The organism is Rhodococcus sp. HNM0569 (genome assembly GCF_012726205.1).
GTDB lineage: Bacteria > Actinomycetota > Actinomycetes > Mycobacteriales > Mycobacteriaceae > Rhodococcus_F.
Genome location: NZ_JAASAE010000003.1, coordinates 171,777 through 285,634, shown reverse-complemented (window position 1 = coordinate 285,634; position 113,858 = coordinate 171,777). Strand labels below are relative to the sequence as shown.

The 113,858-nt window shown below is 68.1% G+C and carries 114 protein-coding genes and 1 tRNA gene (2 of these 115 cut by a window edge); 34 read left to right on the top strand and 81 right to left on the bottom strand.

Translation table 11 applies throughout. The annotated features are described in order from the left end of the window. The 4 genes from HCA44_RS05955 to HCA44_RS05940 all read right to left on the bottom strand — a co-directional run. On the bottom strand, window positions 1-374 hold the 5' portion of the coding sequence (locus tag HCA44_RS05955; RefSeq protein WP_169647790.1) for an MFS transporter. 1,108 nt of this gene lie to the left of the window's left edge; 374 of the gene's 1,482 nt are visible here — the first part of the coding sequence; it begins with the start codon at window positions 372-374; its stop codon lies beyond the left edge, outside the window. Between the two features lie 65 nt (window positions 375-439). Further along, a complete protein-coding gene (locus HCA44_RS05950; RefSeq protein ID WP_169647601.1) occupies window positions 440-928 on the bottom strand; it encodes a MarR family transcriptional regulator in 489 nt (162 codons plus the stop codon). Window positions 929-1,014: 86 nt separating this feature from the next. Further along, entirely contained in the window at window positions 1,015-1,509 is a 495-nt protein-coding gene (locus HCA44_RS05945; RefSeq protein WP_169647600.1) for a glutathione peroxidase, read from the bottom strand. A gap of 90 nt (window positions 1,510-1,599) precedes the next feature. Next, complete coding sequence (locus HCA44_RS05940) at window positions 1,600-3,033, bottom strand: cation:dicarboxylase symporter family transporter (RefSeq protein ID WP_169647599.1); 1,434 nt, start codon at window positions 3,031-3,033, stop codon at window positions 1,600-1,602. Between the two features lie 136 nt (window positions 3,034-3,169). Here HCA44_RS05940 and HCA44_RS05935 point away from each other — a divergent pair, with 136 nt between their 5' ends. Beyond that, the gene (locus HCA44_RS05935; RefSeq protein WP_346764595.1) at window positions 3,170-4,741 is read left to right on the top strand and encodes a sensor histidine kinase; all 1,572 of its coding nucleotides are present in this window, start codon (window positions 3,170-3,172) and stop codon (window positions 4,739-4,741) included. Beyond that, on the top strand, window positions 4,738-5,427 hold the full coding sequence (locus tag HCA44_RS05930) for a response regulator (protein ID WP_169647597.1): 690 nt from the start codon (window positions 4,738-4,740) through the stop codon (window positions 5,425-5,427). The genes HCA44_RS05935 and HCA44_RS05930 overlap by 4 nt, the downstream gene beginning before the upstream one ends. A 4-nt stretch (window positions 5,428-5,431) precedes the next feature. Here HCA44_RS05930 and HCA44_RS05925 read toward each other — a convergent pair whose 3' ends face one another. Together HCA44_RS05925 and HCA44_RS05920 are read right to left on the bottom strand one after the other, a co-directional pair. After that, window positions 5,432-7,573: a S9 family peptidase gene (locus tag HCA44_RS05925; RefSeq protein ID WP_169647596.1), complete on the bottom strand. Its 2,142-nt coding sequence runs from the start codon at window positions 7,571-7,573 to the stop codon at window positions 5,432-5,434. Window positions 7,574-7,581: 8 nt separating this feature from the next. Further along, entirely contained in the window at window positions 7,582-8,466 is an 885-nt protein-coding gene (locus HCA44_RS05920; protein WP_169647595.1) for a phosphoribosylaminoimidazolesuccinocarboxamide synthase, read from the bottom strand. A 117-nt stretch (window positions 8,467-8,583) separates the two neighbouring features. Between HCA44_RS05920 and HCA44_RS05915 the strand changes: the two genes are divergently transcribed. The 3 genes from HCA44_RS05915 to HCA44_RS05905 are packed head-to-tail and all read left to right on the top strand — an operon-like array spanning window position 8,584 to window position 11,796. Next, complete coding sequence (locus HCA44_RS05915; RefSeq protein WP_169647594.1) at window positions 8,584-10,029, top strand: MDR family MFS transporter; 1,446 nt, start codon at window positions 8,584-8,586, stop codon at window positions 10,027-10,029. 58 nt (window positions 10,030-10,087) lie between these two features. After that, window positions 10,088-10,546: an Rrf2 family transcriptional regulator gene (locus tag HCA44_RS05910; protein WP_169647593.1), complete on the top strand. Its 459-nt coding sequence runs from the start codon at window positions 10,088-10,090 to the stop codon at window positions 10,544-10,546. Then, complete coding sequence (locus tag HCA44_RS05905; RefSeq protein WP_169647592.1) at window positions 10,543-11,796, top strand: globin domain-containing protein; 1,254 nt, start codon at window positions 10,543-10,545, stop codon at window positions 11,794-11,796. The genes HCA44_RS05910 and HCA44_RS05905 overlap by 4 nt, the downstream gene beginning before the upstream one ends. 132 nt (window positions 11,797-11,928) lie before the next feature. Here the strand turns inward: HCA44_RS05905 and HCA44_RS05900 are convergent, their stop codons facing one another. The 3 genes from HCA44_RS05900 to HCA44_RS05890 are packed head-to-tail and all read right to left on the bottom strand — an operon-like array spanning window position 11,929 to window position 14,671. Next, window positions 11,929-12,327, bottom strand: coding sequence for a VOC family protein (locus HCA44_RS05900; protein ID WP_240945316.1), 399 nt, complete (start codon window positions 12,325-12,327; stop codon window positions 11,929-11,931). 53 nt (window positions 12,328-12,380) lie between these two features. Then, entirely contained in the window at window positions 12,381-13,190 is an 810-nt protein-coding gene (locus HCA44_RS05895; RefSeq protein WP_169647591.1) for an SDR family NAD(P)-dependent oxidoreductase, read from the bottom strand. 56 nt (window positions 13,191-13,246) lie between these two features. Next, on the bottom strand, window positions 13,247-14,671 hold the full coding sequence (locus tag HCA44_RS05890; RefSeq protein ID WP_206037760.1) for a permease: 1,425 nt from the start codon (window positions 14,669-14,671) through the stop codon (window positions 13,247-13,249). Between the two features lie 332 nt (window positions 14,672-15,003). Here HCA44_RS05890 and HCA44_RS05885 point away from each other — a divergent pair, with 332 nt between their 5' ends. After that, on the top strand, window positions 15,004-15,858 hold the full coding sequence (locus HCA44_RS05885; protein ID WP_346764594.1) for a GntR family transcriptional regulator: 855 nt from the start codon (window positions 15,004-15,006) through the stop codon (window positions 15,856-15,858). 28 nt (window positions 15,859-15,886) lie between these two features. Here the strand turns inward: HCA44_RS05885 and HCA44_RS05880 are convergent, their stop codons facing one another. The 14 genes from HCA44_RS05880 to HCA44_RS05815 form a co-directional block, all read right to left on the bottom strand. After that, entirely contained in the window at window positions 15,887-17,821 is a 1,935-nt protein-coding gene (locus tag HCA44_RS05880) for an FAD-dependent oxidoreductase (protein WP_346764593.1), read from the bottom strand. A 72-nt stretch (window positions 17,822-17,893) separates the two neighbouring features. Next, complete coding sequence (locus HCA44_RS05875; protein WP_169647589.1) at window positions 17,894-18,643, bottom strand: aspartate/glutamate racemase family protein; 750 nt, start codon at window positions 18,641-18,643, stop codon at window positions 17,894-17,896. Between the two features lie 10 nt (window positions 18,644-18,653). Beyond that, on the bottom strand, window positions 18,654-19,523 hold the full coding sequence (locus HCA44_RS05870; protein WP_169647588.1) for a GntR family transcriptional regulator: 870 nt from the start codon (window positions 19,521-19,523) through the stop codon (window positions 18,654-18,656). A 2-nt stretch (window positions 19,524-19,525) separates the two neighbouring features. After that, window positions 19,526-19,777, bottom strand: a complete 252-nt coding sequence (locus tag HCA44_RS05865) for a hypothetical protein (RefSeq protein ID WP_169647587.1) — start codon at window positions 19,775-19,777, stop codon at window positions 19,526-19,528. Next, a complete protein-coding gene (locus HCA44_RS05860) occupies window positions 19,758-20,666 on the bottom strand; it encodes a nitrilase-related carbon-nitrogen hydrolase (RefSeq protein WP_169647586.1) in 909 nt (302 codons plus the stop codon). The genes HCA44_RS05865 and HCA44_RS05860 overlap by 20 nt, the downstream gene beginning before the upstream one ends. Further along, window positions 20,663-21,799: a protocatechuate 3,4-dioxygenase gene (locus HCA44_RS05855; protein ID WP_169647585.1), complete on the bottom strand. Its 1,137-nt coding sequence runs from the start codon at window positions 21,797-21,799 to the stop codon at window positions 20,663-20,665. Before HCA44_RS05855 ends, HCA44_RS05860 begins: the two co-directional genes overlap by 4 nt. Before the next feature lie 52 nt (window positions 21,800-21,851). Further along, window positions 21,852-22,865 carry a hypothetical protein gene (locus HCA44_RS05850; RefSeq protein WP_169647584.1) on the bottom strand — a complete coding sequence of 338 codons (1,014 nt, stop codon included), beginning with the start codon at window positions 22,863-22,865 and terminating at the stop codon, window positions 21,852-21,854. A 44-nt stretch (window positions 22,866-22,909) separates the two neighbouring features. Next, window positions 22,910-23,683, bottom strand: coding sequence for an SDR family oxidoreductase (locus tag HCA44_RS05845; RefSeq protein WP_169647583.1), 774 nt, complete (start codon window positions 23,681-23,683; stop codon window positions 22,910-22,912). A 34-nt stretch (window positions 23,684-23,717) separates the two neighbouring features. Continuing rightward, the gene (locus HCA44_RS05840) at window positions 23,718-23,909 is read right to left on the bottom strand and encodes a ferredoxin (protein WP_169647582.1); all 192 of its coding nucleotides are present in this window, start codon (window positions 23,907-23,909) and stop codon (window positions 23,718-23,720) included. Beyond that, window positions 23,906-25,183, bottom strand: coding sequence for an NADH-ubiquinone oxidoreductase-F iron-sulfur binding region domain-containing protein (locus HCA44_RS05835; RefSeq protein ID WP_169647581.1), 1,278 nt, complete (start codon window positions 25,181-25,183; stop codon window positions 23,906-23,908). Before HCA44_RS05835 ends, HCA44_RS05840 begins: the two co-directional genes overlap by 4 nt. Next, complete coding sequence (locus HCA44_RS05830) at window positions 25,180-25,815, bottom strand: isochorismatase family protein (protein WP_206037759.1); 636 nt, start codon at window positions 25,813-25,815, stop codon at window positions 25,180-25,182. Before HCA44_RS05830 ends, HCA44_RS05835 begins: the two co-directional genes overlap by 4 nt. Beyond that, a complete protein-coding gene (locus HCA44_RS05825) occupies window positions 25,812-27,224 on the bottom strand; it encodes a Rieske 2Fe-2S domain-containing protein (protein WP_169647579.1) in 1,413 nt (470 codons plus the stop codon). The genes HCA44_RS05830 and HCA44_RS05825 overlap by 4 nt, the downstream gene beginning before the upstream one ends. Before the next feature lie 34 nt (window positions 27,225-27,258). Continuing rightward, window positions 27,259-27,810 carry an aromatic-ring-hydroxylating dioxygenase subunit beta gene (locus HCA44_RS05820; RefSeq protein ID WP_206037758.1) on the bottom strand — a complete coding sequence of 184 codons (552 nt, stop codon included), beginning with the start codon at window positions 27,808-27,810 and terminating at the stop codon, window positions 27,259-27,261. 282 nt (window positions 27,811-28,092) lie between these two features. Then, complete coding sequence (locus tag HCA44_RS05815; protein ID WP_169647578.1) at window positions 28,093-29,931, bottom strand: ABC transporter ATP-binding protein; 1,839 nt, start codon at window positions 29,929-29,931, stop codon at window positions 28,093-28,095. A 100-nt stretch (window positions 29,932-30,031) separates the two neighbouring features. Between HCA44_RS05815 and HCA44_RS05810 the strand changes: the two genes are divergently transcribed. Further along, window positions 30,032-30,481 (top strand): MarR family transcriptional regulator, encoded by a 450-nt coding sequence (locus HCA44_RS05810; RefSeq protein ID WP_169647577.1) that lies wholly within the window; start codon window positions 30,032-30,034, stop codon window positions 30,479-30,481. Window positions 30,482-30,520: 39 nt separating this feature from the next. On the opposite strand, the gene HCA44_RS05805 is transcribed toward HCA44_RS05810, so the two are convergent. From HCA44_RS05805 to HCA44_RS05785, 5 genes are all read right to left on the bottom strand, one after another. Next, window positions 30,521-30,967, bottom strand: coding sequence for an SgcJ/EcaC family oxidoreductase (locus HCA44_RS05805; RefSeq protein WP_169647576.1), 447 nt, complete (start codon window positions 30,965-30,967; stop codon window positions 30,521-30,523). A 76-nt stretch (window positions 30,968-31,043) separates the two neighbouring features. Next, window positions 31,044-32,465: an adenylosuccinate lyase gene (gene purB, locus HCA44_RS05800; RefSeq protein WP_169647575.1), complete on the bottom strand. Its 1,422-nt coding sequence runs from the start codon at window positions 32,463-32,465 to the stop codon at window positions 31,044-31,046. A gap of 9 nt (window positions 32,466-32,474) precedes the next feature. Then, window positions 32,475-33,140: a TetR family transcriptional regulator gene (locus tag HCA44_RS05795; protein WP_169647574.1), complete on the bottom strand. Its 666-nt coding sequence runs from the start codon at window positions 33,138-33,140 to the stop codon at window positions 32,475-32,477. Window positions 33,141-33,254: 114 nt separating this feature from the next. Next, window positions 33,255-34,415, bottom strand: coding sequence for a pyridoxal phosphate-dependent aminotransferase (locus HCA44_RS05790; RefSeq protein WP_169647573.1), 1,161 nt, complete (start codon window positions 34,413-34,415; stop codon window positions 33,255-33,257). After that, window positions 34,405-35,364 (bottom strand): LysR family transcriptional regulator, encoded by a 960-nt coding sequence (locus tag HCA44_RS05785; protein ID WP_169647572.1) that lies wholly within the window; start codon window positions 35,362-35,364, stop codon window positions 34,405-34,407. Before HCA44_RS05785 ends, HCA44_RS05790 begins: the two co-directional genes overlap by 11 nt. A gap of 116 nt (window positions 35,365-35,480) precedes the next feature. On the opposite strand from HCA44_RS05785, the gene HCA44_RS05780 reads away from it, so the two are divergent. Beyond that, complete coding sequence (locus HCA44_RS05780) at window positions 35,481-36,863, top strand: MFS transporter (protein WP_169647571.1); 1,383 nt, start codon at window positions 35,481-35,483, stop codon at window positions 36,861-36,863. Beyond that, window positions 36,860-37,609, top strand: a complete 750-nt coding sequence (locus tag HCA44_RS05775; protein WP_169647570.1) for a 3-hydroxybutyrate dehydrogenase — start codon at window positions 36,860-36,862, stop codon at window positions 37,607-37,609. The genes HCA44_RS05780 and HCA44_RS05775 overlap by 4 nt, the downstream gene beginning before the upstream one ends. A 427-nt stretch (window positions 37,610-38,036) precedes the next feature. On the opposite strand, the gene purD is transcribed toward HCA44_RS05775, so the two are convergent. After that, window positions 38,037-39,287 (bottom strand): phosphoribosylamine--glycine ligase, encoded by a 1,251-nt coding sequence (gene purD, locus HCA44_RS05770; RefSeq protein ID WP_169647569.1) that lies wholly within the window; start codon window positions 39,285-39,287, stop codon window positions 38,037-38,039. A 105-nt stretch (window positions 39,288-39,392) separates the two neighbouring features. Here purD and HCA44_RS05765 point away from each other — a divergent pair, with 105 nt between their 5' ends. Further along, window positions 39,393-39,821 carry an HIT family protein gene (locus tag HCA44_RS05765; protein ID WP_169647568.1) on the top strand — a complete coding sequence of 143 codons (429 nt, stop codon included), beginning with the start codon at window positions 39,393-39,395 and terminating at the stop codon, window positions 39,819-39,821. Window positions 39,822-39,871: 50 nt separating this feature from the next. Here the strand turns inward: HCA44_RS05765 and HCA44_RS05760 are convergent, their stop codons facing one another. Next, a complete protein-coding gene (locus HCA44_RS05760) occupies window positions 39,872-41,266 on the bottom strand; it encodes a HAMP domain-containing sensor histidine kinase (protein ID WP_169647567.1) in 1,395 nt (464 codons plus the stop codon). Next, window positions 41,263-41,985, bottom strand: a complete 723-nt coding sequence (locus HCA44_RS05755; protein ID WP_169647566.1) for a response regulator transcription factor — start codon at window positions 41,983-41,985, stop codon at window positions 41,263-41,265. The genes HCA44_RS05760 and HCA44_RS05755 overlap by 4 nt, the downstream gene beginning before the upstream one ends. A 154-nt stretch (window positions 41,986-42,139) precedes the next feature. Between HCA44_RS05755 and HCA44_RS05750 the strand changes: the two genes are divergently transcribed. Then, a complete protein-coding gene (locus HCA44_RS05750) occupies window positions 42,140-42,949 on the top strand; it encodes an ABC transporter (protein WP_169647565.1) in 810 nt (269 codons plus the stop codon). A 3-nt stretch (window positions 42,950-42,952) separates the two neighbouring features. On the opposite strand, the gene HCA44_RS05745 is transcribed toward HCA44_RS05750, so the two are convergent. Continuing rightward, window positions 42,953-43,858, bottom strand: a complete 906-nt coding sequence (locus HCA44_RS05745; RefSeq protein WP_169647564.1) for a LysR family transcriptional regulator — start codon at window positions 43,856-43,858, stop codon at window positions 42,953-42,955. Window positions 43,859-43,999: 141 nt separating this feature from the next. On the opposite strand from HCA44_RS05745, the gene HCA44_RS05740 reads away from it, so the two are divergent. Next, window positions 44,000-45,382, top strand: a complete 1,383-nt coding sequence (locus HCA44_RS05740) for an NAD(P)/FAD-dependent oxidoreductase (RefSeq protein ID WP_169647787.1) — start codon at window positions 44,000-44,002, stop codon at window positions 45,380-45,382. A 165-nt stretch (window positions 45,383-45,547) separates the two neighbouring features. Here HCA44_RS05740 and HCA44_RS05735 read toward each other — a convergent pair. Then, a tRNA-Thr gene (locus HCA44_RS05735) sits at window positions 45,548-45,622 on the bottom strand. A 161-nt stretch (window positions 45,623-45,783) separates the two neighbouring features. Here HCA44_RS05735 and HCA44_RS05730 point away from each other — a divergent pair. Then, window positions 45,784-47,217, top strand: coding sequence for a threonine/serine exporter family protein (locus HCA44_RS05730; protein ID WP_169647563.1), 1,434 nt, complete (start codon window positions 45,784-45,786; stop codon window positions 47,215-47,217). 63 nt (window positions 47,218-47,280) lie between these two features. Here HCA44_RS05730 and HCA44_RS05725 read toward each other — a convergent pair whose 3' ends face one another. From HCA44_RS05725 to HCA44_RS05715, 3 genes are all read right to left on the bottom strand, one after another. After that, on the bottom strand, window positions 47,281-47,532 hold the full coding sequence (locus tag HCA44_RS05725; protein ID WP_169647562.1) for an MbtH family protein: 252 nt from the start codon (window positions 47,530-47,532) through the stop codon (window positions 47,281-47,283). Then, a complete protein-coding gene (locus HCA44_RS05720) occupies window positions 47,529-48,908 on the bottom strand; it encodes a SidA/IucD/PvdA family monooxygenase (RefSeq protein WP_169647561.1) in 1,380 nt (459 codons plus the stop codon). Before HCA44_RS05720 ends, HCA44_RS05725 begins: the two co-directional genes overlap by 4 nt. 210 nt (window positions 48,909-49,118) lie before the next feature. Continuing rightward, window positions 49,119-49,922, bottom strand: a complete 804-nt coding sequence (locus HCA44_RS05715; RefSeq protein ID WP_169647560.1) for an alpha/beta hydrolase — start codon at window positions 49,920-49,922, stop codon at window positions 49,119-49,121. 250 nt (window positions 49,923-50,172) lie between these two features. Here HCA44_RS05715 and HCA44_RS05710 point away from each other — a divergent pair, with 250 nt between their 5' ends. Both HCA44_RS05710 and HCA44_RS05705 read left to right on the top strand, forming a co-directional pair. Further along, window positions 50,173-50,367 carry a hypothetical protein gene (locus HCA44_RS05710; RefSeq protein WP_169647559.1) on the top strand — a complete coding sequence of 65 codons (195 nt, stop codon included), beginning with the start codon at window positions 50,173-50,175 and terminating at the stop codon, window positions 50,365-50,367. A 150-nt stretch (window positions 50,368-50,517) separates the two neighbouring features. After that, window positions 50,518-51,981 (top strand): trehalose-6-phosphate synthase, encoded by a 1,464-nt coding sequence (locus HCA44_RS05705; protein WP_346764616.1) that lies wholly within the window; start codon window positions 50,518-50,520, stop codon window positions 51,979-51,981. Window positions 51,982-52,007: 26 nt separating this feature from the next. Here the strand turns inward: HCA44_RS05705 and HCA44_RS05700 are convergent, their stop codons facing one another. The 15 genes from HCA44_RS05700 to HCA44_RS05630 form a co-directional block, all read right to left on the bottom strand. Beyond that, window positions 52,008-53,606, bottom strand: coding sequence for an alkaline phosphatase D family protein (locus tag HCA44_RS05700; protein WP_169647558.1), 1,599 nt, complete (start codon window positions 53,604-53,606; stop codon window positions 52,008-52,010). A gap of 93 nt (window positions 53,607-53,699) precedes the next feature. After that, the gene (locus HCA44_RS05695) at window positions 53,700-54,677 is read right to left on the bottom strand and encodes an NAD-dependent epimerase/dehydratase family protein (RefSeq protein ID WP_169647557.1); all 978 of its coding nucleotides are present in this window, start codon (window positions 54,675-54,677) and stop codon (window positions 53,700-53,702) included. Window positions 54,678-54,728: 51 nt separating this feature from the next. Further along, the gene (locus HCA44_RS05690; protein WP_169647556.1) at window positions 54,729-55,601 is read right to left on the bottom strand and encodes a nuclear transport factor 2 family protein; all 873 of its coding nucleotides are present in this window, start codon (window positions 55,599-55,601) and stop codon (window positions 54,729-54,731) included. Window positions 55,602-55,605: 4 nt separating this feature from the next. Continuing rightward, window positions 55,606-56,061, bottom strand: a complete 456-nt coding sequence (locus tag HCA44_RS05685) for a h domain protein (protein WP_346764592.1) — start codon at window positions 56,059-56,061, stop codon at window positions 55,606-55,608. A gap of 116 nt (window positions 56,062-56,177) precedes the next feature. After that, the gene (locus HCA44_RS20930; RefSeq protein WP_169647554.1) at window positions 56,178-57,035 is read right to left on the bottom strand and encodes a hypothetical protein; all 858 of its coding nucleotides are present in this window, start codon (window positions 57,033-57,035) and stop codon (window positions 56,178-56,180) included. Next, on the bottom strand, window positions 57,005-58,453 hold the full coding sequence (locus HCA44_RS05675) for an MlaD family protein (protein WP_169647553.1): 1,449 nt from the start codon (window positions 58,451-58,453) through the stop codon (window positions 57,005-57,007). Before HCA44_RS05675 ends, HCA44_RS20930 begins: the two co-directional genes overlap by 31 nt. After that, on the bottom strand, window positions 58,450-59,655 hold the full coding sequence (locus tag HCA44_RS05670) for an MCE family protein (RefSeq protein WP_169647552.1): 1,206 nt from the start codon (window positions 59,653-59,655) through the stop codon (window positions 58,450-58,452). The genes HCA44_RS05675 and HCA44_RS05670 overlap by 4 nt, the downstream gene beginning before the upstream one ends. Further along, the gene (locus tag HCA44_RS05665; RefSeq protein ID WP_169647551.1) at window positions 59,652-60,956 is read right to left on the bottom strand and encodes an MCE family protein; all 1,305 of its coding nucleotides are present in this window, start codon (window positions 60,954-60,956) and stop codon (window positions 59,652-59,654) included. Before HCA44_RS05665 ends, HCA44_RS05670 begins: the two co-directional genes overlap by 4 nt. Next, a complete protein-coding gene (locus HCA44_RS05660) occupies window positions 60,953-62,014 on the bottom strand; it encodes an MCE family protein (RefSeq protein WP_169647550.1) in 1,062 nt (353 codons plus the stop codon). The genes HCA44_RS05665 and HCA44_RS05660 overlap by 4 nt, the downstream gene beginning before the upstream one ends. Next, on the bottom strand, window positions 62,011-63,033 hold the full coding sequence (locus HCA44_RS05655) for an MCE family protein (protein WP_169647549.1): 1,023 nt from the start codon (window positions 63,031-63,033) through the stop codon (window positions 62,011-62,013). The genes HCA44_RS05660 and HCA44_RS05655 overlap by 4 nt, the downstream gene beginning before the upstream one ends. Continuing rightward, window positions 63,034-64,209 carry an MCE family protein gene (locus HCA44_RS05650; RefSeq protein ID WP_169647548.1) on the bottom strand — a complete coding sequence of 392 codons (1,176 nt, stop codon included), beginning with the start codon at window positions 64,207-64,209 and terminating at the stop codon, window positions 63,034-63,036. Window positions 64,210-64,217: 8 nt separating this feature from the next. Further along, window positions 64,218-65,069 (bottom strand): ABC transporter permease, encoded by an 852-nt coding sequence (locus HCA44_RS05645; RefSeq protein WP_169647547.1) that lies wholly within the window; start codon window positions 65,067-65,069, stop codon window positions 64,218-64,220. A gap of 78 nt (window positions 65,070-65,147) precedes the next feature. After that, on the bottom strand, window positions 65,148-65,912 hold the full coding sequence (locus HCA44_RS05640; protein ID WP_169647546.1) for an ABC transporter permease: 765 nt from the start codon (window positions 65,910-65,912) through the stop codon (window positions 65,148-65,150). Between the two features lie 439 nt (window positions 65,913-66,351). Then, window positions 66,352-67,263: a 3-oxoacyl-ACP reductase gene (locus HCA44_RS05635; protein ID WP_169647545.1), complete on the bottom strand. Its 912-nt coding sequence runs from the start codon at window positions 67,261-67,263 to the stop codon at window positions 66,352-66,354. 73 nt (window positions 67,264-67,336) lie between these two features. Further along, window positions 67,337-67,528, bottom strand: a complete 192-nt coding sequence (locus HCA44_RS05630; RefSeq protein WP_169647544.1) for a ferredoxin — start codon at window positions 67,526-67,528, stop codon at window positions 67,337-67,339. Window positions 67,529-67,654: 126 nt separating this feature from the next. Between HCA44_RS05630 and HCA44_RS05625 the strand changes: the two genes are divergently transcribed. Genes HCA44_RS05625 through HCA44_RS05615 form a run of 3 tightly spaced genes read left to right on the top strand, consistent with a single transcriptional unit; the run spans window position 67,655 to window position 71,554 of the window. Beyond that, window positions 67,655-68,836 carry an acyl-CoA dehydrogenase family protein gene (locus HCA44_RS05625; RefSeq protein ID WP_169647543.1) on the top strand — a complete coding sequence of 394 codons (1,182 nt, stop codon included), beginning with the start codon at window positions 67,655-67,657 and terminating at the stop codon, window positions 68,834-68,836. A gap of 8 nt (window positions 68,837-68,844) precedes the next feature. Then, window positions 68,845-69,960, top strand: coding sequence for an acyl-CoA dehydrogenase family protein (locus HCA44_RS05620; RefSeq protein ID WP_169647542.1), 1,116 nt, complete (start codon window positions 68,845-68,847; stop codon window positions 69,958-69,960). A 10-nt stretch (window positions 69,961-69,970) separates the two neighbouring features. Then, window positions 69,971-71,554 (top strand): long-chain-fatty-acid--CoA ligase, encoded by a 1,584-nt coding sequence (locus HCA44_RS05615; RefSeq protein WP_169647541.1) that lies wholly within the window; start codon window positions 69,971-69,973, stop codon window positions 71,552-71,554. Window positions 71,555-71,626: 72 nt separating this feature from the next. Here the strand turns inward: HCA44_RS05615 and HCA44_RS05610 are convergent, their stop codons facing one another. Next, a complete protein-coding gene (locus HCA44_RS05610) occupies window positions 71,627-72,739 on the bottom strand; it encodes a nitronate monooxygenase family protein (protein WP_169647785.1) in 1,113 nt (370 codons plus the stop codon). After that, on the bottom strand, window positions 72,739-74,397 hold the full coding sequence (locus tag HCA44_RS05605) for an acyl-CoA synthetase (protein WP_169647540.1): 1,659 nt from the start codon (window positions 74,395-74,397) through the stop codon (window positions 72,739-72,741). Before HCA44_RS05605 ends, HCA44_RS05610 begins: the two co-directional genes overlap by 1 nt. Window positions 74,398-74,476: 79 nt before the next feature. On the opposite strand from HCA44_RS05605, the gene HCA44_RS05600 reads away from it, so the two are divergent. After that, the gene (locus tag HCA44_RS05600) at window positions 74,477-75,298 is read left to right on the top strand and encodes a crotonase/enoyl-CoA hydratase family protein (RefSeq protein WP_169647784.1); all 822 of its coding nucleotides are present in this window, start codon (window positions 74,477-74,479) and stop codon (window positions 75,296-75,298) included. Window positions 75,299-75,393: 95 nt separating this feature from the next. Here the strand turns inward: HCA44_RS05600 and HCA44_RS05595 are convergent, their stop codons facing one another. Further along, window positions 75,394-76,428, bottom strand: coding sequence for an LLM class F420-dependent oxidoreductase (locus tag HCA44_RS05595; RefSeq protein WP_169647539.1), 1,035 nt, complete (start codon window positions 76,426-76,428; stop codon window positions 75,394-75,396). Window positions 76,429-76,507: 79 nt separating this feature from the next. Here HCA44_RS05595 and HCA44_RS05590 point away from each other — a divergent pair, with 79 nt between their 5' ends. The 7 genes from HCA44_RS05590 (at window position 76,508) to HCA44_RS05560 (ending at window position 82,487) form a co-directional block, all read left to right on the top strand. After that, complete coding sequence (locus HCA44_RS05590) at window positions 76,508-77,503, top strand: OB-fold nucleic acid binding domain-containing protein (protein ID WP_169647783.1); 996 nt, start codon at window positions 76,508-76,510, stop codon at window positions 77,501-77,503. 10 nt (window positions 77,504-77,513) lie between these two features. Further along, window positions 77,514-78,578 carry a thiolase domain-containing protein gene (locus tag HCA44_RS05585; RefSeq protein ID WP_169647538.1) on the top strand — a complete coding sequence of 355 codons (1,065 nt, stop codon included), beginning with the start codon at window positions 77,514-77,516 and terminating at the stop codon, window positions 78,576-78,578. Beyond that, complete coding sequence (locus tag HCA44_RS05580) at window positions 78,578-79,762, top strand: thiolase domain-containing protein (protein WP_169647537.1); 1,185 nt, start codon at window positions 78,578-78,580, stop codon at window positions 79,760-79,762. The genes HCA44_RS05585 and HCA44_RS05580 overlap by 1 nt, the downstream gene beginning before the upstream one ends. Continuing rightward, window positions 79,763-80,635, top strand: a complete 873-nt coding sequence (locus tag HCA44_RS05575; RefSeq protein WP_169647536.1) for a TIGR03619 family F420-dependent LLM class oxidoreductase — start codon at window positions 79,763-79,765, stop codon at window positions 80,633-80,635. Further along, the gene (locus tag HCA44_RS05570) at window positions 80,632-81,051 is read left to right on the top strand and encodes a nuclear transport factor 2 family protein (protein ID WP_346764591.1); all 420 of its coding nucleotides are present in this window, start codon (window positions 80,632-80,634) and stop codon (window positions 81,049-81,051) included. The genes HCA44_RS05575 and HCA44_RS05570 overlap by 4 nt, the downstream gene beginning before the upstream one ends. 150 nt (window positions 81,052-81,201) lie before the next feature. Further along, window positions 81,202-81,804: a TetR/AcrR family transcriptional regulator gene (locus HCA44_RS05565; protein ID WP_169647535.1), complete on the top strand. Its 603-nt coding sequence runs from the start codon at window positions 81,202-81,204 to the stop codon at window positions 81,802-81,804. Next, on the top strand, window positions 81,801-82,487 hold the full coding sequence (locus HCA44_RS05560) for a hypothetical protein (protein WP_169647534.1): 687 nt from the start codon (window positions 81,801-81,803) through the stop codon (window positions 82,485-82,487). Before HCA44_RS05565 ends, HCA44_RS05560 begins: the two co-directional genes overlap by 4 nt. A 102-nt stretch (window positions 82,488-82,589) precedes the next feature. On the opposite strand, the gene HCA44_RS05555 is transcribed toward HCA44_RS05560, so the two are convergent. Continuing rightward, the gene (locus HCA44_RS05555; RefSeq protein WP_169647533.1) at window positions 82,590-83,846 is read right to left on the bottom strand and encodes a cytochrome P450; all 1,257 of its coding nucleotides are present in this window, start codon (window positions 83,844-83,846) and stop codon (window positions 82,590-82,592) included. A 179-nt stretch (window positions 83,847-84,025) separates the two neighbouring features. On the opposite strand from HCA44_RS05555, the gene HCA44_RS05550 reads away from it, so the two are divergent. The 5 genes from HCA44_RS05550 (at window position 84,026) to HCA44_RS05530 (ending at window position 87,867) form a co-directional block, all read left to right on the top strand. Continuing rightward, window positions 84,026-85,189, top strand: a complete 1,164-nt coding sequence (locus HCA44_RS05550) for a steroid 3-ketoacyl-CoA thiolase (RefSeq protein WP_169647532.1) — start codon at window positions 84,026-84,028, stop codon at window positions 85,187-85,189. Between the two features lie 68 nt (window positions 85,190-85,257). Further along, on the top strand, window positions 85,258-85,683 hold the full coding sequence (locus HCA44_RS05545; protein ID WP_169647781.1) for a nitroreductase family deazaflavin-dependent oxidoreductase: 426 nt from the start codon (window positions 85,258-85,260) through the stop codon (window positions 85,681-85,683). Between the two features lie 82 nt (window positions 85,684-85,765). After that, window positions 85,766-86,428, top strand: a complete 663-nt coding sequence (locus HCA44_RS05540; protein ID WP_169647531.1) for a GNAT family N-acetyltransferase — start codon at window positions 85,766-85,768, stop codon at window positions 86,426-86,428. A 65-nt stretch (window positions 86,429-86,493) separates the two neighbouring features. After that, window positions 86,494-86,928, top strand: a complete 435-nt coding sequence (locus HCA44_RS05535; protein WP_169647530.1) for a DNA-binding protein — start codon at window positions 86,494-86,496, stop codon at window positions 86,926-86,928. Window positions 86,929-86,946: 18 nt separating this feature from the next. Continuing rightward, window positions 86,947-87,867 (top strand): NAD(P)-dependent oxidoreductase, encoded by a 921-nt coding sequence (locus tag HCA44_RS05530; RefSeq protein ID WP_169647529.1) that lies wholly within the window; start codon window positions 86,947-86,949, stop codon window positions 87,865-87,867. 32 nt (window positions 87,868-87,899) lie between these two features. Here HCA44_RS05530 and HCA44_RS05525 read toward each other — a convergent pair whose 3' ends face one another. The 23 genes from HCA44_RS05525 to HCA44_RS05415 form a co-directional block, all read right to left on the bottom strand. Further along, window positions 87,900-88,295 carry a RidA family protein gene (locus tag HCA44_RS05525; RefSeq protein WP_346764590.1) on the bottom strand — a complete coding sequence of 132 codons (396 nt, stop codon included), beginning with the start codon at window positions 88,293-88,295 and terminating at the stop codon, window positions 87,900-87,902. Beyond that, window positions 88,292-88,639, bottom strand: coding sequence for a hypothetical protein (locus tag HCA44_RS05520; protein WP_169647528.1), 348 nt, complete (start codon window positions 88,637-88,639; stop codon window positions 88,292-88,294). Before HCA44_RS05520 ends, HCA44_RS05525 begins: the two co-directional genes overlap by 4 nt. Continuing rightward, window positions 88,636-89,733 (bottom strand): Rieske 2Fe-2S domain-containing protein, encoded by a 1,098-nt coding sequence (locus tag HCA44_RS05515; RefSeq protein ID WP_169647527.1) that lies wholly within the window; start codon window positions 89,731-89,733, stop codon window positions 88,636-88,638. Before HCA44_RS05515 ends, HCA44_RS05520 begins: the two co-directional genes overlap by 4 nt. 1 nt (window position 89,734) lies before the next feature. Then, window positions 89,735-89,956, bottom strand: a complete 222-nt coding sequence (locus HCA44_RS05510) for a recombinase-like helix-turn-helix domain-containing protein (protein ID WP_169647526.1) — start codon at window positions 89,954-89,956, stop codon at window positions 89,735-89,737. Continuing rightward, window positions 89,949-90,545, bottom strand: coding sequence for an alpha/beta hydrolase (locus HCA44_RS05505; RefSeq protein ID WP_169647525.1), 597 nt, complete (start codon window positions 90,543-90,545; stop codon window positions 89,949-89,951). The genes HCA44_RS05510 and HCA44_RS05505 overlap by 8 nt, the downstream gene beginning before the upstream one ends. Window positions 90,546-90,549: 4 nt before the next feature. After that, on the bottom strand, window positions 90,550-92,217 hold the full coding sequence (locus tag HCA44_RS05500; RefSeq protein WP_169647524.1) for a thiamine pyrophosphate-binding protein: 1,668 nt from the start codon (window positions 92,215-92,217) through the stop codon (window positions 90,550-90,552). 75 nt (window positions 92,218-92,292) lie between these two features. Further along, window positions 92,293-93,081, bottom strand: a complete 789-nt coding sequence (locus tag HCA44_RS05495; RefSeq protein ID WP_169647523.1) for an SDR family oxidoreductase — start codon at window positions 93,079-93,081, stop codon at window positions 92,293-92,295. Window positions 93,082-93,090: 9 nt separating this feature from the next. Beyond that, window positions 93,091-93,831: an SDR family oxidoreductase gene (locus tag HCA44_RS05490; protein ID WP_169647522.1), complete on the bottom strand. Its 741-nt coding sequence runs from the start codon at window positions 93,829-93,831 to the stop codon at window positions 93,091-93,093. After that, the gene (locus HCA44_RS05485) at window positions 93,828-94,580 is read right to left on the bottom strand and encodes an alpha/beta fold hydrolase (RefSeq protein ID WP_346764589.1); all 753 of its coding nucleotides are present in this window, start codon (window positions 94,578-94,580) and stop codon (window positions 93,828-93,830) included. Before HCA44_RS05485 ends, HCA44_RS05490 begins: the two co-directional genes overlap by 4 nt. Window positions 94,581-94,664: 84 nt before the next feature. Further along, complete coding sequence (locus HCA44_RS05480) at window positions 94,665-95,645, bottom strand: VOC family protein (RefSeq protein WP_169647521.1); 981 nt, start codon at window positions 95,643-95,645, stop codon at window positions 94,665-94,667. 18 nt (window positions 95,646-95,663) lie between these two features. Continuing rightward, complete coding sequence (locus HCA44_RS05475; protein ID WP_169647520.1) at window positions 95,664-96,614, bottom strand: PDR/VanB family oxidoreductase; 951 nt, start codon at window positions 96,612-96,614, stop codon at window positions 95,664-95,666. Between the two features lie 42 nt (window positions 96,615-96,656). Next, window positions 96,657-97,184, bottom strand: a complete 528-nt coding sequence (locus tag HCA44_RS05470) for a cupin domain-containing protein (protein WP_169647519.1) — start codon at window positions 97,182-97,184, stop codon at window positions 96,657-96,659. A 52-nt stretch (window positions 97,185-97,236) separates the two neighbouring features. Continuing rightward, window positions 97,237-97,587 (bottom strand): RidA family protein, encoded by a 351-nt coding sequence (locus tag HCA44_RS05465; protein WP_169647518.1) that lies wholly within the window; start codon window positions 97,585-97,587, stop codon window positions 97,237-97,239. Next, window positions 97,584-99,212 carry an aldehyde dehydrogenase gene (locus HCA44_RS05460; RefSeq protein ID WP_240945314.1) on the bottom strand — a complete coding sequence of 543 codons (1,629 nt, stop codon included), beginning with the start codon at window positions 99,210-99,212 and terminating at the stop codon, window positions 97,584-97,586. The genes HCA44_RS05465 and HCA44_RS05460 overlap by 4 nt, the downstream gene beginning before the upstream one ends. A gap of 176 nt (window positions 99,213-99,388) precedes the next feature. Then, window positions 99,389-100,210, bottom strand: a complete 822-nt coding sequence (locus HCA44_RS05455; protein ID WP_346764588.1) for an aspartate dehydrogenase domain-containing protein — start codon at window positions 100,208-100,210, stop codon at window positions 99,389-99,391. Further along, window positions 100,210-102,594 (bottom strand): xanthine dehydrogenase family protein molybdopterin-binding subunit, encoded by a 2,385-nt coding sequence (locus HCA44_RS05450; protein WP_169647517.1) that lies wholly within the window; start codon window positions 102,592-102,594, stop codon window positions 100,210-100,212. Before HCA44_RS05450 ends, HCA44_RS05455 begins: the two co-directional genes overlap by 1 nt. After that, window positions 102,591-103,178, bottom strand: coding sequence for a (2Fe-2S)-binding protein (locus HCA44_RS05445; protein WP_169647516.1), 588 nt, complete (start codon window positions 103,176-103,178; stop codon window positions 102,591-102,593). Before HCA44_RS05445 ends, HCA44_RS05450 begins: the two co-directional genes overlap by 4 nt. After that, window positions 103,165-104,004 carry an FAD binding domain-containing protein gene (locus HCA44_RS05440; protein ID WP_169647515.1) on the bottom strand — a complete coding sequence of 280 codons (840 nt, stop codon included), beginning with the start codon at window positions 104,002-104,004 and terminating at the stop codon, window positions 103,165-103,167. The genes HCA44_RS05445 and HCA44_RS05440 overlap by 14 nt, the downstream gene beginning before the upstream one ends. Further along, the gene (locus HCA44_RS05435) at window positions 104,004-104,801 is read right to left on the bottom strand and encodes an ABC transporter ATP-binding protein (protein ID WP_169647514.1); all 798 of its coding nucleotides are present in this window, start codon (window positions 104,799-104,801) and stop codon (window positions 104,004-104,006) included. Before HCA44_RS05435 ends, HCA44_RS05440 begins: the two co-directional genes overlap by 1 nt. Next, on the bottom strand, window positions 104,794-105,687 hold the full coding sequence (locus HCA44_RS05430; RefSeq protein ID WP_169647513.1) for an ABC transporter permease: 894 nt from the start codon (window positions 105,685-105,687) through the stop codon (window positions 104,794-104,796). Before HCA44_RS05430 ends, HCA44_RS05435 begins: the two co-directional genes overlap by 8 nt. Further along, window positions 105,684-106,475: an ABC transporter permease subunit gene (locus tag HCA44_RS05425; RefSeq protein ID WP_169647512.1), complete on the bottom strand. Its 792-nt coding sequence runs from the start codon at window positions 106,473-106,475 to the stop codon at window positions 105,684-105,686. The genes HCA44_RS05430 and HCA44_RS05425 overlap by 4 nt, the downstream gene beginning before the upstream one ends. 3 nt (window positions 106,476-106,478) lie before the next feature. Beyond that, the gene (locus tag HCA44_RS05420; RefSeq protein ID WP_169647511.1) at window positions 106,479-107,450 is read right to left on the bottom strand and encodes an ABC transporter substrate-binding protein; all 972 of its coding nucleotides are present in this window, start codon (window positions 107,448-107,450) and stop codon (window positions 106,479-106,481) included. A gap of 384 nt (window positions 107,451-107,834) precedes the next feature. Beyond that, complete coding sequence (locus tag HCA44_RS05415; protein ID WP_169647510.1) at window positions 107,835-108,368, bottom strand: MarR family transcriptional regulator; 534 nt, start codon at window positions 108,366-108,368, stop codon at window positions 107,835-107,837. Between the two features lie 166 nt (window positions 108,369-108,534). Between HCA44_RS05415 and HCA44_RS05410 the strand changes: the two genes are divergently transcribed. Beyond that, complete coding sequence (locus tag HCA44_RS05410; protein ID WP_169647509.1) at window positions 108,535-109,515, top strand: XdhC/CoxI family protein; 981 nt, start codon at window positions 108,535-108,537, stop codon at window positions 109,513-109,515. Between the two features lie 33 nt (window positions 109,516-109,548). Here the strand turns inward: HCA44_RS05410 and HCA44_RS05405 are convergent, their stop codons facing one another. The 3 genes from HCA44_RS05405 to HCA44_RS05395 form a co-directional block, all read right to left on the bottom strand. Beyond that, entirely contained in the window at window positions 109,549-110,406 is an 858-nt protein-coding gene (locus tag HCA44_RS05405; RefSeq protein WP_169647508.1) for a sulfurtransferase, read from the bottom strand. 268 nt (window positions 110,407-110,674) lie between these two features. Then, window positions 110,675-111,589: an SDR family oxidoreductase gene (locus tag HCA44_RS05400; RefSeq protein WP_169647507.1), complete on the bottom strand. Its 915-nt coding sequence runs from the start codon at window positions 111,587-111,589 to the stop codon at window positions 110,675-110,677. A 12-nt stretch (window positions 111,590-111,601) separates the two neighbouring features. Continuing rightward, complete coding sequence (locus HCA44_RS05395; protein ID WP_169647506.1) at window positions 111,602-112,396, bottom strand: SDR family oxidoreductase; 795 nt, start codon at window positions 112,394-112,396, stop codon at window positions 111,602-111,604. A 142-nt stretch (window positions 112,397-112,538) separates the two neighbouring features. Here HCA44_RS05395 and echA20 point away from each other — a divergent pair, with 142 nt between their 5' ends. Both echA20 and ipdA read left to right on the top strand, forming a co-directional pair. Next, on the top strand, window positions 112,539-113,309 hold the full coding sequence (gene echA20 / locus HCA44_RS05390; RefSeq protein WP_169647505.1) for a (7aS)-7a-methyl-1,5-dioxo-2,3,5,6,7,7a-hexahydro-1H-indene-carboxyl-CoA hydrolase: 771 nt from the start codon (window positions 112,539-112,541) through the stop codon (window positions 113,307-113,309). Between the two features lie 4 nt (window positions 113,310-113,313). Further along, on the top strand, window positions 113,314-113,858 hold the 5' portion of the coding sequence (gene ipdA / locus HCA44_RS05385; RefSeq protein ID WP_169647504.1) for a cholesterol ring-cleaving hydrolase subunit IpdA. The gene runs 346 nt beyond the window's last position; the window shows 545 of its 891 coding nt (coding positions 1-545); its start codon is at window positions 113,314-113,316; its stop codon lies beyond the right edge, outside the window.

The window sequence follows — 113,858 nt, the reverse complement described above, 5'->3', positions numbered from 1 at the left end:
GAGCACACCGTGAGTATCGCGATGGCGGAATGCGTTTGGGCACCACGACGCTCCGCGATCGCCCGCACGATGGTCATCGCGGTCGGATACTGGCTCGCCGTGCCGATACCCAGGATCACGCGCGCAACGATCAGCCAGGTGAGCGACGGTGCGAGCGCACCGAGGATCGAACCCGCGGCGATCAGCGCGAGACCCGACAGGTAGACGCGGCGCGGCCCGAGCAGCACACCGAGCTTGCCCGCCGTGGGAGCCGTGACGGCAGTCGCGATGTAGAGCGCCGAGATGACCCACGAGATACCGGCACCGGATCCGTAGTGCGCGGCGATCCCGACGACCGCGACGGCGATCATCGACGAGTTGAGCGCCTGCAGCATCGCCCCGGACCCGAGCCCGAGGGACACCGAACGCGGAACGGTGGGCGCCGCGTCGAGAGTGCGGGTCACCGGTGCGGCTCCCCCGCGCCACGTTCCGGCCTGCCGAGGTCACGCATGATGCGGCCGGCGAGGAAGAGGATGTCCCGCTCGTGCGGCGTGCACTCGGTCTCGAGCAGTTCGGCGAGCCATGCGGACCGCAGTGCGCGGTCGGCCTCGAGCATCTCGTGCCCGTACTCGGTGATCGACACGAGGCTCGCACGGGCGTCGGACGGGTCCGGAACGCGGGCCACCATGTCACCTTCTTCGAGGATCGCCAACGTGCGCGCGATCGACTGGGGCGTGACCTGCTCGAACCCCGCGAGCTCGCGCGCCGACATCGAACCCTCACGTTCGAGATGCCCCAGCGCCTGCAGCTGCGACGGCGTGAGCTTGTGGTCGCCGCGCTCGCTGCGCAGACGCCGGAAGAACGCCGAGACGTCGTCGCGGAAGGCGACGACGTCTCGGAACGAAGGGTCTCGGAAGGAAGGAGCGTTGCTGTCCACCGAGTCCGTCATATTAGCCAGTCTAACTGGCTATCAGGCTGGCTTCAAACGGCTCCTCATGCGAGAAAAGCTGGAAGGTTGATCAGCTGCGCTGACTATCAGCGAGGCAGTGCCTCTTCGATCGCGGCGATCACCTCGGGGGCGTCCGGCTCGGTCTTCGGACGGAAGCGGCGCACCACCGTGCCGTCGGGCGCGACGAGGAACTTCTCGAAGTTCCACTGGACGTCGCCTGCCTCGCCCGAGTCGTCGGCGGTCTTGGTGAGCTCGGTGTAGATCGCGTGCCGGTTCTCGCCGTTGACGTCGATCTTCTCCGTGAGCGGGAAGGTGACGCCGTAGGTCGTCGAGCAGAACGTCTGGATCTCTTCGGGTGTGCCGGGCTCCTGGCCCATGAACTGGTTGCACGGGAAGCCCACGACGGTCAGGCCGCGGTCGGCGTACTCGGTGGCGAGCTTCTCGAGGGCCGCGTACTGCGGCGTGAGGCCGCACTTCGACGCGACGTTGACCGCGAGCACCGCGCGGCCGTCGTACTCGCCGAGCGACGTCGGGTTGCCGCCGAGGGTGCTGATTCCGATGTTCTGCAGAGCTGTCGTCATGGCACCAACGTAGCGCGCCGCCGCTCCCCCAGCCGTACTGCCGCGGACGCGATTGCGTCCGCGGCAGTGACAGCCCGGGAGCGGCAGCGGTTACGAATGCCGGGCGGGCGCGTCGACGGCCGCGCGCTCGGTGTCCTCCACGGTCGCGCCGGACTCGGCGGCCTTCGCTTCGGCAGCTTCCGGTTCGTCCTCGTCGAGCATCGTCGTCTCGTCGAACGGCAGTTCGCCGGAGAGCACCTGCTTGGCGCGGTCGCCGTCGAAGCTGTCGGTCCACGAGCCGACGAGAATCGCGGCGACGGCATTGCCCGAGAAGTTCGTGACGGCACGCGCTTCCGACATGAAGCGGTCGATGCCGACGATCATGCCGACTCCGTCGAGCAGCTCGGGCCGGTGGCTCTGCAGTCCGCCCGCCAGGGTCGCGAGGCCCGCACCGCTCACGCCCGCGGCGCCCTTCGACGCGACGATCATGAAGACCAGCAGCGAGATCTGCTCGGGAAGAGACAGCGGCTGTCCCATCGCGTCGGCGATGAAGATCGACGCCATCGTCAGGTAGATCGCGGTGCCGTCGAGGTTGAACGAGTACCCGGTCGGCACGACCACGCCGACGGTCGTGCGCTCGACGCCGACGTGCTCCATCTTGGCGATCAGCCGCGGCAGGGCCGACTCGGACGACGACGTCGCGAAGATCAGCAGGTACTCGCGGGCGAGGTACTTCACGAGCTTGAAGATCGACACGCCCGCGCCGATCCGCAGGATCGCACCGAGCACGCCGAACACGAAGATCAGGCACGTGAGGTAGAAGCCGAGCATCAGGGCCGCGAGTTGCACGACGGCGTCGAGACCCGTTTGCCCGACCACATTCGCGATCGCACCGAAGGCGCCGATCGGCGCGAGCCACAGCACCATCGACAGGATCTTGAACACGAGCTTCTGGATGTGCCCGATACCGCGCAGGATCGGCTCGCCCTGCTTGCCGAGCGCCTGCACGGCGAAGCCGACGAGCAGAGCGACGAACAGCGTCTGGAGCACGCTGCCCTCGGTGAGCGAGGACAGCAGCGAGGTCGGGATGATCGACGACACGAAGTCGACGAACCCGCCCGACTCGTGGGCCTTCTCGGCGTAGCTCGCACCGGAGCCCGCGTTCGCAGCATCGACGTGCAGGCCACTGCCCGGGTTCAGGAGATTGCCGACGACGAGACCGATGCCGAGCGCGACGGTCGACATGCCGATGAAGTAGGTGAGTGCGAGGCCGCCGACCTTGCCGACCTTCGCGGCCGCCTTCACCGAGCCGATGCCGAGCACGATCGTGCAGAAGATGACCGGCGAGATCATCATCTTGATCAGGTCGACGAACATGGTGCCCAGCACTCCCACCGATTCGCCGACGCCCGGCGCGAGCCAGCCGACGAGGACGCCCGCGACGACGGCGACGATCACCCCGATGTAGAGCCAGTGGGTTCGGTCACGCTTTGCGCTCTTCCGCGCAGGCGACTGCGCGGAAGCTGTCCCCTCGGCAGGGCTCATGGGGCGGCCTCCAGGTCTTCGCTGTGTCGTTTTCCGTGACGCCGACCACACCTGGTGACCGGAATCAGGACCGTGGAGAATGTGTCAGGTGTCCGCCGTTCGGCGGAAGCTTGTGGTCTTTTCGTTCAGGAGAGTTGTGTCACCCACCGTGCGTAGGCCGGCCAGCGTGGCCACGCGACTCTTCCTGTGGCAGCTGCTGCTGCTGACGGCCGTCGTCGTCGCGGGCACCACGGTCGCCGTCGTGCACGAACAGCACCGCACCGAGGACGAGGCACGGCACACGGTCAGCGACGTCGCACAGTCGCTCGCGCTGTCGGACGGCACGGTGGCGGCGCTGCGCGACCCGGACCCGAGTGCGGTGCTGCAACCCGAGACCGAACGCATCCGTGTCGCGACGGGAGTCGACTTCATCGTCGTCATGACCCCCGACCGGGTGCGCTACACGCACACCGATCCGTCGCGCATCGGCGGCCGGTTCACCGGCACGATCGAACCCGCGCTGCGCGGTGACACCTTCACCGAGACGTACGAGGGATCGCTCGGCCCGTCGGTGCGTGCGGTGTCCCCGGTGTACGCGGGCGACGAACTCGTCGGGCTCGTCTCGGTCGGCCTCACGACGGCCCGCATCGGCTCGCAGGTCACGCCCACGGTCGCCACGATCGTGGCGATCGCGGCTGCCGGGCTCGTCGTCGCGGCCGCCGGCTCGCTCGCGCTCAGCAGGCGACTACGTCGTCAGACGCTCGGCCTCGGGCCGGACGAGCTGCGCAGGCTCTACGAGCACCACGACGCGGTGCTGCACTCGATGGGCGAAGGACTCGTCGTCCTCGACGAGAACGGCGCCGTCGGCGTCGTCAACGACGAAGCTCGGCGGCTGCTCGGCATCGGGTCCGGGCCGGTCACCGCCGACGACGTGCCCGATTCGCTCACCAGGGGCCCGCACACCGCACCCGACGACCGCGGCGAGGTGCACCTCGTCGGCGACCGCGTCCTCGTCGTCCGCAGGCAACCGCTGCACTTCGACGGGCGGGACATCGGCACCGTGCTCACCCTGCGCGACCGCACCGAATTGCAGACGGTGCTGGGCGAACTCGACTCGGTGCGCGGTTTCGCGCAGGCGCTCGAGTCGCAGGCACACGAATCGGCGAACCGGATGCACACCCTCATCACGATGATCGAACTCGGCCGCTACGACGACGCCGTGCAGTTCGCGACGGACGATCTGCGCCTGTCGCAGGGGCTGATCGACCGGCTCACGTCGTCGGTGCACGAGCCGGCGCTCGCGGCATTGCTGCTCGGGAAGGTCGGCGCGGCGGCGACCCACGGCGTCGAGCTCACCGTCACCGACGGCACCGCGCTCGACTCGTCGGCTCCGCTGACCCCGCACGAACTCGTCACCGTCGTCGGCAATCTCGTCGACAATGCCGTCGACGCGGCAGCCGATCAACCGGGCGACGGGTGGGTCGAGGTGGGTGTGCACCGCGACGCGGGCGCGCTCACGGTGTCGGTCACCGACAGCGGGGCGGGCATGAGCGCCGACGAGTTCGCCCGCGCCACCGAGCGCGGCTACTCGACCAAGCCCACCGGCCACGGACTCGGTCTGGCGCTCGTCACGCAGGTCGTACGCAGGCACGGCGGCACGATTCGGAGTGTCCGCGAGCCCGAATCACGTGTCGTCGTGGAGATTCCGGACGATCGGGGGCAGGCGTGATCCGGGTGCTGATCGTCGAGGACGAGACGCGCATCGCCGAGGCGCATCGCGCGTACGTCGCGCGGGTGCCGGGCTTCGAGGTGCACTCTGTGGTGCACGACGGCACGAGCGCGCTGCGCGTCGTCACCGCCGCCGCCCGCACCGCCGAGCCCGTCGACCTCGTACTCCTCGACCTCGGCTTGCCGGACGCGAACGGTCTCGACGTCGCTGCCGCGATGAGCCGGGTGCGGCCGAGCCCGGACGTCATCGCGATCACGTCGGCGCGCGAACTCGACGCGGTGCGCACCGCCGTCGCCCGCGGCGTCGCGCTGTACCTGTTGAAGCCGTTCACGTTCGCGGCCTTCCGCGACAAACTCGAGCGCTACCGCGAGTACCGCGACGCGCTCACGCCGGGGCCCTCCGCGCTGGCCCAGCAGGACATCGACCGTGCGATGGCCGCACTGCGCACGACCGACGAGCGGGCCGCGACGCCGAAAGGCGTGTCGCCGCAGACCCTCGACAGTGTCGTCGCGTGCATGCGCGACGCCACCGAACCGCTCACCGCGGCCGAAGTCGCGGCGCGCGTGGGTCTTTCCCGGGTGTCCGCGCGACGCTATCTCGAACAGCTCACCCGCGACGGCGTCGTCGAGAAGCACCCCGAATACGGCAAACCGGGGCGCCCACTGATCCGCTACACGACCCGCTGAGCCGTCACTCGGCGGCGTCGAGCCCGAGCACGTCCAAAATCCACGCGAACTCGAACGCCATCTCGCGCCACTTCTCGTAGCGTCCGCTGACACCGCCGTGACCCGCGCTCATCTCGGTCTTGAGCAGCAGCGGTGAGTCGCCGGTCTTGGTGGCACGCAGCTTCGCGACCCACTTCGCCGGCTCGACGTACAGCACACGCGTGTCGTTGATGCTCGTGATCGCGAGGATCGCCGGATAGTCCTTGGCCTCGACGTTCTCGTACGGGCTGTACGAGCGCATGTACTCGTAGACCTGCGGGTCCGCGAGCGGGTTGCCCCACTCGTCCCACTCGATCACGGTGAGCGGCAAGGACGGGTCGAGGATCGAGGTGAGCGGATCGACGAACGGCACGTTCGCGAGGATGCCCGCGAACAGCTCGGGCGCCATGTTCGCCACCGCGCCCATCAGCAGACCACCCGCGCTGCCGCCGTCGGCGACCAGCTTCTGCGGCGTGGTGAGCCCGGTGTCGATCAGGTGCCGCGCCGACGCGACGAAGTCGGTGAAGGTGTTCTTCTTCGTGAGCGTCTTGCCGTTGTCGTACCAGTGCCTGCCCATCTCGCCGCCGCCGCGCACGTGCGCGACGACGAAGACGACCCCGCGGTCGAGCAGAGACAACCGGGCCACCGAGAACGACGGGTCCATGCTCGCCTCGTACGAGCCGTAGCCGTACAGCACCACCGGCTGCGGGCCCGACACCGACGCGTCGCGCTTGCGCACGATCGACAGTGGGATACGCGTGCCGTCGTCGGCGGTGGCCCATTCGCGACGCTGCTCGTAGTCGTCGGCGTCGAAGTCGCCGAGCACGGGTTGCGCCTTGAGTAAACGCATCTCGCCGGTACCGAGCTCGAGGTCGTACACCTGGGCCGGCGTGACGAAGGACGTGAACACCAGCCGAAGCGTCGGCTGCGACCACTCCGGGTTGGAGCCGAGCCCGACGCTGTAGAGCTCCTGCTCGAAGTCGATCTCGCTCGGGTCGCCGTAGCCGGCGTCGGTGAGCTTCCACACCGCGAGCCGGGTGAGCGCCTCGCGCCGGTACCCGAGCACCAGGTGGTCGGCGAACGCCTCGACGTCCTCGAGCCGCACGTCGTGGCGGTGCTCGATGAGCGTGCGCAGCGCCGACGGGTCGTCGACCGGCGCGTCCGCGAGCACGAAGTTCTCGGCCTTGACGCCGTCGATCTCGTCGTTGTGCAGGATCAGGAAGCGGTCCTCGCCCGCGACGACCGCATGCTCCACCGCGTACTCGACGCCGTCGCGGCGCGGCAGCACGACGCGGAACTCGCCCTCGGGCTCCTGCGAGTCGAGGACCCACACCTCGCTCGTGATCTTGGAACCGACCCAGATCATCACGTACTTCTCGCTGCGCGTCGATCCGACAGACACCCAGAAGCGCTCGTCCGGCTCGTGGAACGCCGCGACGTCGTCCTCGCGCGGCGTGCCGAGCTTGTGCCGCCACACCGTGTCGGGGCGCCACGAGTCGTCGACGGTCAGGTAGAAGACGTGGGTGTGGTCGACTGCCCATGTGGCTCCCGGTGCGGCGCCGGTGATCTCGTCGGGCAGCAGCTCGCCGGTGGTGAGGTCCTTGAAGCGCAGCGTGTACCGCTCGTCGCCGCGGGTATCGGTCGAGTACGCGAGCAGCGTTCCGTCCTCGCTGACGGAGAACGCGCCGATCGCGAAGAAGTCGTGTCCTTCGGCGGCGGCGTTGCCGTCGAGCAGCACCTGTTCACCCTCGGGGGACGTCCCGGGCACGAGTTCGGGCGGCGTCCAGTCGTCGGGGCCGGCTGCGGGGCAACGGCACTGGATCGGGTACTGCTTGCCCTCCTCGGTGCGCCCGTAGTACCACCAGTCCCCCATGCGTATGGGCACGGACATGTCGGTTTCCTGCGTACGGGCCTTGATCTCGCCGAACACCTTCTCGCGCAGCGGCGCGAGGTGCGCGGTCTGCTGGTCGGTGTACGCGTTCTCGGCCTCGAGGTACGCGACGACCTCGGGATCTTCCTTGTCGCGCAACCACTCGTACTCGTCGACGAAGGTGTGTCCGTGATGTTCGCGCGGGTTCGGCACCCGCTTCGCGATCGGCGCCTCGATGCGCTGCGCGTCAGCCGTCATGTGTGTTGTCACCCCACCCAGTCGTCGAAGGAAAGTCCGGAAATACGTTCGTAGGCTTCGATGTAGCGCCGACGCGTCGCGTCGACGATGTCGTCGGGCAGCGGAGGCGGCGGCGTGTCGGACGCGCGATCCCAGCCCGACTCCTCGCTCGTGAGCCAGTTGCGGACGAACTGCTTGTCGAAGCTCGGCTGCACGTGCCCCGGCTCGTAGCCGTCGAGCGGCCAGTACCGCGACGAGTCGGGCGTGAGCACCTCGTCGGCGAGCACGAGCGTGCCGTCGGGAGCGAGCCCGAACTCGAGCTTGGTGTCGGCGAGGATGATGCCGCGGTCGGCCGCATAGTTCGCGGCGCGCGCGTACACCTCGAGCGTGTCGTCACGGAGCTTGACGGCGAGGTCGCGTCCCACCTTCTCCAGCATCTGGTCGAACGTGATGTTCTCGTCGTGCTCGCCGAGTTCGGCCTTGGTCGCGGGCGTGAAGATCGCTTCCGGCAGCGGGCTCGCCTCGACGAGCCCCTCGGGCAGCGCCACTCCGCACACCGCGCCGGTGCGGTCGTAGTCGGCCTTGCCGGATCCGGTGAGGAAGCCGCGCGCGACGCACTCGATCGGCACCATCTTCAGCCTGCGCACGACGAGCGCACGGCCGAGCACCTCCTCGGGGATGCGGTCGTCGTCGGGCTCGCCCGCGAGGTGGTTGGCTCCGCCGAGCACGCCGAAGAAGAACACGCTCATCGCGGTGAGCACGCGGCCCTTGTCCGGGATGGGCGTCTCGAGCACGTGGTCGTACGCGGAGATCCGGTCGCTCGCGACCAGCAGCAGGTGCTCGTCGTCGATCTCGTAGAGGTCACGGACCTTGCCGCCTGCGAGGTGGGGGTAGCTGTCGAGAGAAGGACGCACGGGTCAACCCTATCGGCCCACGTCCCTCCCGCGTCGGTCGCGTGGGCGCGAGGACGCGGGCGCGATTCCGTTAGCCTGGGCACCGACAGTGATTCACACCGCACGAACAGGACCCACATGACGGCGGACACGGCGGTGGGGCGAGTCGGCTTCCGCTCGGAACGCGGGCCGATCCTCGCGGCACTGATGCTCTCGACGTCCCTCGTCGCACTCGACTCGACGATCATCGCGACCGCAGTCGTCACGATCGTCGGCGATCTCGGCGGGTTCACGTCGTTCCCGTGGCTGTTCTCCGCCTACCTGCTGACCCAGGCGGTGTCGACACCGGTGTGCGGCAAGCTCGCCGACATCGTGGGTCGCAAGCCGGTGATGCTCGCCGGGATCGGCGTGTTCCTGCTCGGGTCGATCCTGTGCGGTCTCGCATGGAGCATGCCCGCGCTGATCGTCTTCCGTGCGGTGCAGGGCATCGGTGCCGGGGCGGTGCAGCCGATGAGCCTCACCATCGCCGGCGACATCTACACGGTCGCCGAACGCGCGAAAGCGCAGGGCTATCTCGCGAGCGTGTGGGGCATGTCGGCGGTCGTCGGCCCCACTCTCGGCGGCGTGTTCTCGGAGTACCTGTCGTGGCGCTGGATCTTCTTCGTCAACATCCCGCTGTGTGTGATCGCGGCCGCGGTCATCGCCCGCAACTTCCACGAGACCGCGGTCCGCGAGCGGCGGCGCATCGACTGGCTCGGCGCCGTGCTGCTCGCGGCCGGTGCCGCGCTGCTGATCCTCGGCCTGCTCGAGGGTGGGCACCAGTGGGCATGGGACTCCGGGGCGTCGATCACGGTCTTCGCGGCGGGCGCGGTCGCCGTCGTGGCCTTCGTCCTCGTCGAACGACGCGCCGCCGACCCGATGCTGCCGCTGTGGGTGCTCACCCGGCGGGTGCTGGTCGCGAGCAGTGGCCTGTCGCTTCTGATCGGCGCCGTCGTCCTCGGCCTGACGAGTTACGTGCCGACCTTCGCGCAGGGGGCGCTCGGCGTCGGCCCGCTCGTCGCGGGCTTCGCGCTCGCGACGCTCACGATCGGGTGGCCGATCGCGGCGTCCCAGGCCGGCCGCGTCTACCTACGCGCAGGGTTCCGCACCAGCGCCCTCGTCGGTGCGACGCTCGCCGTCGTCGGCACCGCGCTCACGACGACGCTCGACGAGCACTCCCCGCTCTGGCATGCCGCGGTGTTCTGTTTCGTCGTCGGCCTCGGCATGGGGCTGACCGCGAGCCCCACCCTGATCGCGGCGCAGTCGAGCGTCGAGTGGAGCGATCGCGGCGTCGTCACGTCGACCAACATGTTCGCGCGGTCGATCGGCTCCGCCGTCGGCGTCGCCGTCTTCGGTGCGATCGTCGGCGCCGAGGTCCCGAGCATCGACACCGCGAGTGCATCCGAAGTCGCCGCAGGCGTACACCCCGTGTTCGTGGGGTGCTTCGCGTGCGCGGTCGTGATGCTCCTCGGTGCGCTGTTCGTGCCCGGCCGACGGTCGGCGCGCGACGAGGGAGAGACGCAGAACACAGCGGCCGCCAGGTAATTGAACGCACAGGTCACAGACCTGTCGCGGGTGCCGAGCCGTCAGTAACGTCCTGGCCATGCTCTTCTCGAGGCCACAGACGGACATCGGACTCCGGACGATGATGCGGCTGGCGGCCGGAAGAGAGTCCGCCGAGCGAACCACGGTCCGCGTGCTCGCCCGACAGCTGGACGTGTCCGAACACGTACTCGGCCTGATCGTCACCGATCTCGTCTCCCGGGGCCTCGTCGAATCCCGACGGGGACGCGGCGGTGGCCTCACGATCACCGAGCAGGGACGTTCCACCTCAGTGGGAGACCTCGCACGTGCACTCGAACACGACGACACCACCCCGCCCCGCGGCGAGTACGGATCGGCCGACGCGTGCAGCCCACTGCGGCACGCGCTGTCCTCCGCGCAGGATGCCTTCTACCGGGAACTCGACGGGCTCACCTTCGGTGCGCTCGCGGCGTCCCCGATGGGCAGCCCGCTCCCCCTCTCGTCCGTGGCACCGCCCACCCGAAAGCAGGAGTCATGAGCGCATTGCAGCCCGCCGCGTCGCCCTACCCGCAACTGTCCGATCGCCGTCGCGACGCGCTGGTCGCGTCCCTGCCCGCCGTGGGCGCAAACCTCGACGACATCACGACCCGCTTCTACGCCCGCATGTTCGAGGCCCATCCGGAGCTGAAGCGCGACGTGTTCAACCGTGCGAACCAGGCGCAGGGGACGCAGCCGAAGGCGCTCGCGGCGTCGATCGTCGCGTTCGCGACACACCTGCTCGACCCGTCGCAGCCCGACCCGATCGCGATGATGCGCCGCATCGCCCACAAGCACGCGTCGCTCGGCATCACCGCGGACCAGTACGAGATCGTGCACGAGCACCTGTTCGGCGCGATCGTCGAGGTACTCGGTGCCGATGCCCTCACCGCCGACATCGTCGACGCATGGCAGACCGTGTACTGGTCGATGGCGCACGCGTTCATCGGTCTCGAGGCGAACCTGTACTCGCAGGCTGGCGTCACGCCCGGCGCATTCTTCCGCACAGTGACCGTCGTCGACCGCATCGACGACCCCTCGGGCGCAGCGACATTCGTCGTCGAAGCACCCGAAGGCGCCGACCCGCTGCCCACCTTCTCACCCGGCCAGTACATCTCGGTGCGTTCCGAACTCGCCGACGGCGCGCGCCAGATCCGCCAGTACAGCCTCACCGGTGCACCCGACACCCGCTGGTCGTTCACCGTCAAGCGCGTCGCCGACCCCGGCTCGCCCGTCGGCGAGGTGTCGGCATGGCTGCACGAGACGATCTCCGCTGGGTCGACGCTCGAGGTGTCGCTGCCCTACGGCGATGTCGTCCTCGAAGCCGGTCGCGACACCCCTGTGGTGCTGGTGTCGGCAGGCATCGGCATCACCCCGATGGTGGGGCTGCTCGCCTACCTGTCCGACGTCGAACCACACCGTCCCACCACGGTTCTGCACGCCGACCGCAGCGCGCAGAGCCACCCGCTGCGCGAGCAGGTGCGCATGCTGACCGGCCGCATGTCGGACGTGAGCGTCACGACGTGGTACGAGGAGGACGCCCTCGGCGACCGCACCGGGCGCATGGACGTGAGCACCCTCGACCTGCCCGCCGAAGCCGACTACTTCGTCTGCGGCAGCGAAGGTTTCGTCCGCAAGGTGCGGTTCGACCTCATCGCGTCCGGCATCGCCGCCGATCGCGTCCACGCCGAGCTGTTCACCCCGGACAGCTGGCTCGCCACGTCCGATCAGCTCGAGCCGGTCGGTCAGTAGGGCAACCGGCTTCGCGCCCGCTCACGCTCGACGCGCTCGCCCTCGGGCAGGGTGAACAGCGTCAGCTGCTCGCCTTCCGGGGTGCTCATCCGCAGACAGTCCTGCTCCCAGGGCGTGCGGGTGAGCACCCCGTCACGCCGTACGCCGAGGGACGTCAACGTATCCGCGAAAGCTTCCGCCCGGGTGCAGCGCGGGTCGGCTGATCAGCACGTATGTATGGCCGCCCGGTGCACGGAAGTGCGACCACGCCGTCCCCCACGACGTGTCGACGCCGTCGTGTACCTCACCGATGAACTCGACGCCCCGGCTTTCGAGCTCCGCCCGGGCCTCGCGGACGTCGTCGACGACGAAGCCTGGGACCGGATGCGCGAAGAACGAGTGCGCCTCGTCGGTGGGTTTGAACACTTCGAACGCCGAACCGTCCGGGAAGTCGCACACGATCGCACCGGGCTGGTCGAGCCCGATCGTCAATCCCATCTTCTCGGTGACGAATTCGCGCATCTCGTCGTAGTTGCTCGTGCGCGAGCCCACCCAGCGGATTCCGTGAACCTTTACGCTCTCCTCCTGTCGAGTACTCGTCGTGTTCAGGGCAGGCGGGCGTCACGCGCCCGGCCACCGGGCTTCGCGATGCCTCGGATCGACAGCCCACTGTCCGCCGTGACCATCGTTCCGGTCATCGCAGCCGAGTCGACGCGCGACGCGAGCATCGTGAAGATCCCGTCGTATGCGGAGACCGGCGCGACCTGCTGTGTCGGCAGCGCGTGCTCGGTGCCGTCGAGCACCGAGTCCGACATCGACTGGCCCAGCGTCGTGGTACCGCGCAGCCGGGTGGGCGCGACACCGGGCGCGACACCGTTGACCCGGACGTCGGGTGCGAGTTCGTACGCGAGCTGCCGGACAAGGCCGTGCACAGCATGTTTCGACGCGGTGTAGAGGGTGCCGCCACCGGCAGCGTTCTCGCTCGCGAAGGAGCCCGTGAGGATCACGCTGCCACGGGATTCGACGAGCGCGTCGAGGCACGCACGCACCCCGAGGAGCGGCGCGAGTACGTTGACGCCGAACAGCTCGTCGAAGGCCTTCGGCAGTTGCTCGCCCCCGATGTCCTCGAGCGGCTGCGCGCCGTCGGTGATGCCGGCATTGCCGACGAACACGTCGATACGGCCCCACTCCCGACACGCGGCTTCCGCCGCGGCGAGGTTGCCCTCCCATGTCGAGACGTCCGTCACCACCGGCAGGACGGCGCCGTCGGCCGAGTCGGCGAGTTCCTCGACCCGCTCCGTGATGTCGACCGCGACCACTCGCGCACCCTCGGCGACATATCGTTCGACCACCGATCGGCCGATACCTGCACCCGCACCGGTGAAGACGACCACCTGACCGTCCAATGCTCCCATCGAGTCTCTCCTGCTCGTCTCGTCGTTTCGTCGAATCCCACTACGTGTCGGCCGACTCACCCTTGCACCGGTTCTTTCGGCGACTCGCCGGCAGCCGCCTGTGCCGTCGTCGAGCCGTCGTTCGACGCGGTACGGAGCCGGTGCCACACCAGGTACCCGAATGCATACGACACGACCGACGCCACCAGGACGAGCAACTGCGGCGCCTGCGCGAGAAGTGCGGGGCCGCTTCCACTCTCGAGCAGCCAGATTCCGACCGCCGAGGGGATCAACCACGCCGCCAGGCCCCAGCCCACCGCAGGCAGCCGCGAGTCGTCCGTCTCCGGCCCGTCCCTCCGGTCGACCGTGGCGAGCGCGAAGTGCGTGAGCACGACACCGACCCACCCGACCACCAGCACGCCCTGCCAGTTCAGCGCCGTCTGCAGGTAGCTGAAGACGTCGGTGAGCATCAGCAGGAACACGACGACCGAGACCGCAGACACCCAGAACACACGCGGCAGCCGGACCTGCGAAAAACTGCTGAGGATGCGTTCGAAGTTGGTGGTCGACAGGTAGTAGTTGACGCTGTTGACCCTGGTCTGCGAAATCACGATGAACAGCAGGCCCCAGAAGCCGAGGCACGCCAGGACAGCTTGCACCACGCCGTGTTCCGACGCCGGCTCGGCAGGCAGCACGGTCTGGACGAGGTAGATGCCCGCGATACCGTTGACGACGAACAGGCCCAGATAGAACACCCAGCCGAAAGTCACGTTCTCGTGGAAACGCTCGTCCTCGATCTTGCCGAACCGTGCGAAATCGACGGTATTGGGCATGTTGACGAAGATCCCCATGTAGAGCACGGCGCCGAGCAGCCAACCGGGCAGCGCGCGCCCCTCGTCGGGCACGACGCCGGCGAAATCCAGCCACGCGGCATCTCCGCCGAACTTTACGTAGGCCGCGATCAGCGCGGCGATCAGGCCGAGAACATAGAACGGCAGCAGGATCGCGTTGAGCTTGCCCATCCAGGTCTGCACGCTGCCGAGCATCAGCGGCATCATCGCCACCACCACTACCGCGTACCACACCCGGAGGTCGCCGAAGCCGAAGTAGGCCTCGAACGCGACGGCGAGCGTGCTCGACTCGAACAGTGCGTAGTACAGGGTCGTCGCGGCAAGCAAGAGCGCCGTGAGGGTCGCACCCCGCCGGCCGAACACCGTTTTCGTCAGCAGTGTGCTGTTGAGACCGAGCCGCGTGCCGAGGCGTGTGGTGAACACGTTGATCAGCGAGTACACGACCACCGACAGCACGATCGCACCGATCGCATCTCTCGTGCCGTACAGGCTCGCGGCCAGCGCACCGTAGAACAGCCACACCATCGCCGACAGCAGCGACCAGTAGGACATGGTGACCTGCCATCGTCCCAGTCGTGCGGTGTGTGGAACCCGGGTTGCGCTGAAGTTCTCGTCGGCAGCGTCGGAGTGCTGCACGGGTAATGCCGGCATGTCCGTACCTCCGGTACAGGGTGGTGGAGCAGGGCGAGAGAGGAAGGGCCGGACGACTCTTCCCCGGCGGGTATTTTTGTACGCAGAACTGGATACAGTTTCCAGTAGTCTACGAATCCTGCGTAAAAAGGGAAGGGCTCGACGTAACACTTTCGTTTCGTCGATGCCCTGTGCCTCAACATGTTTGCGCACTCGGTGCCGTGTGGCGACACGGCACACCGGTGTAACTCCCCTACCGTCCACCTCGCCCACGTAGGCTACGCAACTGTATGCACATGGCGACGACGCCGACACCGTGCCGGCTTCGTCGGCACCGACCACCGGGGGAAGACGTGACGAGCACAGCAGGCGGACAGGCGACCACACGGCGAGCCACCCGCGCAGGCACGACCGTGGAAGCCCTCTACAGCTCGCTGCGTGAGCGGATCGTCGACGGCGTGTACCAACCCGGGCAGCGCATGTCCCAAGAGCAACTCGCGGCCGAGTTCGACGTGAGTCGCACCCCGCTCCGCGAAGCACTGCAACGCCTGGAGGCCGATGGGCTGCTCGTCGCGCAGGCGAACCGTGGCATGCACGTCGCACCGATCGTCAACTCCGAGACCGAGGAAAGCTACGCGCTGCGGATCCTGGTCGAGGCGCCCACTATCGCCGCCGTCATCGACGAGCTGACCGCGGACGACCTCACGCAGATGCGGACCGCTCTCGAAGCCATGCATCGACACCGCAACCACAGCAAGCGCTTCCAACGGGCTCACCAGGAGTTCCACGACGTCGCGCTCACTCGCTATCCCGCATCCTTCCGCGAGCTGACCCTGTCGATGCATACGCGCATCCAGCGGCACCAGAGCGTGTATCTGTCGCACCAGCGCACACCCGACGACTTCGTCGCGGCCGACACACATCTTCTCGATGCGGTCGAAGCACGCAATTCCCAATCCGCCAGGCGGATCATGGAATTCCATCTCATCGATGCGGCACTCGGTCTCGTCCTCGACGCCGACCCCGACCACCGGTTCGATTCACTCCTCGTCGCACTGCGCGGCCGTGGGATCGTGATCGAGCACGATGCCGACGGACGCATCACTCGGCCCGCGCCGATCTACTGGATCGACTCGGATCCCCTACTGCCCGACAGCATCACCTCCAATCTCGAACTCCGCTATCCGCCCGGCCGTCGGCCGAAGTGACCGCCCGGCCGTCGGCCGGGAGATTTCATCAGACGAGTCGGCTCGTGAAGAATGCGGAGTGGATGGCGTCGAATACCCGTCCCGGTCGCACCGCCGAGCCGATCAGGTGCACCTCCCGGCCCAGGCCCCGCAGCCGATTTGCGAGGTCCGCCTCGGCGGTGGCGCGGCCGAGCGCGAGAATCACGGTGTCGGCGGGCAGGACACTCTCTCCGTCGGCTGTCACGATGTGAACGCCCGCCGCGTCGACCGATGCAGCCCGCGTGCCGAGTCGCACGTCGACTGCTGCCGCGTCGAGGAACAGCGGCAGCCTCTCGGCATCCGTGAACACCTCGTCGCCACGCATGAGCGCCGACCCGGACTCGAGCACGGTCACTTTGACGTCGTCTTTCTCGGCGAGACGCAGCGCCACCTCGCAGCCCTGCAACCCACCGCCGATCACCACCGCGTTGCCGTGCACCGGATCCGACGAGCGCACGTCGGCGGCGTCTCGCACGGCCACATCCGACGCGACGGGAAAATCCGGCGCCCGCGAGGGCGCCCCCGTCGCCACGATCACGCTGTCGTAGCCACCCACCTCGAGCACGTCCGCGTCGGCCCGTTCCCGGACGACGCGTATCTCCCGCCGCTCCACTTCGTGCACGAGATGGCGCACGAGACCGTCGAGATCCTGTTTGACCGTCGACCCGTCGGCGTGACGCAGTGTGCCGCCGAGTGTGCCCGGCTCGTAGAGCGTCACGTCGTGCCCGCGATCAGCCAGAACCGCCGCGCTGCGCAGACCGGCAGGCCCGCCACCCACCACGGCAACCTGCTTGCGGACGTCGGCGGCCACGACCGGGAACCGCCCTTCTTCCGTGACACTCGGGTTCACGCTGCATCCGGCGCTGCGCCCTTTGTTGAGTCCCCGGTGCAGACAGCCGTCGTTGCACCGGATGCACGGGGTGATCTCGAGGACCCTGCCCTCCTTCGCTTTCCGCGCCCAGTCCGGGTCGGCGAGCATCGCGCGGCCGAGTGAGACGAAGTCCGCCGAACCGGACGCAACGATCTCCTCCGCAACCTCCGGCGTGACGAGCGAGCCCGAGGCGATCACCGGAATCGCGACCGCGTGCTTGATTTTCTCCCAGCCCCACCGATGCGGTGCCCGAACCTGATACCAGGGACTGACCTCCCACTCCATTCCGGCATGGTGGCCACCCGAGCAGTGCAGGACGTCGACGCCGTGCTGTTCGAGCCTCCGGCACAGTTCGACCGTCTCCTCGATGGGGATGCCGTCCGCTTCGTAGTCGGTGACCGACACGCGCACGCTCAGCGGGAAGTCCCGGGGCACCGACGCACGGATCTCGTCGACGATCCGCAGCAGCAGCCGCGCCCGGTTGTCGAAGCTTCCGCCGTACTCGTCGTCGCGCCAGTTCGTGTGGGGTGACAGGAAGTTGGTGATGAGATAGCCGTGGCCGGCGTGCACCTCGACGATGTCGAACCGCGCGGCGTGGGCACGCGCGGCGGCCTCGCCGAAAGCTTTCACCACGCCGTCGATCTCGTCGATCGTCATCGGGCTGGGTATCACCCCGTACTGTCCCTCGACGTCGGCCCACGACGAGTCGGTCGCCGACTTGATCGGCGCCGTGCCCAGGAACTTCTGCCTGCCACCGTGTGCGATCTGGAGACCGATCTTCGCCCCGGTCGCGTGCACCTCGTCGACGACCCAGCCCAGGCCGGGTGTGTGCTCGCGGCGCGAGTTGCCGAGCTGGTTGTGGATCGCCTTGCTCGCATCGTCGTCGACGAAGCTGTACTCCATCATGACCAGACCGACGCCGCCTTCACCGAGGCGCTTGTAGTGATCGACGGTGCGCTGGCTGACGGTGCCGTCGGGATTGGACGTCGCCGTACTCTGCGGCGACTTGACGATCTTGTTGCGGATCTCGAGCGAGCCGATACGGCCGGTTTCGAACAGTGCTGGATAACTCACGGTCACTCCGATGCTCGTGTGCGCGTATGGACGTTTCGGTACCGGTCGCCGTTCGGGTGCCGGCTGGGGTGTTCAGGGGGCGAGCAGGGCGCCCGCGCGGGGAACGACAGGGTCGAGGCCGAGTCGTGTCAGCAACCGCCAGGTCGTGGCGGCGGCAGCGGAGATCACCGGGATGTCGAAGCGGCTCTGCACAAGGTCGAGGACCGGGAGCGACGGCATCTGCACACACGCGCTGAGCACGAGTGCGTCGGCACCGCTCGTGTCGACCTTCTCGACGTGATCGAGGAGGTTGCGCGGATCCAGCCTGCCCACCTCGAGATTGTCGGCGACCTCAAGCGACAGCGAGTCGACGACGGAGAATCCCTCGTGCTCGATGTAATCGCACACGGTGGCCGTGAGCGGCTTCATGTAAGGCGTGACGACGGCGATGTTCTTGACGTCGAGGTGTCCGAGGGCCTCGGTGAGCGCACCTGCCGACGACAGTACGGGGATCGCCGCGCCGGATTCGCGCTCGGCGACCGCCGACAGTTTCGGTTCCGATTCGCAGTGGTATCCGCGGCCCTGCGACATGATCGCCACGAGACACGCGTAGGCCATCACGTCGACTCGCGCGTCGGCCAGCTCGGCCGCGCAGCGGAGCGAATCGGCGTCCATCGCGGCGAGCTGTTCGGGGGTGACGTGCTGCATGCGCATGCGCGAGGAGTGGAAGGTGAACCTCTCCGGCCGGATCTCCTCGCGCGCACGGAGCATCGCGGGGATTTCCGTTTCCATCGTGGTGTTCGAGCTCGGCACGATCATGCCGATGCGGTAGTTGTCCGCCATCTTCTTGCCCTTACGTCGGTGTGGTGCCCAGGCGGCCGGTCGAGCCCCGCCCGGTGTAGAGGTTGGTGGTGGTGAGCGCAGGAAATGCCGTGGCGGGCGCCCCGGTCGAGTCCCACTCGACCGGAACCGCCCCGCCGTTGCGCAGATTCGCCAGTTCTCCCGTCCGAATCCCTGCGCCTGCCAGTGCGATCGGAAGGGAGTGGAAGTCGTGCTCGGGTTCGACGGACGCGATCAGGCCGAGTGCGGTGTCGAGCAGGTGGAACTCGAGCAGCCGCGCAGCGCACGCCGCGTCGCGCCGTCGGACCGCGTCCAGCAGCATCTCGTCGACATCCGTGAGGTCGTCGACAGCCGCTGGCTTCTCGAAGTACATCCGCTGATGACGGTCGATGGTGGTGAGCTGTGTTTCGATCAGTTCGCGCACGCCTGTCGGGAACCGGCCGAGAATCACCCGGTGGAAATCCCAATGCGCGAGCTGGAATTGACGCGGTGACACCGAGGTGCGCTTCATCTCCACCAACGCCGTGGCCATCGCCGTCACGTCGTCGTCCGTCACATCCTGGACGGTGGCCGACAGCAACGCTGGTTCGACGAGCAGGCGGATCGCGTAGGAGTCCTCGACGTCTCGCAGCGCGAGCGGTGCCACGACGACTCCGCGATTCGCCGCGCTCACCACCAGGTGTTCGGCCTCGAGACGACGCAGTGCTTCACGAAGCGGCGTCCGGGACACGGCCAACTCCTCCGCGAGCCGAACCTGGGACAGGCTGACACCTGGTCGGTAGTCCCCCGCGATGATCCGCTCCCGAAGCACCGTGTACGTGTCCTCCACCGCGCGGCCACGACGCCCCGCAGCCGGCGCGGGGTGTGCCTCGTCGACGTACATCGTCAGCGGTCCGCCGAGCCCAGCCGCATCGCGATGAGCTCGGTGAAGAACTGGGGGTTCTGCTCCGCGACGACCTCGAGTGCCATCGGGTCGAGCAGCACCCGGGCCTCGGTGCGCGGCACGAAGAGCTCGAGTCGGGCACCGTTGCGCGTGTGCACCTTTCGGAATCGCACACCCGCGAACTCGTTGCCGATTCCGTCCCACGGCTCGGCCGAAACGACGCCGGGCGGTAGATCATCCGAGGGCGCGGTCATGATCGACGTCCTTTCGTTCGGGTGCCGACTTCGTCGTCACGACCCGCGGCACCGACCCGTAGACGTCTGCGCCGCGGCGGCCGGCGAGGACCGGTAGTTTCGCGCGCGCCGCGGCGACTTCTCCGAGATCGAGTTCGACGACCTCCACGGCCTCCGCACACTCCCCGAGATCAGCCCGCACGTCGCCCCACGGACCCACGACGAGCGCGTGACCGTACGTCTCGAATGCGTCGCGGTACTCGGGCGTCGGCGAGTGCACGGTCGCGGGCGCCACCACGTAGGCGAGGTTCTCGATGGCACGGGCGCGCAGCAGCGTGTGCCAGTGTGCTTCGCCGGTGGACCGCACGAACGCGGCGGGTACGAGCAACACCTCGGCACCTGCCGTAGCGAGTTCCCGCGCCACCTCGGGAAAGCGGACGTCGTAGCAGATCGTGAGCCCGATGCGGACGCCGTCGACGTCGACGAGGACGAGTTCCGAGCCCGCCTTCTCCACCGACGACGCTTCGAAGGACTGCCCGCCGAGATTGGCGTCGAAGAGGTGCAGCTTGTCGTACCGGCCCGCGATCTCGCCGGAAGCATCGATCACGAGGGCCGAGTTGAAGACGCCGTCGTCGGTACGGTTCTTCATGCCACCGAGAATCACGACGACACCTGTCCGGCGCGCGGCCAGCCGCAGCTGCCGCACCGGTTCGCCGTCGACGCCCGTAGCGGCGGCGCGCATCTCGGTGTTGGTCCCGAGCATCAGACCGTTCTCGGGTAACACCACCACCGTTGCACCGTCGGCCGCGGACTTCTCGATGCACCGCACCGCGGTGGCCGTGTTCGCGGCGACGTGGGTGGTGGCGTGCCACTGCGTCAGGCCGACGCGCAACGTCCGTGTCGGGCTCACGACGCACCCGCCGACGCGGCAACCGCACCCGCACGGGCACGCGCATCGTCGAGATCCATGTTGACGACCGTCCAGCCGCCGCCCGACGCCTCCATCGGCTCGTACGAGTACACGTGTCCGTGGATTCCCGGGCCCGCGACGCCGAGCATGATCATCCAGTTCATGATCTCGTACTGCCCGTGCTCGAGCAGCGGGAACGGTTCGAGCGAGCACATGTCCAGACCCCTACCTGCCTGCAGCAATTCCAGGATGTAGGTGTCGAACTCGGTATCGACGCCACCGAAATGGCCCGGGTCGAGCCAGTGGGAAAGACCGCCGGTAGCGAGGAAGGCCACCTTCAGGCCCGAATCCTCGACGACCGAGCGCATCGCCTCGCCGAAACGTCGTGCGTTGAACGGCGAGAAGGTGCGTGCAGGCTGCGTGATGACCGGCACGACAGGCAGATCGGGCCGCGGGAGCATCAGTCTCAGCGGCACGATCAGGCCGTGGTCGAGTTCCACACGAGGTGCCTCCTCCACCTCCAGACCCGCGGACCGGACGGCCCCTGCGAGTGCCCGGGCGAACTCCGGGTGCCCGGTGAGTTCGAGATCGAGGTCGGGTCGCTTGAAGAATTCCATCGACCCGGCGTGTCCGTCACCGACACCGAGCACGAAGTGACCGGTGTCGAAGCTCTGGAAATGGCAGTCGGCGGACACCAGGATCACATCCGGGTCGGCGGCGGCGATGTCCTGCGCGAGCTTGTCGTACCCGGCCAGCAGCCGCGACACCGAGTCCTCGGGGTCGATCTCCGGCCTGGCCAGCAGGTCGGGTACGTGCGAGCAGCCACCCGCGAAGACGAGGCCACGCGGCACGTCCGGTGTGGGCAGCGGCAGCGAGTCGTCGACCACGAACGCACCCGCGCTCGATGCGTCGCCGAGGTCGTCGTTGAACCACCGGCTGACGAGGATCGTCAAACCGTCGTTCAGGCCGACCGCCCGCAGCCGGTCCCGCTCGCCGGCAAGGATGGTTTCCGCCCACGCCTGGTCGACACCGAGCAACTCCGGTGCCCGATCGGGCTCTGCCTTGACTGCGGCGAGCAACTCGGCGTCGCGAGCCATCGCGAGGATCGCGTTCTCGATCGCGCTCTTGTCCATTCCCGTCACCTCCTGATGGGTTTCGTGCCCGTTCGTTTCGTGTCCCGAGCGACTACTCGCTCACGAGCTTTCCGTCGCGCACGACCGCTACACCGTCGATCTCGACGGTGCACCCACGCATCGGCACGTCGAGGTGCGCGGGAGTCTCGCGGTTCGCGAAGCGGTTCGATCCGGTGGACCACATGAAATTGCCTGCCGTCGAGCGCAATTCCTGACCGTAGAGAGAACGGGGGTCGTACACGTCGAAAGCCGACCAGCGCGCGCGTTCGAGCAGTCCCCAGCCCATGTGGCTGAGCGCCCAGACCTCGCCGTCGTTCCATGCTTCGAAGTAGTCCTCGAGTACATGGGCGTCGGTGCCGTTGCCGGAGATCTTCGTGATGAAGCCCTTCTCGACCTCGATCGTGACGGTGTCCTGCACGTAGCGCTGCCACGGAATCAGCGCGTCGCCCGGTTGCAATACGATCTTGCCCTCGGCGGTGCGGTCGTTCGGGAAACACGCGACGAATCCGGACGGCCAGTGGTCCCAACGGCCCGGCTCGTCGACATAGCCCCACTGGTGCGTGATCGGGAGATCCTCGCCCGAGATGTCGGCGGTGAGGTCCATACCTGCCGCATTCGTCACGTGCAGTGTCGAACCCGCACGAAGCTTGTTGCCGCCGGCCTCGACCTCGCTGCGCAGTGGCGCGTCGCCGGCCAGACGTTCGAGCACGTCGTTCGGCTCGGCGACGAACAGCATCCGCTTGCCGTTTCCGGTGATCCGGGTTCGTACGTCCGAGTGGATGAGCCCACCGACGGTCACGTCGACGACGAAGTCGCACTCTCCTGCTGCGGCGAGCAGCGGTGCTACTTCGCGGCCGTCGGGCTGGTACGGGGGAAGGTTCGGATTCGACAGGCTCGATGCGTGCAGCACGAGCGCGCCTGCGCCGAGCTGACGCGCTGCCGCGACCGCAGCCGCGACGTACTCGTCCTTCTGGCCGAGTTCGGCGATGATGCCGACCGTCTCGGTTGCGTCGAGCTTGCACAGTCGGAACTGTTCGACGAAGTTCTCGGTCAGTGTCCTTGGCATGGGTTCACTCCTCGGTGTTTCTCGAAAAAGACGGTGGCGGCAGATCAGTGGGCGGCGCGCACGGCACCACCGTCCACAGACAGCGACGTCCCCGTGACGAACGACGCGCGCGGCGATGCCAGGAATGCCACGGCATCGGCGATCTCGGTGGCTTCGGCCCAGCGGCCGAGCGGTATGTCCCGGACGACAGTGGCTATCTCCTGCTCCACGGTCGTGCCGTGGGATCGCGACTTCATCTCGACGATGCCCTGCATCCGGTCGGTACCGGTGGCACCTGGCATCAACTGGTTGACGCGCACACCATCCGGCGCGAGCTCCGCGGCGAGAGTCTTCGCGAACGCGGACGCCGCCGAACGATAGGACGACGACAGCACGCCGCCGAGCGCGGGCTGGCGCACCCAGGTCGACGACAGCAACACGATCGAGCCACTGCCCTGCTCACGCATCCGGCGCGCCGCCGCGGTACCCAGCTGCACGACAGGTCGCAACAGAAGGTCGTGTGCCGCTTGCCAATCGGACCACACCGTGTCCAGGGTCGGAAGGATCTTGGGGCCCGGCGTGTTGAGTACCGCGACGTCGATGCTGCCGTGCACCTCGGCGACCGAGTCGACAAGCGCCGCAGTCGCCTCCGCGTCGGCGAGATCGACCTCGAAGGGCACTATCCTCCCGTCACCGAGGTCCTCGACGTGGCTGCCCACCGTGCGCGCCGCAGCGACCACGGTCATGCCTTCGAGTGCGAGCCGTTCAGCGACGGCCCGGCCGATCCCGCGGGATGCGGCCGTCACGAGGGCGACGCCCTTCTCCAATCCGAGATACACGTGAACTCCTGTGCAGTCGTGGGTGATGCGAGGCTCAGAGCTCGCGAATTGCCTGTTCGGCGCACAGCGATATCGCTCGCCGCGCCTTGTCCTGGTCCGCGTCGGGCACGGTGCCGTCGCCGATCGACGACGCGTAGCCCCACTCGTCGGAGCGGAAGACGGACGGACACACGTCGAAACATGTCCCGTAGCCGTCGCACTTCGTCGCGTCCACGGCAACCTTCATTGCACTGCTCCTTCCCGGGCGTCGTGTTCGCCGGACGTCGCACGGCGTTCGAGTTCCGCGCCGACGGATCGGGCGAGAGCGGCGGCACCGTCGACGAAACCGCATGCACCGCGCCCGGTGATGTGGGTTCCCCACCGCGACAGGTTCGCTCGGTGCCCCGCGCTGTCGTCGCCCCTCGAGACCTGACGGATCGAGCGGGCGATCGCATTGGTCGCGCTGACGCACACCCCGCACTGCGCTGCCGATTCCTGACGGAACCAGTCCGCGAGCTCACCGGCGATCGCGAGGACGTCGTCGTCCTCACCGAGAACCGTGACGGCCGCACAACCGAGGCCCGAGCCCAGCGCGTTCAGCGCGTCGTAGCAGCAGGTCACGGCAGCACGGTCGCCTTGGAGGATGCCTCCGAACCAACCGCCCATCAGCAGTCCGTGCGGGACCCGCGGGCCTGCGCCCGCCGCCACGAGCTCGTGCACGGGCCGCCCCAGGGACATCTCGAACACGCCGGGCGAACCGACAGCGCCGGTCAACGTGAACAGGGCGGTGCCTTTCGAGGTGTCACTCCCGACGGCGGCGAACTCGTCCGCGCCGTGCACCCGGATCCACGCCGCGTGCGCGAGCGTCTCCACATTGCTGATCAGGGTGGGCAGCCCGCGCACCCCGGCCTCGTAGGGCCGCGGCGGTTTGCTCGTGGGTTTCGCGGCTCCCCCGTCGATGGAGCGACACACCGCCGACTCCTCGCCTGCGACGTACGTGTGCTCGGCGACGTGGGTACGAAGCGACATACCACCGGGAACCAGTCCGGCTGCGCCGATCTCGCCGATGGCCCGGTCGACGACGGCTGCGACCTCGACGTCCGAGAGATACACGATCGCGTCGCGCGCACCGACCACAGTGGCCGCGAGGATCAGCCCGTCGAGTACGAGGTGCGGGCGCCGCGTGAGCAACCACCGGTCCTTCGACGACGCCGGTTCGCCCTCGTGGCCGTTCGCGACCACGACCGTCTCGCCGCCCGCCGCCCGCACCGTCGACCATTTCCGATGCGCGGGGAAGCCCGCACCGCCGCGCCCGCGCAGGCCCGACTTCTCGAGTTCGCGGACGAAGGCGTCCGCGTCGGGCCGGTCTCCGAAGAAGCCGAGCCCGCGCTCGTCGTCGAGGCCCCACGAATCGCTTTCGACGCCGGGCGCGACGAGACGTGCCGGTGTCGCGCTCACGACGCGGGCGGGCCCGCACACCGACGGTGCGCGGTAGAGCACCGATTCGATCGCAACGGTCATGACAGCCCCCTGACCTGTGACAGTGCCTGGTCCAGCGAGACCACATCGCCGTATTTGGCGTCGATGTCGAAGAGCGCCGCGTCGTGCGGTGCGGTCTCGCGGTCACCGACGCACTCACGGACGACGAAGGTCGGCAGGTCCGCCGCACACGCGTCGACGACAGTCGCGCGCACACAGCCGGAAGTCGTCGCGCCTGCGACGACGAGTGTGTCGACGCCGGCGGCCGCCATCTCCGCGGCGAGAGCAGTGCCGGCGAACGCCGACGCGGTCTGTTTCACGACGAGGTGTTCGTCGTCGCGCATCGCAAGCCGCTCGTCGATCCGCACGCTGCGATCACCTTCACGGAGCACGGTCAGCGCGGGCATCTTGCGCAACCAGGTTCGTCCGATGCCGCCGTCCTCGGGAAACGCGATCGTGCTGAACCACACCGGTATTCCGGCGCAACGCGCGGTGTCCAGCAGCGTGCGGGTGTTCTCGACCACCGCGTCGAGATCGAATCCCGGACGGTAGCCGGCCTCGGTGAATCCGTACTGCAGATCGACGACGACGATCGCGGGGCGCGCGCCCGGCGTCAACGTGCCGAGCAGCCCGCCCTCCGTGTAGCGCTCGCGGATCCCGCTCGCGGCGCTCAAAACTCGAACTCCGGCCACTCGCCGGGCTCGGCCCGCATCATGTCGGCGTAGAACTGGTAGAGGTTGCGCTGAACCCCTTCCTCGTAGCGGGTCCAGAACACCTTGCCAGGCCCGGGCCAGTCGGACACCGGGGTCGCCATGCCGATGCCCGGCATCCCCATCTCGTAGTTGAGTTCGAAGTCGAGGAGTTCGCTCGCCACCGACGACCCGGTGCGCGTGACGGTGAGCCACGGCTCGGTGTCGTCCATCTCGAAGGATCCACCGAGCGAGAACGTGCCGAGTGCGGCGCGGTACGCGCGGTCCTTCTGCTCGGGCGTCATGTTCTTGTATCCCACGAACCAGTTCCAGATCTCGATCTGGTTCGGCCCCTTCGGCTGCCATGTCCGGATGGTGAGGATCCCGGTGGGGGCATGGTGCGCGCCATCCTCGGTCATCGGCAGCGCGAGCATCGAGAAGTTGGGGAAAACATTGCCGACGAACACTCGCGAGCGGCGGGCCACCTCGAGCTGCTCCGGTGAGATGTTGACGCTGTCGAAGTGCTCGGCCAGTGAATCCGGGAATCCGAAGAAGTTCGGGCCGGGCTCGTCGGCGTACTCGGCCATCGAGAACGACAGCGAATGGCCCGGCGATGCCTGGATGTGGTAGCCCATCATGTTCTCGCTGAACGGAACCGGGAAAGCGCCGATGCTCCACACCGACTTGTGCAGGGTTCCGAGGTGGTAGTCGTCTCCGGAGAAGTTGTCGGCACCCGACTTCCAGTTCGCGTCGACCACGAATCGCTGCGGCTTGCCGAGCACCTCGACACCGTCTCGGTCGAGTCCGAAGATCAAGTCGAGGTACCAGGCCATGCCGCCGAGGTACTCGCGCAGCGGCGGCGCGGTCGGATCGAGTGTCGCGAAGACCAAGCCGTGGAAGGATTCGACCTGCGCGGCGCGTGCGAGTCCGTTGCGTTCCTTGCTCATGTTCCCGAACGCGTTCTTCCACAACGGCGCTCCCACGAGCGAGCCGTCCGACGAGTACGTCCACCCGTGGTACGGGCAGCGGAAGTGGGACGAGTTTCCCGAGTCGGCGCGGCAGATCTGCACTCCGCGGTGACGGCACGCATCGAACAGGACGTTGACACCGCCCTTCTCGTCGCGGGTCACGACGAACGAGTCCTCGCCGATCTTGCGGACGACATAGTCGCCGTTGGCTTCGATCTCGGACTCGTGTGCCATGTACACCCACGCCCGGCCGAAAATCCGGCGCAGTTCCGCGTGGTAGACGTCCGGATCGCCGAAGATCGACGACGGGATCCGGCCTTCGGACAGGCCCGCCTCGATGCGGTCCATCAGGCCGTGGACTTTCGGGGGAAGGCTCGACGTACGGGTCTGGTCTGGTGCGCGATGCTGTTCGGTCGCTGGATTCACGGGGCTGCACTCCTGAGGGCGAAGGACGGGTGCGCTAGAAGAAGAGCGAGAAGTTGTGGGTACCGATCACGGTGAGGTCGAGGTAGACGACCCGCCGCAGTAGCCGTAGTGCGCCGTCTTCCCGGCGCAGCACGTCGCGACGTTCACCCGACAGCAACTGGGGCTTGGTCTGTTCCTGACGTGTGCGGAAGATGAGGATGTTGCTGCGCACGTCGAGGTGATCCTGGCCGCCGCCGTGCTCGCGTACGCGCACATTGGTCACGAAGTGCCGCACTCGCGACGGCGGGTCCTCGGCCCACGCGTACTTGGTCTCACCACGTGTCACACGCGAGTCGAGCGAGCCGTAGGTCTCGTCGAGGTGGAATGTGTTTTCCGAGAATCCCAGCCCGCGTGCACGTTCGACCGTCTCACGTACCGGAACCTGGTAGACGATGTCGGTGCTGACGAGCTCGGTGAGCCAACGGCGCTCGTCGAGGTCGTCGAGCAGCTCGGCCTCGTAATGCAGGAAGTCGAGGACCTCGGCGTGCCGGGCGTCCGAGCTCGGGAGGGGGCGTGCGGTCGACACCGGCGCAAACTGAGTGGTCAACTCGGACCTCCGTAAACTGGATACACTTTTGGATGCAGTGGTAGCTTGCACCGGATTCGACGAGTGCGCAACCCCCGAATCGAGACGTTACGAAGCGGAAACACGCAGACGCGGAATGAAACTCGCCGTGCCGCGACCGGAAGAAACAGCTACCGGCGAGTAACTACTGCGCGCGCAGAACCGCCCGCCTGCTGCTCGTGGCCGATTGTCGGCTCCGAGAGCGAGGCGGGCGGGACGTCGAGCGATGGGACGGATGGGCGACGGAACGGGGGCGCGTGCGGTTCAGACCGCAACGCCGAGCGCGTCTGCCGGGCCGTGCGATGCGCTCGCGCTGTCGAGCAGGGCAGCGTAGCGTCCGCCGGCAGCCACGAGTTCGTCGTGTGTGCCGCGCTCGGCAACGGTGCCGTGCTCGAGGACGACGATCTGGTCTGCGTCGCGGATTGTCGAAAGCCGGTGCGCGACAGTGATCGTGGTGCGTCCCCGGCTCGCGGTGTCGATGGCGGCCTGCACCGCACGTTCGGTGTCGTTGTCCAGCGCGCTGGTGGCCTCGTCGAGGACGAGGATGCGCGGGTCGCGCAGCAAGGTCCGCGCGAGGGCGAGGCGCTGCTTCTCGCCGCCCGAGAAGCGGTGCCCGCGGGCACCGACGACCGTGTCGTAGCCGTCGGGCAGGGAGGCGATCAGGTCGTGCACCTGCGCGGCGCGGGCCGCCGTCTCGATCTCGGCGTCCGTCGCGTCGGGCCGTGCATGACGCAGGTTGTCCCGGATGCTCGCGTGCAGCAGGTAGGTCTCCTGCGACACGACGCCGACGAGTTCGGCGAGGCGACCAAGCGCGATGTCACGGACGTCGACACCGTCGATCGACACGGTGCCTGTCGTCGCGTCGTGCAAGCGTGGCACGAGCGACGCGAGTGTCGTCTTGCCCGAACCGGTTTCGCCTACGAGGGCGAGCGACGACCCTGCAGGCACGTCGATCTCGACGTCGCGCACTGCGTCGCGGTCGGAACCTTCGTAGCGAAAGGTGACACTGTCGAAACGCACGGCGCCTGCGGTCTTCTCGCGTGAGATGTCGACGGGATCCTCGGGATCGGCGATGTCGACCGGCAGGTCGAGGTACTCGAAGATGCGGCTGAACAATGCGAGCGAGCTCGTGATGCTGACACCGACGTCGAGCAGGCTCATCAGCGGCCGGAACAGTGTGCCTTGCAGGCCGGTGAAGGCGACGAGCGTGCCGATCGTCATGCCACCGGACGTCGCGGGCAGACCCGCTACGAGATACAGCAACGCGGGAATCGCCGCGAAGATCATGTTCATCGTGGCCATGCGCCAGCGGCCGGACAGTTGCGAACGCACCTCGAGGTCGGCCAGCACGTGCGACGTGTCCGCGAAGCGCGCGTTCATTGCCGGGCCCGCGCCGAGGGTCTTGGCGAGCTGTATTCCGCCGATCGAGAGCGATTCCTCGATCTGCGTCTGCATGTCGGCGAGCGTCCGCTGACGCTGCGCCGTGATCTCGCGTCGCATCCGCGCGACGCGACGGGTGAGCCAGATGGCGGGCGGGAGCACGACGAGCGAGAGCAACGAGAGCCGCCAACTGAGCGCGGCCATCGCGACCACGGTGCCCACGACGGTCGTGACGTTGGCGGCGATGGAGGTCGCGGTCGACGTGACGACGGTCTGCATGCCGCCGATGTCGTTGGTCAGCCGCGACTGCACCTCGCCGCCACGCGTGCGCGTGAAGAATCCGAGCGACTGACGCCCGAGATGCGCGAAGACGCGCGTACGCAGGTCGTGCATCACCCGCTGACCGACGTCGGTCGAGATCCACGTCTGGAGCACGCCGAAGACCGAGCCGACGATCGTGATGCCGAGCATGGCGACAACGGACCACACGAGCAGTGGGACGTCCTGCTGCGGGATGGCGCGGTCGATCACCGCGCGCACGAGGAAAGGATTGGCGAGCGTCACGAGCGACGACGCGACGATGAGGACGACGACGACCGCGATACGCACGCGGTAGGGCGCGAACAGCGCGCCGATGCGGCGCAGGCTGACGGGCTGTTCGGCGAGTTGAACTCGGTCTGCGGGGTCGACGGTGCTGCGGCCTCGCGATCGGGGGTCTGCCATGCAACCACCCCTCTCGGTGAAGGAAGGTATCGCTCCCTGAGCGATATTTACTGAGGTTCCCTCACAATGAGGCATACGTCAAGTGAGGTACGCTCACCTCATGAGCGACGCCTGCGCCGACACCGCCCACGCCCCCGGCACCGAAACACTTCGTGACCTGGTGTTGGGCACTGCCCGCACGCTGCGTCGACGATGGGTGTCGACGCTGCAGCCGTGGCAGCTGTCGCCCCACGAGTTCCGCGCGCTCCGCGTCGTCGAACACGACGAACGGCCGCGCCTGAGCGCTGTCGCACGTGCGCTGCACATCGCGCCGCGCTCCGCCACCGAGGTGATCGACCGACTCGAGGAACGCGGGCTCACCGAACGCGTCCCCGACGAGTTCGACCGCCGCGCCACGTGCGTGCGCACCACCGCGGACGGGCGTCGGGTGCTCGACGAATTGCGGTCGGCGCGCGACGCCGATTCGGACGAGTTCTTCGCCGGTATCACCGACGCCGAACGCGCCGAACTCCGACGGATACTGACGAAGCTGCACGGCGGGGCGAGCTGAGCCTCGAGCACCTGCTCGTCGATCGGGGAATCGGGCCGTTCACGCCGCCGACACCGGCGTGTTCTGGCGGGCCGCCACCCACCAGTGGTCGTTTTCCTTGACCATCACATAGAGCGCGACCATGGCGGGAGTCTCGTCGACGAGCTCACCGTCGGCGGTGGTTGCACGAGCGAACTTGTGGACGACGGCCACGTCCGGCCGCAGGAATTCGATGTCACCCAGGTCGTAGCGCACGAACTCGTCCTTCAGGAATCCCCCGAGGCCACGTTCCGCAGCCTCGAACAGAGAGTCGTATCCCGTGATCAGCGTGCCCACCGCATTCCCAGCCGAGGCATTGGCGGTGAAGCCGCTCACCATCAGTTCGGCATCGTTGGTGTTGTAGCCGGTCTCGACGTCGCCTACCAGCTGCGTGATCGCGGCAACGTCGGCCGCGTGGTCGGTTGTGATGTCTCGAACGACCGGTCGATCGGATGTGGTTGCTTCCATGTCCACATCCTCGAACCCGAACTGCGCTCGAGGTCAAGCCCCTCGGGCCACTCGAATCCGATTCGGCGCCGGGCGCTCAGAGAATCGGCGACGGCGTGTAGCGCGCGGCGTCGGGGTGGGCGTCGGCCAGCGTCTGGACGGCCGCGATCACCTCGGCCACCTGAGCCTCGGCCGCACCGACGAAAGCGGACTTGTCGTCGAGCAGTGCGTCGAGCTGCGGGCGGTCGAGCGGAATCCGCGAATCGGCGGCCAGTCGGTCGAGCAGGTCGGGTTCGCGACCTTCCTCGCGCATCGCGAGGGCGACGGCGACCGCATTCTCCTTGATCGCCTCGTGCGCCGTCTCGCGGCCGACGCCCGCGCGCACCGCGGCCATCAGCACCTTCGTCGTCGCGAGGAACGGCAGGTAGCGCTCGAGTTCCTTGTCGATGACGGCCGGGTACGCACCGAACTCGGCGAGCACCGTCAGGAACGTCTCGATCATGCCGTCGATCGCGAAGAATGCATCCGGCAGTGCGACGCGGCGCACCACCGAGCAGAACACGTCGCCCTCGTTCCACTGCGCCCCGGCGAGCTCGGCCGCCATCGACGCGTACCCGCGCAGCACGACCTGCAGGCCGTTGACGCGTTCGCACGAGCGAGTGTTCATCTTGTGCGGCATCGCCGACGACCCGACCTGGCCGGGCTGGAAGCCTTCGGTGACCAGCTCGTGTCCTGCCATGAGGCGCACGGTGTGTGCGAACGACGACGGCCCGGCGCCGAGCTGGACTAGCGCGGACAGGGCGTCGTGGTCGAGCGAGCGCGGGTAGACCTGGCCGACACTCGTGAGCACGTGCGTGAACCCGAGATGCCGCGCGACCGACTGTTCGAGCTCGACGAGCTTGCCCTCGTCGCCACCGAGGAGGTCGAGCATGTCCTGCGCGGTGCCCATCGGGCCCTTGATGCCGCGCAGCGGGTAGCGATCGATCAGCTCCTGCAGGCGGGACAGCGCGACGAGGACCTCGTTCGCGGCGGACGCGAAACGCTTGCCGAGCGTGGTGGCCTGGGCCGCGACATTGTGCGAGCGGCCGGCCATGACGAGCGAGCCGTACTGCGCGGCGTGCTCGGCCAGCCGCGCCGCGACCGCGACGCCGTGGTCGAACACGTATTGCAGCGACTGCCGCACCTGCAACTGCTCGACGTTCTCGGTGAGGTCGCGGCTCGTCATGCCCTTGTGGATCTGCTCGTGGCCTGCGAGCGCATTGAACTCCTCGATGCGCGCCTTCACGTCGTGGCGCGTGACCCGCTCGCGCTCCGCGATCGACGCGAGGTCGACCTGCTCGAGCACACGCTCGTAGTCGGCGATGGCGTCGGCGGGCACATCGATCCCCAGTTCGGCCTGCGCGCGCAACACCGCGATCCAGAGGCGGCGTTCGAGCACCACCTTGTTCTCGGGCGACCACAGGGCCACCAGTTCGGGACTTGCGTAGCGGCCGGCAAGGACGTTGGGGATTGCGCTCACGCGCCCAGTTTACGGGGACCGCCGATCCACCTCGGGCACGACCGTCAGTCCACGCGGCCTGCCGTTGTCGAGCGGCGCATTTTCCGGTGCGAGCAGACCGATCACGTCGACGAGCACGGATCTCGTGAACCCCCGCACGTCGGTCGCGTGATCGCTGAGCGCCGACATCACGGCACCGTCCACGATCGCGAGCAGTTTGCGCAGGCGCCCCCGCGCATCACGGTCGGAACGCTGCAATGCCTCGGCGACGATGTCGCCCAACTGCGACCGCAGCCGACCCTGCACCTCCTGCAGCTCGTCGCGGCGAGCCGACGCGACCAGCCATTCGAGCCGCGCGACGAGCCGCTCGTGGTCCTCGTGATCGAAGTACGGGCCGACCAGCAGGTCGACGAGCAGTTCGGCCGTCGCCTCGTCGCCGCGCGTGCGATGCGACAGTCGGGTGACCTGGCCGCGCATCGTGTCGAGTTCGCGGCTGCCGATGCGGTCGACCGCCGCGGCGATCAGGTCGTCGAGCGACTCGAAGTAGTACGTCGTCGATGCGAGCGGCAGGTCGGCTCTCGTCGCGACCGACCGATGCCGGACAGCATCGAACCCGCCCTCGACCAGCAGGTCGGCGGCCGCGTCGACGAGTGCCTGACGTCGCCTTTCGCCCTTGGGTGTTGCCGCGGTGGACACGCCATCATGGTGCCAGGACACACGTGCGCACCACGGCGGTTTGAACGACGAGCTGCGAATTGGCCCACACTCGCCCTTGTGAGCACTTGACGAGTCCAGGTACGCCGAGATCACTCACGAGAGACGGTCGAGCGCCTGCACGATGTCGTCGGTCGCACCCGCGAACGACAGTCGCACCGTGTGGTTGCCGCGTGCGGTGTCGAAGTCGATGCCCGGCGCCAGTGCCACTCCCGTGCGGGTGAGCAGATCGGCGCACCACCGCACCGAGTCGTCGGTGAGATGCGCGATGTCGGCGTACACGTAGAACGCGCCGTCGGCGGGGGCCAGCTTCGTGATGCCGAGCTGCGGCAGCCCCTCCAGCAGCAGTGCACGGTTCGCGGCGTACCGCTCCACATGCGCGTCGAGTTCGGCGCGCGACTCCTCGCCGAATGCCGCCACGGCCGCGTACTGGGACACCGACGGCGGACACACCGTCATGTTCGACGCGAGCCGCTGCAGCGGACGCGTCAGGTGCTCCGGCACGAGCATCCAGCCCAGCCGCCAGCCCGTCATCGAAAAGTACTTCGACACCGATCCGACGACGACCGACTGCCGCGACGTCTGCCACGCGCAGCTCGTGCGCGGTTCGCCGAACTCGGCGCCGCGGCCGAACTCGATCCCGTGGTAGATCTCGTCGGATACCAGCAGCGTGCCGTGGTCGTCGCACCAGCGGGCGAGCGCGGCGAGCTCGTCCGGATCGATCACCGTGCCGGTCGGGTTCGCGGGGCTCGCGACGATCAGGCCCGCGGGCGGGCGTTCGAGCGCGTCGAGCATCGCGACGGTCGGCTGGTACCGCGTCTGCGGCCCGCAGTCGAGTTCGACGACCTCGCAGCCGAGCGCGGCCAGCGTGTTGCGGTACGCGGGATAGCCGGGCCGCGCGACGACGACCGTGTCGCCCACGTCGAACGCCGCGAGGAAGAGCAATGTGAACGCGCCCGACGAGCCCGTGGTGACCACGACGTCCTCGGCGTCGACGTCGATGCCGGACTCGGCGCGGTGGTAGCGCGCGATCTCCTCGCGCAGCTCGAGGATGCCGAGTGTCTCGGTGTACCCGAAGAGCTCGCTGTCGAGAGCGTCGCGCATCGCCGCGAGCACCGGCGCGGGAGCGGGCGTCGACGGCTGCCCCGCCGCGAGTGACAGCACGTCCCCGTGCGTACGTCGGCGCTGCGCGGCCGCCTTCCAGACGTCCATGACGTGGAAGGGTTCGATACCCGATCGTTTCGATTCAGCGTGCACGTACCGACGGTAGACCGTCGCGGAGCGGTTGCCGACTCGTGGTCTCGGCCGCATCGCCGAGCAGTTCTCCGCGCCGTGCGTGGGCGGCCGCGCGGATCGCGTCGACGACGACCGCGACCTCGGGCCGTCGGAAGGACTCGGTGCGCGCGACCAGCCAGTACGACAGCCGCGCACGCACCCGCGGCAGCACCCGCACGAGGTCGTCGTGCCGGTCGGCCATGAAGCACGGGAGCAGCCCGATGCCCGCGTGGGCTCGGGTCGCCTCGACGTGCACGAACACATTCGTCGAGGTGACTGCTTCCTGCATCTGCGGCACGAGCGTGCGCGCGAGGTCGAGGTCGTCGACCTGCAGCATCGAATCGACGAAGTAGATCAGCGGATGCCCGGACAGTTCGGCGTGCGACGTCGGGGCTGCGTGCCTGCACAGATACGAGCGCGACGCGTAGAGCCCGAGGGTGTAGTCGGCGAGGCGAATCGCCTCGGCACGGTGCACGTGCGGCTCCCCCACCACGATCTCGATGTCGACGCCCGAGCGGGTGTGGGACGCGAGGCGCGTCGCGGTCACGATCTCGACGCCGATGCGCGGGTGCCGTGACCGTACGTCGACGGCGGCAGGCGCGAGCAGGTACGCACTGAAACCGTCGGTGGCCGAAACCCGCACGGCTCCTTCGAGGCCCGCCGTGCCGTCGGCATCGGTGGACAGTCCCAGCATCGCGTCCTCGACCTGTTCCGCCGACGCGAATGCGCGACGACCGAGCTCGGTGAGCTCCCACCCCGCGGCGCCCCGGGTGACGACGCGTCCGCCCAACGCGTGTTCGAGGCTCTCGATGCGGCGCGCGACGGTCGTGTGGTTGAGGCCGAGGTCGTCGCCCGCCGCGGTGAACCGGCCGGTGCGGCCCACCGCGAGCAGAACGACGAGATCCTGTGGATTCACCGCCCCGCCACGCATGTGTGCATTTTTGCAGAGGGCATGCGCGGGTTCGGTCATTGTGCGTACGAAATTCTTCACCCGATACTCACCACCAGTGACACACGTCACAATCGTGCGAACGAGGAGGAGTCAGCATGGCCGGCGTCGCTCATCCGGCGAACGAGCCGACAGACCACCGCGGACTGCGCCGGGTGGTCGCGGCGTCGATGGCGGGCACCGTCGTCGAGTGGTACGAGTTCTTTCTCTACGGCACAGCCGCGACACTCGTGTTCAGCAAGGTGTTCTTCGCCGAGAGCACGAGCGAACTCGACGCGATCATCGCCGCCTTCGTCACCTACGCGGTCGGCTTCGTCGCCCGGCCCCTCGGCGGGGTCGTGTTCGGCCACTTCGGCGACAAGTTCGGCCGCAAGAAACTGCTGCAGTTCAGCCTGCTGCTCGTCGGCACCGCGACCTTCCTGATGGGCTGTCTGCCCACCTTCGCCCAGGTCGGCTACTGGGCCCCGACGATGCTCGTCGTGCTCCGGTTCGTGCAGGGCTTCGCCGTCGGCGGCGAATGGGGCGGGGCCGTGCTGCTGGTGGCCGAGCACAGCCCCGACCGCGCGCGCGGTTTCTGGGCGTCGTGGCCGCAAGCGGGCGTGCCCGCAGGCAATCTGCTCGCGACGATCGTGCTGCTCGTCCTCACCACCACACTGTCCGACGCCGCATTCCTGAGCTGGGGCTGGCGCATCGCCTTCTGGCTGTCGGCGGCGATCGTGCTGGTGGGCTACTACATTCGCACCAAGGTGACCGATGCGCCGATCTTCGTGCGCGCCCAGCGCGAAGCGGAAGAGGTCAGGTCGTCGTCGTTCAGCGCGATCGAGGTGATCAAGCGTTACCCGCGCGGCGTGCTCACCGCGATGGGCCTGCGATTCGCCGAGAACGTCATGTACTACCTCGTGGTCACCTTCTCGATCACGTACCTCAAGGTCGTCGTGCACGCCGACACCGCACACATCCTGTGGTGGATGCTCGCTGCACACGCGGTGCATTTCGCGGTCATCCCGCTCGTCGGCAGACTCTCCGACACGGTCGGCAGGCGGCCGGTGTACATGGTGGGGGCACTGACCACGGCGACCTGGGGGTTCTTCGCCTTCCCTATGATGGACACCGGCGACAACGCGATCATCATCGCGGCGATCGTGATCGGCCTGGTGTTCCACGCGCTGATGTACTCGGGCCAGCCGGCGATCATGGCGGAGATGTTCCCGACGCGCATGCGCTATTCGGGTGTGTCACTCGGCTACCAGGTCACGTCGATCGTCGCCGGCTCGCTCGCACCGATCATCGCGACGTCGCTCCTCGATCGCTTCGACTCGTCGGTTCCCATCGCGATCTACCTCGCCGCCGCGTCGGTGATCACCGTCGTCGCCGTCGTCGTCGCGCGCGAGACACGCGGCATCTCACTGGAATCGGTCGACGCGGCCGACCTCGCCACGGCCGGCGCCGCCGAGAACACAGCGCGGCGGGTCGAGGCATGAGAGACACCCTCGACGGTCGCACCGCCCTCGTGACGGGAGGAGCGAGCGGGATCGGTGCGGCCTCCGCTCGGGCACTCGCCGAGCGCGGCGCGCGCGTCACCGTCGCCGATGTCGACGCGGACGCGGCCGAAGAAACAGCCGGCGAGATCGGCGGCGTCGCATGGACAGTGGACTTCGCCGACACCACGGCGCTGGACGATCTGCGGCTCGACGTCGACATCCTCGTCAACAACGCGGGTATCCAGTCGGTGGCGCCGATCCAGGACATGGCGCCCGCGACCTTCCGGCACATGCAGAAGATCATGGTCGAGGCACCGTTTCTCCTGATCCGAGCGGCGTTGCCGCACATGTACGCACATGGCTTCGGGCGCGTGATCAACGTGTCATCGGTCCACGGACTGCGGGCCTCGCCGTACAAGTCGGCCTATGTGACCGCGAAACATGCACTCGAGGGGCTGTCGAAGGTGACTGCGCTCGAGGGAGCGGAGCACGGCGTCACGAGCAACTGCGTCGACCCCGGCTACGTGTCGACCCCGTTGGTGCAGAAGCAGATCGCCGACCAGGCGCGTGTGCACGACATGAGCGAGTCCGAGGTGATCGAGCGCGTCATGCTCACCGAGAGCGCGATCAAGAGGCTCGTGCGGCCGGACGAGGTGGCATCGCTCGTCGTGTGGCTCGCGGGCGACGACGCCGCGATGGTGACCGGTGCGTCGTACACGATGGACGGCGGCTGGTCTTCCCGCTGATCTCGCAGAACCCACTGCCGCACCATGATCGGGCGGTGCCCACTCGAGCAGAGTGGGCACCGCCCGATGCGGCTGTCACCCCGCGGAGGCGCCGGGTGCGGCCTGACTCACAAGCCGCCGAGCAGCAGGTGCAGCAGGTCGCCGACGATTCCGACCAATCCAGCCACGAGTCCCATGCGATTTCCTTTCCCCGAAATGATCCCGCCGATGCGGCGGAGCTCGTTCCTCGAGCCGTCTCCGACGCTATGGGGATCGGATTTCCGAGCCGTTACGCACAGGTGAGGATGCGAGCCGAATCGCGTAACACAACTACATCGAAATATGTTGTGCCGTAACAGTTTCCAAGTATACCGAAGACTGTAGACAACAGACGTGAACGGCCGACCGCCGCCGATCGACCCTCCCCTGGCCGAGCAGAAGCGGGGTGCTACAACGTGATACGACCTTCGACGGCGGCGAGGCCGATGTCGGTGCGGAAGTGCCCACCCGGCAGGTCGACGTGCGAGAGGCGCTCGTACGCCTGGTCGCGGGCGGCCACCAGGTCCGCACCGGTGCCGACGACGCTGAGCACGCGTCCACCCGCGGACACGACCTGGCCGTCGACGCGCTTGGTGCCGGCATGCAGGACGCCCTCTGCGTCGGCGCCGGTGATCGTGTCGCCGGTACGCGGCGGGCCCGGGTAGTTCTCGGCTGCGAGCACGACCGTGACGGCGGCGCCGTCCTTCCAGCGCGGCGCGGACACCTGTGCGAGCGTGCCCTTCGCGGCCGCATTCAGCAGCTCACCGAGGGGGCTCTCGAGCAGCGCGAGCACCGCCTGGGTCTCCGGATCGCCGAAGCGGCAGTTGAACTCGACGACGGCGGGTCCGTCTGCACCGATCGCGAGGCCCGCGTACAGCAGGCCCGAGAACGGCACGCCACGTCGGGCCATCTCGGTGGCGACAGGACGCACGACCTTCTCGACGATCTCGTCGACCGTCTCGTCGGGCAGCCACGGCAGCGGCGTGTACGCCCCCATACCGCCGGTGTTGGGCCCGCTGTCCCCGTCGCCGACGCGCTTGTGGTCCTGGGCGGGGATCAGCGGTACGACGGTCTCCCCGTCGACGATGCTGAACAGCGACACCTCGGGCCCGTCGAGGAACGACTCGAGCAGGACCGGATGCCCGTTCTCGAGCAGGTCGGCAGCGTGCGCGCGGGCCGCGGCGCGATCGGGCGTGACGACGACTCCCTTGCCGGCCGCGAGTCCGTCGTCCTTGACGACCCAGGTGGGGCCGAAGCGATCGAGTGCGGCATCGAGCTTGGCGGGATTGTCCACGATCTCGCTGTGCGCGGTGCGCACGTCCGCGGCGGCCATGACGTCCTTCGCGAACGCCTTCGATCCCTCGATGCGTGCGGCGTCGGCGGACGGGCCGAAGCACGCGATACCTGCGGCCCGCACGGCGTCGGCCACGCCGAGCACGAGCGGCACCTCGGGACCGATCACGACGAGGTCGGCGGCGACGTCCTTCGCGAGTTCCGCGACGGCCTCGCCCGAGGCGACGTCGACGGCGCGCTGCTCGGCGATCGCCGCGGTGCCGGCATTGCCGGGCGCGCAGATCAGGCCGGTGACGCCGGGGTCACGCTGGAGAGCGAGCAGCAGGGCATGTTCACGGGCTCCGGAGCCGATGACGAGTACGCGCACGCCCACAGCCTAGAGGCACGCGCGCGGGCGCGGTCACCTGCCCGTCGCGGTGGTCGGGGCCGTGGACCGTAGTGGCCACACGGTCTGCTGCCCTACCCTCGGCTCATGGCATCGGTATTCAGCAAGATCATCAGCGGCGAGCTGCCCGGACGCTTCGTGTGGGAGGACGACGACGTCGTCGCATTCCTGACGATCAACCCGTTCACCCAGGGACACACGCTCGTCGTACCGCGCGAGGAGATCGACAACTGGCAGTCGATCGACCCGGCGCTGTGGCAGCACATCACGTCGGTCGCACAATCGCTGGGCAAGGCCGTCGTCGCGGCGTTCGACGCCCCGCGTGCGGGCCTCGTCGTCGCGGGGCTCGAGGTGCCGCACCTGCACGTGCACGTGTTCCCGGCGTACGAACTCGGCAACTTCGACTTCGCGAACGCCGAACGTGAGCCGTCGGCGCACTCCCTCGACGAGGCCGCCACGAAGATCCGCGGCGCGCTGCGCGAGCAGGGCCACGACCGGCACGTGTCGGATCGCTGACGGCGCAGCCGTCCACCCGGTCAGCGCTGACGGCGCAGCCGTCCACCCCGTCAGCGCGGCAGTTCGACGCGGAAGGTCGCGCCCTCGCCCGGACGCGAGTCGACGGTGACGGTGCCGCCATGTGCCGCGACGAGGGCCGCGACGATCGACAAGCCGAGCCCGGAGCCGCCGCTGCGCCGCGCCCGCGACGTGTCCGAGCGATAGAAGCGCTCGAACACGTGCGCGGCGTCCTCCTCGCTCAGGCCCGGCCCGGTGTCCGACACCTCGAAGAACACGGTCCGCTCCGTCGTACCGAGGCGCACCACGACGTCGGCGCTCTCGGGTGTGTGCGCGAGCGCGTTGCCCAGGAGGTTGCCGAGCACCTGACGCAGCCGGGCGTCGTCACCGTTCACCTCGGCTGTGCCGGGGCCGTCGAGGACGACGAGCGAGATCGCACGGCCGGGTGCGACGGCTCGAGCGCCGTGCACCGCGTCCGACGCGACGGCGAGCAGATCCACCGGTGCGCGTTCGAGCGGCCGCTGCGAATCGAGTCGCGCGAGCGTGAGCAGGTCTTCGACGAGCAGGCCCATACGCGACGCCTCGCCCTCGATCCGCGCCATGAGCGCATCCGTGTCGGTCATCGCCCCCTGCCGGTACAGCTCGGAGAAGCCGCGGATGGTGGTGAGCGGTGTCCGTAGCTCATGACTCGCGTCCGCGACGAAGCGGCGCATCCGGTCCTCCGATCGGCGCGCCGACTCCTCCGACGCCTCGGTCGCGGCGAACGCCCGCTGGATCTGCGCGAGCATGCCGTTGAGCGCGACGGTGAGCCTACCGACCTCGGTCCGTGAATCACGTTCGGGCACACGACGATGCAGGTCGCCCGACGCGATCGCTGCCGCCGTCCGTTCGACTTCGGCGAGCGGCCGCAACGACCGGCGCACCACGAAGTAGCCGACCACACCCAGCAGGACGAGCACGATCGCCCCGATCACGAGCTCGAGCCCGATGAGCCGCTCGACGGTCTCGTCGTTCTCGGTGAGGGTGACGGCGACGGTGACGGTTCCGTCGGCACCGGTCGTGCTGAGCACGCGCCAGCGCGGCGTCGAGTCGCCGACCGACTGCACCGTCGTCGGTGACGTCGCGGGCGTGTCCGGCAGGGCGGGCTCGGCGTCGCTGTCGTTGATCGTGCGCAGCGGCTCGCCCGCGGCATCCGCGATCTGCACGAAGAACGGGGTGGGTGGGCGGCCGAGGCTGGGTGCGTCCGGTGGCGGCACCGGATGCTGGTCGCGCGGCTTCGCCCAGCCCTGCGCGGCGTCGTGCAGCTGCGCGTCGACGCGCGACATGAGCGAGTTCTCCAGCGCGGACGTGACGGCGGCCCCGCTCGCCAACAGGCCTGCGGCCGTGAGTACCAGCACCGCGGCGACGAGGGTGAACCGCAGCGGCAGTGCGCGCAGGCGATTCTTCATCGCGGCTCGCGCATCACGTAGCCGACGCCGCGCAGAGTGTGGATGAGTGGCTTGTCCCCGGTGTCGACCTTGCGCCGCAGATACGACACGTACGACTCGACGACGCCGACCTCACCACCGAAGTCGTAGTTCCACACGTGATCGAGGATGCGCGGCTTGCTGAGCACCGTGCCCGCGTTGACCATGAAGTAGCGCAGCAAGGTGAACTCGGTGGGCGACAAGGACACCGGTTCGCCCGCCTTCCACACCTCGCGGGTGTCGTCGTCGAGTTCGAGGTCGGCGAACCTGACCCGCGACGACGCCTGCTCCCGACCGAGTGTTCCCGCCCGGCGCAGGATCACCCGCAGCCGTGTGACCACCTCTTCGAGGCTGAACGGCTTCGTGACGTAGTCGTCCGCCCCGAGGGTCAGCCCGGTCACCTTGTCCTCGACCGAATCCTTCGCCGTCAAGAACAGGACCGGGGCGTCGACGCCGTCTGCACGCAGCCGCTTCAGCATGCCGAGACCGTCCATGCCCGGCATCATGACGTCGAGGATCAGCGCGTCCGGCCGGAACTTGCGCGCAACATCGAGCCCTTCGGCCCCGCTGGACGCGGTTGCAACCTCGAAACCCTGGAAGCGCAGGCTCACACTCAGCAGCTCGATGATGGTGGGCTCGTCGTCGACGACGAGGATGCGCGCTTCGGGGGCGGATTCGGCGGCGGTCGAGTTCTCGGTCACTCCGCCATGATCGCGCGCGTCGCTGGAGTTCGGCTGGCCGTTGCCTGTGTGCTTGCTGTGAGCCCTGCTTGCCTCCGTGGCGGGCGGCTGCCGGGAGAGGCCGACGGGTCGTCGCGGCAGGCTCTGCGCGTGTGTCGCGGGTTACAGTGACCCTATGAATCTGGTGTCGCTGGCCGCGCTGCCCGTCCGCATCGGACTCGCCGCCACCGAGGCGTCGCTCGGCATCGCCGAAGCCGCGCTCGGCAGCGCGCGTGCGGCGGTCGCGGGCACCACCGCGGCGGCCACCGGCGCCTCCCCGTTCGCGAGCACGCGCGCACCGCTGCAGATGCTCTACCAGATCTCGAACCTCACGTCGGACGAGCGACCCCTCGGCCAGGCCCTCGCGCCCGGGGGTCCCCTCGACCGGCTGTTGAGCCCCGGCGGACCGGTCGACCGGCTCACCGCGCCTGGCGGCACCCTCGAACGGCTGCTCGAGCCGGGAGGCCCCCTCGAGCGGCTCCTCGCACGCGGCGGCCCGCTCGACCGCGTGCTCGCCGAGGACGGCGCGCTCGATCGGCTGCTCGCTCCCGGCGGGCTGCTCGACCGGCTCACCGCCGAAGACGGGCCCCTCGAACGGCTCACCGCCGAAGAGGGCGCCGTCGAGCGGCTCACCGCGAAGGGCGGCGTCCTCGACCGCGCACTCGCCGAGCAGGGCATCCTCGAAACCCTGCTCGCCGAGAACGGCGCTTTCGAGCGACTGATCGCGGAGGACGGCCCGCTCGACCAGATCGTGTCGCTGTCGCAGACCCTCACCTCGGTCGCACCCAATCTCGAACGACTCGGCCAGAGCGTCGACGTCCTGCAGGAGACGGTCGAACTGCTCAGCGCCGCCGTCGGGCCCCTCGGCGAACTCGCGGGCAAGCTGCCCGGGCGCTGGTTGCGCGGGCGCGGCGACCGACCCGATCTCGCACTCGGCCCCGGCTGACGCTCAGCCGCGCGGGCCGTCGTCCGTACCGTCGGCGCCGATCGAGCTCCGCAGCGCCTCGAGTACCGCCGTCATGCCCGCCGATGCCGTCGCCCCGCTGCGCACCACGCCGCACACCGGCACGCGCAACCGGTTGTTCGCCTCCCGCATCAGGTGCAAGCCGCTACGGCGCGTCTCCTCCGCGGTGCTCGGATAGAGCACCGTCCACGCCCGTGGGTTCGTGATGACGTCGAGCGTCGCGGAGTGGTCGCGCGCGATCGCCGGGCCGAGCTGGACGCGCCTGCCGACCTCTTCGAACGCGTCCTCGACGACGGTGTGGATGAACACTTGGCTGTGCTTCGGCGGCAGCAGCAGCGGGTAGGGCGCGAGCTCGCCGAGATCGACGGTCGAGAACGCCGACAGCGGGTGCTCGCGCGAGGTCACGATCACCAGGTCCTCGACGCCGAGCGGGACCGTTTCGAGACCTGGCCGCACCGCGTTTCCGCGGATCAGCGCGATGTCGGCGTCACCCGACACGACGGCATCGATGCGGTCGGTGAAGCTTTTGATGACGAACTCGATGTCCATTCCGGGGTGTTGCCTGCGCGCTTCCGCGATCGCGTCGAGGCTCTGCGCGCCGAAGCTCATGTTGGCGGTGATGCGGATTCGGTTCTTGGGCTCGCGCGCCACTGCGTACGCCTGCGCTTCGAGCGTGAGCACCTGCTGTGCGATCGGGACCAGACGCGACCCCGCCGAGGTCAGACGCACCATGCGCGTCGAACGCTCGAACAACCGGGCCCCCAGATCCCGTTCCAGGTTGGTGACCTGGTGGCTGATCGCGGACTGCGAGATGAAGCACCGTTCCGCGGCACGGCTGAAGCTCAGCTCCTCGCTGACCGCGAGGAAGTACCGGAGCTGGCGGAAGTCCATGCCGTCGAGTCTATATATGAGCGAACGCGATAAGAGATATACCGATGATCCAGCTTGGTAGCAGGAACAGCCTCCGCCTCTCTACGTTGTTCTTCATATACGCGTTCGTGATTTTGGAGGTATTCCGTGGGTAACGCCGAGATGGACCGCACGACCCGCACCGAGACGGCAGACAGCACCGACGTCGTCATCGTGGGTTCGGGGTTCGGGGCTCTCGCGACCGCGAAGAAGCTCGGCAAGGCGGGCACCCCGTTCGTCCTCATCTCCGAGACCACGGAACACCTGTTCCAGCCGCTGCTCTACCAGGTGGCCACCGGCGTCCTGTCGGCCGCCGAGATCGCGCCGCCCGTGCGCTCCATCCTCGCCAAGTTCCCCAACGGTGACGTCCGCCTGGGTCGCGTCGTCGACGTGCGCCCCGACGACCACGAGGTCGACTACGTGGCAGACGGCGTCGTGCACACGATCGGCTACAAGTCGCTCGTCGCCGCCACCGGTGCGCGTCAGTCGTACTTCGGCAACGACCACTTCGCGAAGGTCACCTTCGCGCTCAAGACCGTCGAGGACGCCGAGGCGCTGCGCAAGCAGATCCTGCGCTGCTTCGAGGAAGCGAACACCACCAAGGACGCCGCACGCCGCCGCGACCTGCTGAGCTTCGTCGTCGTGGGCGCGGGCCCGACGGGCGTCGAACTCGCGGGCCAGATCCGTGAGCTCGCGCAGCGCTATGTCGAGCAGACCTTCCACGGTCTGTCCGCCGACGACGTCAGCGTCAAGCTCGTCGAGGGTGCGGGGCTCGTGCTGCCGCCTTTCGGCGGCAAGCTGTCGGAGTACTCGAAGGATTCGCTCGAGAAGTCCGGCGTCGAGGTCGTCCTCGACACGATGGTCACCGACATCGACGAGCACGGCGTCACCGTCAAGTCCAAGACCGACGGCGAACAGCGCATCACCGCCGAGACCGTCATCTGGTCGGCGGGCGTGCAGGCCAACGACTTCGCAGGCGTGCTCGCGCAGCGCACCGGCTGCGACACTGACCGCGCGGGCCGCCTGCTCATCAACCGCGACCTCACCGTCGGCGGATACGCCGACGTGTACGCGATCGGCGACATGACGTCGCTCGACAAGTTGCCCGGGCAGTCGCCCGTCGCGATGCAGGAAGGCCGGCACGTAGCGAAGACCATCACCGGCAAGATCGCCCGCGGCACCGCGTTCAAGTACATGGACAAGGGCAGCATGGCGATCATCAATCGTTTCCGCGCCATCACGCGGGTGGGCAAGCTCGAGCTCACCGGCATGCTCGCGTGGCTCACGTGGCTCGCGGTGCACGTCTACTACCTGATCGGCTTCCGCAACCGCGCCGTCACCGTGCTCTCGTGGTTCGAGTCGTTCCTCGGCCACCAGCGCCCGCACTTCCACATGGCGCAGGATCCGGAGCCGGCCCGCTTCTTCGAACGCGTCGACTCCGGTACCGAAGACGCCGCGGCCGCCTCGCAGCCTCCGGAGAGACACGAAGAAGCGCACGCCGCATAGCGCGAAAAGTCCCGCACCGCATCCACACCGCCCGTAACGTCCGAAGAGTTCCACTCTCCGACGACGCACGGGCGGTGTGCCGTGAAACGGGGCACCCACCCTTGTGAGCACTTTGCGAGTCCAGGCACGCTTGTTTCGCTCACGGGCTGCGGAGCCCGCTTCTGTTGGAGCCCCCTGTCAGGATTGAACTGACGACCGCTCGCTTACAAGGCGAGTGCTCTACCACTGAGCTAAGGAGGCGGTGTGCCGGCCCATCATAGCCGGAGGGACTCGAACGCACGGCGGCCACCCGGCCGGCGTCCTGGCCGAACCCCACCCCCGCTCGATTTGGATAGCGTGTTCGTCATGTCGATGTTCCTTTCGGCCCGTGCCCACCCCGACCTCGGAGCCTGACCGCCCGTATGGCCAGTTTCGCTGAAATCTTCGACCGGCTCACGGGAGACCGGCGCGCGACGATCGACACGGTCGTCGCCGCGCCGACACCGCTGCAGCCGATCGATCTGACGCACGATCCGCAGGTCGCGGAGGTCCTCGATCTCGCCGTCCGTGTCGGCGAGGTGCTGCTCGCATCCGGTACCGCGGCGATGGACACCGCCGAGCAGGTGCAGTTCATCGCCGCGACCTACGGTCTCGCGCAGACCGACGTCGACGTCACGTACAACTCGATCCGCGTGTCGGCCTACCGCGGCCCGACGCTGCCGCCCGCCAGCACGATGCGCAACGTCAACTACCGCTCGATGGACTTCACGCGCCTCGCCGCCGTCGACCGCCTGACGCGGCGCATCCGACGCGACATGATCACGCCGAAGGAGGCGCACGAAGCGCTCACGGCGCTCATCACCGCGCCGCACCCCTACAACCGGTGGGTCGCGACGTTCGCGTGGTCGGGCATGGCGGCGTCGGTGTCCGTGCTGCTCGGCGGCGACGTCCTCGTCGCGTCGGTCGCGTTCCTGACGACGGCCGTCATCGACCGCGTCAACCGCGTCCTCAACCGCATCGGCCTGCCGTTCTTCTTCCAACAGGTGGTGGGCGGCCTGATCGCCGCGACCCCGGCGTCGATGCTGTACACCTTCCGTGAGCAACTGGGCATCGAGATCCGGCCGTCGCAGATCATCGCGGCGGGAGTCATCGTGCTGTTGTCGGGGTTGTCACTCGTCGGCTCGGTCGAGGACGCGATCACCGGTGCCCCGGTCACCGCGGCCGCGAGATTCTTCGAGGTCGTGATGATGACGGGCGGCATCATCGCGGGTGTCGCGATATCGCTGCGCTTGACGGGCGCCCTCGGCTCGACGCTGCCACCGACGAATGTCGAGATCATCGGTCTCGCCCGAGTGCCCATCCTGGTGCTGGCGGGTGCGTTCACGGCGCTGTTCTACGCCCTCGCGTGTTATGCCGAGCGGCGCGCGCTCAGTGCCGCATGGCTCAGCGGCGCCGCGGGTGCGCTCGTATACGCGATAGCGCTGCACACCGTGACGGGCCCGGTGCTGTCGTCGGCGATGGCGGCCACGGTCGTCGGTTTCGCCGGTGGTCTCATGGCCCGCCGCGCGCTCACCCCGCCGCTGGTCATCGCGATCGCCGGTATCGCGCCGCTGCTGCCCGGTCTGTCCATCTACCGTGGCTTGTACGCGCTGCTCAACAACGACGTCGTCATCGGTGTGAGCTCGCTGCTGTCGGCTTTCGGCATCGGCTGCTCGCTCGCCGCAGGCGTTACGCTCGGCGAATGGATCGCCCGCACGCTGCGGCGCCCACGCATCCTGCGCCGCACCGGTTCGCTGCGACGCCCCGTGCTCATCCGGCGACGACGCCCCAACAACCGAAGCAACGAAGCAGCCTGACGAGAGGACGACGGCCGCGCACTCGCAGGAGTGCGCGGCCGTCGTCTCGGTCTGCTCCGCCTGTCAGGGCGTGTCTGCGCTGTGCCGACCACCGGATGCCTCGTCGGCGGCCATCGCGTCGCGCAGGCTCTTGGGTCGCATGTCGGTCCAGTTCTGCTCGACGTACTCGAGGCACGCCGCACGACTGTCCTCGCCGAACACGATGCGCCAGCCGGCGGGCACTTCGGCGAACGTCGGCCACAGCGAGTGCTGCTCTTCGTCGTTGACCAGCACGTAGAAACGGCCGTCTTCGTCGTCGAACGGGTTGGTGCTCATCTCGCCTCGCTTGTCACGTACGTCGGGATGGGGTCCACAGTATCAATTGTCGTTCCCAGACCCTCCGGTGTTTCGCCGGCCGCCGCGAGCGGCTCCCGCGCAGGAGTGTGCGCGACGATCGACGTCAGGATCTCGCCGGAGCGCACGGCGACATTGGACAACAGCGACGACGTGAGACCGTGCGTGCGCTCGGTGCCGCCCTGCAGATAGATTCCGGCGGAGATGCCCAGCTCGAGACGGTAGTCGCGCCCGATGGCCCCCTCGGCGCCCTCGGGGAGGTCGCCGAACAGCGAGCCGAGCGGTGCGGGCTCGAAGCCCGTCGCCAGCACGCGCGCGTCGCATTCGAGCTGGTCGACGAGCCCGTCGACGGTGCTGCGGACCGACACCGAGATGCCGGTGGGGCCGTCGTCGACGGCCGTGATCTCCGACGACCGGTGCATGAACAGCCGACGCGCGCCGCGCACACGCTCCTGGTATTCGAGCGCGTACAGCTCGTTGATCAGTTCCAGATCGACGACCGAGTAGTTGGTTCCGCGGTGCACCTCGAGCAGGCGCTTGCGTTCGGATTCCGGCGCGCCGTAGAAGTCGTCGACGGCGTCGGGATCGAAGATGCGGTTCGCGTAGGGGCTGTCGTCCGCGGGGCTGTACCCGAACCTGCCGAACACATTGTGGACCTCGGCGTCGGGAAAGTTCCTGTGCAGGTACTGCACGATCTCGGCAGCGCTCTGGCCCGCCCCCAGCACCGCGAAGCGCCGATTCCGGACCTCGGGGATCTCGGCGATGCGGAACAGGAACTGATGATTGTGGAAGCACCGTGGGCTGGGCTCCGCCCATTCCGGGATCCGTTCGCGCAGACCCGCACCGACGACGACATTGCGGGCGAGCACGCGGGTGCCGTCGTCCGCGGTCACCTCGAACAGCGAATCGCCGTCGGCCGTCTCGACCGGAACGACGCGCTCGACCGCGGTGGCCCACCGCACGTCGGCGTCGACCTTGCCCGACGCCCACGTGAGGTAGTCGTTGAACTCGTGCCTGCTCGGGAAGAAGGTCTGGTGGTTGACGAAGTCCACGAGCCTTCCGCGGCTCTTGAGATACGCGAAGAAGCTGTATGCGGACTGCGGATTACGCAGCGTCACCAAGTCTTTCGGGAAGGCGATCTGCATCGTGGAGCCGTCGAGCAGCATGCCGGGATGCCAACCGAACGAGTCGCGCTTCTCGAAGAACTGCGCGGTGATCTCCCTACCCGCGGGAACGCCCTCGTTGTGTTCCTCGACGGCGATGGCCAGCGCCAGATTCGCCGGGCCGAAACCGACCCCGACGATATCTCGCGCGTCGCGGGATTCGGGACCGTCGGCCACCCCGTCGGATTCCCTCATTCGCGTCACCCATCCTCCAACCTGGTCTCGACGTCCGGTACACCGAGCCGCAACCCGACTCGCAATAAAGTAGCAGAGGCTATCCTTACCAGAGCGGACAATAGCAACCGCGCGGCGCGTGCGGCGGGCGTCGTCGAGGCCGGAAGGCGCGAAAACCCCAGGAGCGCGACGGGTTCCCGCACGTCCAGAGGATGCGGAAGAAGGCCGGAATCAGTCGGCCATGAAATCGAGCAGCACCTTGTTGACGGCCTCGGGCTGTTCGAGGTAGCCGTAGTGACCTGCGTCCACGATCTCGGTGAAACGGGCACCCGGGATGCAGTCGGCGACCTCGCGCGACAGGTACGACGGGATCATGCGGTCGTCGGCGAAACCCACCGCCAGGCAGTTCGCCCTGATCGCGCGGTACGCGTCCCGGCGGTCGTACTCACGGTCCATCTCGAGCTGCGCCCGCACGCCGCGCGACAGCGGTCCGCTGGAGAACTCGAACAAGTCGAGCCAGTCGCGCGCGGCGCGCTGATCGACGAGCGATGCGGGCGAGAGATTCATCACCGCGGTGACGGCGGCCTGATATTTCGCGGGCAGCCCGACGCCCGAGTCGTGCAGCGCCCGCTCGCCCTCGCTCAGCACACGCTGAAAGGTGTCCATCCGCGCGTGCCCGGCGAGGAATGCCGCCTTGTGCACCAGGTCCGGCCGCGCGAGCGCGAGCTCCTGGGCCACCCGCGCACCCATCGACGTGCCGATCACCCGGACCGGTCCCCCGCCGAGATGCTCGACGAGTGCTGCCGTGTCCGCGACCAGGTCGTCGATCGCGATGCCGTCGGCACACTCTGCGGTGGGCGCGATTCCACGATTGTCGAATGTGCACACGCGGTAGCCGGCCTTCACGAACGCCGGCGTCTGGTGCAGCTTCCACACCCGGCCGGGGCTGCCGGTGCCCATGATGAAGACCACGAGGTCACCCTCGCCTTCGACGTCGTAGTTCAGGTCGATGCCATTGATCGTGGCGATGGTCATCTCGGTCACCTTCCGGGCTGATCGGCGGCGGCCCGACGCGGCGGCCGGGGCGGGCGGGAACGCCGGTCACGGTACCGCTCGTGGTGCAGCGGCCCCGGCCACCGGCCTCCCGGCGGCTGGGCCGCCCCGCCTCCCCGCGGCTCGGCCGCCCCCACCTCTGGGCACAAAGTGGCACTCGACCTCGTTGTTCTCATAGAGTCGTGGTGAAACCACTGCGACCAGCGCAGGAACAGATGGTGAGAAGGAGATCATGGCCGCGAAGACGACCTCCGAGAACGAGATCTCGGACGACGAATTGCAGCCCGTCGCGGACGAGACCGCGTACCAGGCGCAGCGCGTCGTGGCCGCGTACGCCGCGGACGCCGACGAATGCCGCATGCTGCTGTCCATGCTGGGGATCGGCCCGGCAGGATCCGGCGCAGCCAATAAGATCGAACAGAGCTGACGGAACAGCCCGGACAGCCGGGCTGCCGGCTCTCCGGGATCATCACTCGAGCAAAGGAACAACGTGGCTGGTAGCCCCGAACAGGTGAGCACGAACTCGAACTCCGTGTCGTCTGCCGACCGGGCTGCCGATCCCGCCACCAAGGACGAGGTGTCCAACCAGGCGCATTTCGTCGTCGTCGCCAACCGGCTTCCGGTCGACCTCGAGCGCCTGCCCGACGGGACGACGCGCTGGAAGCGCAGCCCGGGTGGCCTCGTCACCGCACTCGAACCGATCCTCCGCTCGAACCAGGGTGCGTGGGTCGGGTGGGCGGGAGTTGCCGACGCCCACCTCGATCCCGTGGTCGAAGACGGTCTCGAGCTGTACCCGGTTCCGCTCAGCGCCGACGAGATCGCCGAGTACTACGAAGGCTTCTCGAACGCGACGCTGTGGCCGCTCTACCACGACGTGATCGTGCGGCCCGAGTACCACCGCGCGTGGTGGAACACGTACGTCGAAGTCAACCGGCGCTTCGCCGAGGCGACGGCCGAGGCGGCCGCGCACGGCGCAACCGTGTGGATCCAGGACTACCAGCTGCAGCTGGTCCCCAAGATGCTGCGCATGCTGCGCCCGGACCTCACGATCGGTTTCTTCCTCCACATTCCGTTTCCCCCGGTCGAACTGTTCATGCAGTTGCCGTGGCGCACCGAGATCGTCGAGGGCCTGCTCGGTGCCGACCTCATCGGTTTCCATCTGCCCGGCGGCGCGCAGAACTTCCTGTTCCTCGCTCGGCGGCTCGCGGGTCAGCAGACGTCTCGCGGCACGGTGGGTGTGCGCTCCAAACTGGGCGTCGTACAGGTCGGCTTCCGCACCGTGCGGGTGGGAGCTTTCCCCATCTCGATCGCGTCGGGCGAGCTCGACGAGCAGTCTCGCCGCAAGTCGATCCGCGACCGCGCCAAGCAGATCCGTAAGGAGCTGGGAAATCCGACGCACATCATGCTCGGCGTCGACCGGCTCGACTACACGAAGGGCATCGACGTCCGGCTCGATGCGCTGTACGAGCTGCTCGAAGAGGGTCGCGTCGACCCCGAGGACACCGTCTTGGTGCAGTTGGCCACTCCCAGCCGCGAACGCGTCGAGAGCTACGTGCGGATGCGCGGCGAGATCGAGCAGACCGTCAGCCGCATCAACGGCGAGTACGCACGCGTGGGCCAGCCTGTCGTGCACTACATACACCGGCCCATCCCGCGCGACGAGCTGCTCGCGTTCTTCGTCGCCGCCGACGTCATGCTCGTCACGCCGCTGCGCGACGGGATGAATCTCGTCGCGAAGGAGTACGTAGCCTGTCGGCACGACCTCGGCGGTGCGCTACTGCTGAGCGAATTCACCGGTGCCGCAGCTGAACTCCGACAGGCATATCTGTGCAACCCGCACGACCTCGACAATGTCAAGGACGCGATGATGCACGCGATGCACCAGTCGCGCGAAGAGGGACGCAGACGGATGCGCGCGCTGCGCCGCCAGGTACTCGCCCACGACGTCGACCGCTGGGCCCGCGCATTCCTCGGCGCCCTCGCCGACACCGGTGCGGCGGGCCCCGCGCTCATCACTCCGGGCGAAGAGAATCAGGACTGACGCGGCCACCCGCCACCGCGGCGCGGTCACCGCGGCTCGAGTTCCTTGCGGTAGAGCACCTGTCCCGTGGCGTCGCACAGATCGACGGTGAGCACTTTCGTGGCGGCGTCGATCGCCACTTCACCGAAATGCTGAAAGCCCTCGGCTGGTGAGGTGTTGGCGTCGGTCGGCGCGTGCACGAACTCGTATGCGGCGCCGAACGTGCCGTCGAGTGGGCTCTCGGGGAAGGCACCTGCGTGCAACGGCCCCGAGACGAACTCCCAGAACGGCGCGAAATCCTTGAACGACGCGCGCTCCGGCTCGTACGAGATCGCCGCGGTGTAGTGGACGTCGGCGGTGAGGAACACCATTCCGGTGACATCCTTGGTTTCCGACAGAATCCGCGAGAAGGCGATCTCGCGACCGAGCGGTGTACCGCCGTCGCCCTGTGCCACCGCCTCCATCGAGGCAGGACCGTTCTCCGGGTTCGTGCTCGTGTCGCCGACGACGATGCCGAGCGGCAGGTCGTTCGCGATCACCTTCCACGTCGCAGTCGACCTCTTCAGCGAATCGACGAGCCACCGAGTCTGCTCCGCACCCAGCACCCCGCCGTCGTCCTCGGTGGTGGACCACGCGTTCGGGTTCGGATTCTTGTAGCTGCGCATGTCGAGCAGGAACACGTCGAGCAACGGGCCGTAGGACACGGTGCGGTACAGCCGGTCCGACGCGCCGAGTTCCACCGGTTGCCATTCCGTCCACGCCTGCCGTGCATGCCGTGCCAGTGTGTCGACGTCCGTCTCCGTGTAGCCTTCTCGCTTCTGGCCGGTGAGATCTTCACCCGGAAACCAGTTGTTGACGACCTCGTGATCGTCCCACTGGACGAGTTGCGGCACCGACGCGGTGAAACGCCGATAGTGCTTGTCGGTCAGGTTGTATGCGTAGTTGCCACGGAAGTCGTCGACGGTCTGGGCCACATGCGATTTCGCGTCCGACGTGACGTTCCGGTAGATCCGGCCGTCGTTCTGCTCCTGGGTGGGCTGGATCGGCCCGTCCGCGTAGATCGCGTCTCCCGAGTGGATGAAGAAGTCGGGAGCGCGGTCGGCGATGGTGGCGAAGATCGTCATCCCGTCCATGTCCGGATTGATCCCCCACCCTTGGCCCGCGACGTCGCCCGACCACACGAAGTGCACGTCCTTCGACGCCATCGGCGCGGTGGCGAACACACCGGTGACCGCCTCCCCGACGGCGCCGTCCTCCCCCTCCAAGACGACGCGATAGTGGACGGTCTGTCCGGGTTCGAGGCCCGCGACCCGCGCGCGACCCGTGCCGTCGGTATTCGGAGTGAGCCGGGGACCGCGGAAAGTCCTTGCATCGGCGAAGGATTCGGTGGCGGAGGTCTCCACGATCATCGTCGCCGGCGCGTCCGACCGGGCCCACACCAACGCGCCGCCCGAGGTGACCTCGCCGGTCGCGACGCCGTGCGTCAGCGCCGGGCGAGCACGCCTGAGGGCCGGGCCGGAGCCGGACGAGCTCGACCGCCCGCACGCGGCGAGCGCGTAGCCGGCAGGCACGAGCAAGGCACCGGCAGCGGCGCCGTGCAGGACGGTGCGACGGGAGAGGGACGACTGGCGTGGCTGTGCGCTCATTCGCACAGACTCACGCAGCCGTCCTACTGCCCGGCGAACGCGCGGTGACCGGGCGGTGACGCGCGTTCCACGAGTTCGACGCCGTGGTCGGCGTCAGCTGCCGAGCTGACCCGACCTGACGAGGAACGCGATCAGATCGCGCACCGTGTCCTCGGTGCTACGCGGAGCGTGTCCGATCTCCTCGCGCGCCTTCGACCCGTCGACGACGGGAGCCGCCATGAGCGCAGCCATCGACGCCTTCGACACGATGTCCGACCCGAGGCGTGCGCCGATGGGCTCGACGAGCGGCACGACGCGGTTGATCACCGAGAACGGCACCGCGAAGAACGGCCCCCGGCGGCCGGCCACCGAGGCCGCCAACCGGAACGCGTCGAGCATGGTGTTCATGTTGCCCGAGAGCAGGTAGTTCTCCCCCGTGCGTCCCTTGTCGGCGGCCGCGACGAGCCCCGCGGCGACGTCGCGCACGTCGACGAGGTCGAAGGCACCCTCGACCAGGACGGGCATCCTGCCGCGAGCGGCACTGCGCAGCAGCCCGTTGATCCGGGACAGACCGTAGTCGGCCGGACCGTACACGCCGGTGGGATTGCAGACGACGGCGTCGAGGCCCTTGTCGATCACCTCGCGCAACTCGACCTCGCCCGCATACTTCGAGCGGTCGTAGACCGGAAGCTCGGGGTCGACCGAACGAGGCGACTGCTCGGACAGCAACGGCCCACAGCCGACCTGATCGAACGAGTGGATCGAGCTGCAGTGCACCATGCGGCGCACACCCACCTCGAGCGCCGCCTCGGCAACGGTGCGCACACCCTTCGTGTTGATCGTCCAGGCACGCTCGTCCTGCTGCGCGAGGGTGATCATCGCGACCAGGTGGTACACGATTTCGTGTCCGTCCAGCACGGTGCGCATCGACTGCGGGTCGAGGACGTCGCCTTCGACCCACGTGACACCGTGCTCGGGAACGTGCGGCGAACGCACGCGATCGATCGCGGTGACTTCGTGCCCTTGATCGACGAGCTGGTGCACCAGATTGGTGCCGACGAAACCCGCCGCACCCGTAACCGCAACCTTCATGGCTTCTCCTGTTCGAGGACTCCGGTCACCCCCAGCGTACTGGAACAGGTTCTATTTTTGCACTCCCGAGTTTCCGACCGATTCGCCGACGACGTCGACAGCCGCGACACGACGGGCCGAGTCGAACGCGAAAAACGCGACACCCGAGAACATTTCGCCTTTGTCATGTGAATTGCCCGACGATACCGGCCCGTCCAGCGACACCGTGACCGAGCGGCCCGCGGCGATCACCTTGTGCCACCGTAGATTTCCCAGCCTTGCTGCGAACTCGGATGTGGACACGGTCTCACTGCCCCAGCGCAGTTCCGCGTCGCCGCCCAGCGCCGCGCGCACCGCCGATCCCCTGGCGGCCTCGCCGACGCCCCGATCGCCGCGCGCAGCCTGCAACACCCGCTCGGCCCTGGCACGGCCGCGACCGTGCACACCGCGCATTCCGGCGAGGAAGCCGATACATCCCGAGATCCCAAGAGTGCGAATCAACCTCGGACCCAGCACACTCGACGCACGCAGCCCCGGAAGACCCTGTCGCAGCAACTGCACCACCATCGCAGGCAACTGCCAGAACGCCTGCAGATCGGCGATGGCGAAGGCACCGTCCGGCCCGGTCAGCCGATACCCGAGGTGCATCGGCACCCGCACCCGGGCGCCGCTACCCATCGTGATCTCGATGTGCAGATCGCGCACCACGAGGTCGCCACACACGTAGTCGTGGGCGACGTCGAACACGATGTCGTTGGGCGCGATGAACGCGTCGTAGAACCGCCCCAACGCGTCGTGGCCCACCTGCGGACGCGACCCCACGGGATCGTTGACCACCCCGTCGGGCGCGAACAGCCCGACCCACGTCTTCTTGTCGTGTGCGGCGACCGCAGCCGGAGACCGCTGGACGAACTCCAGACGCCGCGAACGCTCCGCCGTCTCCATCTGCCTACACCGGGGTCAGCCGGCTCACGAGCCACCGGCCGTCGGTCTTCTCGAGATCCATCGTGACGCGACTGCCCGTCGTCTTCGCATCGGGCACATCGGAACTCGTGGTGACCTGGTTGAGGTAGAGCAGCACGGTCGCCTCGTCGGACGACGCGTCGACCACCGACTTCGCCTGCACCGTCACCTGCACGGTGAGCGAACGCTCCTTCGCTGCGGGAGCGATCGAATCGGCGACCAGCTTGGTGTAGTCCTCACGGAACGATCCGGCCAGCCCGCCCGCCGCGTCGGCCAACTGCTGGTCGACATTCTCGAAGTCGTAGGCCAGCATCGCGACGGCCTGCTGCGCTGCGGCGTCCATCGCGTCGGTGCGCGCCTTTTCGACGACGTCGTTGCGGTGAACCTGCCACCCGAGGCCCGCCGCCGCGGCGGCGAGAACGACGATCAAGCCGATCACCACGGCACGAGGAAACCACTGCGGTAGCCTGCGCTCCTTCGCCCCCTGCGACTCCGACCGACGGTCGGACTCCGTGAGTCCCGGGCTTTCGTTCGAGTTTTCCGTGCTCACACCGACGCTCATGGTACGAACTCCACTTTCGAGGCGGTCAGATTTCCGTCGTCGTCCGCGATCGTGACCCGCATACGGAAGTCACGAGGCGCGGCCTCCGGCTGTTCGGCGCTGCTCACCATCGCGCGCGCGGCGACGAGGACGGTGCCGCCGCCGTCCACGTCGGACTCGTAGCCCGCCGCGATGATCTCGCCGTCGGTGGTGACCTTCGCGTCCTGGACGACACTGACGAAAGGCTCCTGGCGGTCGGCGAATTCGTCGCGGAACTGTCCGCTGGAACCGGCGACGAGACGATCGACGTCGTCCTTCGCGGTGTCCGGATGGATCGTCGTGAGGTTGAGGATCGTCTGACGGGCGGTGTCGACATAGGACTGACGCTGGGCGTCGTACTTGCTGTCGCCCCACACCGTCCACGCGGACCACCCGGTGGCAGCGGCGAGTGCGACCACGACGACTGCCGCCACCACGCGCAACAGGATCGTCTTCCTGGACAGCGAAGGCTTCGGCCCGGGCGTCGCTGCGTCGGCCTGCGCCTCGGCGGGCTCGCCGTCGCCGTCGTTCTGTGCGCCGAGGGCGGGGGCGGGCGCTGTCGGAATCGGGGCTGTCGGCGTCGGCGTGGACGAGACCGACGCCGCCTGTTCGGGCTCGGGCGTCGAAGGCCGCGCAGGCCCGCGCATCGAGGTGTCCGCCCCGGACGCACCGGCCTGCGGCGGGCCCGCGGTGCGTCGTGCGCGCCTGCGTGGCCGTGCCGTCGACGAATCGTGCGCCTGCTTCGCCGTGGCGACCGCTCCCCCGGACCTCGATTCCGCGCCGTCCGGACTGGCCGCAGAATCCGTCACTGCTGACTGGTCATCATCGTCTGCCACGAGGATTCCTTTCCCGTCGATGCCGACGCAAGATCGGGCTGGGTGTAGACCGTACCGCCGGGAGCGGTGTACGAGCCCGTGATCGGGTCGTACGGCCTTGCTGTCGCGGGCACCGTCGCAGCGGGGACGGCGCCCCCGCCGGCACCGGCGCCTGCGTCTCCGTCACCACCGTACGAACTCGGTTGAGTCGTGAACGACGGCACGTCGGGCGACTGCACGTCTCCCGACGGCGGGTTGTTGCCCAATGGTACGAACCCGTTTCGGCAGTCCTCGGGCGTGGGCCCCCGCCGACCCGGGAACTCCATACACGGTAGGTTGCGAGCGCCGCGAACGGTAGTGGGGTCGTCGTGCGGGACGTTGCAGAACAGATTGCTCGGGGTGTCCGGCACCGAGACGTCGTCGCCCGACCGCCATTGATCCGGTGGCAGGAAGCCCGTGGTGCACGGCGGCGGATCGTTCAGCTCGAGCGCGAAGTCGACGAATGCACCTTCGTCCTCGGGGCCACCGTTGACCGCCGTCGACAGCGACGCGACGAGCGGCGGGAAGAGCACCAGGATCTGCTCGATGCTCGGATGGTAAATCGTGCTCACCTCACCGACGCTCACGAGATTCGCGAGCAGCAGCGGAAGGGTGGGGCGAAGATCCTGGAACAGCTGGTCGGCCTGCTCTGCTGCGCTCGGTCCGCGTTCGAGCACCGAACGCAGCGACGGATCGCTGGCTCGAAGCTGATCGGTGAAGGTCACGAGATCGCTTGTCCACGAGCGAATGGCGTCGCTCGACACGGTCTGGGTGTCCAGAAGCGGCCCCATCCGGTCGATCAGCGACTGGGTCGCGTCGGAGTTCGCGTCTGCTTCCTCGACGAACAGGCGCGCCGAATCGATCAACCGTTGCAGATCGGGCCCCGAGCCGTTGAACGCATCGAATGCCTCGTCGATGACGGTGCGCAGCCGGGTGTCCGCGATCGACGCCAGCAAGACGTCGGCCTGGTCGAGCATGTCACCGACATCCTGCGGAACCCCGGTGCGCGACAGCGGGATGACGTCGCCCTCGGACAATCGGCTACCGGAATCGCTGCGCGGGATGAGATCGACGTACTGCTCGCCGATCGCCGACACACTCTTGACGACGGCGTCGACGTCGCCCGGGACATCGGCGCCGCTGTCGATCGACAGGTTCGCTTCGACCGCGTCGTCGCCCAGGACGACCGACCGAACCTTGCCGATATCCGTGCCGCGGTACGCGACATTGGCGTTCGGGTAGAGGCCGCCCGTCGACTGCAACTCGACCACGACGTTGTAGCGACCGATCCCGAGCAGCGACGGCAGTCGCACATACACCACCGACATGACCACGAGCCCGATCACGGTGAGGATCGCGAAGATGATCAACTGGGTCCGAACGAAACGCGACAGCATCATGGTGTACCACCTCCCGGCACGGTAAGTCCGGGAATCGCTGGGAGGCCGGGGATCTCCGGCAGACCCGGAATCTGCGGAGCCGGTGCCGGCGCCGGGGCGTCGGCCTCGGGTGGTGTCAGTGGGTTGCCCGCCTGCCCGGCGACACCCGCGAGCGTGCCCAGTGCACCTTCCGGGCTGCCGAGCACGGTGCCCGTAAGGAAGTTGCGCTGCAGCCGCTCGTTGGTCATGTCGATCATCATCGCGAGGTTCGCGAAGTCGCCGCGGATCGCGGAGTCGAGAGTCTTCATCGGGAACGGGAAGGTCAGGAGCACCGACAGCACCTCGGTGAGGGAGTTGCCGGAGTTCGCCAGCTCGCGCAGCACCGGGGTGAGGTTGCGCAGGTTGGCCTTCAGGTCTTCGCCACTCGTGTCGATGACGCGGGTGGCGGTGTCGCTGAGCTTGCCCAGTTCGGTGAGCGCGTTCGTGAGATTCTGCCGCTGGTCGACGAGGACGTCGAGCGCCGGCGGAATCGACGTGAGTGCGCGGTCGATCGTGTCCTTCTGCCCCTGCACGGTGGACGAGAGTCGGTCGATGCCTTCCATCGCCGAGATGATGTCGCCGCGCTGACGATCGAGACTCCCGGTCAACTCGTCCAGACGGGGCAGCAGATCGTGGATCGCACCGGTGCGGCCGTCGAGCGCGTTGTTGAGTTCCTGCGTGATGGTCTGCACCTGCGCGAGTCCACCACCGTTGAGGACGACCGACAGCGACGACAGAGTCTGCTCGGTGGTCGGATACGCACCCGCTCGGTCGAGGGGAATGACGTCGCCGTCCTCGAGCCGACCTTGCGCCTCGGCGGATTCGGGCGCGGCCAGTTCGAGATGCTGCGAACCCAGAAGGCTCGTCTGGCCGATCTTGGCCGACGTGTTCGCCGGCAGGTCGACGTCGCCGTTGAGTCGCACCGTGACGAGGGCGTGCCAGTTCTCGACCTCGATGTCCGCGACCGAACCGACCGTGACGTCGTCGACGCGCACCGGTGAGTTCGGCGACAGCGTCGTGACATTCGGCATCTGGATGCGGATCGAGTACGAATCCTCGCCCTTGCCTTCGGTGCCCGGAAGCGGGAGCGAGTTGAGACCGTCCCACGAGCACGCGGACAACGAGAGGGTGGTGGCCACCGCGATTGCGGTGACACCCCAGCTGCGGGTGCGTCGAGTGGTCACTGTCCACCTCCCAGCAGGCCGGCAAGCCCGTTCGGAATGCTCACCTCGGGCGCTCCGCCGAGGACGCCTCCCGCCCCGGAGCCCGCACCATTGCGTGGTGGCGCCGACTCCGCGAGACCTTCGGGCTGATAGGTGATCTGGTCGGGCCGTGCGGCGACGCCCGTCGCGGCGTTCGTCATGATCCCGGGATATCCGGTGGTGAGCGAGTTGAGCACCGGCCCGAGATACTGCGTGCACAGATCCGCGCTGCGGTCGGAGTCGTTGGCCTCGACACTCTGGATCGCGCCGCACATGAACTGCACCGGGTTCTGGAAGTTGGACAGGCTCGCGGCGCCGATGAGGGAGCCGGTGAGCGGGCGGTAGATGTTGTTGAAGTTCGACAGCGCATTAGGCGCGACGTGCAGTACCCGCTCGATCTCTGGACGCTTGTCCGCGAGTACCTGGGTTGCGTCGGCGAGTCGGCCCACCTGCTCGGTGAGCGACTCCTGGTTCTCCGAGACGAACCGCTGCACGTCGCCGAGGGCGACGTCGAGATCGCCGAGCGCGCGGTCGAGCGCGTCGGAGTTCTCCGCGAGGACGTTCGAGACCGAGGCGAGCCGGCCTTCGAACTGCACGATCTGCTGGTCACTCGACGACAACGCCTCGACGAAGGCCTGCAGATTGCGAACGGTGCCGAACAGGTCGGTGCGGCCGTCGGAGAGAGTCTTCATCGTGTCGGACAGCTCGCGCAGCGTGTCGCGCAGCGCGTTGCCGTTGCCCTCCAGGTTCTCCGCAGCAGTGTCGACGAACGTGCCGAGCGTGCCCTTCGGATCCTCGGCCTGCGGCCCCAACGCGTCCGAGAGTTTCGTCAGCTCGGTCTTGATCTCGTCCCACTCGACCGGCACCGCGGTACGTTCGATCGGAATGACGGCGCCGCTGGTCATTTCGGGACCGCCCGCGTACACGGGCGTGAGCTGCACGAATCGGCCGGACACCAGGCTCGGTGCCACAACCACCGCTTTCGCGTCGGCGGGGACCTCGACACCACGGTCGACGCGCATCCGCACCGCGACCGAATCGTCGCCGGGCGAGATGCTTTCGATCCTGCCCACCGGAACACCGAGTACGCGGACGTCATCGCCTTCGTACAGCCCCGAGGTCGACGGGAAGTACGCCGTGACGGTGTGTGTTCCGATGCGCGGGACGAACACGTAGCCCACCGCGGCAAGCACGACGACCACCAGGCCCGCGGCGACGACCGGAATCAGCCTGCGACGCTTCCGAAGCTCGCCGAATCGCGCGGCGATCGCTGGGCGCCTCATCGGTTCGGGTCCTTGAGCTCGACGTTGGGCGACGGCTTCGGCTCGAAGTAGGACTCGAGGTCGTTGGGCAGATGCTCAGGCCAGGTGAGTGCGTCCGACAGACCTTGGAAGGCCTTGCCGAGTCCGAAGTTGTAGATGTACGCGTTGAAGAACGGGCCGCTGCCGACGGCCTCGCCGAGCGAGGTCGAGTACGGCGCGAGGCCGTCGAGCGCGCGGCCGATGTCTTCCTTGTGTCCCTGCAGCTGACCGACGACGGTGTTCAGCTTGTCGAGCGTGGGTTTCATCTGTTCCTGGTTGTCCTGGACGACTCCGCTCAACTGCCTCGACACGGCCGAGACATTGACGATGAGCTCACTGATGGACTCGCGCCTGCGGTCGAGTTCGCCGAACAGCTCGTTGCCGTCGACCACGAGTGCGTTGATCTGGTCGCTGCGCTCGGCGAGGATGCCCGTCACGTTCTCGGCGCGCGACAGCAACTGCTGCAGTGTCTCGTCGCGCGAGTTGATGCTCTGCGACAGACGCGTGATGCCGTCGAGCGCACCGCGCAGTTCGGGGGGTGTGCCCGCCATGGCATCCGACACCGCACCGAGCGCTTCGTTGACCTTGTCGGTGTCCATGCCCGACACGGTGTCGGTGAGGTCGCCGAGCGCATCGTTGAGCGAGTACGGCGAACGCGTGCGTTCGAGCGGAATCGTGTCGTTCGGCTCGAACGTGCCGTTGCCGCGTGGCGCGAGCTCGAGGGACTTGCGGCCCAGCACGGTGTTGGTCTTGATCGCGGCCTCGGTCTGGTCACCGAGCACGATGCCTTCCGAGATCGTGAACGACACGAGCACGGTCTGGCCGTCGAGCGCGATGTCGGACACCGTGCCCACGTCGACGCCTGCAAGCGTGACGTCGTCGCCACCTGTGAGGCCGCCTGCATCGGCGAATGTGGCGCTGTACGGGACTCCCCCGGACAGGAACTGCAGCGAGTCGTACTGCAGCCCGGCCACGACGGCGGAGGCACACACCACGATGCCGATGATTCCTACCTGTACGGGATTGCGTTCGGCTTTCATTGGTTCGGTGCACACCTCCCCGTGTTCTGGTTGCCACCGATGTTGAGGACCATGTCCTGCCCTTCCGGACCGGAGAACTTGAATGCGACCGTGCACACGTACATCTGGAAGAAGCCGCCGTACGAGCCGACGCGGATGAGCTTGCGGTACGCGTCGGGCAACCGGTCGAGAACCCAGTCGATGTCGTCGCGGCCCATGTCGAGCTGAGTGGCGGTGCGGCCTGCCTCGGCGATCGTGGTCTGCAGATCGGGACGAGCGCCCTCGAGCAGGTTCGCGAGATCTCCTGTCGCGCCGGAGATACGCGGAATCGCTGCCCCGACCGGGTCACGATCCTGCGCCAGCCCGGACACGAGTTGCTGCAGCTTGTCGAGCGTGGTGGAGAACTGATCGCCGCGATCGTTGATGGTGCCGAGCACGTCGTTGAGGTTTCCGACCACCTCGCCGATCAACTGGTCGCGGTCCGCGATCGTGTTGGTGAACTCGTTGGTGTTGCTCAGCAGCGATTCCAACGTGCCACCCTGGCCCTGGAAGACTTGCACGAGCCCCTCCGAGAGCTGGTTGACCTGGTCGGGGTTCAGCGCGCGCAACAGGGGTTTGAACCCACCCAGCAGCAGGTCCAGGTCCAGCGCGGGCGCCGTCTGTTCGACCGGGATCGTGTCGCCGTCGTCGAGCGGCACGGGCGCGCCCGGCCCGTCCATCAGCTCGAGATAGCGGTCGCCCACGAGGTTTTCGTAGCGGACCGTGGCCTTCGTGCTCTCGAACAGCGCGTTCTTGCTGTCGATGTCGAAGCTCACGTGCGCCAGATTGTCCCGACCGACCTCGATCTTCTTGACCGACCCGACGGGAACGCCTGCGATGCGGACCTTTTCGCCGACCTTCAAGTCGGACGCACTGGTGAACACCGCGTGGTATCCGCTCGAGCTGGCGAACCGGTACTGGCTGAACACCACTGCGAGCGCGACGAACACGAGCGACATGACGATGGTGAAGATCAGCAGTTTGACACTGGTGGCACGCATCTACCGGCCTCCTTCCGGGAGCACGCCCTCGAACAGGAACTGGAACGCATTGGGCAGGTCGGGATTGAGCTGGGTGGACGGCACGTACGGCTGGTTACCGGTGTCGGCCACCACGAAGTCGGCATGCGTGTTGGGGTCCGGATCGGGCAGCCCGTAGCACGCCGGGCCGCCACTCGCGTTGACCTTCGGAAGATCCCGCGGGTAGGTGTACGGCTCCGCACCCGGGACGAAGTTGGTGCTGAGCGCGATGGCCGGCTGGTTACCACCGAACATGCGCTCGCCCACTGGGCGCACGTTGTTCAGGCCGACGATGAGGCAGCTGAGCTCCGACGAGTACTCGTTGAGCAGTCCGGTGGTCGACGAGAGCGTGGACAGCGCTGTGGTGAGGTTCTGCTCGTTCTCGGTGAGTACCCCGTTCGTCGTGTCGGCGAGCCCGATCACGTTGAGCAGCAGGGAATCCAGATTGCCCTGCTGATCGACGACCGTGTCGCTCGTCGCCGACGCGTTGTCGACCGTGCGTAGCAGGTCGGGCGCCGTGTCGGCGTACAGGTGTGTGACGTCCGCGGCCTTCGCGAGGTCTTCCTGCAGACGAGGAAGCGACGGGTTCATCTTGGCGAGATAGCTGTTGCCCCGCTCGAGCGTTTCGCCGAGCGCGTCGCCGCGACCCTGCAACGCCGACGACACGGCACCGAGCGTGGCGTTGAGCTTTTCGGGCTCCACCTGTGCCAACACGTCGGAAAGATGCTGGAAGACCGTGTCGAACTCGACCGTCACGCTGTCGGACGCGATGACCGCGCCCGGCTCGAGATGCCGCGACGACGGCTGCTCGGGCTCGACGATGTTGACGTACTTGGCGCCGAACACCGTGGTCGACTTGATGTCGACGCGACTGTTCGCGGGAATTCGCGACATCATGTCGGGCTGCATGTCGAGATTGAGCACCGCCTGCTCGCCGACGTACTCGATGCTGCCGACTCGCCCGACCTCGACGCCGAGCAGCTTGACCTTGGCGTCCGGCTCCATGACGAGACCCGCACGCGCACTGGTGACAGTGACCGGCACGGTCTTGGTGAAGCCCCCGACGAACTGCACCAATGCCGCGGCCACGATGCCGACCAGCACCACGACCAGACTGACGGCCGCGAGCTTTTTCACCCACCCCGAATCCGTGGTCATCTCGCCCCCTATCCCGACAGGTTGAAATTGCCGGTCGCTCCGTAGATGGCGAGCGAGATCAACAGGGTGACGGTGACGACCGCGATGAGCGACGCGCGCACCGCATTGCCCACGGCGACACCGACTCCCACCGGGCCACCGGTGGCCGTGAAGCCGTAGTAGGTGTGGATCAGCATGATCGCGATCGCCATGACGATCGCCTGCACGAAGGACCACAGGATGTCGGTGGGTATGAGGAAGGTGGAGAAGTAGTGGTCGTACACGCCACCCGACTGGTTGTAGAGGAAGACCGTCGCGAACCGGCTCGCGATGAACGACGCGATGACGGCGAGCGCGTAGAGCGGGACGATCGCGACCATGCCCGCGAGCACGCGGGTGCTCACGAGGTACGGAATCGACGGGATGGCCATGGTTTCGAGTGCGTCGATCTCCTCCGCGACGCGCATCGCACCGAGCTGGGCGGTCGAGCCGGCACCGATGGTGGCAGCGAGGCCGATGCCCGCGATCACCGGCGCGGCGATGCGCACGTTGATGAACGCCGAGAAGAAGCCGGTGAGGGCTTCGACGCCGATGTTGCCGAGCGAGCTGTACCCCTGCACCGCGATCGTGCCGCCGGTGAACAGAGTGAGGAATCCGACGATGACGACCGTGCCACCGATGACCGCGAGAGCGCCCGTGCCCATGCTGATCTCGGCGACCAGGCGGAGGACCTCGCGTGGATAGTGCATGAGTGCGCGTGGCATCGATGCGACCGCGCGCAGGTAGAACAGTGTCTGTTCACCCAGCGAGTCGACCGACCGCGACACGGACGTGGCGCGACGCCGCGTCCGTGGAAACCGCCCGGCTGCTGCCAGAGCCATTCAGAGCCCCGTCCTGTCGTACGGGTGCGGCGCACGCACCCCGGTTGTCGTGCCAGTCGTCTTCTGCATGAACGTCTCTCAGCCCGACGTGAGCTTGATGCCGATCGCGGTGACCAGGACGTTGACGACGAACAGCGCCATGAAGGCGAACACGACCGTCTGGTTGACGGCGTCGCCGACGCTTTTTGCGCCCCCCTTGACGTTGAGGCCGAGATATGCGGCCACGAGACCCGCGATCATGCCGAACAGGCCGGCCTTGACCTCGGAGATGATGAGCTCGCCGAACCCGGTGAGCAGCGTGATGCCGTTGACGAACGCGCCCGGGTTGACGTCCTGCACGAACACCGAGAACGCGAAGCCACCGAGCAGTCCGATGGTGCAGACCAGGCCGTTGAGGAGCAGTGCGACGACGGTGGAGGCGAGCACCCGGGGCACCACGAGCCGCTGGATCGGGTTGATCCCGAGCACGCGCATCGCGTCGATCTCTTCGCGGATGGTGCGCGCGGACAGATCCGCGCAGATCGCGGTGGCCCCCGCACCCGCGACGATGAGCACCGTGACGATGGGACCGACCTGCGTGACGGTACCGAGCGCCGCACCCGCGCCCGAGAGGTCGGCGGCGCCGATCTCTCGCAGCAGGATGTTGATGGTGAAGCTCACGAGCACCGTGAACGGAATCGCCACCAGCACAGTGGGAATCATCGATACACGGGCAACGAACCATGCCTGGTCGACGAACTCGCGGCGCTGGAACGGCCGCGAGAAGATCGCCCGCATCGTCTCCGCGGACATCGCGAAGAACCCGCCTACGGCACGCAACGGCACTTCCACGAGATCAACCATGTCGCCTCCTGTCGGTCTCGTGGTTGATGGTTCAACGACCTCGGCTGACGCCGCATCCCCCGCCCCGGCTTGTGATTCACGTCATACTAACTAGAACGTGTTCACCCCGCAAGGACGGAATCCGGATATTCTGAACAACCGTCCAAAACGCCCGGTTTCCCCGCCGACTCGGCGCCGCACACGCGATGAGCGCGTGACCTGAAGGGACCACCTGAAAAGTGTGAAAATTACTGAGCGCCAGTAGAATACCATCGAATTCCGCAACGGCAACGACAGATTTCCGGTGAGCGAACCGGCACAGCCACCGACACAACGATGTCGGTGTGCGTTCGCCGCCGAACGCACACCGACACCATGTACCCGAAGAAAAACTAGAACAGATTCACCCTCACGCGGAGGGCTTCCGCACGCCTCGACGAACGTCGGCCGCGGCCGGCATTCACCCCAGCGCGTCGAGCGCGCGCGCCGCGGAGAACGTTCCCCCTTCGCGCGTCGCGAAGTGCCCGCCGAGCGACTCGGCGAGGGCCGCCGGCTCCCACATGTCGCCGGTGGCGTCGAAACGTGCCTCGACAGTGGGCGCCGCCATCAGCGCCACCATCGGACCGTACACCACGAACACCTGGCCGGATACGGCGTCGGCCGCGGGGGACGCGAGGTACGACACGAGCGACGCGACGTGCTCGGGAGCCAGCGGATCGACCGCATCCCCCGGCGCATCGCCGAAGACGGATTCGGTCATCGAGGTCCTCGCACGCGGGCAGATCGCGTTCGCGCGCACCCCGTAGCGAGCGAGCGCACGCGACGCCGACAGCGTGAGCGCGATGATGCCCGCCTTGGCCGCGCCGTAGTTCGCCTGCCCCTCCGGACCGAGCAGGCCCGCCTCGGAGGCGGTGTTGACGATCCGCCCGTAGACGGGTGCACCCGCGGCCTTCGACCGCCCCCGCCAGTACGTGGCCGCATTGCGCGTGAGCAGGAAGTGGCCGCGCAGGTGAACCTTGACGACCGCGTCCCACTCTTCGTCGGACATGTTGAACAGCATCCGGTCGCGCGTGATGCCTGCGTTGTTGACCACGACGTCGACCGACCCGAACTGGGACTCGGCGGTTGCCATGAGCGCGTCCGCGGTGCTGCGTTCGCCGACGTCGCCCGCGACGAACTCGGCCTTGGCGCCGAGCGTGCGGAGCTCGTCGAGCGTGCGTTCGGTGCGCGCATCGGCGGCGAGGTCGTTGACGACCACGCTCGCTCCCGCCTTCGCGAGTGCGACGGCTTCGGCGCGGCCGAGCCCGTCCCCTGCCCCGGTGACGAGTGCGACCCGCCCGTCGAGACTCACGTCCTGTTGTTCCGACGACACAGCTGTTCCCCTTCGGACACGGTCTTTCCCTGGCTACGTTCTCGTAGTAGAACGGGTTGCGGAAGTGCGGCTCTCACTCGGCCGCGAAGAGTGCAGCCCGCGGACACGACGCGATCGCCGACTCGGCGTCCGCCGTCCGTTCGGCGGGCGGCGTGGGGTCGGTGATGTGCAGGACGTCGTCGTCGTCGAGCTCGAACAAGTCCGGAGCGATACCGACGCACACCCCGTTTGCTTCGCAGCGGTCCGGATCGACCCTTATCTCCATGTCAGGCTCCCGTTTCGTCGTCGCGCCGGGTCGCCCCTGTCAGACCCGTGCACTGGCCGGATCTTCACACTAGAACCTGTTCCAGTTCTGTGCAATGATCCGAACGACATCGCGAGGAGGGTATCGATGCAGATCACCTACGACGCCGATCAACAACAGCTGCGCGACGAGCTGCGGCGTTATTTCAGCCGCCTCATGACGCCGGAAAGGCGCGAGGCACTGGCAGCCACCACGGGAGAGTACGGAGCGGGCACCGTGTACCGCGACGTCGTCGCGGAAATGGGCCGCGACGGCTGGCTCGCCCTCGGGTGGCCGGAAGAGTACGGCGGCCAGGCGCGCTCGGCCATGGAACAGCTGATATTCACCGACGAGGCCGCCATCGCGGGCGCACCCGTCCCATTCCTGACCATCAATTCCGTCGCGCCCACGATCATGCACTTCGGCACCGAGGAGCAGAAGCGCTTCTTCCTGCCCAGGATCGCGGCGGGCGAGCTGCACTTCTCGATCGGGTACTCCGAGCCCGGCGCAGGCACCGACCTCGCCGCGCTGCGCACCACGGCCGTCAAGGACGGCGACCACTACGTGATCAACGGCCAGAAGATGTGGACGAGCCTGATCGCGTACGCCGACTACGTGTGGCTCGCGTGCCGCACCGACCCCGACGCGAAACCCCACCGCGGCATCAGCATGCTCATCGTGCCGACCGACGCCGAGGGATTCTCGTACACCCCCGTGCACACCATGGCCGGGCCGGACACGAGCGCCACGTACTATCAGGACGTGCGCGTCCCGACGTCGTCGCTCGTCGGTCCCGAACACGGCGGCTGGAGCCTCATCACCAACCAGCTCAACCACGAGCGCGTCGCGCTGACGTCCGCGGGCCCCATCCTCACGGCCTTGAAAGAGGTCCGCGAATGGGCGCAGAACACCAAGCTGCCCGACGGCCGCCGAGTCGCCGACCAGGAGTGGGTGCAGGTGGCACTCGCGCGGGTGCACGCGAAGGCCGAATACCTCAAGCTCATGAACTGGGAGATCGCGTCGGCGACCGACCACGCCCCCGGGCCCGCAGAGGCGTCCGCGAACAAGGTGTTCGGCACCGAGTTCGCCACCGAGGCCTACCGGGTGCTGATGGAGATCCTCGGCCCCACCGCCACCCTGCGTCAGGAGTCGCACGGCGCGCAGCTGCGTGGCCGCATCGAGCGGATGCACCGGTCGTCGCTCATCCTCACCTTCGGCGGCGGCACCAACGAGGTGCAACGGGACATCATCGGCATGACCGCGCTGGGTCTGCCCGCATCGAAGAGATAGGACGCGACATGGATTTCGCCCCCACCGAGGCCCAGCGCGATCTCGCCGGCCTCACCTCGGACATCGCCCGGAGCCTCGTCGGCGTCGATCGACAGCGCGAACTCGACGAGGCCGAGAACCGGTTCGACGACGCCCTGTGGCGCGAGCTCGCGCGCGCGGGCGTGCTGTCCGCCGCGCTCGACGAGCGCGCGGGCGGCGACGGCCTCGGCCTGCTCGAACAGACCGGCATCCTGACCGAGCTGGGCCGCGTACTGGCCGCGGTCCCGTACGTCTCGTGCATCACGATGGCGGCAGGCGCGATCGCGCGCTTCGGCACCGACGCGCAGGTCGACGAGTGGGCACGGCCCGCGGGCGCGGGTAGCGCGCTGCTCACCACCGCCTTCGACGAAGAACTGGTCGCGGCGCCGGCACACCCGTCCACCACCGCGACGCCCGAGGGCGACGCATGGGTGCTGTCGGGCACCAAGGTCCTCGTGGATGCCGCGCCGGTCGCCGACCTGTTCGTCGTGTCCGCGTCGACGCCGAGCGGCGTCGCGGTGTTCCTGGTCCGCGCCGACGACCCCGGGGTCGAGGTCACCCGGCAGGTCACCACAGACTTCTCGGCCGTCGGCGAGGTCACGCTGCGCGACGTCCGCCTCGCGGCCGACCGTGTACTCGGCGACGACGGCGCCGAGGTCCTCGACTGGACGGTCCGCCGGGGCGCGGTCGGCGTGTGCGCGTACCAGTACGGCGTCCTCGACGAGGCGCTGAAGGTCACGTCCGAGTACGCGCGCGAGCGTGTGCAGTTCGGCAGGCCGATCGGGTCGTTCCAGGCGGTCGGCCAGCGGCTCGCCGACGCCTACATCGACGTCAAGGCGGTGCGTCTGACGCTCACCCAGGCAGCATGGCGGCTCGCCGAAGAACTGCCCGACGAAGGCGCGGTGTCGACGGCCAAGTTCTGGACCGCCGATGCCGGACACCGCGTGGCGCACACGGTGATCCACGTGCACGGCGGCGTCGGCCTGGACACCACGCATCCGGTCCACCGCTACTTCCTCGCAGCCAAGCAGGCCGAGTTCCGGCTCGGCTCGGGCACGGACCATCTCCGGCGGCTCGGCGAGACGCTCGCGTCGGTTCCCGCGTGAGGTCGGCGTCGTGGTCACGGTAGCCCAACGTCTGCTCGCCCTCGAGGGCGTCACCGAACGCGGTGTGCACTTCGAGGATTCGTTCGTCTCGTGGGCCGACCACGTACGCGCGAGTCATGCGCGGGCGGCCGCTCTCGAATCCTTCTTCGAGCCCGGCCGTCCTCGGCACATCGGCCTGCTCATGGACAACATCCCGGAGTTCTCGTTCGTCGCAGGTGCCGCGGCACTGTCCGGCGGTGTCGTCGTCGGACTCAACACCACCCGCCGCGGTGCGGCACTCGAACGCGACATCGCGCTCGCCGACTGCGCGGTCGTCCTCACCGATTCCGCGAACGCGTCGCTGCTCGAGGGTTTCTCGCAGGTTCCGGTGCTCGACGTCGAGAGTGAAAGCTGGCGCGACCTGGTTGCGCACGCGCCCGCGGAGCACGGCCCGGCCGACACCGACGGCTCGGCGCTGTTCATGCTGATCTTCACATCCGGCACGAGCGGAGATCCGAAGGCGGTGCGCTGCACGCACGACAAGATCACCGGGCCGGGCGAGATGCTCGCCACCCGCTTCGGCATCGGCGCAGGCGACGTCGTCTACTGCGCGATGCCGATGTTCCATTCGAACGCGATGATGGCCTCGTGGTCGGTCGCACTGTCGGGTGGCGCCTCGATCGCGCTGCGCCGCAAGTTCTCCGCGTCGGGTTTCCTACCCGACGTCCGCAGGTACGGAGTCACCTTCTCCAATTACGTCGGGAAGATCGTCTCGTACATCCTTGCGACCCCGGAACTGCCCGACGACGCCGACAACACGCTGCGCATCATGTACGGCAACGAGGGTTCCGCGACGGCCGTCACGGAATTCGCACGGCGGTACGGGTGCCGCGTCGTCGACGGTTTCGGGTCCACCGAGGGCGGCATCTCGATCTCGGCGCATCCTGACTCGCCTGCGGGGGCGCTCGGCAAGCTCCCCGACGGTGTCGCGATCCTCGACCTCGAGACGGGGCAGCCGTGCCCGCCCGCACGGTTCGACGCGTCCGGCCGCATCCTCAATGCCGACGAGGCCACCGGCGAGCTCGTCAACGTCACGGGCACAGGCGGTTTCGCCGGCTACTACGGCAACCCCGAGGCGGACGCCGAACGGATCCGGGACGGCCGCTACCACAGCGGCGATCTCGCGTACCTCGACGCGGACGGCTTCGTGTACTTCGCAGGCCGCACGTCCGGTTGGCTGCGGGTCGACGGCGAGAATCTCGCTGTCGCGCCCATCGAACGAGTGCTCTCCCGCTTCCCGGGGTTCGGTCAGGTCGCGGTGTACCCGGTTCCCGATCCCGACGTGGGCGACCGGGTGATGGCGGCCGCGGTGTGCACCCGCGAGTTCGATCCCACCGAATTCGAAGAGTTCCTCTCGGCGCAAGCAGATCTGGGGCCGAAGCAGGTACCCACCTTCGTTCGTCTGTGTCGCGAACTCCCCCGCACCGCGACGTTCAAGGTGCTCACCCGCACGCTGAGCGCCGAAGCGTGCAACACGCCGGATCCGGTGTGGGAGTTCGACCGCACGAGCCGGCGCTTCTCGCTGCTCGACAGCGTGCGCGCCACGAGTGCCTGACTCACCGACACACCTCCAGGGGCCCGGTGCCCGCGAATTCTCTTCGCGGGCACCGGGCCCCTGGTGCGTCCGTCAGAGCGAGCCGAGTCGCGCCACGGCCTGATCGAAACCCTCGACCAGTTCGACCATCACCTCGGCGACGGGGCGGATCTCGTTCATCCGGCCCACGATCTGGCCGACCGGCATCGCGACGACGTCGGGATTCTCCGCGGCGCTCATCCGCTGATGCGCTTCGCTGACCAGGATGTTCTGCAACGGCATCGGCAGCGGATCGGGGGCCTCGGGACGCGACCAGGCGTCGGTCCACTTGGTCTTGAGCAGGCGCGCAGGCTTGCCCGAGTAGATGCGCGAGCGCACCGTGTCCGCCGACGTTGCGCCGAGCAGTGCCCGTTGCACCGACGACGGGCCGTCTCCCGACGCGCTGCCGAGCTTGTACTCGGCGGTCGTGAGCCAGTACGAGCCCATCCACACTCCCGACGCACCGAGCGCGAGGGCTGCGGCCACCTGCCTGCCGCTACCGATGCCGCCTGCCGCGAGCACCGCAGCGGAATCGCCGAGTGCGTCGACGATTTCGGGAACCAGAACCATCGAGGCGATCTCGCCGGTGTGCCCGCCCGCCTCGTAGCCCTGCGCGATGACGACGTCGACACCGTTCGCGACGTGCCGCTTGGCGTGGTCGACCGCGCCCGCGAGTGCCGCGACCGGGACGCCGTGCGCGTGTGCCTGGTCGATGACGTCGCGGGGCGGCGAGCCGAGCGCGTTGGCGATGAGCGCGGGACGATGCTTCAGCGCGACGTCGACATGGCTGCGCGCCACCGAGTGCAGCCAGCCGAGCACGCCCGACGCGCTCTCCGCGTCGTCGCCGAGGGGCGGCACCCCGAGGTCCGCCAGCGTGCGGTCGACGAACGCCCGGTGTTCCGGCGGGATCATCGAGTCGAGATCGACCTGCGAGCCCTCGGTGGGGATCTTCGCGGGCATCACGATGTCGACACCGTACGGCTTGCCGTCGGTGTTCTCGTCCATCCAGGTCAGGACGGCGTCGAGCTCCTCGGGGTCGTTGAACCGGACGCACCCGAGGACGCCGAGCCCGCCGGCGCGCGAGATGGCGGCCGCGACGTGCTCGGAGGGGGTGAACCCGTAGATCGGGTACTCGATCCCGAACTTGGTCGTGAGGTCGGTCTTCATCACGCGCCTGCCTTCTGGGCTGCCGGTTCGTTGCTGTCGTCGGCGGGGCGGGATTCGGTCTGGGCGTGAGCCCACTGGTAGTCGGGCTTTCCGGCAGGCGACCGCTTGATCTCGTCGACGAACCACACGCTACGCGGCACCTTGTACCCGGCGATGCTGTTGCGCGCGTGCGCGACGAGATCGCCGAGCGCGGGACGCGCGCCCGGCCGTGGCTGGACGACCGCGGCGACGCGCTGGCCGAACCGCTCGTCCGACACTCCGAGCACCAGGACGTCGAACACGTCGGGGTGTCCCTTGAGCGCGCCCTCGACCTCCTCGGGGAAGATCTTCTCGCCGCCACTGTTGATCGACACCGACCCGCGACCGAGCATCGTGACGGTGCCGTCCTCCTCGACGCGCGCCCAGTCGCCCGGGATCGAGTACCGCACGCCGCGGATCTCGCGGAACGTGGCCTTCGTCTTCACTTCGTCCTTGTAGTAGCCGAGCGGGATGTGTCCCTTGCGGGCCAGCATGCCGACGACACCCGAGCCGGGCTCGATCTCGTTGCCGTCGTCGTCGAGCACCGTGGTCGCGGCGTCGATCTTGACGGTGGGCCCGCCGCCCTTCGCCGCCCCCTTCGCGACGACCGCGAGGCCACCGAAGCCGGTTTCGGACGCGCCGATCGAGTCGGTGATGAAGCGATTCGGGAGCAGTTCGAGAAACTTCTCCTTGATGCTCGGCGAGAACAGCGCCGCACTGCTCGCCATAGCGAACAGGCTCGAAAGATCGTACGGCTCTCCGGTTTCCGGGTTGCCCTCGAGAAGGGCATCGAGCATCGGACGCGCCATCGCGTCGCCGGTGATGAAGATCAGGTTGACGCCGTGCCGGTCGATGGTCTGCCACACGGCGTGAGCGTCGAACTCCGGCAGAAGGATGCACGTCCCGCCACCGAACAGCGCCTGGAACACCGCCCATTGCGCGCCGCCGTGGATCATCGGCGGGATGGGGAAGCGCACCATCGCGGGGTTCTCGGCACCGACGCGCGCGAGTTCCCACTCGTCCTCGACGCGCACACCCGTGACGAAGTTGATGCCGCCGCCGAGCACGCGCCACACGTCCTCGTGCCGCCACATGACGCCCTTGGGGCTGCCGGTGGTGCCGCCCGTGTAGAGCATGTACAGGTCGTCGCCGGTGCGTTCCTCGAAATCGCGCGCCGTCGAGGACTGCGCGAGCGCGTCCTCGTACGCGATGCCGGGGGCCTCGCCGGAGAGTGCGTCTCCTGCACTGTCGACCACGAGCAGCGTCTTCAGTTGCGGGTTCTGCGGCGCCACGGCCGCAACCTTGTCGGCGTAACGGCGCTCGTACACGAGCGCGACCATGTCCGAATTGTCGAAGATGTACTGCAACTCGTTCTCGACGTACCGGTAGTTGACGTTGACGACCACCGCACGGATCTTGAAGACCGCAACCATCGCCTCGATGGCTTCGATGCCGTTACGGCAGTAGACGCCCACCTTGTCGCCGGGTCGCACCCCCTGTTCCTGCAGGTAGTGCGCCAATGCGTTTGCCCTCGACTCGAGCTCGCCGAAGGTCTCCTCGCGTTCGCCGCCCACGAGTGCGACGCGGTCGGGCACGAGGTCGATCGAATGTTCCACCAAGTCTGCGATGTTGTAGGCCACGGCTCAAAAATAGAACGTGTTATTATTTCCGGCAAGCCCTGTTTGAGACTCACATCACACGATGCGACTGGAGGCCGCGGTGTCCACTACCGCCACCGACAACCCCGAGACCAGCTCCGCCCCCCACGCCCTCGTGGAGAAGCGCGGACACGTCCTCGTCGTCACGATGAACCGCCCGGAAGCGCGCAATGCGCTGTCCGGCGAGATGATGGCGATCATGCGCGACGCATGGGATCGGGTCGATTCCGATCCCGACATCCGTGTCGCGATCCTCACCGGCGCGGGCGGCGCGTTCTGCGCGGGTGCCGACCTCAAGGCCATGACGTCGCAGCATCCGGGCGACTCGTTCTCCGGCGGCGGATGGGATCTTTCGCGTATCGACGCATTGCTCAAGGGCCGCCGCCTCACGAAGCCGCTCATCGCCGCGGTCGAGGGTCCGGCGATCGCAGGCGGCACGGAAATCCTGCAGGGCACCGACATCCGCGTCGCCGGTGAGAGTGCCAAGTTCGGTGTGTCCGAGGCGAAGTGGGGCCTGTTCCCGCTGGGCGGTTCCGCCGTGCGGCTCGTGCGGCAGATTCCGTACACCGTGGCCGCCGACATCCTGCTCACCGGCAGGCACATCCGCGCGCAGGAAGCGAAGGACATCGGGCTGATCGGTCACGTCGTGCCGGACGGCACGGCACTCGACAAGGCGCTCGAAATCGCCGAACTGATCTCGGCCAACGGACCGCTCGCAGTGCAGGCCATCCTCGAGACCATCCGCCAGTCGGAGGCGATGCCCGAGGAGGAGGCTTTCCAGATCGACGCGCGGCTCGGCACCAAGGTGTTCATGAGCGAGGACGCGAAGGAAGGCCCGCGCGCGTTCGCGGAGAAGCGCGCGCCGCAGTTCCACGCGCGGTAACTGTCCCCTGGCGCTCCCCGGGTCGCACTGCCGCGGACGCGATCGCGTCCGCGGCAGTGCGACCCGGGGAGCGGCAGTCGGCCCGGACCCGTCGGTCAGGCCGTCAGCTTCGCGAGCCGGTGCACCTGGTCGACATCGCGGCACGACACCAGCAGCATCGTTACGCCCGCCTGCTCCCAGCGCGCAATGCCGGCGCGTACCTCGTCTTCGTTGCCCACGATCATCGTCTCGGTCACCATCTCGTCGGGAATCGCCTGCGCGGCTTCGTCCTTGCGACCCGACCGGAACAGTCGCGTCACCTCGTCGACCACGTCGCCGTATCCCATACGCCGGTACACCTGTGCGTGGAAGTTCAACTCGGGCGCACCCATCCCACCCACGTACAGCGCGGTCACCGGCTTGAGCCCGGCGATCGTGCCCGCGCGATCGTCGGTTTCGATCACCTGACACGTGGCCGCGATCTCGAAGTCCTCGCGTGAGCGGCGCGCGCCCGGACGCGCGAACCCTTCGTCGAGCCACTCGTCGTACATCGGCGCGAGCCGCGGCGAGTAGTAGATCGCCAGCCAACCGTCGGCGATCTCCGCGGTCAGCGCGACATTCTTCGGCCCTTCGGCGCCCAGCCAGATCGGGATGTCCGCGCGGAGCGGATGTGTGATCGGCTTGAGCGGCTTGCCCAGCCCCGACGCGTCCGCGCCGGTATAGGGCAGCGGGTAGTGCGGGCCGTCGCTCGTGACGGGCGCTTCACGCGCGAGCACCTGCCGCACTATCGACACGTACTCGCGGGTGCGGGCGAGCGGCTTCGCGAACGGCCTGCCGTACCAGCCCTCGACGACCTGCGGGCCCGAGACGCCGAGGCCGAGGATCGCGCGGCCCCCACTCAGATGGTCGAGCGTGAGCGCGTGCATCGCGCAGCTCGTGGGCGTGCGGGCCGACAGCTGCGCGACCGACGTACCCAATCGCACGTGCTCGGTATCCGACCCCCACCACGCGAGTGGCGTGAACGCGTCCGAACCCCACGATTCGGCAGCGAACACGGCGTCGAACCCGGACTCGTCGGCGGCCGCGACCAACTCCCCCGCGTCCGCGGGTGGCTGCGCGCCCCAGTAGCCGAGTTGTAACCCGATCTTCATCTATTTCCTCCGTATCGTCGCCTGTCGAAGGTGACTCTTGCCACAACTATTAGAACCTGTTCTACTCGATGTCGTGACCATGGGAAAGAGTGCGGTGGCCCTGTCGCCTGCCCCCGAGGACAAGTCCTCGTCCAGCAAGCCTCTGAGCGCCCCGCTGACGCTGAAATTCGATTACACACGTTCACTGGGCCCCACCCTGGGGCCGTTCATGAGTGCGTTGCGCAACCGGCGCGTACTCGGGGTGCGTGGGTCCGACGGGCGCGTCTTCACGCCGCCCGCCGAATACGACCCGCACACCGCCGAACCACTCACCGATTTCGTCGAAGTATCCGATGCAGGCACCGTCGTCAGCTGGGCATGGAATGCCATGCCGACGTCGAGCCAGCCGTTCGACCGTCCGTTCGCGTGGGCGCTCATCCGGCTCGACGGCTCGGACACGGCGATGGCACATGTCGTCGACGTGCCGGACGCGTCGCACATGAGCACCGGCATGCGCGTGCGTGCGCGGTGGGAGTCGGACCGCCTCGGGCGCATGGCCGACATCGTGTGCTTCGAGCCGGGCGAGTCCACCAACACGCCCACCGACGACGCCGAGGCCGTCACGATCCTGACGACGCCGGTCGAACTGGGGTACCAGCACTCCGCGTCGGCCGAGGAGAGCTGGTACCTGCGCGGCCTCGCCGAGGGACGGCTGGTCGGCGGGCGCACCGGCCCGGGCGGCAAGGTGTACATCCCGCCGCGCGGCTCGAGCCCCACCGACGGTGTGCCCACGCGCGAGCAGGTGGAACTGCCCGACACGGGCACCGTCACCACCTTCTGCATCGTGAACGTCCCGTTCATGGGCCAGCGCCTCAAGCCGCCGTACGTCGCGGCGTACGTCCTGCTCGACGGCGCGGACATCGCGTTCCTGCACATCATCCAGGAGTGCGACGCCCACGACGTGCGCATGGGCATGCGTGTGCAGGCGAAGTGGAAGCCACGCGAGGAGTGGGGCTACACGCTCGAGAACATCGAGTACTTCCGCCCCACGGGCGAGCCCGACGCCGAGTACGACACGTACGCACACCACCTGTGAGGGGCGAGAAATGACCGAAATCGCAGTCGTCGGATTCGCGCACGCTCCCCACGTGCGCGAGACGTCCGGCACCACCAACGGCGTCGAGATGCTCACGCCGTGCTTCCACCAGCTCTACGACCAGCTCGGTATCACCAAGTCCGACATCGGATTCTGGTGCTCGGGATCCTCCGACTATCTCGCAGGCCGCGCATTTTCGTTCATCTCCGCGATCGACGCGATCGGCGCGGTGCCGCCGATCAACGAGTCGCACGTCGAGATGGACGCGGCGTGGGCGCTCTACGAGGCGTGGGTCAAGCTGCTCACCGGCGAGGTCGAGACCGCGCTCGTGTACGGCTTCGGCAAGTCCTCGGCAGGCACGCTGCGCGAGACGCTCTCGCTGCAGCTCGATCCCTACACGGTCGCGCCGCTCGGCCTCGACTCGGTGTCACTCGCCGGCATGCAGGCACGCCTCGGGCTCGAGTCCGGGAAGTGGACCGCAGAGCAAATGGCCGAGATCGCGGTACGCAGCCTCGGTGCCGCGCAGCAGGATCCGCACGCGCAGGTGTCGGGGGCCTACACGGTCGACGAGCTCCTGGCGACCGACTACATCGCCGACCCGCTGCGCAGGCACGACATCGCGCCAGTCACGGACGGCGCGGCCGCGATCGTCCTGGCCACGGGCGACCGCGCACGCGAGCTGTGCGAGCGACCCGCGTGGATCACCGGCATCGACCACCGCATCGACACCCCCCAGTTCGGCGCCCGGGATCTGACGGTGTCGCCGTCGACCGCGGCGTCCGCGAAGGCACTGACGGGCGGCGACACCGGCGGCATCGACGTCGCCGAACTGCACGCGCCGTTCACCCACCAGGAGATCATCCTCAAAGAGGCGATCGGACTGGGTGATTCGGTGTCGATCAATCCGTCGGGCGGTCCGCTCACCGGCAACCCGATGTTCGCGGGCGGCCTCGAGCGCATCGGCTACGCCGCGCGCGCGATCATGAACGGCGACGCCGGCAAGTCACTCGCACACGCCACGGGAGGCGCTGTGCTCCAACAGAATCTGGTAGCGGTGATGGAGGGACGGAACTGATGCCCGAACGCGGACCTGCCGCGGTGCTCGGCACCGGGCAGACGAAGTACGTTGCGAAGAGACAGGACGTCACGATGTCGGGCCTCGTCCGCGAGGCCGTCGACCGCGCGATGGCCGACGCAGGCGTCGGATGGGACGACATCGACGCGGTCGTCGTCGGCAAGGCACCCGACCTCTTCGAGGGGTCGATGATCCCCGAACTGAGCATGTCGGACGCACTGGGCGCCAACGGCAAGCCCCTGCTGCGCGTGCACACCGCAGGCTCGGTCGGCGGCTCCACCGCGGTCGTCGCGTCGAGCCTCGTCAAGTCCGGCGTACACAAGTGCGTGCTCACCGTTGCATGGGAGAAGCAGTCCGAGTCGAACGCGATGTGGGCGCTGTCGACACCGGTGCCGTTCACGATGCCGGTCGGTGCGGGCGCGGGTGGCTACTTCGCCCCGCACGTGCGCTCGTACATCCGCCGCTCGGGCGCGCCCGAGCACATCGGTGCGATCGTCGCCGCGAAGGACCGCCGCAACGGCGCGCTGAACCCCTACGCGCACCTGCACCAGCCCGACATCACCGTCGAGTCCGTGCAGGCGTCGCAGATGCTGTGGGATCCGATCCGGTACGACGAGACGTGCCCGTCCTCCGACGGTGCGTGCGCGATGGTGCTCGGCAACGAGGAGGCCGCCGAGGCAGCGCAGAGCCGGGGGCAGAGCGTCGCGTGGGTGCATGCCACCGCGATGCGCACCGAGCCCACCACGTTCGCCGGCCGCGACCAGGTGAACCCGCAGGCCGGCCGCGACGCCGCGAAGGCGCTGTGGCAGCAGGCAGGCATCACCGACCCGCTCGAGGAGATCGACGCCGCCGAGATCTACGTACCGTTCTCGTGGTTCGAGCCGATGTGGCTCGAGAACCTCGGCTTCGCCGCGGAGGGCGAGGGCTGGAAGCTCACGGAGAAGGGCGAGACCGCGCGCACCGGACGGTTGCCGGTCAACGCGTCGGGCGGCGTCCTGTCGTCCAATCCGATCGGCGCGTCGGGCATGATCCGGTTCGCGGAGTCGGCGATCCAGGTGATGGGCAAGGCGGGCGACCACCAGATCCCGAACGCCCGGAAGGCGCTCGGACACGCCTACGGCGGTGGTTCACAGTACTTCTCGATGTGGGTCGTCGGCGCCGACAAGCCCGAGTCGGTGGTGTAGATGAAGTTCACCGTCGGCGTCGCGATGGCGCCCCTCGACCAGCTCACCGGCATCGCCCAGGCCGCCGAACAGGCCGGTTTCTCCTCGATCGCCCTGCCGGACTCGCTGTTCTTCCAGGAGACGCAGAGCGCCGACTACCCGTACACGCCCGACGGCTCGCGCATGTGGAACGAGGACACGCCGTGGGTCGATCCGTTGATCGCCGCGGCGGCGATGGGCGCCGCGACGTCGACGATCGAGTTCTACACCCAGGTCCTCAAACTCGGCTCACGCAATCCGGTGCTGCTCGCGCGTCAGGTCGGCTCGGTCGCGAATCTCACGAACAACCGATTCGGCTTCGGTGTCGGCATCGGGTGGTCGCCCGAGGAGTTCGAGTGGTGCGGCGCGCCCTACCGCAACCGCGGCGCACGGGTCGACGAGATGATCGACATCATCAAGTTGATCCTGGGTGGCGGCATGGTCGAATACCACGGCAAGCATTTCGATTTCGACCGCCTGCAGATGAGCCCGTCACCGTCGTCGCCGGTCCCGTTCTACGTCGGTGGGCACACGGACGTCGCCCTGCGGCGCGCCGCCCGCGTCGGCGACGGCTGGACGTCCGCGATGATCAAGTACGACGACCTCGTCTCGGTCATCGGGCGGCTGCGCGAGCTGCGCAGCGAATACGGCCGAGCCGACGAGCCGTTCGAGATCCAGACGGTGTGCATCGACAAGTTCGGCAAGGACGGTTACGCCGAACTCGAGCAGGCCGGGGTCACCGACACGATCGTCGTGCCGTGGGTGTTCGACGGGCTCGGCTTCGATTCTCCGCTCGCCGACAAGCAGGAGTCGATCGCCCGGTTCGCCGACAAGTACCTCGGAGCGCGGTCGTGAGCGCCACCGCGGTGCACCCGGCCCGCGCGGCGGGTGAGGCATCGCGCGCTGCCGCGGCGGCAAAGGACAAGGACACGTGGCTGGCGCTGTTCGCGGACGATGCCGTCGTCGAAGACCCGGTCGGGCCTTCACATTTCGATCCCGAGGGCAAAGGCCACCGGGGCCTCGACGCGATCAGCCGCTTCTACGACATGACGATCGCGATCGCCGACTCGCTCGAGTTCCTGATCGACGACTCGCTCGTGTGCGGTGACGAGAACGTCAACATCGGCACGATCCGGACCGCCGTCGGCGGCACGATGATCGACGCCGAAGGCGTGTTCGTCTACCGGGTGAACGGCGACGGCAAGCTCGTGTCGCTGCGCGCATTCTGGGAGGTCGACCGTGCGATGAAGACGGCGCGGCCGGTCTCGTAGACCAGCACGGAAAGAGCGTCGCAGGGGACGGCTCGCGGTAGGAGGAGAGCAGGGGTGCGCCTCTCCTTTCGCCGCGGCCGTCCCCTGTCGCGTAGCGGTGCGGATTTCTATTCATTGACTGATCCGTCGATTAATTATTATGCTGATGTCATGATGGCACGCACGGTCGACCCCGAACTCCACGCGCTGCGCCGCACTACGATCGTCGGCGCCGCCGCCACCCTGTTCGCCGAACACGGCTACGACGCGGTGCCCGTCACTGCGGTCGCGAAGGCCGCGGGAGTCAGCAGCGGAACCGTCTTCCACTACTTCGGCGACAAGCGCGGCCTCTTCCGGGCGATCTTCGAAAACGACCTGCCCGAGACACGCGCGATGATCGATCGCCACCGCGACGACCCCGATCCCCTCGCCGCGATCCTCGCCGTCGTGGGCGAACTCGTCGAACCCGCCCAGGATCCGGCCGCTGCCGGACTCGTCGTCGAGGTCATCCGGCAGGTCGGCCACGATCCGCGGCTCGCCGCGATTCTCGAAGAAGACGAACACACCGTCGAGGAAGGCCTACTTCACCTGCTCGAACGCGCCCGAGGGGAGATCGACCCGGCGCTCGACCCGGCCTCGACAGCGGCGTGGATCCGGGCAATCACCGACGCCGCGTTCCTCTACGCCGACAATCCGAAGGCGATGTCACCGACCGATACCGTGCGCACCATCGTCTTGCGCTACCTGACCGGCCATCGGAAGGAGACGTCGTGACGAGGTGTGACGAGGTGACCCGGGTGGCGCTCAACCCTTTGCTACCGACTTCGATCGCACTGGCGTGCACAGCATTCGGGGCCGGGCTCGGTTTCGTTGCACCCGCAGCCTCACGGTGGGCAGTCGACACCCTGCCCGATGTGCCCGGCCCGCTCGAGATCCTCTCGGAGCTCGACCTCACATGGTCGGTGCCGATACTCACCGTCGTCGGCATGGTCGCCGGCATACTGCTGGCGCTCGCGATGTCGTCCGAGACTCTCACTCTCACAGTCGACCCCGACGGAATCGTGCTCGAGCAGAACGGCAGAGAGCTCTACGTCCCGAAGGCGCGGATCGGTACGGCGTTCCGCGACGGGAAGGACCTCGTCCTCACCGACGAGGCCGGCCACGAGCTGGCGCGGCGCGATGCCGGCGACCTGAGAGCACGAACCGTGGTCGACGCCTTCGTGACACACGGATACCCCTGGCGGAACCACGACCCGCACGAAGGCGAGTTCACCCGCTGGGTCGACGGTCACCCGGATCTGGGCGACGAGGTGCACGCGCTGCTCCGAAGACGACGCGACGCCCTGCCCGACACGGACTCACACGAGGCGCTCACCCTCCACCGGAGCCTCGGCCGGAAGGGCATCGTGGTACGCGACCGGGGCGGACACCAGGAGTATCGGCGCACCACGGCCTGAGGCTTCGCCTCGTCACAGTCCCTCGATGCGCCACAGCTGCTTGCCCGATACGACGTCCGCCCCGGTTCCGAGGAACCGGGGCGGACGTCGTGTCACGGAAGGTCAGTGCGCGACCGGGCACTTACCGCCCGACGTGCTGTAGTCGACCTGGAACTCCTTGATGCCGTTGAGCCAGCCGGAGCGGAGGCGGTGCGGATCGGAGATCTTCGCGATGTCCGGGATGTGGTCGGCGATCGCGTTGAAGATCAGGTCGATCTCCATACGTGCGAGGTTCGCGCCGAGGCAGTAGTGCGCTCCCGTGCCGCCGAAGGCGAGGTGCGGGTTGGGATCGCGCAGGATGTCGAAGGTCCGCGGGTTCTCGAAGACCTCTTCGTCGTTGTTGGCCGACGCGTACAGCATCACGACGCGATCGCCCTTCGCGATCTGCTGGCCACCGAGCTCGGTGTCCTCGAGCGCGGTGCGCTGGAACGAGATGACGGGCGTGGCCCAGCGGATGATCTCGTCGGCGGCGGTCTTCGGCCGGTCGCGCTTGAAGATCTCCCACTGCTCGGGGTTGTCGATGAACGCGGCCATGCCGTGCGTGATCGCGTTGCGCGTGGTCTCGTTGCCCGCGACGGCGAGCACGATGAAGAAGAACCCGAACTCCTCGGGAGACAGCTCGTCTCCGTCGATGTCGGCCTCGATGAGCGTGGTGACGATGTCGTCGGCCGGGTTGGCCTTGCGCTCGGCTGCCATCTGGTAGGCGTAGCCGAGAACCTCCATCGACGCGGCCGCGGGATCGGCGGTGTTCTCCGGATCGTCGTAGCCGGTCATCTGGTTCGACCACTCGAAGATCTTCGCGCGGTCCTCCTGCGGCACGCCGATGAGGTCGGCGATGGCCTGCAGCGGGAGCTCGGCCGCGATCTGGGTGACGAAGTCGCCCTGCCCTTCCTGGCACGCCCCGGCGACGATCTTCCTCGCCCGCGAGTCGAGTTCGTCGCGCAGTGCGTTGATCGCACGCGGCGTGAACCCACGCGCGACGAGCTTGCGCAGCTTGGTGTGCTCGGGAGCGTCCTTGTTCAGCAACACATGACGCTGCAGCTCGATGGCCTCACGCGGGATGTCGTCGTTGAAGCGCGGGATCGCCGTGTTCTCCCAGTTGGAGAACACGTCGCTACGACGCGAGACCTCGCGGACCTCCTCGTGCCGGGAGACGACCCAGAAACCTTCGTCGTGGAACCCGCTGACGTCCGGGGACTTCTTGTTCCACCACACCGGCGCCGTCTTGCGGAGTTCGGCGAACTCCTCGAACGGCATCCTCTCCGCGAAGAGGTCGGGATCGGTGAAGTCGATGTCGTCGGGGATGTTGGGCTGCGTCACCTGAATCTCTCCTGCCCTTGCCTGTACACCACTGCCTGTACGCGACTGCTGTAATCTGGAACACGTTCTACTTGTCATTCAAGCACAGCGCTCCCCGTGTGCGAAAGATCAGCGGGAGCACGTCTTGCACCCTCTGCGGAACGTGTTCTACTTTTCGACACAATCGAAAGGAGTCCTCCGTGGGCACACCCGTCATCGTGGACGCAGTACGCACCCCCATCGGCAAGCGGGGCGGCTGGCTGTCCGGTCTGCACGCCGCCGAGATCCTCGGCGCGGCCCAGCGCGGGCTGCTCGATCGCACCGGCATCGATCCGCAGCTCGTCGAGCAGCTCGTCGGCGGCTGTGTCACGCAGGCCGGGGCACAGTCCAACAACATCACGCGCACGGCGTGGCTGCATGCCGGCCTGCCGTGGCAGGTGGGCGCCACCACGATCGACGCGCAGTGCGGATCGGCACAACAGGCGAACCACCTGATCGCGGGTCTCATCGCGACCGACGCGATCGACGTCGGCATCGCGTGCGGCGTCGAGGCGATGAGCCAGGTACCGCTCGGCGCCAACGTCGGCACCGAGGCCGGGCCGCGCCGCCCCGCGTCGTGGGACATCGACATGCCGAACCAGTTCGAGGCCGCCGAGCGCATCGCGCGCCGTCGCGGCATCTCGCGCGGCGACGTGGAAGAACTCGGTGTCCGTTCGCAGGCACGCGCGAAGCGGGCGTGGGACGAGGGACGATTCGACCGCGAGGTCCTCCAGGTCACGGCGCCGGTCGTGGAAAAGGACGGCACGCCGACCGGCGAGACCCAGGTCGTCGCGCGCGACCAGGGCTTGCGTGACACCACCGCGGAGTCCCTCGCGAAGCTGAAGCCCGTCCTCGACGGCGGCATCCACACCGCGGGCACGTCGTCGCAGATCTCCGATGGCGCAGCCGCGGTCATGCTGATGGACGAGGCCAAGGCCCGCGCGCTCGGCCTCACCCCGCGCGCGCGAATCGTGTCGCAGGCACTCGTCGGCGCCGAGCCCGAATTCCACCTCGACGGCCCGGTGCAGGCCACGACCCGCGTGCTCGAGAAGAGCGGCATGAAGATCGGCGATCTCGACCTGTTCGAGGTCAACGAGGCCTTCGCGTCGGTGCTGCTGTCGTGGGCGTCGGTGCACGGGCCCGATATGGACAAGGTCAACGTCAACGGCGGCGCGCTCGCGCTCGGACATCCCGTCGGCAGCACCGGTTCGCGCCTGATCACGACGGCGCTGCACGAACTCGAACGCACCGGCGGCAGCACCGCACTCGTCACGATGTGCGCGGGCGGCGCGCTCGCCACGGGAACGATCATCGAGAGGATCTGACCGTGCCGGAATCGGGGCTGACCGGGGCCGGGCCACGGGGACTCGGCTCCCCGTGGGTCGATCGCATCATGAAATGGATGTCGCGCGGCAATGTCACGCTCTACCGCAGGACGGGCGGGCGCATCGGCGGCAAGTGGCGCGTCGGCAGCGCGTTTCCGTGGGGCATCCCGGTCTGCCTGCTCACGACCACCGGTCGCAAGACCGGGACCGAGCGGATCACCCCCTTGCTGTTCCTCGAGGACGGCGACGACGTGGTGCTCGTCGCTTCCAAGGGCGGTGCACCGAAGCACCCTCTGTGGTTTCTCAACACGGAGGCCGACCCCGATGTGACGGTGCAGATCCGCTCCCGCGTCCGCGACATGCGCACACATGTCGCGGACGCGGCGGAGCGTGCCCGGCTGTGGCCGAAGCTCGTCGCGATGTATCCCGATTTCGAGTCCTACCAGGCGTGGACCGAACGCGAGATCCCCATCGTGGTGTGCACGCCACGCTGAGCCCTACTCGCCGGTAGCGGTTGTGCCGGGCGGCGACTCGTGGCCACGATGGTGCCAGCATCCGCCGACGAAGGGACCTCCGATGACCGCGCCGGATTCCACCGCACAGGACCGCATCCAGGATCGCCGCGAGCTCACGGCCGCGCTCGTCCGCGCCCTCGAACGCCGCCACGAGGTGCTCGACGCGATCGTCGACAGCGCCGACCGGTCGGCCGCGCTCGCGTCCGTCGCCGAGCTTCTCGACACGACGCAGGACAATGCGGCGGCCGTCCTCGGTCTCACCTTCGAACGGCTCACCAAGGCCGAGCGCCGGCGCACCCAGGCCGAACTCGACAACCTCGACGCGTCGCTGTCGTGGACGTCCCGCGAGCGGCCGGCCAGCACCGGGCGCCACTTCCGACTCCGCCCGTTCGCCGACTCGTCCGACGACGCCGCGCTGTTCGCCCGTCGTTGCGGCGAGCAACACGCCGAATGGGACGCCGATGCGGTCGACCGCGAGCGTCGCGGCGGCCTCGAACGCATCGACGACGAGTCGGCGGCGTGGTTCGTCGCGGAAGACACCGAGGCCGGCACCACAGTGGGCATGGTGTTCGGCGAGCTCGAGGGTCGCGAGGTCGACGTGGCGATCTGGATCGAGCCGTCGTCGCGCAAGAAGGGCTACGGCACCGCGGCGGTGAAGCACAGTCGACGCGAGCTCGCGCCGGAGTTTCCCGGGACGGTGTTGGTGGTCCGCTCCCCCGCGTAGTCACGGCCGACGCGGATTTGAACAAAATGTTGACAATATTTCGTTCATCACGGATCGTGGGCTTCATGAGCACCGACGATCCCCATACCCTCACACCCCCCGACGCGAGCGGTGCGCGTGCCGAGCGCGAGTACACCGGACTGTTCCGCATCGCCGAACGTCATGGCGCCACTGCTGCCCAACGTGCCCGCGCGACACATCCCGAGGTTCTCGATCCCGCAACCGCCGTGCGGCTCGTCGCGGGCCTCACTGCCGGTTCGATCCCGCTCGACGACGCCGAGCCCGATGTCGACGACGACGACGTCACCGCGGCGCTCACACTGGTCCCGAAGATGCGCGCCGAGACCGACCAACTCGAAGCCGTCTTCCTCGAGTCCGCCCGCGCTCGCGGAATGACCTGGCAGCACATTGCCTTCGGCCTCGGGCTCGGAAGCCCACAGGCAGCGCGGCAGCGGTACGAGCGCCTCGTCACCCGAGTGCGCGGATCCGACAGGGATTGATGCGAAAGAGGCTACGGCATGCGCATTTTCGTGACCGGAGGCACCGGGGCGATCGGCAACTACGCGGTACCCGCGCTGATCGCCGCCGGCCATGACGTCGATGCACTCGCTCGCCGCGACGACAAGGCCCGGCTCCTCGCGTCGTACGGTGCGAATCCGGTGCGCGTGTCGCTGTTCGACCGCGACGAGTTGACGCAGGCATTTCGCAGGTGCGACGCCGTCGTCAATCTGGCGACAGCGCTGCCGTCGACGCTGTCGTTCGTACGGACGTCGGCGTGGGAACGGTGTCAGCGCATCCGCACGGAAGGCTCTGCCGCAGTGACCGACTCGGCGCAACGCGCGGGAGTCGGCACCGTGTTGCAGGAGTCGATCGCGATGATGTACCGCGACGGCGGCGACCGCTGGCTGACCGAGGATTGGCCGGTCGATCACTTTCCCGTGGCGTCGGGTGTCCACGCCGCAGAAGCGAACTCGGCGCGATTCACCGAGTCCGGCGGGCGTGGGGTCGTCCTGAGATTCGCGATGTTCTACGGCAACGGTGCCGCGCACAGCGAACAGTTCGTCGCGCTCGCGCGCCACCATCTCGGTTACCGGGCGGGCTGCCCCGATGCCTTCCAGTCGTCGATCCACCTCCGCGACGCCGCGACTGCCGTCGTGGCCGCGCTCGGCGCCCCGGCCGGCGTCTACAACGTCGGCGACGACGAACCGATGTCCAAACGCGCGTACACCGGCGCGGTCGCCCGCGCCGTGGGCGCGACGCCGTGGGCCACGGGCCCCGGCCGTGCCGCCCTGCTGCTCGGCGACCGCACCGCGACCCTCACCCGGTCTCAGCGCGTGTCGAACAGGCAGTTGAAAGACGCAACCGGATGGTCGCCGCGATACCCCAGTGTCCGAGAGGGATTCGCGGCCATGGCGTCAGGTGCCGATCAGACGCTGTGAGCGATTTCGGCGTGCGGAGACTCGTCAAGTGCTCACGAGGGGGTGGCGCCGACAATGCCTTCGGCTTCGATCTCGACCCGGAGGCCCGGTTCGACGAGGGCACCGACCTGCACGAGTGTCGAGCACGGGAAATCGCCGGTGAAGACCTCTCCGCGGGCCTTGCCGACGAGGGCCTTGTCGGCGATGTCGACGAGGTACACCCGAAGGACGAGGATGTCGTCGACCTTCGCACCGCATGCCTCGGTCAGCTCACGCACCCGGCGAAAAGCCTCCGCCGCCTGCAGGTACACGTCGTCGCCACCGACCACGCCGTCGGCGGTCCCCGCGTGCATGCCGGACACGAAGAAGCGGTCGCCGACGACCCGGGCGTTGCTGAACATGCCCGGACGTGGTGGCTCGGGCACCGTGTCGGCCGAAACACGCGTCACGACACTGCCTCACGCACCGCGGCGCGACGGGCGTCCGACTCGCGTGTGAGGCGCTCGCGGACCGGCACGAAGTCGTAGGTCGGATAGAACTCGGTGGTGAACACGCCCCACGCGCGGCGTTCGAGTTCGACGTTCACCGCAGCGAGCTTCGCGACCGGCACACGCAGCGTCACGATCTGGCCGACGCCCATCGCGACCACCCACGACACGACCTCACACCCTTCGGGCGGAAAGCCGTGCCACCAGTCGGCGTCGTCGAGCTTTCCCTGCAACTGCTCCATGTTCTGCGACTGGTCGTGGCGCAGGAACACCGTCAACAGCATCGTGTCGGGGTCACCGCTCATACCCGATCGCCCGCCAGAACCGCAGCCTGCTGCTTGGCGTCGGCACGGTAGATACGCCGGATCCGCGAGACCCCGAGGTCGTGCTGGTACAGGTGTTCCTCGACGTCCGCGTCGGCTGCGAGCGCCTCGAGCACCTCCCGGTCCTGTTCGAGTACCTCCCAGTGCTTCTGTTCGAGTCGGGTGCGGTACAGGAAGCGCCACACCTCACGCTCCCAGCCCTGTACGCGGCGCGTACGCCAGTGGAAGATCGCGGAATTGTCCGCGTCGACCGGCGTCGACATCCCGACGATGCCGAAAACCCCTCCCGGGCCGGCATTGCGGGCATACGGAATTTCGAGGTCGACGTAGTCCATCGACCCGCGCACGTACTCGACCCAGTCGAAGTTGACGCCGCGTTGGTCGGTCTTCTCGAAGAAGAAGCCCCGGTCGGTCTCACGGATACGGAACCTGGCCGACGTGTCGCCGCCGAACATCGAATGCGAGTTGCGGTGCAGGAAGGCGCCGTGCATCGGGTCGAGCACGTTGTCCATGTAGAACCGCCACGGGCCTGCCCATTCCGCATAGTTCGGGAACCACGACACCTCGGGGTCGCTCAGCCGGTCCGGGAGGACGAACGGCGTCGGTTGCGAGTCCGCCGTCAGGGGCACGAAAGCGAAGATCGTGTCCGCCGCTTCGGCGACCTCGAGCGACACCGTGGCCTGCTTGCCCTCGAGCGCACACCCCGGCATACCGGGGACCGACACGACGGTTCCGGTGCCGTCGACCTGTACGCCGTGGTACTTGCAGGCGACACGATCGCCGAGATGCTGACCCACCGACAGCGGCGCACTGCGATGCGGGCAGCGGTCTTCGAGCATGCGCACGGTGCCCCGGGCGTCACGGAAGAGCACCCAGTCGACACCGAGCCGCGTGACTTTCTTCATCTCGCCGCTGCGCACCATGCGCGACGGCAGGATCGGGTACCAGCGGTCGCGCAGGCCGCTGGCGGCGATGTCGTCGGCGCTCAGATCCCGGCGGACGCCGACCGCGCGCGTGCGTGAACCGCCCGTCGCCGCCGCGACGCGCGCCGTGGTGGGCTGATCGGTTGTGGTCATGTCACTCTCCCAGTCGTCGCATCTCGGCACGGAAGTTGTCCTCGGTCCACGCCCCGCCGTCGGGTGCGTGCAGTCCGAGATCGTTGAGCCCGGACACGAGCCCCGGTAGATCGCGGACCCCCTGTTCGAAGACCTCCATGATCGAGCCGGACAGCTTCTCCTCGTACGGGCTGAACGGCTCGGGGTGGGTCTGGTGGGCCTCGAGATACTGGACGTCAGACATGCGCTTCCTCCTGTCGGCGCTGTCCGAGGGCTCCGAGGCCCTCGGCGATGATGGTGAACGAGGTGACCCACTCGTGGAACGAACTGCCGCGTTCGCGGTGGGCCGGGACATCGCAGCCGTCGATGACCACGAAGACACCGTTGTCGATACCGCCTGCGATCCCCTGCGGCACAGCAAGTCTCGACTCCTCGGCAGCCTCGCTCACCTGATCCGGTGCGGACGCGATCACCAGGGTGGGAGCGTGGACCGACGCGAGCAACTGACGGTACTCCGCGTCGTCGTGCGGGATCTGCGGATCGCCGAGCAGCAGGCTGCGGACGAGATGCGGATGGCGCGACGCGAGCACGATCGCCGCGTAGGCAGCCGTCGCCGTTGCGAGTACGTGCGCCGGGGCGTCCGCTTCGATGTCCCGAGCCGCGGCGGCGACCCACCGGTCGACCGACGCGCCGTCGCGCGCGTCGAGAACATCAGCGGTCTCGACGACCCGCGCACCGAGCGCGTCGATCTGGTCGGCATACCAGTGGGCGGCGCCCGGCCGGTCGTGCAGACACACGATCGGATCTCGTGCCGCTTCGGGGTAGTCGGTCATACGATCACCCTTCTCGCGTCGGGATGTGTACGGGCGGGGTGAAGGTTCCGGGGGTCGGCGACAGCGCGGTGACGTCGACCTCCATGAGGACCGGCCCACCGTGGGCCACGGCATCCCGCAACTGCCGCTCGAACGTTCCGGGCCCCTGCACGAGGTGATACGGCATGTCGAAGGATGCGGCCAGCAGGTCGAAACGCGGGGTGTAGAGGTCGACGCCCGCGCGGTCGAATCCGTTGGCCTGCTGCATATTCCTCAGCACACCGTAGCCGCCGTCGTTGAACACGAGCACGACGCACCGGGCGCCGGTTCCGGCGAGCGACGCCAGTTCTCCGAGGTGAACGGCGAGACCGCCGTCGCCTGCGACGACCAGCGTCGGCACGTGCGGGCGGGCGAGCGCCGCACCGATGCCCATCGCCAGTCCCTGCCCGATTCCGCCGCCGAGCGGGAAGATGTTCGTCTCCCGCTCGTAGAACGGCAGCAACCGGTTGCCCCACTGACTCGACGGGATGGTCACGTCGCGGGCTACGACCGATTCGCGCGGGAGGACCGACCGAATGCCCTCACAGATCTCGGCGTAGCCGCCGATGAACTCGGTGAGTGCCGTGCGCACCGACTCTCGGGTCGCGGTGACCTTGGCGGACCAGTCGACGTCGACGGCTGTGTCGGTGAGCGCCGCGTCGATCGCGGCGAGCGTGAGCGCCGCATCGCCCACGATGCCGACCGTCGCCGGGTACACGCGGCCCACCGCTGCTGCGTCGACGTCGATCTGGATCTGCGTCGTCGGCAGCGCGAGGTGGTAACTCTTGGTTTCGTTGGAGCGAAAGTGGGTGCCAACGGCGAGCAGCAGGTCGGCCTCCTCGAGCAGCGTGGCGACACCGGGATTCGCGGCGAAATTCCCGATCACGCGGTCGTCGTCCTCGGGCACGATCGCGCGACCCGAGTTGCTCGTGAGCAGACCGGCGCCCAGCTTGTGCACCAGCGACGTCAGCTCGGCCTTTGCACCGGCCGCACCGCCACCGACCCAGATCAGGGGGCGCTCGGCGCGCGACAGCAGTCGCACCGCCTCCGCCACCGCCCCGTTGTCGGGCTCGGCGGGTGCCGCGACGTGTGCGTCGTACGGTCGTTGCTCGTCGGGACGCGCGAGATACTGCAGGTCCGAAGGCCACTCGATGCTGGCGGGTCCACTCGGCGCCGACAGGATATGTGCGATCGCCTCCTCGAGGTCGGCCTCGGCGTCCTTCGCATCCGTGACGGTCTTCGCGAACACCGAGACCGCGTCGAGCATCTGCAACTGCTTGGGCACTTCATGGATGACGCCACGGCAGGACCCGAGATATTCGCTGTCGATCTGCCCCGTCACGTGCAGCACCCGGCTGCCGGCGGTGAGCGCCTCGACCATCGATCCGGCCGCATTCCCTGCGCCCGTCCCGGTGCTCGTGATCGCGACGCCGATCCGTCCCGAGGCACGGGCGTATCCGTCGGCGGCATTGACGACGGCGGCCTCGTGGCGCATCTCGACGAAGTTCAGCTCGCGCGCGACCGCTTCGACGAGGGGAAGGTTGTGGATACTGATGACGCCGAACGCGGTGTCGATGCCGTGCCGGCGCATGACCTCGACCAGCACGTCACCGCCCGTGGGTTCCTTCGGTGCGGCGGTGTCGCTGGTTGCCATGATGTCCTCCGTGTCGTGCAAAGGGATACTGGTGCTGTCATGCTGCGGCGCGGGTCGTGCTCGCGCCGACCGTGGTCAGATGTAGCGGCCCACGCCACCACCGACGTCGATCGACGTTCCGGTGGTGTAGCTCGCGAGCGGCGAGAGCAATGTGACGATGTGGAATGCGACCTCCTCGGCGGTGCCGAAACGGCCGAGCGCGATTCCGCGATCGGCGGCGATCTCCGCACTCCACGAGGCGTAGTCGAGTTCGCTGCCGGAACCTTCGTACCGCCTGCGCCACTGACCGGTGTCGACGAGTCCGAGCAGAACCGAGTTGACGCGCGTGCCGTCGACGGCGAGTTCCTCTGCCATCGAGGAGGTGAGATTGAGCAGCGCGGCACGCGCCGCAGAGGTGATCGCCAACTTGGCCTCGGGCTGCCGCGACAGGATCGCATTGACGTTGACGACCGACCCCGAGTCCGATTCGGCGAGCGATTTCCGGGCGGCACGCACGAGATTCCACGACCCGAAGATCTTGAGCGAGAACTCGTCTCGGATCTCGTCGTCGCCGGTGTCGGGCAGACGCGCCATGAGGGAGCGGCCCGCATTGCACACGAGTCCGTCCACACCACCGAAGCGGCCGGCCGCCTCGTCGACGAACGCCTCGACCGACGCCCGGTCGGTGACATCGCACGCCGCGGCATGCACAGCGCCCGGGCCCGCGTCGCCGAGTGGCGCGACCGCAGACCGGAGACGGTCGAGATCGCGTGCACACACCGCGACATTCGCGCCCTCGGCGACCAGCATGCGCGCGGTGGCGAGGCCGATGCCCGAGCTCGCACCCGTGACCACCACGGTGCGTCCGGCAAGCTGCAGATCCATGCTGTCTCCTCAGTTCATCACGAAGCCACCGTCGACCACGAGGGTCTGTCCGGTGACGTAGTCGGCCGCGTCGGACAGGAGGAACTGGACCACGCCCGCGACGTCGTCCGGCGTCTGTTCGCGTGTGATCACCTGGTTCTCGGCGTACAGGGCGTAGCGCGACGCAGGGACCGTCTGCGTGGCCTCGACGCGCGTCAGTCCCGGTGCGACCGCGTTGACTCGCAACCCGTGCGGACCACCGTCGCGCGCCATCGAACGGGTCATCGCCATCACAGCACCCTTCGAGCCGACGTAGTGGACGAGCCGCGGCGAGCCGTACAGCGCGGCGTCGGACGCGACGTTCACGATCGTCGAGCGCTCGTGCGCCGACAGTTGCGGAAAGAAGTGCTTGCTCACGAGCCAGGTGCCGTATGCGTTGACGCGCATCACTCGTGCGAAGAACTCTTCGTCGAGCTCCCAGAAGGCGTCCCCGCCGACGCCGTCGGCGAGGGCCGCATTGTTGACGAGTGCGTCGGCGCCACCCATGTCCGCTACGGTGGCCGCGAGGGCCGCGACCGAGTCGCGGTCCGAGATGTCGGTGACGATCGAATTGGCGTCGTATCCGCTGTCGCGCAGTTCCTTTTCGGCATCGGCGGCAAGTTCGGGCCGCAGCTCCGCGATCACGACGCGGTCCCCGTACGCGGCGAGGCGCTCGGCGATCGAGAAGCCGAGACCGCGTCCGGCGCCGGTGACGACGACGAGTCGGCTCATGACTGGAGCCCTTTCAGGAATCGGAGGACATGGGCGGCCATCGCATCGGGCCGCTCCTGCACGGCGGCGTGCCCTGCGTGTGGGATCGACGCGAACGACGCCCCGGGGATCGCGTCGGCGAGCAGTCGTGATTCGGCAACGCCGGTCACGACGTCGTCCTCGCCGACGACGACGAGTGTGGGCACCGAGAGGTGTCGAAGTTCGGGGCCGAGGTCCGTCGACGCCATGCACTCGGCAGCCGCGGCATATCCCGCGATCCGCACGCGCGCCATGTCGGCCTCCACACCGGCCACGACGGCATGCGCGGTGTCCGGGGACACCAGCCGCGCGGCACGAGCCGCGGCGAACGCGGGTGCGCCCTGCTGCCGAAGCTCGTCGACCCGAGCGCGCATAGCCGCGGCTTTGCCGGGCGAGGTGCCCGAGCCCCGGGTGCTGTCGGCGAGGACGAGCGAGCGGACACGGTGCGGGCTGCGCAATGCAGTCTGCATCGCGACGACACCGCCCCACGACGTCCCGAACAGGTGCGCCGACTCGACACCGAGTTCGTCGAGGACCTCGTCGACCACCACGCTGTGGTCGACGACGCCGCGAGGATCCTCGGACTCGCCGTACCCCGGTGCATCCCAGCAGTAGGTACGAAAGCCCTGCGCGCCCAGCAGTTCCGCGAATGTCCCGCAGGTCTGCGCGCTGCCACCGATCCCGTGCAGCGCCAGCACCGGCGCACCGGCTCCACGGACGACGAGGGACACTCCGCCGCACGAGACGCGCCGTGAACGGGGTGCGGCGATATCTCGGCACTCGGTACCGGCAAGCCCTGACACTGCCCCACTCCCCTATGCGGTCTGTTCGGCGGGGGCGGCGCCGAAGAAATAGTCGTCGAGACCCGCGACGACCCGGTCACGGTGGCCGAGGTCCGCGACACCCGCCATCGCGGACCGCACCGTCGTGGTGGGCGGCCCTGCCGTTCCCCACTGGTCGGACAGCTCGGGTGTGCGCCGCCAGGTTCGGCACAGCCACGCGTCCTCGTCGATCTGGGCGACCTCCGACGTGTACTCGCACACGAGGCCCGCGGGGTCGGTGAAGTACGAGAAGGTGTTGTCGCCGGGACCGTGTCGGCCGGGGCCCCACTGAGGTGCGATGCCGTGCCGCTTCAGACTCCCGATGCCGCGCATGAAGTGGTCGAGGCTCTGCATCTCGTACGCGACATGGTTGACCGAGGGCCACGCGGCCTGGTTGAGCGCGATCACATGGTGGTCGGAATTGCAGCGCAGGAACGTCATCTGGTGTTCGGACCAGTCCGAGATGCGCATTCCGAGGACCTCGACATAGAAGTCCGCGAGCCGGTCGATGTCGGTCGTGTTGAGCACGACGTGTGCGATCTTGCGTGGAACGGCCCGTCTGCCCGCCGGTTCGGCGGACGCGACGGCAAAGGTGTCCGCCGACAGCTCGATACACCGCCCTTCGGGATCGACGAGTTGCAGCCCGTACCCGCCGCCTGCGTCGTCGAGCGGGCCCGGTGGTGTCAACAGCGGGATCCCGAGCTTCTCGAGCCTGCGCGCGGCCTCGTCGACCTCACTGCGCGTCGCGACGGCGAACGCGATGCGATCGAGCGCATTCGTGTCGTGCGCGACGAGCCGGAGCACGTGGTGTTCCGTACCGGTGGCGCGCAACCAGTAACGGTCGGAGTCCTCGTCGACCGTCGAGAGCCCCCACACCTCGTGGTAGAAGTCGCGTGAGGTCACCGGATCCGGCACGCCGAGCGACACCGACCGCAGCGAGCGCAGCCGCACGACGGGTTCCGCGGAATAACGCATGGTCATGTCCACCCTTTCCTAGAGATCGAGAACGAGTTCGGCCGAGCGGCAGCGGGACACGCAGGGCAGCATCGTCGTGCCTGCGGCGTGCTCGTCGTCGCTCAGGACGAAGTCCCGGTGGTCGACATCGCCTTTGACGACGGCCACCTCGCATGTGCCGCAGATGCCTTCGGTGCACGACGACGCAGCGGGCACTCCCGCGGCGACGAGCGCGTCGAGCACCGAGACGTCGGCCGGAACCGCGATGCGCTGGCCCGACGAGGCGAGCACGACGTCGAAGGCGGTGTCTCCGTCGAGCGTCGCCACCGGCTCCGGCGCCTTGAAGCGTTCGAGTCGAAGCCGCGTCGGATCCGCGAGTGCGTCGCCGCACGCGGTCATGAGTGGTTCGGGGCCGCAGCAGTAGACCAGGGTTCGTTCACCGACCCCGGCCAGCAGACCCGCCAGATCGGGGTAGGCCCCGCCTGCTTCGTCGTCGGCGTGCACCGTGACGCGGTCTCCGAAGCCGGCGAGTTCGGGCAGGAACGCCATCGTCGACCGTGAGCGGCCGGTGTAGAGCATCCGCCACGCAATTCCCCGGGCGTCGAGTCTGCGGGCCATCGCGATGATCGGGGTGATGCCGATGCCGCCCGCGACAAGGACGTGCTCGTCGGCATTCTCGTCCAGTGCGAACGCATTGCGCGGGCCGTCGACTCCGATGAGCGCGCCGACGGGCAGCGCGTCGTGGATCAGTCGCGAACCGCCGCGCGAATCCGGCGTACGCAGCACCGCGACCGTCCAGGAGCTGCGATCCGCCGGATCCGAGCACAGGGAGTACTCACGGACGAGCCCGTTGGGGAGATGCAGTGCGAGATGTGCACCGGGCTCCCACACGGGGAGGTCGGCCCCCGTGGGATCGACCAAGGTGACGCTCGTGACGCCCTCGGCCTCCCAGGACTTTCGCTGGACACGCAGCGTACGGGTCTCGTCCACGACTGCTCCCTTCCGTGATCGGTGTGATCGGTGATCGAGGCGTCAGCGCGTGACGCCGAACATCTCCGAGCTCGGCGGGTAGGTGGGCAGCTCGGGCTTGGGGGTGCCGATGATCACGCAGAACAACGCATCCGAGTCGCCCACATTGGCGAGACTGCGCGGTACACCGGCCGGCACGCGGATCAGATCGCGGTAGCCGAGCACCCGCGTCGCCTTCTTCGTGCCGTCCTCGACATCGTGGACGGCGACCTCGAGCTGACCTTCGAGGACGTAGAAGACCTCTTCGACGTCGTGGTGGGTGTGCTCGGGTCCCACTGCGCCCACGGGCAGGCGCATGTTCGAGAAGGTGAAGTGATCGGCCTTGATGGAACGTGCATCACCTTCGTGATTGCCCGTCGCACCCGAGCCGATGTACCGGATCTGTGCGCGCTTGAAGCGATCTCCGCCCTTGGCCGCCTGGAAACCGAGGGTGTCCCAGTCCTCGTACCGGCTCTCGGCGCTCGCGATGCACGAGTCGATCATTGATTCGAGATCGACCTGCTCGGTGGCGTTCTGTTCGGTGCTGGTCATGACACTTGCCTTTCTCGTGGGGGTCGTGGTGCGCGGTGCGTGGGTGCGCCGCTCAGTGCTCGTCCTTCTTGTGTGCGATCGCTTCGATCTCGACCGTGGCTCCGTACGGCAATGCGGCGACCTGAACGAACGAGCGTGCAGGCCGTGGCTCGGCGAACACCGTCTCGTAGTGACGATTGGCCTCGTCGCGCAACGACACGTCGGTGACGAAGTACGTCGTCTTCACGACGTCCGACAGCTTCATGTCGACCGTCGCCAGACGCTCGGTGAGCCGTGCCATCGCGGCCTCGAGCGCAGGCACGCGGCCTTCGACGGCGACGCCGTGCTCGTCGACCGACAGTGCACCCGAGACGAAACCGAAGCCGGCGACGTCGAAGGCCGGGCTGTAGGGATGCGCACTCATGGTCGTTCCTCCCTGTTCCGTGCCGGAGCGGAACCAGCCCACGGCAAGGGCGCTCCGGAAACGTCGAAGTAGATGCTCTTCTGGTTCATGTACGAGCGAATGCCGTCGCGGCCCTTCTCGGTGCCCATGCCGCTGTCCTTGAGCCCGCTGAAGGGTGTCGAGATCGAGAACTGTTTGTAGGTGTTGACCCACACCGTTCCTGCCTGCACTGCCTTCGCGATGCGCCACGCCCGGCGATAGTCGGCGGTCCAGATACCGCACGCGAGCCCGAACACCGTGTCGTTCGCCTGTGCGACGAGATCGTCCTCGTCGTCGAAGGGCAGCACGATCGCCACCGGACCGAAGATCTCCTCCTGGCAGATTCGTGCCGAATTGTCGACACCCGCGAGGATGGTGGGCTCGTAGTACGCTCCGTCCGCGAGCTCCGGCGCTGCGGGAATCGCTCCCCCGCACAGCACGTGGGCGCCGTCCGCGACCGCGGCCTCGACCGTCGCCGCGACGCCGTCGCGATGCGCGAAGGTGATCATCGGAGCCACCTGCGTCCGCGGGTCGGTGCCCGGCCCGAGCCGCAGCGCTTTGGCGGCCTCGACCAGTCGGCCGACGACCTGGTCGTACACGCTGCGCTGCACGAAGATTCGCGATCCGGCGATGCAGCTCTGCCCCGAGGACGAGAAGATCCCGAACAGGATTCCGGCGACCGTCTGGTCCAGGTCCGCGTCGTCGAAGACGATCGTGGGCGACTTGCCACCGAGTTCGAGGGTGATCGGCATGATCTTCTCCGCGGCGACGTGCGCGAGCGCGCGCCCCGTCTCGGTGCCTCCGGTGAAGGACAGCTTCGCCACCCCGGAGTGTCGTGCGAGTGCGTCGCCGACCGTGCGCCCGGGCCCGGGCAACACCGACAGCAGGCCCGCAGGCAAGCCTGCCTCTTCACACAGCCGCGCGAGCAGGAGAGTCACCCACGGCGCCCACACAGGAGGCTTCGCCACCACCGCATTGCCCGCCGCGAGCGCGGGTGCGATCTTCTGTGCGTCCGACGCGATCGGCGAGTTCCACGGCGTGATGGCACCGACGACGCCCATCGGCTCGTAGGTCGCGATCGTGACGTACGGTCCGCGTGACGGGGTGACGGCCTGCTCCATGGTCTCGAGCGCCGCGGCCATGAAGCGGAACGTGCCTGCCGCGCTGTGCGCGAGTGCGCGCGTCTCGGTGAGCGTCTTGCCGGTGTCGGTGGTCTGCAGGATCGCGATGCGTTCGGCGTTCGCGTCGACGAGGTCGCCGATACGATGCAACACCGCGGCGCGCTCGTGCGGAAGCATCGTGGCCCAACCCGACTCGCGTGCCGCGCGGGCTCCGGCCGCCACCGCGTCGTCGACATCGGATTCGACGGCGCCGTGCAACGTGGCGAACACCCTGCCCGTGCTGGGATCGACCGATTCGATGATCGCACCGGTGCCGCGTCGCCACGTCCCGGCGACGTAGATCTCGTCGCTGGTGTCGGCGTCGAGAACGGCGCCGATGCCCTCGCGGAGATCGGTCGTGCCGCCGAGTTCGGCAAGTGCGCGGTCGGCCATGTCACCGCCGATCTCCAGGGTTCGGCCGTCCGTGCGGCTCGTGAAGTGGTTCATCGGGTTTCATCCGTTCTCGTGAGATCTCGATCGCCTGAGGCGCTGCCCTCTCGCCGTGGTCGAATCCCGCATTCGTTTCAATACAAGAGTCTGAGCGAAAAGATACTTACCGTCAAGGCATCTCTGTAAATTCGTCGTAACGGTCGGTGATCGCGGTTCGCATCCGGAACCGCGGTTCACGCAATCAGATTCGGTTGTCGTGTCAGTCCCGCGAGCGTCCGCAGGATGGAGAACGGCACCACCGCGCTGGTCCGCGGGTTGGCATCGCTCGGCAGATTCTCGATACGGATCGCGTAATGCCCGACCGGACCACTCGCCTCGACCTCGTGCCGAGTGAGCTCGGCAGCCGGATCGGCATACAGCTCGACGGAGACCGCACCGGCTCGCCCGACAGCAAAATCCACGGCGGCAGCGACGTTGAGAGACTTGGGAAACAATCGGGCGGCCTCCGACGGCGCGCCTCGGAAGACCAGCAGCGGCTCCTGCGTCTCCCGCACCCGGGCGGCCTGGCCGGCATCCATCCACGGTTGCACGAGAGCCTTCGGCAGTTTGGTCGAACGCACGAGCACCTCGTCGAACGGCGCAGCGTCGTGTGCAGCGGCCAGCAGGTCCAGTCCGCCCACCGCACCGTTGGTGCACACGAGCCGGCCCGGACCGGCGTCCCGCACGCGCAGCGCGAATTCGTCGTCGCACAGTGCACCCACGGACGACACCACGAGATCCCGTCCCGCTTCGAGGATGCGCACCGCATCGGCGCGCACCGCGTCCTGGCCTGCGCACTCGACGACCACATCGCACATCGTGAGTGCGGCGTCGAGTGTCACCAGCGGCGCAGGCGCGTCCCCGACCCGGGAGCGGTTGACGATCGCCACCAGCCGCGCGCCGGGGATCGCGTGCGCGGCCAGTCGTTCGCACACGACGGTGCCGATGCTGCCGTAGCCCAGGACCGCGACCCGCGTGGGCTCCGCGGGTGGGCAGGTCGTCACGGGGGCGGCCACTACAGCCCCCGTGACGACTGTTCGAGGGCCGAGAAGACCCGTGCGGGTGTCATCGGCAACGCGTGCATCTGCGCACCGGTCGCGTCGGCGATCGCCTGGGCGATGGCGGGAGCGACCGGCAACATTCCGCCCTCCCCCATGCCCTTCGCTCCGAAGGGACCGGCACCGTGGCCCTGTTCCTGGGTGATCGAGACGAAGCGGTCGGGGATGTCCTCGGCCAGCGGGACGCGATACAGCAGTGCTTCCGCATTGAGCAGTTCACCGTCGCCGTCGTATCGCATTTCCTCGAACAGAGCCTGCGCGAGACCGAACACCGCGGCCCCCTCGTCCTGTCCACGGCAGGCGATCTTGTTGATCACCTTGCCTGCGTCCCCGGACACCGCGAGCTGGAGCACCGTCACCTGTCCGGTCTCGATGTCCACCTCGACCTCGGCGGCCGCCCAGCCGATCTCCCAGAACACGCAGGGTGCCTCGAGTGGTGCCCGGCTGTCGTTGCGCGCCTTGAAGAAGCCGTCGGCCGAGAACTCGAATCCGGTGTTGCCGAAGACCGCCATGATCGTCGGGAAGAGCGGGTGCACCTCGCCGCCCGGTTCGTGCACCGTCCAGTCCTCGAGGACAGCGGTCCGAGGGTCCACCTCGAATTGGTCCGCCGCCCAGTCGAGTACCTGGCGACGCAGGTTCTCGGCGGCGCTGCGCACCGCCTGGCCCATCACCGCGACCCCCGAGGATGCGTTCGTGCCCTGGTCGAACGGCGTGTTGTCGGTGTCGATCTTCGTGTACACCACGCGGTCCGGGGAGCATCGGAGCACCTCTGCGACGATCTGGCACATCGCCGAGTGGCCGCCCTGACCCATCTCGGTGAGCGCGCAGTTGACGAGCACGTCTCCGCGGCTCGTGACCTTGACCCGCGCCATCGCGGGCTTGTTGATACCGCCGCCGTCTTTGACCCCGACCGCAACGCCCATGCCGCGCCTGCGTGGCCCGTCCGCGGCGCCCGGGGTGCGCTCGTGATAGCCGACTGCGTCCGCGACGACACGCATCCCTTCCTCGAGATCCGAATCGATCCCGGATTCGCCCGGCACGAACTCCTCGCCGAGCGCCTTGAGATTCTTGACGCGCAGCTCGTACGGGCTCATGCCCAGTCGCTGCGCGATGAGGTCGACCTGACGTTCACTCGCCCAGGTCGCCTGCGTGCCACCGAAACCGCGCATCGCTCCGGCCGGCACTGTGTTCGTGGTGACCACCCGGCACACGGAGTCGATGTGCTTCCAGCGGTAGGCGCCGGGCATGCGGTAACCGGCCTTCTCCGCGACGGCCGGGCTGTGCTCGGCGTAGGCACCGCCGTTCAACAGGACACTCGACTGTCGCGCCACGAACGTGCCGTCGTTCCTGACACCCGACTTCACGACGATCTTCGCGGCGTGCTGGGACACCGTCAGGAACACTTCCTCGGTGGTCATCGCGTACCGGACCGGGCGGCCTCCGCACAGCTGCGAGAGGCGGATCGCGATCGGATCGGCCTTGGGGCCGTTCTTCGCACCGAATCCCCCGCCGAGGAGCGGTACGTGGACCCGGATCCGGTTCTCCGGCAGCGAGAAGACGCGCGACAGCTCCTTGCGAAGGTTGAAGGGGCTCTGCGTCGATGTCCACACCTCGATCTCGTCGGCGGTCGCTTCGGCGACCGTCACGAACGGCTCGAGATGCATGTGGTTCATGCGCGAGTAGTAGAAGGTGTCCTCGAAGATCCGATCACACTGGTCCCATACGGCAGGATCACCGGTCTCGTAACGGAATTCGTAGGGGACATTCCTCGACGGACGCAGCGATGCCGAAGCGCCCGAACCGTACAGGGGAAGCGCACCGAACGGCTCCTCCGGAAAGATCTCCGGCGCTCCGTCGGCGAGCGCGTCGTCGACGTCGAACACGGCGGGCAGGATCTCGTACCGAACGTCGACGAGGTCGAGTGCGGCCAGCGCGGTCCGCTCGTCGACCGCGGCGACGGCGGCGACGACATCGCCCACATAGCGCACCGCGTCGACGGCGATCGCCGGCTGGTCCTTGACCATCGTGCCGTAGCACTGCAGACCGTCCGCCTCGTCGCGAGTGAACACCGCATGCACGCCGGGGAGTTCGCGCGCCGCGGCGGCGTCGATCGACACGATCCGGGCGTGCGCATGCGGACTGCGCAGGACCTTCGCGTGCAGCATGCCCGCCCGGGCGATGTCGGTGCCGTACACGGCACGGCCCGTCACCTTCGCGGGTGCGTCGGCGCGCGGGTCGTCTCGACCGACGAGCCGGTGCTCGGGCGGTGCCGTGGGCAGCTCGTGAACTCGGTACCCGTCCGTCCCGTCGACGTCGTGACGGAACGCCTCGACCAGAGTCATCGCGCGCCCTCCCCCGAGGTCGCCTCGGCGGCACGGTTCGAGGAGAGCTGTGCCGCCCGCTCGACCGATTCGAGGATCATCTCGTAGCCGGTGCACCGGCAGGTGTTCGACGAGATCCACTCACGAATCGTCGCCCGGTCCGGCTGCGGGTGTCGTCGGAGCAGCCCGGTGGTGAGCATCAGCATGCCGGAGGTGCAGTACCCGCACTGGTAGCCACCGCATTCGGCGAAGGCACGCTGCGGGGCCGAGAGTGCGCCGTCCGCGGCGGCGAGCCCTGCGACGGTCTCGACATGCGCGCCGTCGACCTCGAACGCGAAGGTCGAGCACGAGGCGACCGGGACGTCGTCGACGAGAACGGTGCACGCGCCGCACACGCCCCGCTCGCACGATGCCCGCACGCCCCGCTCGCCGTATTCGCCGCGCAGCACATCGAGGAGGGTCGAGTTGGACGCCACCACCGTGGCCGCGGGCTTCCCGTTGAGCTCGAACTCGACCGGGGTCGCGATGTCGCCGTCGTAGGCATCCGCTGCATCGCGGAGCCGGTCGTCTCCCGGTAGCTGTTGTGTGTCGTCACGCTCGATCATGTGCGTTCCCCTCTCCGTATGCCCGGCCGGCCGCCGCCGCGGCGAGCAGCCGCCGTGCGAGCACCGCGGTCACGTGGCGGCGGTAGTCGGCGGATCCCGAGTAGTCGGCGCAGTCGTCGGGTAGCCGGCCGGCAAGTTCCGCCGCCACCGCGTGCACGTCGAGTCCCTTCGGCGTCGCCGTCGCCGCCTCGGCTTCGAGCACGTACCCCGGCCGGTACTCCGACCCGGAAACCGCGCGTACCCGGAGTCCGGTTCCGCTGCGCCACACCGCGAGTGCGAGTGTCGTCGTCGGACGCATCGAGCGCTCGTAGCCGAACCACAACAGATCCGACGTGTCGACGGCGACCGCGGTCAACAGCCGGCCGGTGGCGTCGTGCTCGCGTCGCGCCCGGAGGGCACCGAGGATCAGCGGCATTTCGTAACGCGTTCGCCGCGCCATGAGGTTGCCGCCCACGGTGCCGGTGTACCGAATACGTACCGTCGCGATACGCGACCAGGCGTCGGCAAGCCCCGGAACGGTCCCGGTCACGAGAGAATGCGTCGACCCGTCGTGATGTGTGACGGCCGAGCCGATCCGCAGCACGCCGTCGTCGAAGGTGATCGCGCGCAGCTCCGGAATGCGCCGCACCGACACCAGCCGGGTGACGGACTCGCCTTCCCTCATGCGCGCCACCAGGTCCGAGCAGCCGGCAGCAACCGTCGCGTCGTCGTACCGCGCGAGCAGATCGGAGGCTGCGGCGACGGTGCCGGGACGATGCAAGCGGAACGGTGCGGTCGCGGACTGCGACTGCGCGACCCAGCCCGCACCGAGCGCCTGCGTGCGCATCAGGCCGCTTCCGTGCGGCGGAGCAGCTTCGTCACGTGGGCGCGAATCGAGGTGAAACGGGGATCTTCCTTCGTGGTGACCTGGTCGCGCGGCCTCGGCAGGTCGACCTCGATGGTTTCGGCGACCACACTCGGCGGCTTCGACAGCACGATGATGTGGTCGGCGAGGTAGACGCTCTCGTCGATGTCGTGGGTGACCACCAGGACGGTGATGCCGAGCTTCGCCTGAATCTGCAACAACAGGTCTTCGAGGTCCGCCCGCGTCTGCGCGTCGACCGAGGCGTACGGCTCGTCCATCAACAACAGTGAGGGATGACTCGCGAGCGCCCGGGCGATCGCGACGCGCTGCTGCATTCCGCCCGACATCTGCCACGGATAGAGCTTTTCCTTGCCCGACAGGCCGACCGCGTCGATCGCCTCCTGCACCCGCTCACGACGCTGCGCGGCAGGCAGTTTCCCGAGCGGAAAGCCGATGTTCTTGTCGACGTGCATCCACGGAAACAGCGACCGCGAGTAGTCCTGGAAGACCATCGCGAGCCCGTCCGGCACACCCGTCACGCGTTCGCCGTTGAAGGTCACAGCGCCCTCGGTGGGTGTGTCGAGGCCACTGATGATGCGCAGCAGCGTCGACTTGCCGCAGCCGGACGGCCCGACGATGACGCTGACCTTGCCTGCGGGCACATCCGCGGTGATGTCCCGCACCGCCATGTTCGTGCCGTAGGTCTTCGAGATCCCGTCGAGAGCGAGCGCGGCCGAGGTGCCGCCCGTGTGCTCTGCGGTGAGTTCGGTACTAGTCATCTTGAGCAGTCACTCCTCGGTGCCAAGCCAGGGCGCGCCGTTCGACGGCCTTGAACACGATGTTGAGAACCACCCCGAGAGCGGCGAGCACGATCAGGACGGCCCAGAAGCCGGTGTAGTCGAAATTGCGCTGAGTCATCACGAGTTGGTATCCGAGGCCGTTCTCGGCCTTCTGCAGTTCCGAGATGATCATGATGATGAGCGACAAGGACATTGCAGTGCGCACGCCCGCAAAGATCTTCGGCGCAGCGCCGGGAAGAATGATGCGTGTCAGAACATTCCACCGGGGTATCCGGAACACCGCGGCCGCCTGCATCCTTCCGACACCCACACTCTGCACACCGTCGATCGTGTTGAACAGGATCGGCCACACGACACTGAACGCGATGAGGAATATCTTGGGGCTGTCGCCGGTACCGAACAACAGGAAGAAGACACCGAGCAATGCCGGACTCGGAAGCGATCGGCCGAGATGGATCAACGGCTGGAACAGGGCTGTGAGAACCCGGCTGGTGCCCAGTGCGATTCCGATTCCGACGCCGAGCACGAGTGCCAGCACGAGACCGGCCATCGCGCGGTAGACACTCGGTATCAGGTGATCGAAGGTCGCATCGCCCAGGAATGCCCGGCTCGGGTCGGTGCCGAAGTAGTCGTCGAACACCCGGGTGAAGGCGTCGGCGGGGTTCGCGACGAACAGTTCGCCGATCTCGGACCTCGACAGCCCGTACCACGCCGCGACGATGACGACCGGAACGATCAGCCGCAATCCGAACCGGCCGGCCCGGTGCCACGCCCGCGAAGACCGCTTGCGGGCGTCCGTCGCCGTGGTCAGGGGACGCGCCCGTGGTGAGGTCGGTGTGGCCCGTTCGGTGGAGGCAACGGTCATTGCGCCAATCCCTTCTTCCACGCGAACACCTTGTTGTCGACGACGGCGAACACGCCGCTGACGACGACGCCGAGGACGCCCGCCACGACAGTCGCTGCGTACACGACGTCGAGATTCGTGGAGTTCGCACTGTTGACGAGGATGTACCCGCCGATGCCTTCACCATTGCCGATGAGCAGCTCGGCACTGACAGCGACGATCAGGCCGATCGACGCAGACACCCGAATACCGGTGAACGCGAAGGGAAGTGCGCTTGGAATCTTGATTCGAGCAAGGATGCCGAGGCTGCTCAGCCCTAGTGTTCGTGCGGTCTGCACCGCTGTCGCGTCGGTCCCGCGCACGCCGTACATCGTGTTCAGCAGGATCGGCCACACACAGGCGAGCGCCACCGTGATCGACAACGGCAGCATGCCCGCGCCGATCAACAACACCAGCACAGGCCCCACTGCCACGGACGGCAGGACGCGGAAGACCTCGACAGGAAGCTCGAAGGCGACGAACACCTTCGAGAACGCACCCATCAGACCCCCCAGCACCACGCCGGCGACAGTCGCGAACGCGAGCCCGAGCATCCATTCCTGCAATGTGAAGGACACTCCCTGCCAGAAGCTGTCTTCACCGAGTAGGGATCCGACGCCGCGCACGACATTGGTGGGGACCGGCAGGCCCGGCTTGTCGATCACGCCACTGCGGAGTACGAGTTCGGCCACCATCGCGGTACCGACGACACCGGCGACACCGTACGCGACCTGCTTGCCGCGGCTGAGCGGTTCGGCGAGGAGACTCATGGCTCAGTCCTCGGGCGTGGTGAATGTGTGCTCCGCGATGTCGAAGTCGTCCGGCACGAGGCCCTGTTCCTTCAGCATCGCGGCCACCGCTTCGAGGCCGGTGAGATCGAGCGAGGACGCGAAGACCGGAAGCACCATCGACTGCGCGACCTCGTCGGGAACCTTCGCGACTCCCGGCAGCCAGCTGCGGAATTCCGCTTCGCTGTCGGTGATTTCGCCGCCGGCGGCGTAGATGGCGCGCGCGAATGCCGCGGTCGTGTCGGGGTTTGCGTCCACGAACTTGTCGCCCGCGACGAACACCGAGGCGGCCAGATGCGCATTCGGCCCGGTGGTCACATCGGCCACCTGCCGCATGCCGGCGGCGCGGGCGGCGGACGAGAACGGCTCGGGCGCGTACCCGGCCTCGATCGATCCCGCCTGAACGCCCGCGACCATCTCCGGGAACGGCACCTCGATGAAGTTCGGGGCGACGTCCTTGCCCTCGCTCTTCGCGAGATTGTTGAACGTGACATCGCCGATGTTGCGAGTCGTATTGGTGCCGAGAGTCTTTCCGTCCAAGTCGTCGATCGTGCGGATCGGCGAATCCGGATCGACGAATACCATGCCACTGCCCTCGCCCAAGGACGCCGTGTGGGCGACATTGGTGACCGGCGCACCCTGCGCCTGCGAAATCGACGACGAGATCGAGTTCGCGATCGCGAAATCGAGCTCGCCGGAGGCAACCTTCTGGATGCCGATCGGCCCGCCCTGGATCGGCTCGAGGGTGACCTTCAGGCCTTCCTTTTCGAACAGTCCGTGCTCGTCGGCCCAGTACACCGCCGCGTAGTCGGCGAGCGGAAGAACGCCCACCGTGACCTCGGTCTTCTCGAGCTCGCCGTCGGCTGCGCTCGCACCGGAACTCGCGCCACTGCAGGATGCGAGAACGAGGGCGCTGCCTGCGAGTAGTGCCGCTGCGGCGAAGCGGGTTTTCTGCATAGGAATCTCTCCGTTCGGGGAGGCCGCGGCCACCGGGCTGGGGTGCCGCTGGCGGTGCAACTGAGCGCCAAACATCTTGGGTGTAAGAGATTCTTACTGCCTTGCCGCTAAGAGGTCAACAGCAGGAAGGGCGCTGGTCGGAGGATTAACGCGCGGGTTACATGCACGGAATACCGCAGCCACGCGAGAGACGCAGGTCACAGCCTTGTGGGTCTCGAGACTCCAGCCGGAACGAGTCCGAAACTTTTTTCCCGAGAGTCGTACCAGCGCGCTTGCTACCGACCGGTAGCAACAGAAACGCGGCTACCGATCACATACACGCGACGCCCCGCCGTGTGGCGGGGCGTCGCGTGTCTCCGACCTGTATGACGAGTTCTGGCGGTATCAGGAGTTCTGGCGACTCTCGTCCGCGGCGCGCAGCGACCCCTCGAGTTCGGACAACAGGTCCGCGAGCTCACGACGGTGCCTGGCAGGCACCCCGGCCAGCATGTGGGTCAGCTCGGCGAAGTGCGCATCGGCGACGTCGTCGATCAGTTTGCGCCCGATGTCGGTGAGCGTCACGTAGACGACACGCGCGTCGACATCGTCGCGCTCGCGCGTGACGAGCCCGGCTTCCTCGAGTCGATTGACGCGCAGTGTCAGCCCACCGGTCGTCACGAGGGTCATCTTCGCCAGTTCACCGGCGGTGCGCCGATAGGTGGGCTCGGCACGGCGCAGACACGCAAGGACGTCGAAGCCCGCCTCGTTGGTGCCGAAGCGTTCGAAGAGCGAGTGGATCTGCGACCGGTACAAGAGGAAACTGCGGTGCAGCCTGCCGAAGATCTCGAGCCCGGACACGTCGAGTTCCGGGCGCGTCTGCGCCCACTGCCGGATAATCTCGCCGACACCGTCGACGAACTCCCCGTCTTCTCCAGCCATCTCACCACTCCCCAAAGGTCTTCCGGACCGCTGTCGACTCACCGGCGAGCGGAGGGACCGCACGCTTCGGACTTAACTTAGCGCAAAACTACTGTACGATTCTCGTAGTCGCCCCGCCACATGCTCGTCAGCGACACACGGCGACAGTTCGATTGTGAGGCAAGCCATGACCGCAGATTCGGCACACCCGGTGCTCGACGCCCTCGCGCGCGAGTGGCACGCGGGCCGATCGGTCGCGGCCGCTACGGTGATCTCGGTGCACGGGTCCTCACCGCGCGAACCCGGCGCAATGCTCGCGGTCCGCCACGACGGCACCGTCGTGGGCAGCATTTCGGGCGGATGCGTCGAAGGGGCGCTGTACGAGACGGCGCTCGAGGTCCTCGCCGACGGCCACTCGCGCATCGAGACCTACGGGCCGACCGGAGACCTGCTGGCCCCCGGACTCACGTGCGGGGGCTCACTCAGCGTGCTCGTCGAGCGCATCGACCGCGAGGCGATGCCGCAATTGGGCGCGGTGGCGGCCGCGGCGGCCCGCGACGAGACGATCGTGCTCGAGACGGTCCTCGACGGGCCCGCACGGGGCACGCACCGCGTCCGCGCGCGGGCGGACAACGAGCACAGCGGAATCGACGCCCACGGAAACCTGGTGCGATGTTTCGTATCCCGGCCGCGCATGATCGTAGTGGGCTCGACCGACTTCGCCGCCGAGACGGGTCGGCTCGCCCAGGCACTCGGCTATCGGGTGACGGTGTGCGACGCGCGGCCCGTCTTCACCACCCGTGCGCGTTTCCCCGACGTCGACGACGTCGTGTGCGAGTGGCCGTCCGACTACGTCGCGCGCGAACGCGAGGCCGGGCGGTTCGATTCGCGCACGGCCGTCGTGGTGCTCACGCACGATCCGAAGATCGACGTGCCGGTGCTGCTCGAATGCCTCGACGATGCACGATGGCCCGTTCCACCCGCCTATGTGGGCGCGATGGGCTCGCTCACCGCCGATGCGAACCGGCGACGAGCGCTGACCGACGCCGGCCTGTCGGCCCGGCAACTCGAGGCATTGTCGAGCCCGGTCGGCCTCGACATCGGCAACCGCGGCCCCGCCGAGACAGCGGTGTCGATCGCGGCCGAGATCATCGCGCGGCGGCGGTAATCCGTCGGCGCCAGGACCGGGGCTCGTGGTCGTTCACCGATTGCCGGTTTCGACCTCGGCGTCCGGTCGTGACACCCACTCGGACCACGAGCCGGGGAAGAGCGCGAGATCGAGGCCTGCTCGCCGCGCCGCGGCCACGACGACCGCCGCGGTGACGCCTGATCCGCAGTAGGTCGCGGTACGCCGTGTGCCGTCGACTCCGTGTGCGGACAACTCCTCCGCGAGTTCGGCCGCTGCCCGGAACCTCCCGTCCGACGTCAGCACCGCCGTGGACGGCAGGTTCGACGCACCGGGAACGTGCCCCGCGACCGGGTCGACCGGCTCGATCTCACCACGGAACCGTTCGGGCGCACGGGCATCGAGGAGCGCCCCCTCGGCCGCGAGACGCGCCGCGTCGTCCGCGGTGACGGTGGGCATCGCGCCGGAATACAGGTCTCGGTGGCCGACCGAGACCGAACCCGACGTCGCCGTGACCCGTCCGGTCTCGAGCTCTCCCCCGCTCTCGCGCCCCGCCGCGAGCCCGCCGTCGAGAATGTGGACGTCACCGCGGCCCGCGGCGCGCAGCACCCACCACGCTCGTGACGCCCCGGCCCGATTCCAGTCGTCGTAGGCGACGATCGTGTCCCCGTCGTCGACGCCCCACCGACGCAGTGCTCGCTCGAGTTCCTCGCCCTGGGGAAGCGGATGGCGGCCGCGCCCGGACACCGAGTGGTCACTCAGTTCGGTTTCGAGGTCGACGTAGACCGCACCCGGCACGTGGCCCGCCTCGAAGGCGGCGCGGCCGTCCGGTTCGGCGAGACTCCAGCGCACGTCGAGGACCCGCACCGGACGGTCGCCTGCGATCATCCGGGCGAGCCCGCGCGCGGACACGACGGGCGAACTGGCGGACATCGGCGCTCCTGTCCCGAGACGGCATGTGCCTGCCCGCCACCCTGCCACATTCACGAGCGACTGCCCGGCCGGAACCGTTGCTGGTGTGCACCTGCTCGAGGACCACCGTGCGCTCCCGGACGTAGAACCATCCGCACTCGTCTGGGCACCCGACATGGTCGGCGGCCGCCTACCTCCGAACGAGAGGCGACCGCCGACCATGTCACGGAGGAGCAGTCCGCGTGCTACCGATGGCGCACAGCGGATCCCCGGGTGCGTGGGCGACGCCCTATGCGCCGTACACCGGCGTGGGTGTCTCGGCCTTCGCGAGCAGATCCGTCACGACCGGCGCGAGCTCCTTCGGATCCCAGCGCGCGCCCTTGTCCTGACTCGGGCCGTGCCGCCAGCCTTCGGCGACCGTGATCTTGCCGCCCTCGACCTCGAAGACACGTCCGCTGACGTCCGCCGCCTCGGCAGAGGCGAGCCACACGACGAGCGGCGAGATGTTCTCCGGCGCCATCGAATCGAAGCCGTCGTCGGGTGCGGCCATCGAATCGGCCATCGCGCCGCCCGCGCCGAGCGTCATCCGCGTGCGCGCAGCGGGCGCGATCGCGTTGACCGTGACGCCGTAGTTCTTCAACTCCGCTGCCGCCTGGATCGTGAGCTCCGCGATGCCGGCCTTCGCCGCCGCGTAGTTGCCCTGACCGATCGAACCCTGCAGCCCCGCACCGGAACTCGTGTTGATGATGCGTGCGTCGACAGGTGTGCCCGCCTTGGACTGCGCCCGCCAGTACTCCGCGGCGTGCCGCAGCGTCGCGAAATGCCCCTTGAGGTGCACTCGCACGACCGCGTCCCACTCGGCCTCGCTCATGCCGACGAGCATGCGGTCACGCAGGAAGCCCGCATTGTTGACGAGCACGTCGAGCCGGCCGAAGGTGTCGATCGCGGTACGCACGAGGTTCGCGGCACCGTCCCACGACGCGACGTCGTCGCCGTTGACGACGGCGTCGCCGCCCGCTGCCTTGATCTCGGCGACCACCTGCTCGGCTGGATGTTCCTCGGTCGCCGAGCCGTCGAGGCCCGCGCCGATGTCGTTGACCACGACGCGTGCACCTTCCGCCGCGAACGCGAGTGCGTGCGCGCGGCCGATGCCGCGCCCCGCGCCGGTGACGATGACGACCCGGCCGTCGACCAATCCGCTCATGAAAACGTGCTCCTATGCTCGTGTGTTGCTGGTGCTGATGTCGGGGACGTCCGCATTCGCGGCGTCCAGGAATGCGGGGCGTTCGCCGCCGCCGTGGACCGTCAGGGTCGATCCGCTCACGTATGCGGCCTTGCCGGACGCGAGGAACACGGCGCAGTTGCCGATGTCCTCCGGCACGGCCATGCGGCCGAGCGGCACGGTCGCACCCACCGCCGCGATGCCGTCGTCGTCGCCGTAGTGCATGTGCGCGAGCTCGGTGCGCACGAGACCCACGACGACCGAGTTGACCCGCACCCTGGGGGCCCACTCGACCGCGAGCGATGTCGTGAGATTGTCGATGCCCGCCTTGGCGGCGCCGTACGCGGCGGTGCCCGGCGACGGCCGCGACCCGCTGACGCTCGAGATGTTCACGATCGCGCCGCCCGCGTCCTGCTGTTGCATCACGGCATTCGCGGCCTGCGCGACGAGCAGCGGTGCGAGCAGGTTCAGCTCGACGATCTTCGAGTGGAATCGTGGGCTCGCGTCGGCCGCGAGCGCGAACGGCGCTCCGCCCGCGTTGTTGACCAGCACGTCGAGCCGCCCGTGCCGGGCGACGATGTCGTCGATCATCTGCTGCACCTGGTCGGGATCGCGGATGTCGCACGCGACGAACTCGACCTCGCGGCCGTTCTCGACGATCGGCTCGTCGGCCGGTCGACGGGCGCACGCCACCACGACGGCTCCCTCGCGTAGGAATGCGCGGCTGATGCCGGCTCCCACGCCGCGTACGCCGCCGGTGACCAGCACTACCTGGCCGTCTGTCTCCATCTCGTCTACCTCCGCTGGTGCCGTCTGTCCGCCCGAACGTGCGCCTCGGGCCGGTGACTCGAAGCGCCGCGCGTGCTAACTTACCAAGCAATCGCTTGGTTTGTTAGAGACGACAGGTTCGTACCGACGACAGGAAGGTGCCATGGGCATCACCGCCACGACAGACGACTCCGGTATCACCACCGTGACCGTCGACTACCCCCCGGTGAACGCGATCCCGTCGAAGGGCTGGTTCGAACTCGCCGACGCCGTGCTCGAGGCGGGCAAGGATCCGCGCACGCACGTCGTGATCCTGCGAGCCGAGGGCCGCGGCTTCAATGCGGGCGTCGACATCAAGGAGATGCAGGCCACCGAGGGCTTCGACGCGCTGATCGCCGCGAACCGCGGCTGCGCGGCCGCCTTCGCCGCCGTCTACGACTGCGCCGTGCCGGTCGTCGTCGCGGTGAACGGCTTCTGCGTCGGCGGCGGCATCGGTCTCGTCGGCAATGCCGACGTCATCGTCGCGTCCGACGACGCGGTGTTCGGCCTGCCCGAGGTGGACCGGGGCGCACTCGGCGCCGCGACGCACCTCGCGCGGCTCGTGCCGCAGCACATGATGCGCACGCTGTACTACACGGCGCAGAACGTCGACGCGCAGACTCTCGCGCACTACGGGTCGGTGTACCGCGTCGTACCGCGCAGCGAACTCGACGATGCCGCACGCGAGGTCGCCGCCAAGATCGCCGCGAAGGACCCGCGCATCATCCGCTGCGCGAAGGAAGCGATCAACGGCATCGACCCGGTCGACGTCAAGACCAGTTACCGGCTCGAGCAGGGATTCACATTCGAGCTCAACCTCGCCGGAGTCTCCGACGAGCACCGCGACGAGTTCACCCGCACCGGCAAGGCTCTCGCGAACGAGAAGAAGGACTGAAGTGGTGGCCGAAAAACGGGACAAGACGACAACTCTCGACGCCGCGATCGGCGAGCTGCGCAGCGGCATGACGATCGGCATCGGCGGCTGGGGCTCGCGCCGCAAGCCGATGGCGCTCGTGCGCGCTCTGCTGCGCTCGGACGTCACCGACCTCACGGTCGTCAGCTACGGCGGCCCCGATCTGGGTCTGCTGTGTTCCGCGGGCAAGGTCCGCAAGGCGTACTACGGCTTCGTGTCGCTCGACTCGGCGCCGTTCTACGACCCGTGGTTCGCGCACGCCCGCACGACGGGCTCGATCGAGGCCCGCGAGATGGACGAGGGCATGGTCAAGTGCGGCCTCGAGGCCGCGGCCGCCCGCCTGCCGTTCCTGCCGATCCGCGCCGGTCTCGGCTCGGACGTGCTGTCGTTCTGGGGCGACGAGCTGAAGACCGTCACCTCGCCGTACCCGGGCCCCGGCGGCAAGACGGAAACCCTCGTGGCGATGCCCGCGCTCGAACTCGACGCCGCCCTGGTGCATCTCGACCTCGGGGACCGCCACGGCAATGCCGC

Coding starts and splice junctions, on each gene's coding strand:
- HCA44_RS05630 (WP_169647544.1), bottom strand. CDS start 67,528: ATGGAGATAAGGGTCGATCCGGACCGCTGCGAAGCAAACGGGGTGTGC.
- HCA44_RS05740 (WP_169647787.1), top strand. CDS start 44,000: ATGGACCGCACGACCCGCACCGAGACGGCAGACAGCACCGACGTCGTC.
- HCA44_RS05480 (WP_169647521.1), bottom strand. CDS start 95,645: ATGCGTTATTCCGCGGAACCCGTCGTGCGGCTGCGCTCGCTGCGGTCG.
- HCA44_RS05890 (WP_206037760.1), bottom strand. CDS start 14,671: ATGCCGGCATTACCCGTGCAGCACTCCGACGCTGCCGACGAGAACTTC.
- HCA44_RS05760 (WP_169647567.1), bottom strand. CDS start 41,266: ATGAAGAATCGCCTGCGCGCACTGCCGCTGCGGTTCACCCTCGTCGCC.
- HCA44_RS05865 (WP_169647587.1), bottom strand. CDS start 19,777: ATGACCGCGCCCTCGGATGATCTACCGCCCGGCGTCGTTTCGGCCGAG.
- HCA44_RS05625 (WP_169647543.1), top strand. CDS start 67,655: ATGCAGATCACCTACGACGCCGATCAACAACAGCTGCGCGACGAGCTG.
- HCA44_RS05650 (WP_169647548.1), bottom strand. CDS start 64,209: ATGACCACGGATTCGGGGTGGGTGAAAAAGCTCGCGGCCGTCAGTCTG.
- HCA44_RS05640 (WP_169647546.1), bottom strand. CDS start 65,912: ATGGTTGATCTCGTGGAAGTGCCGTTGCGTGCCGTAGGCGGGTTCTTC.
- HCA44_RS05665 (WP_169647551.1), bottom strand. CDS start 60,956: ATGAGGCGCCCAGCGATCGCCGCGCGATTCGGCGAGCTTCGGAAGCGT.
- HCA44_RS05780 (WP_169647571.1), top strand. CDS start 35,481: ATGGCCGGCGTCGCTCATCCGGCGAACGAGCCGACAGACCACCGCGGA.
- HCA44_RS05730 (WP_169647563.1), top strand. CDS start 45,784: ATGGCCAGTTTCGCTGAAATCTTCGACCGGCTCACGGGAGACCGGCGC.
- HCA44_RS05580 (WP_169647537.1), top strand. CDS start 78,578: ATGCCCGAACGCGGACCTGCCGCGGTGCTCGGCACCGGGCAGACGAAG.
- HCA44_RS05610 (WP_169647785.1), bottom strand. CDS start 72,739: ATGAAGACCGACCTCACGACCAAGTTCGGGATCGAGTACCCGATCTAC.
- HCA44_RS05700 (WP_169647558.1), bottom strand. CDS start 53,606: ATGAGCGCACAGCCACGCCAGTCGTCCCTCTCCCGTCGCACCGTCCTG.
- HCA44_RS05840 (WP_169647582.1), bottom strand. CDS start 23,909: ATGAAGGTTGCCGTGGACGCGACGAAGTGCGACGGCTACGGGACATGT.
- HCA44_RS05805 (WP_169647576.1), bottom strand. CDS start 30,967: ATGGAAGCAACCACATCCGATCGACCGGTCGTTCGAGACATCACAACC.
- HCA44_RS05915 (WP_169647594.1), top strand. CDS start 8,584: ATGACGGCGGACACGGCGGTGGGGCGAGTCGGCTTCCGCTCGGAACGC.
- HCA44_RS05575 (WP_169647536.1), top strand. CDS start 79,763: ATGAAGTTCACCGTCGGCGTCGCGATGGCGCCCCTCGACCAGCTCACC.
- HCA44_RS05715 (WP_169647560.1), bottom strand. CDS start 49,922: ATGACCATCGCCACGATCAATGGCATCGACCTGAACTACGACGTCGAA.
- HCA44_RS05690 (WP_169647556.1), bottom strand. CDS start 55,601: ATGGAGACGGCGGAGCGTTCGCGGCGTCTGGAGTTCGTCCAGCGGTCT.
- HCA44_RS05505 (WP_169647525.1), bottom strand. CDS start 90,545: ATGACCGACTACCCCGAAGCGGCACGAGATCCGATCGTGTGTCTGCAC.
- HCA44_RS05695 (WP_169647557.1), bottom strand. CDS start 54,677: ATGAAGGTTGCGGTTACGGGTGCGGCGGGTTTCGTCGGCACCAATCTG.
- HCA44_RS05425 (WP_169647512.1), bottom strand. CDS start 106,475: ATGAGTCTCCTCGCCGAACCGCTCAGCCGCGGCAAGCAGGTCGCGTAC.
- HCA44_RS05750 (WP_169647565.1), top strand. CDS start 42,140: ATGAATCTGGTGTCGCTGGCCGCGCTGCCCGTCCGCATCGGACTCGCC.
- HCA44_RS05495 (WP_169647523.1), bottom strand. CDS start 93,081: ATGGATCTGCAGCTTGCCGGACGCACCGTGGTGGTCACGGGTGCGAGC.
- HCA44_RS05725 (WP_169647562.1), bottom strand. CDS start 47,532: ATGAGCACCAACCCGTTCGACGACGAAGACGGCCGTTTCTACGTGCTG.
- HCA44_RS05775 (WP_169647570.1), top strand. CDS start 36,860: ATGAGAGACACCCTCGACGGTCGCACCGCCCTCGTGACGGGAGGAGCG.
- HCA44_RS05470 (WP_169647519.1), bottom strand. CDS start 97,184: ATGACCAGCACCGAACAGAACGCCACCGAGCAGGTCGATCTCGAATCA.
- HCA44_RS05465 (WP_169647518.1), bottom strand. CDS start 97,587: ATGAGTGCGCATCCCTACAGCCCGGCCTTCGACGTCGCCGGCTTCGGT.
- HCA44_RS05430 (WP_169647513.1), bottom strand. CDS start 105,687: ATGACCGTTGCCTCCACCGAACGGGCCACACCGACCTCACCACGGGCG.
- HCA44_RS05660 (WP_169647550.1), bottom strand. CDS start 62,014: ATGAAAGCCGAACGCAATCCCGTACAGGTAGGAATCATCGGCATCGTG.
- HCA44_RS05895 (WP_169647591.1), bottom strand. CDS start 13,190: ATGGGAGCATTGGACGGTCAGGTGGTCGTCTTCACCGGTGCGGGTGCA.
- HCA44_RS05510 (WP_169647526.1), bottom strand. CDS start 89,956: ATGTCTGACGTCCAGTATCTCGAGGCCCACCAGACCCACCCCGAGCCG.
- HCA44_RS05785 (WP_169647572.1), bottom strand. CDS start 35,364: ATGCGTGGCGGGGCGGTGAATCCACAGGATCTCGTCGTTCTGCTCGCG.
- HCA44_RS05395 (WP_169647506.1), bottom strand. CDS start 112,396: ATGGAGACAGACGGCCAGGTAGTGCTGGTCACCGGCGGCGTACGCGGC.
- HCA44_RS05940 (WP_169647599.1), bottom strand. CDS start 3,033: ATGAGCCCTGCCGAGGGGACAGCTTCCGCGCAGTCGCCTGCGCGGAAG.
- HCA44_RS05815 (WP_169647578.1), bottom strand. CDS start 29,931: ATGGCAGACCCCCGATCGCGAGGCCGCAGCACCGTCGACCCCGCAGAC.
- HCA44_RS05855 (WP_169647585.1), bottom strand. CDS start 21,799: ATGGACAAGAGCGCGATCGAGAACGCGATCCTCGCGATGGCTCGCGAC.
- HCA44_RS05950 (WP_169647601.1), bottom strand. CDS start 928: ATGACGGACTCGGTGGACAGCAACGCTCCTTCCTTCCGAGACCCTTCG.
- HCA44_RS05925 (WP_169647596.1), bottom strand. CDS start 7,573: ATGACGGCTGACGCGCAGCGCATCGAGGCGCCGATCGCGAAGCGGGTG.
- HCA44_RS05540 (WP_169647531.1), top strand. CDS start 85,766: ATGACCGCGCCGGATTCCACCGCACAGGACCGCATCCAGGATCGCCGC.
- HCA44_RS05655 (WP_169647549.1), bottom strand. CDS start 63,033: ATGCGTGCCACCAGTGTCAAACTGCTGATCTTCACCATCGTCATGTCG.
- HCA44_RS05595 (WP_169647539.1), bottom strand. CDS start 76,428: ATGAAGATCGGGTTACAACTCGGCTACTGGGGCGCGCAGCCACCCGCG.
- HCA44_RS05645 (WP_169647547.1), bottom strand. CDS start 65,069: ATGGCTCTGGCAGCAGCCGGGCGGTTTCCACGGACGCGGCGTCGCGCC.
- HCA44_RS05415 (WP_169647510.1), bottom strand. CDS start 108,368: ATGGCTGGAGAAGACGGGGAGTTCGTCGACGGTGTCGGCGAGATTATC.
- HCA44_RS05870 (WP_169647588.1), bottom strand. CDS start 19,523: ATGTACGTCGACGAGGCACACCCCGCGCCGGCTGCGGGGCGTCGTGGC.
- HCA44_RS05835 (WP_169647581.1), bottom strand. CDS start 25,183: ATGACCGTTGCGATCGAATCGGTGCTCTACCGCGCACCGTCGGTGTGC.
- HCA44_RS05400 (WP_169647507.1), bottom strand. CDS start 111,589: ATGAGCGGATTGGTCGACGGCCGGGTCGTCATCGTCACCGGCGCGGGG.
- HCA44_RS05500 (WP_169647524.1), bottom strand. CDS start 92,217: ATGGCAACCAGCGACACCGCCGCACCGAAGGAACCCACGGGCGGTGAC.
- HCA44_RS05620 (WP_169647542.1), top strand. CDS start 68,845: ATGGATTTCGCCCCCACCGAGGCCCAGCGCGATCTCGCCGGCCTCACC.
- HCA44_RS05810 (WP_169647577.1), top strand. CDS start 30,032: ATGAGCGACGCCTGCGCCGACACCGCCCACGCCCCCGGCACCGAAACA.
- HCA44_RS05590 (WP_169647783.1), top strand. CDS start 76,508: ATGGGAAAGAGTGCGGTGGCCCTGTCGCCTGCCCCCGAGGACAAGTCC.
- HCA44_RS05905 (WP_169647592.1), top strand. CDS start 10,543: ATGAGCGCATTGCAGCCCGCCGCGTCGCCCTACCCGCAACTGTCCGAT.
- HCA44_RS05565 (WP_169647535.1), top strand. CDS start 81,202: ATGATGGCACGCACGGTCGACCCCGAACTCCACGCGCTGCGCCGCACT.
- HCA44_RS05440 (WP_169647515.1), bottom strand. CDS start 104,004: ATGCGCACGCAGGCGCTCGGTGCGGGCTGGGTCGCGCAGTCGCAGTCC.
- HCA44_RS05745 (WP_169647564.1), bottom strand. CDS start 43,858: ATGGACTTCCGCCAGCTCCGGTACTTCCTCGCGGTCAGCGAGGAGCTG.
- HCA44_RS05850 (WP_169647584.1), bottom strand. CDS start 22,865: ATGCCAAGGACACTGACCGAGAACTTCGTCGAACAGTTCCGACTGTGC.
- HCA44_RS05945 (WP_169647600.1), bottom strand. CDS start 1,509: ATGACGACAGCTCTGCAGAACATCGGAATCAGCACCCTCGGCGGCAAC.
- HCA44_RS05545 (WP_169647781.1), top strand. CDS start 85,258: ATGAAATGGATGTCGCGCGGCAATGTCACGCTCTACCGCAGGACGGGC.
- HCA44_RS05445 (WP_169647516.1), bottom strand. CDS start 103,178: ATGATCGAGCGTGACGACACACAACAGCTACCGGGAGACGACCGGCTC.
- HCA44_RS05585 (WP_169647538.1), top strand. CDS start 77,514: ATGACCGAAATCGCAGTCGTCGGATTCGCGCACGCTCCCCACGTGCGC.
- HCA44_RS05490 (WP_169647522.1), bottom strand. CDS start 93,831: ATGAGCCGACTCGTCGTCGTCACCGGCGCCGGACGCGGTCTCGGCTTC.
- HCA44_RS05675 (WP_169647553.1), bottom strand. CDS start 58,453: ATGATGCTGTCGCGTTTCGTTCGGACCCAGTTGATCATCTTCGCGATC.
- HCA44_RS05875 (WP_169647589.1), bottom strand. CDS start 18,643: ATGGCGGACAACTACCGCATCGGCATGATCGTGCCGAGCTCGAACACC.
- HCA44_RS05910 (WP_169647593.1), top strand. CDS start 10,088: ATGCTCTTCTCGAGGCCACAGACGGACATCGGACTCCGGACGATGATG.
- HCA44_RS05520 (WP_169647528.1), bottom strand. CDS start 88,639: ATGAGCGGTGACCCCGACACGATGCTGTTGACGGTGTTCCTGCGCCAC.
- HCA44_RS05720 (WP_169647561.1), bottom strand. CDS start 48,908: ATGAGGGAATCCGACGGGGTGGCCGACGGTCCCGAATCCCGCGACGCG.
- HCA44_RS05420 (WP_169647511.1), bottom strand. CDS start 107,450: ATGCAGAAAACCCGCTTCGCCGCAGCGGCACTACTCGCAGGCAGCGCC.
- HCA44_RS05710 (WP_169647559.1), top strand. CDS start 50,173: ATGGCCGCGAAGACGACCTCCGAGAACGAGATCTCGGACGACGAATTG.
- HCA44_RS05405 (WP_169647508.1), bottom strand. CDS start 110,406: ATGTCCGCCAGTTCGCCCGTCGTGTCCGCGCGCGGGCTCGCCCGGATG.
- HCA44_RS05410 (WP_169647509.1), top strand. CDS start 108,535: ATGACCGCAGATTCGGCACACCCGGTGCTCGACGCCCTCGCGCGCGAG.
- HCA44_RS05450 (WP_169647517.1), bottom strand. CDS start 102,594: ATGACTCTGGTCGAGGCGTTCCGTCACGACGTCGACGGGACGGACGGG.
- HCA44_RS05530 (WP_169647529.1), top strand. CDS start 86,947: ATGCGCATTTTCGTGACCGGAGGCACCGGGGCGATCGGCAACTACGCG.
- HCA44_RS05765 (WP_169647568.1), top strand. CDS start 39,393: ATGGCATCGGTATTCAGCAAGATCATCAGCGGCGAGCTGCCCGGACGC.
- HCA44_RS05435 (WP_169647514.1), bottom strand. CDS start 104,801: ATGACTAGTACCGAACTCACCGCAGAGCACACGGGCGGCACCTCGGCC.
- HCA44_RS05535 (WP_169647530.1), top strand. CDS start 86,494: ATGAGCACCGACGATCCCCATACCCTCACACCCCCCGACGCGAGCGGT.
- HCA44_RS05460 (WP_240945314.1), bottom strand. CDS start 99,212: ATGAACCACTTCACGAGCCGCACGGACGGCCGAACCCTGGAGATCGGC.
- HCA44_RS05515 (WP_169647527.1), bottom strand. CDS start 89,733: ATGACCACAACCGATCAGCCCACCACGGCGCGCGTCGCGGCGGCGACG.
- echA20 (WP_169647505.1), top strand. CDS start 112,539: ATGGGCATCACCGCCACGACAGACGACTCCGGTATCACCACCGTGACC.